The 110717-nt window shown below is 47.1% G+C and carries 124 protein-coding genes, 3 tRNA genes and 1 pseudogene (2 of these 128 running past the window's edge); 62 read left to right on the top strand and 66 right to left on the bottom strand.

All coding sequences use genetic code 11. The features are described 5' to 3' along the window. Positions 1–256, bottom strand: partial view of an orotate phosphoribosyltransferase gene (pyrE, locus tag GWK48_RS03365; protein ID WP_174629602.1) — the beginning only. 320 nt of this gene lie to the left of the window's left edge; the window shows 256 of its 576 coding nt (coding positions 1–256); it begins with the start codon at positions 254–256; the stop codon falls past the left edge of the window. Between the two features lie 65 nt (positions 257–321). Between pyrE and pyrB the strand changes: the two genes are divergently transcribed. The 9 genes from pyrB to GWK48_RS03320 are packed head-to-tail and all read left to right on the top strand — an operon-like array spanning position 322 to position 5986. Further along, entirely contained in the window at positions 322–1218 is an 897-nt protein-coding gene (gene pyrB, locus GWK48_RS03360) for an aspartate carbamoyltransferase (RefSeq protein WP_174629600.1), read from the top strand. Continuing rightward, complete coding sequence (gene pyrI / locus GWK48_RS03355; protein ID WP_246263887.1) at positions 1211–1687, top strand: aspartate carbamoyltransferase regulatory subunit; 477 nt, start codon at positions 1211–1213, stop codon at positions 1685–1687. The genes pyrB and pyrI overlap by 8 nt, the downstream gene beginning before the upstream one ends. Then, positions 1684–2268: a 2-polyprenylphenol hydroxylase gene (locus tag GWK48_RS03350; protein WP_174629595.1), complete on the top strand. Its 585-nt coding sequence runs from the start codon at positions 1684–1686 to the stop codon at positions 2266–2268. Before pyrI ends, GWK48_RS03350 begins: the two co-directional genes overlap by 4 nt. Next, positions 2258–3409 (top strand): dihydroorotase, encoded by a 1152-nt coding sequence (gene pyrC / locus GWK48_RS03345; RefSeq protein WP_174629593.1) that lies wholly within the window; start codon positions 2258–2260, stop codon positions 3407–3409. Before GWK48_RS03350 ends, pyrC begins: the two co-directional genes overlap by 11 nt. Beyond that, on the top strand, positions 3381–4259 hold the full coding sequence (gene pyrD / locus GWK48_RS03340; protein WP_174629590.1) for a dihydroorotate dehydrogenase PyrD: 879 nt from the start codon (positions 3381–3383) through the stop codon (positions 4257–4259). The genes pyrC and pyrD overlap by 29 nt, the downstream gene beginning before the upstream one ends. After that, positions 4256–4549 carry a hypothetical protein gene (locus GWK48_RS03335; RefSeq protein WP_174629588.1) on the top strand — a complete coding sequence of 98 codons (294 nt, stop codon included), beginning with the start codon at positions 4256–4258 and terminating at the stop codon, positions 4547–4549. Before pyrD ends, GWK48_RS03335 begins: the two co-directional genes overlap by 4 nt. Next, positions 4533–4868, top strand: coding sequence for a hypothetical protein (locus GWK48_RS03330; RefSeq protein ID WP_174629586.1), 336 nt, complete (start codon positions 4533–4535; stop codon positions 4866–4868). The genes GWK48_RS03335 and GWK48_RS03330 overlap by 17 nt, the downstream gene beginning before the upstream one ends. Further along, complete coding sequence (locus GWK48_RS03325; RefSeq protein ID WP_174632485.1) at positions 4852–5457, top strand: MarC family protein; 606 nt, start codon at positions 4852–4854, stop codon at positions 5455–5457. The genes GWK48_RS03330 and GWK48_RS03325 overlap by 17 nt, the downstream gene beginning before the upstream one ends. A 58-nt stretch (positions 5458–5515) precedes the next feature. Further along, positions 5516–5986, top strand: coding sequence for an Lrp/AsnC family transcriptional regulator (locus tag GWK48_RS03320; RefSeq protein ID WP_174629584.1), 471 nt, complete (start codon positions 5516–5518; stop codon positions 5984–5986). A 44-nt stretch (positions 5987–6030) separates the two neighbouring features. Here GWK48_RS03320 and GWK48_RS03315 read toward each other — a convergent pair whose 3' ends face one another. Beyond that, positions 6031–6324 carry a hypothetical protein gene (locus GWK48_RS03315; RefSeq protein ID WP_174632483.1) on the bottom strand — a complete coding sequence of 98 codons (294 nt, stop codon included), beginning with the start codon at positions 6322–6324 and terminating at the stop codon, positions 6031–6033. A 60-nt stretch (positions 6325–6384) separates the two neighbouring features. Between GWK48_RS03315 and GWK48_RS03310 the strand changes: the two genes are divergently transcribed. Beyond that, the gene (locus GWK48_RS03310; protein WP_174629582.1) at positions 6385–6708 is read left to right on the top strand and encodes a hypothetical protein; all 324 of its coding nucleotides are present in this window, start codon (positions 6385–6387) and stop codon (positions 6706–6708) included. Here the strand turns inward: GWK48_RS03310 and lrs14 are convergent. Next, on the bottom strand, positions 6705–7100 hold the full coding sequence (gene lrs14 / locus GWK48_RS03305; protein WP_174629580.1) for an Lrs14 family HTH-type transcriptional regulator: 396 nt from the start codon (positions 7098–7100) through the stop codon (positions 6705–6707). The genes GWK48_RS03310 and lrs14 overlap by 4 nt on opposite strands. 356 nt (positions 7101–7456) lie before the next feature. Here lrs14 and GWK48_RS03300 point away from each other — a divergent pair, with 356 nt between their 5' ends. From GWK48_RS03300 to GWK48_RS03285, 4 genes are all read left to right on the top strand, one after another. Next, positions 7457–7777 carry a transcriptional regulator gene (locus GWK48_RS03300; RefSeq protein ID WP_174629569.1) on the top strand — a complete coding sequence of 107 codons (321 nt, stop codon included), beginning with the start codon at positions 7457–7459 and terminating at the stop codon, positions 7775–7777. A 134-nt stretch (positions 7778–7911) separates the two neighbouring features. Then, a complete protein-coding gene (locus GWK48_RS03295) occupies positions 7912–8202 on the top strand; it encodes a DNA-directed RNA polymerase subunit M (RefSeq protein WP_174629567.1) in 291 nt (96 codons plus the stop codon). Positions 8203–8300: 98 nt separating this feature from the next. Further along, entirely contained in the window at positions 8301–8528 is a 228-nt protein-coding gene (locus tag GWK48_RS03290) for a hypothetical protein (RefSeq protein WP_174629565.1), read from the top strand. Positions 8529–8584: 56 nt separating this feature from the next. After that, the gene (locus GWK48_RS03285; protein ID WP_425487490.1) at positions 8585–10054 is read left to right on the top strand and encodes a B12-binding domain-containing radical SAM protein; all 1470 of its coding nucleotides are present in this window, start codon (positions 8585–8587) and stop codon (positions 10052–10054) included. Here the strand turns inward: GWK48_RS03285 and serS are convergent. The 11 genes from serS to hisC all read right to left on the bottom strand — a co-directional run bounded on the left by serS (position 10051) and on the right by hisC (position 18373). Further along, the gene (gene serS, locus GWK48_RS03280; RefSeq protein ID WP_174629560.1) at positions 10051–11418 is read right to left on the bottom strand and encodes a serine--tRNA ligase; all 1368 of its coding nucleotides are present in this window, start codon (positions 11416–11418) and stop codon (positions 10051–10053) included. The two genes, GWK48_RS03285 and serS, sit on opposite strands and share 4 nt — an antisense overlap. Before the next feature lie 59 nt (positions 11419–11477). Beyond that, positions 11478–11879 (bottom strand): metal-sulfur cluster assembly factor, encoded by a 402-nt coding sequence (locus tag GWK48_RS03275; RefSeq protein WP_425487484.1) that lies wholly within the window; start codon positions 11877–11879, stop codon positions 11478–11480. Between the two features lie 163 nt (positions 11880–12042). Beyond that, positions 12043–12411, bottom strand: coding sequence for a phosphoribosyl-AMP cyclohydrolase (gene hisI, locus GWK48_RS03270; protein ID WP_174629557.1), 369 nt, complete (start codon positions 12409–12411; stop codon positions 12043–12045). After that, a complete protein-coding gene (gene hisH, locus GWK48_RS03265; RefSeq protein WP_174629554.1) occupies positions 12408–12995 on the bottom strand; it encodes an imidazole glycerol phosphate synthase subunit HisH in 588 nt (195 codons plus the stop codon). The genes hisI and hisH overlap by 4 nt, the downstream gene beginning before the upstream one ends. Then, positions 12992–13273, bottom strand: coding sequence for a phosphoribosyl-ATP diphosphatase (hisE, locus tag GWK48_RS03260; protein WP_174629551.1), 282 nt, complete (start codon positions 13271–13273; stop codon positions 12992–12994). The genes hisH and hisE overlap by 4 nt, the downstream gene beginning before the upstream one ends. Further along, positions 13266–14453, bottom strand: a complete 1188-nt coding sequence (gene hisD, locus GWK48_RS03255) for a histidinol dehydrogenase (protein WP_174629549.1) — start codon at positions 14451–14453, stop codon at positions 13266–13268. Before hisD ends, hisE begins: the two co-directional genes overlap by 8 nt. Further along, a complete protein-coding gene (gene hisF, locus GWK48_RS03250; protein WP_174629547.1) occupies positions 14450–15205 on the bottom strand; it encodes an imidazole glycerol phosphate synthase subunit HisF in 756 nt (251 codons plus the stop codon). Before hisF ends, hisD begins: the two co-directional genes overlap by 4 nt. Beyond that, positions 15202–15783 carry an imidazoleglycerol-phosphate dehydratase gene (gene hisBd, locus GWK48_RS03245; RefSeq protein WP_174629545.1) on the bottom strand — a complete coding sequence of 194 codons (582 nt, stop codon included), beginning with the start codon at positions 15781–15783 and terminating at the stop codon, positions 15202–15204. The genes hisF and hisBd overlap by 4 nt, the downstream gene beginning before the upstream one ends. Then, a complete protein-coding gene (hisA, locus tag GWK48_RS03240; protein WP_174629543.1) occupies positions 15776–16465 on the bottom strand; it encodes a 1-(5-phosphoribosyl)-5-((5-phosphoribosylamino)methylideneamino)imidazole-4-carboxamide isomerase in 690 nt (229 codons plus the stop codon). The genes hisBd and hisA overlap by 8 nt, the downstream gene beginning before the upstream one ends. Beyond that, on the bottom strand, positions 16462–17319 hold the full coding sequence (gene hisG / locus GWK48_RS03235; protein WP_174629541.1) for an ATP phosphoribosyltransferase: 858 nt from the start codon (positions 17317–17319) through the stop codon (positions 16462–16464). Before hisG ends, hisA begins: the two co-directional genes overlap by 4 nt. Continuing rightward, positions 17291–18373: a histidinol-phosphate transaminase gene (gene hisC, locus GWK48_RS03230; RefSeq protein ID WP_174632479.1), complete on the bottom strand. Its 1083-nt coding sequence runs from the start codon at positions 18371–18373 to the stop codon at positions 17291–17293. The genes hisG and hisC overlap by 29 nt, the downstream gene beginning before the upstream one ends. A 44-nt stretch (positions 18374–18417) precedes the next feature. On the opposite strand from hisC, the gene GWK48_RS03225 reads away from it, so the two are divergent. Continuing rightward, positions 18418–18987 (top strand): hypothetical protein, encoded by a 570-nt coding sequence (locus GWK48_RS03225; protein WP_174629539.1) that lies wholly within the window; start codon positions 18418–18420, stop codon positions 18985–18987. A 2-nt stretch (positions 18988–18989) separates the two neighbouring features. Here GWK48_RS03225 and leuS read toward each other — a convergent pair whose 3' ends face one another. Beyond that, positions 18990–21848 carry a leucine--tRNA ligase gene (gene leuS, locus GWK48_RS03220; RefSeq protein WP_174629537.1) on the bottom strand — a complete coding sequence of 953 codons (2859 nt, stop codon included), beginning with the start codon at positions 21846–21848 and terminating at the stop codon, positions 18990–18992. Positions 21849–21883: 35 nt separating this feature from the next. Here leuS and GWK48_RS03215 point away from each other — a divergent pair, with 35 nt between their 5' ends. After that, complete coding sequence (locus GWK48_RS03215) at positions 21884–22411, top strand: cob(I)yrinic acid a,c-diamide adenosyltransferase (protein ID WP_174629535.1); 528 nt, start codon at positions 21884–21886, stop codon at positions 22409–22411. Positions 22412–22625: 214 nt separating this feature from the next. Here GWK48_RS03215 and GWK48_RS03210 read toward each other — a convergent pair whose 3' ends face one another. Further along, positions 22626–23636, bottom strand: coding sequence for a TIGR00269 family protein (locus GWK48_RS03210; protein WP_174629533.1), 1011 nt, complete (start codon positions 23634–23636; stop codon positions 22626–22628). Further along, positions 23623–23913, bottom strand: coding sequence for a DUF211 domain-containing protein (locus GWK48_RS03205; protein ID WP_174629531.1), 291 nt, complete (start codon positions 23911–23913; stop codon positions 23623–23625). The genes GWK48_RS03210 and GWK48_RS03205 overlap by 14 nt, the downstream gene beginning before the upstream one ends. A 188-nt stretch (positions 23914–24101) precedes the next feature. Here GWK48_RS03205 and speD point away from each other — a divergent pair, with 188 nt between their 5' ends. Together speD and GWK48_RS03195 are read left to right on the top strand one after the other, a co-directional pair. Next, entirely contained in the window at positions 24102–24473 is a 372-nt protein-coding gene (speD, locus tag GWK48_RS03200) for an adenosylmethionine decarboxylase (protein ID WP_174629529.1), read from the top strand. A gap of 131 nt (positions 24474–24604) precedes the next feature. Continuing rightward, the gene (locus GWK48_RS03195; RefSeq protein WP_246263886.1) at positions 24605–25348 is read left to right on the top strand and encodes an NAD(P)/FAD-dependent oxidoreductase; all 744 of its coding nucleotides are present in this window, start codon (positions 24605–24607) and stop codon (positions 25346–25348) included. Here GWK48_RS03195 and GWK48_RS03190 read toward each other — a convergent pair. Next, on the bottom strand, positions 25315–25521 hold the full coding sequence (locus GWK48_RS03190; RefSeq protein WP_174629528.1) for a PolB1-binding protein PBP2 family protein: 207 nt from the start codon (positions 25519–25521) through the stop codon (positions 25315–25317). The genes GWK48_RS03195 and GWK48_RS03190 overlap by 34 nt on opposite strands. A gap of 43 nt (positions 25522–25564) precedes the next feature. On the opposite strand from GWK48_RS03190, the gene GWK48_RS03185 reads away from it, so the two are divergent. Beyond that, positions 25565–26407, top strand: coding sequence for a UbiA family prenyltransferase (locus GWK48_RS03185; RefSeq protein ID WP_246263885.1), 843 nt, complete (start codon positions 25565–25567; stop codon positions 26405–26407). On the opposite strand, the gene GWK48_RS03180 is transcribed toward GWK48_RS03185, so the two are convergent. Further along, positions 26384–27337, bottom strand: a complete 954-nt coding sequence (locus tag GWK48_RS03180) for a hypothetical protein (protein ID WP_174629524.1) — start codon at positions 27335–27337, stop codon at positions 26384–26386. The genes GWK48_RS03185 and GWK48_RS03180 overlap by 24 nt on opposite strands. A gap of 34 nt (positions 27338–27371) precedes the next feature. Between GWK48_RS03180 and GWK48_RS03175 the strand changes: the two genes are divergently transcribed. The 6 genes from GWK48_RS03175 to hjc all read left to right on the top strand — a co-directional run bounded on the left by GWK48_RS03175 (position 27372) and on the right by hjc (position 32549). Next, entirely contained in the window at positions 27372–28169 is a 798-nt protein-coding gene (locus GWK48_RS03175; RefSeq protein ID WP_174629522.1) for a GTPase, read from the top strand. Further along, a complete protein-coding gene (locus GWK48_RS03170; RefSeq protein ID WP_174629515.1) occupies positions 28147–28626 on the top strand; it encodes a magnesium-dependent phosphatase-1 in 480 nt (159 codons plus the stop codon). Before GWK48_RS03175 ends, GWK48_RS03170 begins: the two co-directional genes overlap by 23 nt. A 280-nt stretch (positions 28627–28906) precedes the next feature. After that, positions 28907–30625, top strand: coding sequence for an acetolactate synthase large subunit (locus GWK48_RS03165; RefSeq protein ID WP_174629513.1), 1719 nt, complete (start codon positions 28907–28909; stop codon positions 30623–30625). Next, positions 30603–30989, top strand: coding sequence for an ACT domain-containing protein (locus GWK48_RS03160; protein ID WP_174629511.1), 387 nt, complete (start codon positions 30603–30605; stop codon positions 30987–30989). Before GWK48_RS03165 ends, GWK48_RS03160 begins: the two co-directional genes overlap by 23 nt. Next, complete coding sequence (gene ilvC, locus GWK48_RS03155) at positions 30958–31965, top strand: ketol-acid reductoisomerase (protein WP_174629509.1); 1008 nt, start codon at positions 30958–30960, stop codon at positions 31963–31965. Before GWK48_RS03160 ends, ilvC begins: the two co-directional genes overlap by 32 nt. Positions 31966–32117: 152 nt before the next feature. Then, positions 32118–32549 carry a Holliday junction resolvase Hjc gene (hjc, locus tag GWK48_RS03150; RefSeq protein ID WP_174632475.1) on the top strand — a complete coding sequence of 144 codons (432 nt, stop codon included), beginning with the start codon at positions 32118–32120 and terminating at the stop codon, positions 32547–32549. Here hjc and GWK48_RS03145 read toward each other — a convergent pair. The 12 genes from GWK48_RS03145 to GWK48_RS03090 are packed head-to-tail and all read right to left on the bottom strand — an operon-like array spanning position 32546 to position 42758. Continuing rightward, positions 32546–34063 carry a holliday junction branch migration ATPase PINA gene (locus tag GWK48_RS03145; RefSeq protein ID WP_246263884.1) on the bottom strand — a complete coding sequence of 506 codons (1518 nt, stop codon included), beginning with the start codon at positions 34061–34063 and terminating at the stop codon, positions 32546–32548. The two genes, hjc and GWK48_RS03145, sit on opposite strands and share 4 nt — an antisense overlap. A 50-nt stretch (positions 34064–34113) precedes the next feature. Further along, positions 34114–34710, bottom strand: a complete 597-nt coding sequence (gene pdxT / locus GWK48_RS03140; protein ID WP_174629507.1) for a pyridoxal 5'-phosphate synthase glutaminase subunit PdxT — start codon at positions 34708–34710, stop codon at positions 34114–34116. After that, entirely contained in the window at positions 34707–35717 is a 1011-nt protein-coding gene (pdxS, locus tag GWK48_RS03135; RefSeq protein ID WP_174629505.1) for a pyridoxal 5'-phosphate synthase lyase subunit PdxS, read from the bottom strand. The genes pdxT and pdxS overlap by 4 nt, the downstream gene beginning before the upstream one ends. Before the next feature lie 45 nt (positions 35718–35762). After that, the gene (locus GWK48_RS03130) at positions 35763–36050 is read right to left on the bottom strand and encodes a 30S ribosomal protein S26e (RefSeq protein WP_174629503.1); all 288 of its coding nucleotides are present in this window, start codon (positions 36048–36050) and stop codon (positions 35763–35765) included. A 34-nt stretch (positions 36051–36084) separates the two neighbouring features. Continuing rightward, entirely contained in the window at positions 36085–37527 is a 1443-nt protein-coding gene (proS, locus tag GWK48_RS03125) for a proline--tRNA ligase (protein WP_174629501.1), read from the bottom strand. 44 nt (positions 37528–37571) lie between these two features. Continuing rightward, positions 37572–37871 (bottom strand): ATP synthase subunit c family protein, encoded by a 300-nt coding sequence (locus GWK48_RS03120; protein WP_174632471.1) that lies wholly within the window; start codon positions 37869–37871, stop codon positions 37572–37574. Between the two features lie 38 nt (positions 37872–37909). After that, positions 37910–38068: a hypothetical protein gene (locus GWK48_RS03115; protein WP_174629499.1), complete on the bottom strand. Its 159-nt coding sequence runs from the start codon at positions 38066–38068 to the stop codon at positions 37910–37912. After that, complete coding sequence (locus GWK48_RS03110) at positions 38058–38699, bottom strand: V-type ATP synthase subunit D (protein WP_174629497.1); 642 nt, start codon at positions 38697–38699, stop codon at positions 38058–38060. The genes GWK48_RS03115 and GWK48_RS03110 overlap by 11 nt, the downstream gene beginning before the upstream one ends. Further along, positions 38696–40096, bottom strand: a complete 1401-nt coding sequence (locus GWK48_RS03105) for a V-type ATP synthase subunit B (RefSeq protein WP_174629495.1) — start codon at positions 40094–40096, stop codon at positions 38696–38698. The genes GWK48_RS03110 and GWK48_RS03105 overlap by 4 nt, the downstream gene beginning before the upstream one ends. Next, on the bottom strand, positions 40096–41871 hold the full coding sequence (locus GWK48_RS03100; protein WP_174629493.1) for an ATP synthase subunit A: 1776 nt from the start codon (positions 41869–41871) through the stop codon (positions 40096–40098). The genes GWK48_RS03105 and GWK48_RS03100 overlap by 1 nt, the downstream gene beginning before the upstream one ends. Next, the gene (locus GWK48_RS03095) at positions 41871–42449 is read right to left on the bottom strand and encodes a V-type ATP synthase subunit E (RefSeq protein ID WP_174629492.1); all 579 of its coding nucleotides are present in this window, start codon (positions 42447–42449) and stop codon (positions 41871–41873) included. Before GWK48_RS03095 ends, GWK48_RS03100 begins: the two co-directional genes overlap by 1 nt. Positions 42450–42455: 6 nt before the next feature. After that, a complete protein-coding gene (locus GWK48_RS03090) occupies positions 42456–42758 on the bottom strand; it encodes a V-type ATP synthase subunit F (RefSeq protein WP_174629490.1) in 303 nt (100 codons plus the stop codon). A gap of 67 nt (positions 42759–42825) precedes the next feature. On the opposite strand from GWK48_RS03090, the gene GWK48_RS03085 reads away from it, so the two are divergent. Next, the gene (locus GWK48_RS03085; protein WP_174629488.1) at positions 42826–44940 is read left to right on the top strand and encodes a V-type ATP synthase subunit I; all 2115 of its coding nucleotides are present in this window, start codon (positions 42826–42828) and stop codon (positions 44938–44940) included. A 1-nt stretch (position 44941) separates the two neighbouring features. Here the strand turns inward: GWK48_RS03085 and metG are convergent, their stop codons facing one another. Then, positions 44942–46648 carry a methionine--tRNA ligase gene (gene metG / locus GWK48_RS03080; protein ID WP_174629486.1) on the bottom strand — a complete coding sequence of 569 codons (1707 nt, stop codon included), beginning with the start codon at positions 46646–46648 and terminating at the stop codon, positions 44942–44944. 197 nt (positions 46649–46845) lie between these two features. On the opposite strand from metG, the gene GWK48_RS03075 reads away from it, so the two are divergent. Beyond that, complete coding sequence (locus tag GWK48_RS03075) at positions 46846–47766, top strand: DNA primase regulatory subunit PriL (RefSeq protein ID WP_174629484.1); 921 nt, start codon at positions 46846–46848, stop codon at positions 47764–47766. Here the strand turns inward: GWK48_RS03075 and pgsA are convergent. Beyond that, positions 47736–48314: an archaetidylinositol phosphate synthase gene (gene pgsA / locus GWK48_RS03070; RefSeq protein WP_174629482.1), complete on the bottom strand. Its 579-nt coding sequence runs from the start codon at positions 48312–48314 to the stop codon at positions 47736–47738. The genes GWK48_RS03075 and pgsA overlap by 31 nt on opposite strands. A gap of 50 nt (positions 48315–48364) precedes the next feature. Here pgsA and GWK48_RS03065 point away from each other — a divergent pair, with 50 nt between their 5' ends. From GWK48_RS03065 to GWK48_RS03055, 3 genes are all read left to right on the top strand, one after another. Further along, positions 48365–48679 carry a hypothetical protein gene (locus GWK48_RS03065; protein WP_174629480.1) on the top strand — a complete coding sequence of 105 codons (315 nt, stop codon included), beginning with the start codon at positions 48365–48367 and terminating at the stop codon, positions 48677–48679. 91 nt (positions 48680–48770) lie between these two features. Beyond that, a complete protein-coding gene (locus GWK48_RS03060; RefSeq protein WP_174632469.1) occupies positions 48771–49199 on the top strand; it encodes a protein-lysine N-methyltransferase in 429 nt (142 codons plus the stop codon). Next, the gene (locus GWK48_RS03055; protein ID WP_174629478.1) at positions 49196–49636 is read left to right on the top strand and encodes a DUF2286 domain-containing protein; all 441 of its coding nucleotides are present in this window, start codon (positions 49196–49198) and stop codon (positions 49634–49636) included. The genes GWK48_RS03060 and GWK48_RS03055 overlap by 4 nt, the downstream gene beginning before the upstream one ends. Before the next feature lie 233 nt (positions 49637–49869). Here GWK48_RS03055 and GWK48_RS03050 read toward each other — a convergent pair whose 3' ends face one another. Next, positions 49870–52485: a DNA-directed DNA polymerase I gene (locus GWK48_RS03050; RefSeq protein WP_174629476.1), complete on the bottom strand. Its 2616-nt coding sequence runs from the start codon at positions 52483–52485 to the stop codon at positions 49870–49872. Between the two features lie 147 nt (positions 52486–52632). On the opposite strand from GWK48_RS03050, the gene GWK48_RS03045 reads away from it, so the two are divergent. Next, positions 52633–52707 (top strand) — tRNA-Arg (locus GWK48_RS03045). Between the two features lie 560 nt (positions 52708–53267). Here the strand turns inward: GWK48_RS03045 and GWK48_RS03040 are convergent. The 13 genes from GWK48_RS03040 to GWK48_RS02980 all read right to left on the bottom strand — a co-directional run bounded on the left by GWK48_RS03040 (position 53268) and on the right by GWK48_RS02980 (position 67408). Further along, positions 53268–55589: a hypothetical protein gene (locus tag GWK48_RS03040; protein WP_174629475.1), complete on the bottom strand. Its 2322-nt coding sequence runs from the start codon at positions 55587–55589 to the stop codon at positions 53268–53270. A 114-nt stretch (positions 55590–55703) separates the two neighbouring features. Beyond that, positions 55704–56729, bottom strand: coding sequence for an inositol-3-phosphate synthase (locus tag GWK48_RS03035; RefSeq protein WP_174629473.1), 1026 nt, complete (start codon positions 56727–56729; stop codon positions 55704–55706). Next, complete coding sequence (gene nuoN, locus GWK48_RS03030) at positions 56726–58120, bottom strand: NADH-quinone oxidoreductase subunit NuoN (protein ID WP_174629471.1); 1395 nt, start codon at positions 58118–58120, stop codon at positions 56726–56728. The genes GWK48_RS03035 and nuoN overlap by 4 nt, the downstream gene beginning before the upstream one ends. After that, entirely contained in the window at positions 58120–61581 is a 3462-nt protein-coding gene (locus tag GWK48_RS03025) for a proton-conducting transporter transmembrane domain-containing protein (RefSeq protein ID WP_174629469.1), read from the bottom strand. Before GWK48_RS03025 ends, nuoN begins: the two co-directional genes overlap by 1 nt. Continuing rightward, positions 61582–61866 (bottom strand): NADH-quinone oxidoreductase subunit NuoK, encoded by a 285-nt coding sequence (gene nuoK / locus GWK48_RS03020; protein ID WP_425487489.1) that lies wholly within the window; start codon positions 61864–61866, stop codon positions 61582–61584. Between the two features lie 8 nt (positions 61867–61874). After that, positions 61875–62378 carry an NADH-quinone oxidoreductase subunit J family protein gene (locus GWK48_RS03015; RefSeq protein ID WP_174629465.1) on the bottom strand — a complete coding sequence of 168 codons (504 nt, stop codon included), beginning with the start codon at positions 62376–62378 and terminating at the stop codon, positions 61875–61877. Then, entirely contained in the window at positions 62359–62868 is a 510-nt protein-coding gene (nuoI, locus tag GWK48_RS03010; protein ID WP_174629463.1) for an NADH-quinone oxidoreductase subunit NuoI, read from the bottom strand. Before nuoI ends, GWK48_RS03015 begins: the two co-directional genes overlap by 20 nt. Continuing rightward, the gene (nuoH, locus tag GWK48_RS03005) at positions 62856–63914 is read right to left on the bottom strand and encodes an NADH-quinone oxidoreductase subunit NuoH (protein WP_174629461.1); all 1059 of its coding nucleotides are present in this window, start codon (positions 63912–63914) and stop codon (positions 62856–62858) included. Before nuoH ends, nuoI begins: the two co-directional genes overlap by 13 nt. Continuing rightward, on the bottom strand, positions 63914–65092 hold the full coding sequence (locus tag GWK48_RS03000) for an NADH-quinone oxidoreductase subunit D (RefSeq protein WP_174632467.1): 1179 nt from the start codon (positions 65090–65092) through the stop codon (positions 63914–63916). The genes nuoH and GWK48_RS03000 overlap by 1 nt, the downstream gene beginning before the upstream one ends. A 22-nt stretch (positions 65093–65114) precedes the next feature. Further along, the gene (locus GWK48_RS02995; RefSeq protein WP_174629459.1) at positions 65115–65597 is read right to left on the bottom strand and encodes an NADH-quinone oxidoreductase subunit C; all 483 of its coding nucleotides are present in this window, start codon (positions 65595–65597) and stop codon (positions 65115–65117) included. Next, positions 65594–65983, bottom strand: a complete 390-nt coding sequence (locus tag GWK48_RS02990; RefSeq protein WP_174629457.1) for an NADH dehydrogenase subunit 3 — start codon at positions 65981–65983, stop codon at positions 65594–65596. The genes GWK48_RS02995 and GWK48_RS02990 overlap by 4 nt, the downstream gene beginning before the upstream one ends. Positions 65984–66081: 98 nt before the next feature. Beyond that, the gene (gene thyX, locus GWK48_RS02985) at positions 66082–66831 is read right to left on the bottom strand and encodes an FAD-dependent thymidylate synthase (protein WP_174629455.1); all 750 of its coding nucleotides are present in this window, start codon (positions 66829–66831) and stop codon (positions 66082–66084) included. A 241-nt stretch (positions 66832–67072) separates the two neighbouring features. Beyond that, positions 67073–67408, bottom strand: a complete 336-nt coding sequence (locus GWK48_RS02980) for a DUF2175 domain-containing protein (protein ID WP_174629453.1) — start codon at positions 67406–67408, stop codon at positions 67073–67075. Between the two features lie 47 nt (positions 67409–67455). Here GWK48_RS02980 and GWK48_RS02975 point away from each other — a divergent pair, with 47 nt between their 5' ends. Beyond that, on the top strand, positions 67456–68592 hold the full coding sequence (locus tag GWK48_RS02975; protein WP_246263929.1) for a glycoside hydrolase family protein: 1137 nt from the start codon (positions 67456–67458) through the stop codon (positions 68590–68592). Between the two features lie 135 nt (positions 68593–68727). Here GWK48_RS02975 and GWK48_RS02970 read toward each other — a convergent pair whose 3' ends face one another. From GWK48_RS02970 to GWK48_RS02955, 4 genes are all read right to left on the bottom strand, one after another. Then, positions 68728–69411, bottom strand: a complete 684-nt coding sequence (locus GWK48_RS02970) for a Rossmann-like domain-containing protein (RefSeq protein WP_174629449.1) — start codon at positions 69409–69411, stop codon at positions 68728–68730. After that, a complete protein-coding gene (locus tag GWK48_RS02965) occupies positions 69408–70481 on the bottom strand; it encodes a nucleotidyltransferase family protein (RefSeq protein WP_174629447.1) in 1074 nt (357 codons plus the stop codon). The genes GWK48_RS02970 and GWK48_RS02965 overlap by 4 nt, the downstream gene beginning before the upstream one ends. Positions 70482–70521: 40 nt before the next feature. After that, entirely contained in the window at positions 70522–71154 is a 633-nt protein-coding gene (locus tag GWK48_RS02960) for a superoxide dismutase (RefSeq protein WP_174629445.1), read from the bottom strand. A gap of 280 nt (positions 71155–71434) precedes the next feature. Further along, on the bottom strand, positions 71435–71575 hold the full coding sequence (locus GWK48_RS02955; protein WP_174629444.1) for a hypothetical protein: 141 nt from the start codon (positions 71573–71575) through the stop codon (positions 71435–71437). Positions 71576–71665: 90 nt separating this feature from the next. Here GWK48_RS02955 and GWK48_RS02950 point away from each other — a divergent pair, with 90 nt between their 5' ends. Then, positions 71666–71821, top strand: coding sequence for a hypothetical protein (locus GWK48_RS02950; RefSeq protein WP_174629442.1), 156 nt, complete (start codon positions 71666–71668; stop codon positions 71819–71821). Here GWK48_RS02950 and GWK48_RS11355 read toward each other — a convergent pair. Beyond that, positions 71790–72113: a hypothetical protein gene (locus GWK48_RS11355; RefSeq protein WP_217451763.1), complete on the bottom strand. Its 324-nt coding sequence runs from the start codon at positions 72111–72113 to the stop codon at positions 71790–71792. The genes GWK48_RS02950 and GWK48_RS11355 overlap by 32 nt on opposite strands. 345 nt (positions 72114–72458) lie before the next feature. Here GWK48_RS11355 and GWK48_RS02940 point away from each other — a divergent pair, with 345 nt between their 5' ends. Beyond that, entirely contained in the window at positions 72459–74327 is a 1869-nt protein-coding gene (locus tag GWK48_RS02940; protein WP_174629440.1) for a hypothetical protein, read from the top strand. Positions 74328–74613: 286 nt separating this feature from the next. On the opposite strand, the gene GWK48_RS02935 is transcribed toward GWK48_RS02940, so the two are convergent. Then, positions 74614–74717 (bottom strand) — tRNA-Gly (locus tag GWK48_RS02935). Between the two features lie 235 nt (positions 74718–74952). Between GWK48_RS02935 and GWK48_RS02930 the strand changes: the two genes are divergently transcribed. Beyond that, complete coding sequence (locus GWK48_RS02930; RefSeq protein WP_281359998.1) at positions 74953–75498, top strand: integrase; 546 nt, start codon at positions 74953–74955, stop codon at positions 75496–75498. Between the two features lie 38 nt (positions 75499–75536). On the opposite strand, the gene GWK48_RS02925 is transcribed toward GWK48_RS02930, so the two are convergent. Then, on the bottom strand, positions 75537–75902 hold the full coding sequence (locus GWK48_RS02925; protein ID WP_174629437.1) for a hypothetical protein: 366 nt from the start codon (positions 75900–75902) through the stop codon (positions 75537–75539). A 628-nt stretch (positions 75903–76530) separates the two neighbouring features. Between GWK48_RS02925 and GWK48_RS02920 the strand changes: the two genes are divergently transcribed. The 3 genes and pseudogenes from GWK48_RS02920 to GWK48_RS02910 form a co-directional block, all read left to right on the top strand. Continuing rightward, positions 76531–76842, top strand: coding sequence for a hypothetical protein (locus tag GWK48_RS02920; RefSeq protein ID WP_174629435.1), 312 nt, complete (start codon positions 76531–76533; stop codon positions 76840–76842). Positions 76843–76862: 20 nt separating this feature from the next. Continuing rightward, positions 76863–79448 carry a hypothetical protein gene (locus GWK48_RS02915; protein ID WP_217451759.1) on the top strand — a complete coding sequence of 862 codons (2586 nt, stop codon included), beginning with the start codon at positions 76863–76865 and terminating at the stop codon, positions 79446–79448. Between the two features lie 244 nt (positions 79449–79692). Next, positions 79693–79851 (top strand): annotated as a pseudogene (locus tag GWK48_RS02910) (putative integrase); the annotation flags it as partial. A 33-nt stretch (positions 79852–79884) separates the two neighbouring features. On the opposite strand, the gene GWK48_RS02905 reads toward GWK48_RS02910, so the two are convergent. Beyond that, positions 79885–79960: transfer RNA gene (locus GWK48_RS02905), tRNA-Gly, on the bottom strand. Positions 79961–80766: 806 nt separating this feature from the next. Between GWK48_RS02905 and GWK48_RS02900 the strand changes: the two genes are divergently transcribed. Continuing rightward, complete coding sequence (locus GWK48_RS02900; protein WP_174629431.1) at positions 80767–80994, top strand: sulfurtransferase TusA family protein; 228 nt, start codon at positions 80767–80769, stop codon at positions 80992–80994. Positions 80995–81331: 337 nt separating this feature from the next. Here the strand turns inward: GWK48_RS02900 and GWK48_RS02895 are convergent, their stop codons facing one another. The 6 genes from GWK48_RS02895 to GWK48_RS02870 form a co-directional block, all read right to left on the bottom strand. Then, the gene (locus GWK48_RS02895) at positions 81332–83266 is read right to left on the bottom strand and encodes a class II glutamine amidotransferase (protein WP_174629429.1); all 1935 of its coding nucleotides are present in this window, start codon (positions 83264–83266) and stop codon (positions 81332–81334) included. Continuing rightward, complete coding sequence (locus tag GWK48_RS02890) at positions 83263–85398, bottom strand: glutamate synthase-related protein (protein WP_174629427.1); 2136 nt, start codon at positions 85396–85398, stop codon at positions 83263–83265. The genes GWK48_RS02895 and GWK48_RS02890 overlap by 4 nt, the downstream gene beginning before the upstream one ends. A gap of 277 nt (positions 85399–85675) precedes the next feature. After that, entirely contained in the window at positions 85676–85918 is a 243-nt protein-coding gene (locus tag GWK48_RS02885) for a KEOPS complex subunit Pcc1 (protein ID WP_174629424.1), read from the bottom strand. 4 nt (positions 85919–85922) lie between these two features. Next, positions 85923–86903, bottom strand: coding sequence for an SSO0295 family DNA-binding domain-containing protein (locus tag GWK48_RS02880; protein WP_174629422.1), 981 nt, complete (start codon positions 86901–86903; stop codon positions 85923–85925). Continuing rightward, complete coding sequence (locus GWK48_RS02875) at positions 86872–87801, bottom strand: lysylphosphatidylglycerol synthase transmembrane domain-containing protein (RefSeq protein ID WP_174629420.1); 930 nt, start codon at positions 87799–87801, stop codon at positions 86872–86874. Before GWK48_RS02875 ends, GWK48_RS02880 begins: the two co-directional genes overlap by 32 nt. 7 nt (positions 87802–87808) lie before the next feature. Next, positions 87809–88660, bottom strand: coding sequence for a HesA/MoeB/ThiF family protein (locus GWK48_RS02870; protein ID WP_174629411.1), 852 nt, complete (start codon positions 88658–88660; stop codon positions 87809–87811). A 434-nt stretch (positions 88661–89094) separates the two neighbouring features. Between GWK48_RS02870 and GWK48_RS02865 the strand changes: the two genes are divergently transcribed. From GWK48_RS02865 to GWK48_RS02820, 10 genes are read left to right on the top strand one after another with little or no spacing between them, the layout of a single operon-like run. Next, entirely contained in the window at positions 89095–89916 is an 822-nt protein-coding gene (locus GWK48_RS02865; protein ID WP_174632465.1) for a transketolase, read from the top strand. Continuing rightward, entirely contained in the window at positions 89885–90823 is a 939-nt protein-coding gene (locus GWK48_RS02860; RefSeq protein WP_174629409.1) for a transketolase family protein, read from the top strand. The genes GWK48_RS02865 and GWK48_RS02860 overlap by 32 nt, the downstream gene beginning before the upstream one ends. 55 nt (positions 90824–90878) lie before the next feature. Then, positions 90879–91208: a hypothetical protein gene (locus tag GWK48_RS02855; RefSeq protein ID WP_174629407.1), complete on the top strand. Its 330-nt coding sequence runs from the start codon at positions 90879–90881 to the stop codon at positions 91206–91208. Next, positions 91205–92239 (top strand): chorismate mutase, encoded by a 1035-nt coding sequence (locus tag GWK48_RS02850; RefSeq protein WP_174629405.1) that lies wholly within the window; start codon positions 91205–91207, stop codon positions 92237–92239. The genes GWK48_RS02855 and GWK48_RS02850 overlap by 4 nt, the downstream gene beginning before the upstream one ends. Further along, positions 92236–93228: a 3-deoxy-7-phosphoheptulonate synthase gene (gene aroF, locus GWK48_RS02845; RefSeq protein WP_174629403.1), complete on the top strand. Its 993-nt coding sequence runs from the start codon at positions 92236–92238 to the stop codon at positions 93226–93228. Before GWK48_RS02850 ends, aroF begins: the two co-directional genes overlap by 4 nt. Next, complete coding sequence (gene aroB, locus GWK48_RS02840) at positions 93225–94271, top strand: 3-dehydroquinate synthase (protein WP_174629400.1); 1047 nt, start codon at positions 93225–93227, stop codon at positions 94269–94271. The genes aroF and aroB overlap by 4 nt, the downstream gene beginning before the upstream one ends. After that, complete coding sequence (locus GWK48_RS02835; protein ID WP_246263882.1) at positions 94268–95050, top strand: shikimate dehydrogenase family protein; 783 nt, start codon at positions 94268–94270, stop codon at positions 95048–95050. Before aroB ends, GWK48_RS02835 begins: the two co-directional genes overlap by 4 nt. Then, a complete protein-coding gene (gene aroC / locus GWK48_RS02830) occupies positions 95028–96197 on the top strand; it encodes a chorismate synthase (RefSeq protein WP_174629398.1) in 1170 nt (389 codons plus the stop codon). Before GWK48_RS02835 ends, aroC begins: the two co-directional genes overlap by 23 nt. After that, complete coding sequence (locus GWK48_RS02825) at positions 96170–96949, top strand: shikimate kinase (RefSeq protein WP_174629388.1); 780 nt, start codon at positions 96170–96172, stop codon at positions 96947–96949. The genes aroC and GWK48_RS02825 overlap by 28 nt, the downstream gene beginning before the upstream one ends. Then, positions 96933–98111 carry a 3-phosphoshikimate 1-carboxyvinyltransferase gene (locus GWK48_RS02820; RefSeq protein ID WP_174629386.1) on the top strand — a complete coding sequence of 393 codons (1179 nt, stop codon included), beginning with the start codon at positions 96933–96935 and terminating at the stop codon, positions 98109–98111. Before GWK48_RS02825 ends, GWK48_RS02820 begins: the two co-directional genes overlap by 17 nt. Before the next feature lie 121 nt (positions 98112–98232). Here GWK48_RS02820 and GWK48_RS02815 read toward each other — a convergent pair whose 3' ends face one another. Both GWK48_RS02815 and GWK48_RS02810 read right to left on the bottom strand, forming a co-directional pair. Further along, entirely contained in the window at positions 98233–98856 is a 624-nt protein-coding gene (locus GWK48_RS02815) for a type I 3-dehydroquinate dehydratase (protein ID WP_246263881.1), read from the bottom strand. A gap of 384 nt (positions 98857–99240) precedes the next feature. Beyond that, entirely contained in the window at positions 99241–99570 is a 330-nt protein-coding gene (locus tag GWK48_RS02810) for a Rieske (2Fe-2S) protein (protein WP_174629383.1), read from the bottom strand. Between the two features lie 151 nt (positions 99571–99721). Here GWK48_RS02810 and GWK48_RS02805 point away from each other — a divergent pair, with 151 nt between their 5' ends. From GWK48_RS02805 to GWK48_RS11655, 13 genes are all read left to right on the top strand, one after another. Then, complete coding sequence (locus GWK48_RS02805; RefSeq protein ID WP_174629381.1) at positions 99722–100009, top strand: hypothetical protein; 288 nt, start codon at positions 99722–99724, stop codon at positions 100007–100009. Beyond that, positions 100000–101622: a helicase C-terminal domain-containing protein gene (locus tag GWK48_RS02800; protein WP_174629378.1), complete on the top strand. Its 1623-nt coding sequence runs from the start codon at positions 100000–100002 to the stop codon at positions 101620–101622. The genes GWK48_RS02805 and GWK48_RS02800 overlap by 10 nt, the downstream gene beginning before the upstream one ends. Then, positions 101623–102390, top strand: a complete 768-nt coding sequence (locus GWK48_RS02795; RefSeq protein ID WP_174629376.1) for a thioredoxin family protein — start codon at positions 101623–101625, stop codon at positions 102388–102390. It begins immediately after the preceding gene. Positions 102391–102583: 193 nt separating this feature from the next. Further along, a complete protein-coding gene (locus tag GWK48_RS02790) occupies positions 102584–103111 on the top strand; it encodes a 50S ribosomal protein L16 (protein WP_174629374.1) in 528 nt (175 codons plus the stop codon). Next, a complete protein-coding gene (gene dph2 / locus GWK48_RS02785) occupies positions 103108–104106 on the top strand; it encodes a diphthamide biosynthesis enzyme Dph2 (RefSeq protein WP_174629372.1) in 999 nt (332 codons plus the stop codon). Before GWK48_RS02790 ends, dph2 begins: the two co-directional genes overlap by 4 nt. 2 nt (positions 104107–104108) lie before the next feature. Further along, positions 104109–104684 carry an exosome complex RNA-binding protein Csl4 gene (locus GWK48_RS02780; protein WP_174629370.1) on the top strand — a complete coding sequence of 192 codons (576 nt, stop codon included), beginning with the start codon at positions 104109–104111 and terminating at the stop codon, positions 104682–104684. Beyond that, positions 104668–104940 carry a DNA-directed RNA polymerase subunit L gene (locus tag GWK48_RS02775; RefSeq protein ID WP_174629368.1) on the top strand — a complete coding sequence of 91 codons (273 nt, stop codon included), beginning with the start codon at positions 104668–104670 and terminating at the stop codon, positions 104938–104940. Before GWK48_RS02780 ends, GWK48_RS02775 begins: the two co-directional genes overlap by 17 nt. Continuing rightward, positions 104937–105176, top strand: coding sequence for a hypothetical protein (locus GWK48_RS02770; protein WP_174629366.1), 240 nt, complete (start codon positions 104937–104939; stop codon positions 105174–105176). The genes GWK48_RS02775 and GWK48_RS02770 overlap by 4 nt, the downstream gene beginning before the upstream one ends. A gap of 306 nt (positions 105177–105482) precedes the next feature. Further along, positions 105483–105812: a transcription factor S gene (locus GWK48_RS02765; protein WP_174629364.1), complete on the top strand. Its 330-nt coding sequence runs from the start codon at positions 105483–105485 to the stop codon at positions 105810–105812. Positions 105813–106169: 357 nt separating this feature from the next. After that, positions 106170–106829, top strand: a complete 660-nt coding sequence (locus GWK48_RS02760; protein WP_174629362.1) for a DUF72 domain-containing protein — start codon at positions 106170–106172, stop codon at positions 106827–106829. Positions 106830–107066: 237 nt separating this feature from the next. Next, a complete protein-coding gene (locus GWK48_RS11660) occupies positions 107067–107192 on the top strand; it encodes a hypothetical protein (RefSeq protein WP_281359997.1) in 126 nt (41 codons plus the stop codon). 428 nt (positions 107193–107620) lie between these two features. Further along, the gene (locus GWK48_RS02755) at positions 107621–108355 is read left to right on the top strand and encodes a glycosyltransferase (RefSeq protein ID WP_174629360.1); all 735 of its coding nucleotides are present in this window, start codon (positions 107621–107623) and stop codon (positions 108353–108355) included. Between the two features lie 74 nt (positions 108356–108429). Next, complete coding sequence (locus GWK48_RS11655) at positions 108430–108564, top strand: hypothetical protein (RefSeq protein WP_281359996.1); 135 nt, start codon at positions 108430–108432, stop codon at positions 108562–108564. 94 nt (positions 108565–108658) lie between these two features. On the opposite strand, the gene GWK48_RS02750 is transcribed toward GWK48_RS11655, so the two are convergent. The 3 genes in view from GWK48_RS02750 to GWK48_RS02740 are tightly spaced (each overlapping or abutting the next) and all read right to left on the bottom strand, a layout consistent with a single transcriptional unit that may run on beyond the window. After that, positions 108659–109183, bottom strand: coding sequence for a hypothetical protein (locus GWK48_RS02750; protein ID WP_174629358.1), 525 nt, complete (start codon positions 109181–109183; stop codon positions 108659–108661). Next, positions 109180–109920: a hypothetical protein gene (locus tag GWK48_RS02745; protein WP_246263880.1), complete on the bottom strand. Its 741-nt coding sequence runs from the start codon at positions 109918–109920 to the stop codon at positions 109180–109182. The genes GWK48_RS02750 and GWK48_RS02745 overlap by 4 nt, the downstream gene beginning before the upstream one ends. Beyond that, a protein-coding gene (locus tag GWK48_RS02740) for an ABC transporter ATP-binding protein (protein WP_174629356.1) crosses the window boundary here: on the bottom strand, positions 109889–110717 show its 3' portion. Its footprint extends 8 nt past the window's final position; 829 of the gene's 837 nt are visible here — the last part of the coding sequence; its start codon lies off the right edge, out of view; its stop codon occupies positions 109889–109891. The genes GWK48_RS02745 and GWK48_RS02740 overlap by 32 nt, the downstream gene beginning before the upstream one ends.

The following is a 110717-nucleotide window of genomic DNA, read 5'->3' as shown; positions in this document are numbered from 1 at the left end:
TTACGTAACCCATGGGTTTACCTAACCTACACGCTAAGTAAGAGGCTAAAGGTACCCCTCCTGTAGCTATTCCAACCACAAAGTCGAAGTCGACTCCCTTAACCTTCTCTATGGCATCGCTCACCACATCTGAAAACTCAGGAAAACTTGGAAACCTCCTTAGATCAATGTAATAAGGGCTTGTCTTACCAGAGGTTAGTATGAAACTTCCTATTAACAGGAGCTTCCTCCTAAGAAGGACTTCACCTATATTCATGTTCCCAAGTAATAAGGAGAAAAGAGTTTATATACAGTTAGCGTCAATTGTTTTAAGGGCTTTTAGTGAGGGATGTAATTTCAATCCTGGATTTCTCTAAAAACTACATTCTCGATATTTTTGAGCACACCGATGAGTTTTTAGAGGGAAAATTCAGGCCTAGATTGGACAATAAGATAATAGCCATGGCGTTCTTTGAACCCAGCACTAGGACTGCCCTCAGCTTCTCAAGTGCCGCTCTAGCCCTCGGGGCTAAAGTGCTGGGCTTCTCCTCCGAGGAGTCCTTGTCGGTATCAAAAGGGGAAAACTTGGCTGATACCATCAGGATGCTGGAGAACTACTCAGACTGCATAGTCATGAGACATAAGTTCGATGGTGCTGCTAAGTTTGCAGCAGAAATCGCAAGTAAACCTGTCATTAACGCAGGGGATGGAAAGAGGGAACACCCTACCCAGACCATGATAGATATTTACACAGTTTACAAGACTTTTGGGAGTATAGAAGGACTAACCTTCGGCTTCTTTGGAGATTTAAGGTACGCAAGGACTGTAAACAGCATGTTAAAGGCTCTGACGCTCTTCAACCCTAAGATGGTTTATTTGATTTCACCGCAGCCATTAAGGGTTAGATCAGAAATCCTAGAAGGCTTAAACTACCCCTACAGGGAGGTTTCGGACATAAGGGAAGTTATAGGAGAGATCGACGTCCTTTACGTCACTAGGATTCAGAGGGAGAGGTTCCTGGACGAGGACGAGTATGAAAAGGTCAAGGAGAGTTACAAGGTCGACGTGAAGACTGTTGAAGGAATGCGGAAGGATGCCATAATCCTTCACCCTCTTCCTAGGGTGTCTGAGATAGACAGAAGGATAGACTCGATGCCCCAAGCCAAATACTTCCTTCAAGCATCTTACGCAACTCCACTTAGATCTGTGCTTCTTCACGAGGTTGTTGAAGGTGATTGAATTGAAAGACGGATTAATAGTGAGCAAGATCAGGAACGGGACAGTGATCGACCATATCCCTGCGGGGAGGGCATTGGCTATACTGAAGATATTGGGAATAAAGGGGGTTGAAGGGCACAGAATAGCTCTAGTCATGAACGTAGAGAGCTCCAAGATAGGAAGAAAAGATATAGTTAAGATCGAAGAGAGGAAGATCGAGGAAAGGGAAGCAGAGCTGATAACTCTGATTGCTCCCGAGGCTACAATAAACATTGTAAGTGACTATGAGGTGGTGGAGAAGAGGACGCAGAAAATACCTGAGGTAGTTAGGGGTATTTTGAAATGTACTAACCCTTCCTGCATAACCAACAATGATCCAGAAGCTGTAACCAAGTTCAGAACTAGAGGGAGGAAGCCAATAACATTAGTATGTGAGTACTGTGAAACTAAGCTGACAGAGGAGGAAGTTCTGAGGCAGATCTTGCAATGATTAGGTCGAAGGTTGTAGAGTACAGTGAGGTTGGTAAGTCCCATAGAATAGTCTTCACGTTCCAAGGAAGAAGACCTTTACCCGGACAGTTTATAGCACTCATCCTCCCTGGGGAGAAGGAGATACCCTTAGGGGTTACAGACTATAATGACTCCACAATAGAAGTGTATGTAGACTCACCAAAATTATTTAAGAGGATACTTTCCTCCAGGTACGTTGTCCTTGAAGGACCTTTCGGAAAACCTATACCCATGGGAAATACCCTAGGTGTGGCCACAGAAGACCTTTTCCATGACGTTCTCTTCCCATTGAGGGAGGCAAAAAGGAAGGGCTTCGAAGCTTCGCTAGAGTGTTGGGGGAGTTGCGGGGCCGATTTCCCCCATAGGGAAGGGGTAAAGTGGGATGTAGTCGTAGCCTCGGTTCCCAGGGAGATGCTCGATAAACTTCCGAGGAGTACCATGGTTTATGTAAGGTGGGTCAACATGAACTGCATGGCGGGTGTGTGCGGCGTGTGTCAAGTTAATGGAAACCTGGCTTGCGTAGACGGTCCGTTCCTGGAGTTGAGGAAGATTGTGGCTTAAGGGTAAACTTTACTCGTCCGGAGAGCTCGTAGAGGGATGCATCGGATTCGATAGGAGAATAAGACAAATGAAAAGAGAGTGCAAACCTGACCTAAAGCTTCCTGAAGGCTCAATCATAATGCCTGCTGGCGTAGACATGCACGTACATCTGAGGGGGCTCGAGCTCTCGTATAAGGAGACGGTAGCTACAGCCACCTCAGAGGCAGTATATGGAGGGGTAGGCGTAGTGGTCGATATGCCCAACACCTTACCTGTTATTAACTCCCGCTCTACGATTGACATGAGACTCGTGGAGCTTTCCAATTATTCTAGAACAGACTACGGGATATATTCTGGTGTAACTTCAGATAAGGTGGATGACATGCCCATAGCTGGTTACAAGGTCTTCCCTGAAGACCTAGAGAGGGAGGAAATTAGCAATGTGCTAGGCTCAAACAAGTTGAAGGTACTGCACCCTGAGATACCCATGTCCTTAAGACCTGGAAGGGGAAATAGGAGGTTGTGGCAAGAGCTGGCTTCCATCTATCTCGTTAAAGGAAACTTCCACGTAACTCACTCCACTAACCTAGAAACTGTTAGGATTGCCAAGGGTCATCATTTTACTACAGACTTAACCATGCATCACCTCCTTGTGGAGGAGAGGGACTGTCTAACTAAGGTTAACCCGCCGATTAGAGATACCACTGAGAGGAGGAGACTAATTTCAGCGCTCTTTGAGGTCGATGCGGTGGCCAGCGATCACGCACCCCACTCCTCCAGGGAGAAGGAGCTGCCCTACGAATTGTGTCCACCAGGGATTGCTGGAGTTTCATTCAATATACCATTCATTTACACTTTAGCTTTTAGGGGCGTTTTAACCTTGAGCAGGGCTGTGGAACTCACTACAGAAAATCCCAGTAAGATCTTGGGAATAGATTCCGGCGAATTTGCCATAGGGAAACTGGCTAACTTGGTTATCATTAGGAAAGAAAGGTGGAGGTACTCCACAAAGTTTAGTAAGGTGATCCATACTCCCTTAGACGGTTTTCCCCTAGATGCCGCGATATTCTCTACCATAGTTGAGGGGAAGGTAGCGTACCTAGATGGGGATGTGTATCCTGTGAGGGGATCCAATGTATTCGATAAGGCTATCCGGAATTGAGCTAAGAGACCCTTTCGTAATAGCATCTGGTATCGTTCCTGATGTGCCTGAGTACATGGCAAGGGTATGCCAAGAATTCTCCCCCTCAGCCATTACCACCAAGACCTTCACGTTAAACCCCCTTGAACCGCACAAGCCTCCAACGTTAGTGAAGATATCGGACGGTTGTTTCTTAAACGCCATAGGACTGGGAAACCCTGGGATTAAGGTAATGGGGTCCATGGAGGTTCCGTGCAACCTTTTCGTGAGTGTCGGGGGATCCTCCCTAGAGGAGATCGTTGAAACAGCGATAATCGGTGAGGGTAAGGCATCCTTAATTGAAATAAACCTCAGCAGTCCCAACAGGAGAGGATACGGGGCGGATACTGCCAAGTTCGTTAGGGAGATAGTTAAGGAAGTGAAAGGTAAGGTTCGTAAGCCGATATTCGTTAAGTTAGGACCTTGGGACAACGTTGTAGACCTTGCGGGGAAAGCACTGGAGGGAGGCGCGGACGGTTTGACTCTAATCAACACAGTAAAGGGAATGAAACTGGACGTAGATGCAGGGAAACCTGTACTCTCCTACGGGACTGGAGGGGTATCAGGAAGGTGCATCCATCCCTTGGCTGTGAGAGTTATAGGGGAGGTTTACTCGGAGTACTCTGCGCAGATTATTGGGACTGGAGGGGTTTTCTCTTGGGAGGATGCCATGGAACTCTTTTTGGCTGGGGCGACCGCAGTAGGGGTTGGATCAGCCATATTGGAGAGAGGGTTTGAAGTCCTGAATGAACTTAGAGTAGGTCTAACAGCCTTTATGGAAGAGAAGGGAATAAATCTTTCAGATGTTATAGGAATGGCAGTGAGAAAATGACGAGAATTAACATGAAGGGCAGGGACATGGAAAACCTGGTGTTTCTGGGAAGGGTAAAGAGCGTCAACGTTGAGTTCTGCAACCCCACGAAAACCATGGCTAAGGTCGTTGCTAAGTTGGACACTGAGGAGGAAGTTGAGACTGACTGCATCCCAATAAGGGCTGCAGGCAAAATATCGACCGTCATGAAACATTATCTTAGGTTAGGAGTAGGAAAATATATAATAAAGGAAGGAGAGGTACAAGGAAGTTTAGATACTGAGGGAGGAGAGGATGAAACTCAGAATTGACAAACTTCCCAAAACTGATGAGGATCTTGCGGAGATCCAGAGAGAGGTCGAGAGTTCGCACGAACATCATGAGCACAACCATGAGCACCATGGAGAAAACGACCTCGAGTCCGTCTTAGGGGAGCTCTACGTTAACTATCAAAGTTTAGAGGCCAAGGTTAAGGAGCTGGAAGAAGAGAGAGATCTTTACAGGAAGGAGGTTGCAACCCTATACAAGGTTCTCTCCAAGGTAATTTCTTTAGTAACCACGGAGAACAATGACGATAAAAAGAAGATACTAGCTGAAATTCTGTCCGTGTTGGATAATGAGTTTAGATAATATCCTTGTTATAGCGATTAAGGTTTTTGCTGTAATGGATCCATTCTCTATTATCCCATACATCCTCTCCATTTTTGAGGAAGCTACCCAGGGAGGAGAGAACATGAAATGGACCTATCTAGTCAACAAGGTTGAAGTGGCTGTTGTCATCCTAGTGCTGATATTCTCCGTTATAGGGAGGTTCATACTCCTGTTCCTGGGTATACAACCGTACTCCCTCGAAATAGGCGGAGGCATACTCCTAGTCTACCTGGGTATAGATACCCTAGGTGGTTTTCAACAGTTGAAGTTCCTCTCAAAGAGGCTGGAGGAGGCGGTAGTTACTCCCATAGCGACCCCACTGATAGTGGGCCCTGGAACTATGACTGCGTTGGTATCGTTGTCTGTTCAGAACAGCGTTCTAGAGCTAGCCGTGGGAAGCATGATTGCAGCCCTCCTGACATATTTGGTTCTACTGACCGGTCCACTCTTAATAAAGGTCCTGGGGAGAACTGGTACAGTCGCAGCAGGAAGGTTCACGGCGATCATAATAGCTGCCTTTGGTGTCCAACTAATTATTACTGGTATATCTCAAGTAAAGATTGTATGACAAATCCTGTGGATACTGAAAAGTTTTTATTCCCTTCGTAAATGTTAATATGATATAGATGTCCAACAGTAACAAGAGGAAGGTGGACCTAGATACTGTTGACAGAAGGTTGCTTATAGAGCTGTTGAGGGACTCTAGGGTTAGCTTAAGGAGACTTTCTGAAGAAATGAACGTCTCCCCTGCTACCCTTCACAACAGACTAACCAGACTAATTCAGGAAGGAGTAATTAGAGGATTCACAGCTTTGGTCGATTACACTAAGTTGGGCTATTCACTTTCAGCTATTATAATGGTTAAGGTGAATGGCAAGTACTTGGTGGAGTTCGAGAAAGAGATCGCGAACACCGACAACATTGTTGCCGTGTACGACGTTGTGGGAGAGTATGATGTGGTTCTCATAGCCAAATTCAAAAGTGTGGAGGACCTGGATGTCTTTCTCAAACAGCTATTAAAGAACTCTAAGGTAGAGAGAACCTATACCAGCATAGTCCTAAACTCAGTAAAGGAAGATCCCAGAGTAAAGGTTTGAATTCCCTAAAAAGTGTAAATTTTCTCTGAGGCGTTTTCTTTTCCTTAACCTTTAACCAAGCCTATAACTAAGCCAATTATGAAAACTATAGAGTTATACGGTAGAAGATTGAGATACCCGCTTACCTTGCCTTCGGCTTGAGTTGCACTTTGACCCAGCTGCATTAAAGCGTGCTCAACGGTTGTAGGGGAGAGCGCACCAACAGCTACAAGGATTACAATGATAGCTAGTAGAATTATACCTATTTGTACGACTTTCTTTATAAGCAAACCTATCAGCAACCCCAGCACGAATGCTATCACAAGCGACAAAACTGAAGTTTCAGTTATTCCAACCATTTCCAATCTAATAACTATAAGATAGGTGACTTTTAATCTTTGTGACTATAATCTAACCGCATGAAGGTTGTTAAGTACGAAGTTGAGGGCAAATTGGAGAAAAATGGTAAAACTACTACTTTTAAACGAAAATATAGACATCTTAAGTTCGCTAAGGAATACGTAAGGTCGCTAACGGAAGGGGAATGTAAGTGGACCGAGGAGAACGATAAAATAAGGATCCAGTGCTCCTCTCAGTCGAGTACTTACGAGTTTGAGATAAGAAAAAATAGAATAGTAAAACCTAAGAAACAGGAACCTAAAAAGGAGGAAAAAGCTGAAAAGAAGGATGAACAAAAGCAGACACAAAACGCTCAGAACGTGGAGGAAAAGGGACAGACTTAACTCACAGCAACAGCCAGTGCTACATGGGTCTTGAACTCAGACTTCATCAATTGAGCCAGTTTTTCCATATCCTGAGTGACTCTTTCGTAAAGTTCTTCCTTAACTACCCAATACAAGTACGCAGGCCTCCCTTTCCTTTTTTCATCATCAGTTACTTTCTCTCTATTGATAAGCCCCTTATACAACAGGTTATTTATGGACTTACTTATGGAAGCTTTAGTTACTTTTAACGAATTGGCCAGATCGTCCGTAGACATTTTCTCACCTTTGCACATCAGTAAGTGCAGGACCTCAACATCACTTCTAGAGAGCCCATATAGGAAAGCAATTACGTCCTGTACGTCCACTTCTCTCCCGTCTGGAAATCTTATCTTATTGACCGTCTTATTCATTCTAACTCACTAGATACCTCTTTACTTTACTAACTTAAAAAATGTATATATATTAATGTTTAGAACAATATGAAAGTACATACTTTCACATAAAAATGTATATATATGTACGGAATATTAGATAAAAGTGGTTAAGTGAGTTAATGATATTAATGATTTAATTCAGGGATAGATATACAAGGATAGAATAAATTTATTTAAAGGGACATGACCTACCCTCCGATTGGGTCTCCCCATCCCTCAGTTAACTTAATATTTGGTACGAGAGGACGCACCAAAAATTTAACAGTGTTAACATAGCCTTAGCCCAATATTCTCAGGAAATAGATATTTTGTTTCTAAACACAGTTCATAACATGAAGTGGGAGACACCATGCGAGCAGGCATTTAACGTTGTAATACCAAACTTAAGGGTCGCCTTGATCAGGAAATTGGTAGAGAGAGGAATTCCTGTCAAAAAGTCAACTAAAATAGTTGGTCTGTCAGCCACCTCTTACGAAAAGAGAGTTAAAAACGAAGAAAAATTGAAGATGATATTTAATGACCCTGAGGTGGGAGATATGTTAGAGGCTCTAGCTTACAGGATAGCCTCTGGGGAGAAAATAGAGGAGATTAGCTTTTGTATACTGTGTTCCAAGACTAGGAGGATATTTGGATTGCCTCCATGCTCCATCTAAGCTTAGTGTCCTATCTTTCAACTTTCCACAGGCAGAGTTCTTGAAATTCTCCAAAACTCATGTTATCCAAAATCCTTAAATAGCATTTGAAGGGCTTACCTATATTATGGTGAACTGATCTGAAGTTCTGTCCCATGGATGGAGGAGTTATGGTGCCTGTAAAGAAAGACGGTAAGGAGGTACTGAAGTGCAAAAAGTGCGGATATGAGGAACCCTTAGATAAGAAGTCTAAGAAGGCGTACCAGATTAAGGAGAACAAATCCAAGTCCAATAAGGTGTTGACTACATCCATCGTGAGCGAGAATGAGGGAAGAAGAAGAGAGGATGACGAGTGGGAGCAGGAGAGGGAAGAGTACTATAAGGAAATAGGTTTGGATCTACTTAGAGACGAGCTTGAGGGATCTGAAGAACACGAAGAGGAGTAGTTGGACTTCTCCAGATTATTTAGTGACTGAATATTAACCGATTAACTTTGCTTTAACACCGTAAACATTATATTATCAATCTCATTATTCATTAGCTTATGAGAATCTCAGAAACTACAAACAAGTATCTCTTGAGGCGTGGGAGAAACGAGCTTGTTATAGAGGAGCTGAAGAGCGAGAAGGGAGAGAGAATTTACACCGTGGGAGTCCTAAAATCGGCCCAGACAGCTGAGGGGGACAACTGGAGTATTGACGTCAGCACATATAAGACCATAGATAGAAAGAACATGGATGCCGACTTGAAAAAGCTCCTTAGCTCCCTCTGAAAGGGGTGCTAACGTTGGAGACATTCGATTTCATAATAACCACTGACAGATGTTTGATGACAAACCATCACGGTAAAGAGTTTCTAGGTTTCCTAGGTACTGGACCTGCTGTCGGTGTCCCGGAGTCCGCCTGGAAGTGGTTAGCGTGTCCCAAAATGAAGACCGATGAACTTGGCAGACCCTGGGAAGCACCCTATGGAATGAGAAAGGTGGAGGCCAAGCTCATAGAGGAGGGGTTCAAAGCTGCGATCATAGACCCAGACCACCTGGCCCCCCACCTAAAGAATGCCAAAGCTCTGATGTTCTCTCACCACGACTACTTCGCGTTCGGACCACCATCGTCAACCTGGTGGGGGATAACAAAGAAGGAGCCGACTAACTACAAGAGCTTCCAGGAGCTGGTGAACAAGGAGGAAGTCCAACAGGCAAAGAAGAGGGGAGTAAAGATGATCGCTGGAGGACCTTCAGTATGGCAGTGGTTGTGGAGGGAAGATATGATTGAAAAAGTCGGGATTGACACCCTTGTGGACGGAGAGGCAGAGAGGGTCATAGGGAAGTTGGCTCAGATGATCCTTGACAACCAAGATCTGCCAAGATATATGTACGTCAGTGGAGAGGACGTCCCAGGAATAGAGGACATACCTGACATTAAGGGAGCCAGCGTTAACGGGCTTATCGAGATAATGAGAGGATGCGCGAGATCCTGCAGGTTCTGCTCGGTCACTTTGAGGCCCACAAGGTATTATCCATTGGAGAAAATTGAGAGAGAGCTGCAAGTCAACGTAAGGGCAGGAGTCAGGCATGGAGTAATCCACAGCGATGATGTATTGTTCTACGGGGCGGTAGGAATAATGCCTAGACCTGAGCCACTCATAAAACTCCACAAGATGGTCAAGAAGTACTATAAGACTATTGCCTGGAGTCACGCTAGCTTAGCAGCAATAAGGTTCTCTGAGGAGAAGTACGGCTTAATCTCAAAACTATCTGAGATCATTTACGAAAACGGTTCCCAGAACTACCTCGGGGTTGAGGTGGGAATAGAGACCGGATCCCCTAGGTTAGCCAAGGAGATAATGCCTGCGAAGTCAGCTCCGTACAAGCCGGAGAGCTACCCTGAGACTGTTGAAGAGGCGTTTAAGATAATGCATGAGCATAACATCGTACCTGCAGGCACGATGATAGTTGGTCTTCCTGAGGAGAAAGAGGACGATGTGAATAGGACAATTGAACTAGTGGACAACCTAAAGCCCTTCAGGAGTATTTTGGTACCTATGTTCTTCGTACCTATGGGTTACTTCAAGAACAAGGACTGGTTCACTAGGATACAGCTCAGTCCATCTCATATAGAACTGTACAAGAGGGTGTTCTGGCACGATGTGTACTGGGCGGAGAACATACTAAACCAGTTCTACATGAAGGGACCCGTGTACTACCCCGTTAGGGCGATACTGAAGATATTCTTGAGAATGGCGAAGAAGAGAATGAAAGAAGTCGAGGCTTGGCTAGAGTCTCAAATGAAGGCTTAAGTTTTTTTCCTAGGTGAAATGACGTCCTTGGGAGCTTTTTGAAACCTCTCTAGATAGGGTCTCAGTACCTTTGGAATTATCACTGAACCGTCCTCCTGTTGATTGTTCTCAAGGATGGCAGTTATAGCCCTTGTTGTCGCTATTGCGGTGCTATTTAGCGTGTGGACGTATCCCTTCCTGTTATTTTTCCTGTCGACAAACCTTATCTTCATTCTGAAAGCCTGCCAATCTGTACAGTTACTACAGCTCACCATCTCCCTGAATTTAGCTTGAGCTGGCATCCATACCTCCAAATCATACTTCTTTGCTGCACATGCCCCTAAGTCTCCTGACGCTATGTTAACGATCCTGTAGGGCAACTCGAGGCCTTGGAATATCTCCTCTGCGTTCCTAAGAAGTTCTTCGTGGTACTTCCAGCTCTCCTCCGGCAAGGAAAAGATGAACTGTTCCACCTTGTTGAACTGATGAACCCTAAATATCCCCTTAAGATCCTTATTTGCTGCCCCAGCTTCTTTTCTAAATGCAGGACTAAGCCCTACGTATTTCAGAGGGAGCTTTTCCGACTCAATCTCCTCCTTGAAGAAGAGTGCAGCAATAGGGTGCTCAGCGGTAGCTATCAAGTAAAGGTCTTCGTCTTGGATCTTGTATATGGCATCCTTAAACGTGTCTATGTCAATTACCGACTGAATTACCTCACCCCTTAACATGTAGGGTGGGACTACCGGGGAGAAACCCTTAGAGGTTACAACGTCCAATGCGTACAGTATTAGAGCCTGCTCGAGCCACACTATATCCTCAAAGAGATAGTAGAACCTTGATCCTGCTATCTCCCCTGCCTTAATTGTGTTCGCTAACCTTAATACATATTCCAGTTCCTCTGCATGACCCGCTGGCTTCCGTTTTACGGTCTCATAGGAGGGAGAAAGACCTCTCACCTGTGTTAGGAAAACTTCAACGTCCTTCTCATAAACCTGAAACTTTCCCCAAACCTTAACTGGCACGTTGTAGCTATCGTCTGGACCGATTGGGACGCTCTCATGAACAATGTTCGGGAGTGACTTCAAGAGGTTGTCCCTCTCCTCCTCTATACTCTCGAGCTCCTTCTCCTTGGCATCGATTACGGACAGAAGGCTCCTGACCTCCTCGATTTTCTTTTTCCTTTCTTCAGGAGGCAGTTTAGGTATCTGGGAACTAGCTACATTATGCTCATGCCTCAACCTCTCAACTTCCTGGAGTGTTTGTCGCCATTTCCTATCCAACTCAGACGCTTTCTCTGCAATCTTGGGATCGATGTTCCTTTTCTTAAGGCTCTCCATTAGGATCTCGGGATTGTTTCGGATTAGCTCGAGTAAACTCCAAGACATAACTCATAAAAATAGTGCGGGGTTTTATCTTCTACTATCTTAAACCCAGTTTGCCTTGTCTAAGACGACTGTGCCTTTTGATCCTCAGTGGGCATGCCATAAGTCTGTATCCACATTTCAACGATGTCGTACCCGTAAATCTTCTTAAACTTATCCCTCCCCTCAGCTGTCATCTTTAGAGGGGACCATTGAGTCTCCATATCAACGTCCACGTCAACATTCCTAGCTGGGACTGTCTCCTTTACAACCTCCTGAACAGTATAAACCAGGTCATCAACTACAGGACAACCTGGGGCCGTTAGTCCCAACTTGAGATAAACATCCCCCTCATCAGATATTTTCAAATCATATATCAAGCCTAAGTTCACTATGTCAACCGGAATTTCTGGATCGTAAACCTCCTTTAAGCCCTCCATGAGCTTCCTTTTCCATTCCTCCTTATCAATGGTTTTCTCGGTCATTTCAATCGAAACATATTAGCTACAAAGGTTTTATTCTTTTTTTCTAATAAGCCCTAGAATGATTTAAATCGCTTAAGTTTATTATAATTCAATTCATAAATTAAGTTAAATTGTGTAACGAGCGTAAACAACTCGTTACAAATCATCCCATGAAACTCTCATCTCACGATACAGACGACCCTAATTCCTCCAAGTTCCTGTAAAAGCAGGATTGGTTTCCAGTATGACAAGTTGGACCTTTAGGGATAACCTCAATTACAAGCGCATCTTCGTCACAGTCCACCTTGACCTTTCGAACCTCTTGATAATGACCGCTCGTCTCTCCCTTCAACCATATCTTTCCCCTTGATATGGACCAAAAATGTACTAAGCCTGTAGTTAAGGTCAGGATTACAGCTTCCCTGTTCATGTTACCCACCATCAGAACCTCTCTACTCTCGTGGTGCTGAAGGACAGCTATTACCGTGTCCATTTCATGCCTGTATCTCAATTTTGAAGCTAGTGCTTCAGCAGCATTCCTGGTCAACCTCATGTCTTAAGCCACCTCATTAAATTCGAAAAGAATACTTTACCTGTCTCTCCGCTTTTCTCAGGATGGAACTGAGTCCCTACGACTTCACCCTTGCACACTAGAGCAGGGAACTCCACTCCGTAAACCGAAGTCATGGCTGGTTTTTCAGGGGTGTAGGCTACATAGCTGTGTACGAAATAGGCGTACTTCCCTTGCAGACCTTCGTTCATCTCACATGGGGTACCCTCAACCAGGACGTCCCATCCGATATGAGGTAGCTTAGGGGCATTCACCAAGAGGTCTACCCGTCCAGGGAGCCACCCTAACCCTCTGGTCCTACCCCCTTCATTGCCTTCCTCAAATAGAACCTGCATACCGAGACACACGCCCAGGAAGCGAGTGCCTGATTTCCTTAATTCGTTCAGCTCATCTCTCCATCTTTCAAGGAAAGTACCCACAGCGTTGAATGCGCCAACTCCTGGCAAAACTACCAAGTCAGCTTCTTTGGGTTCGTTGAGGATCTCTACCTCAAGTCCATGCTTCCTGAGAGCAGAGGAAATGCTGAAGAGGTTACCTACACCGTAATTGAGCACAACTGCCTTCATCTCATTCTCCTCCTTAATTCAGCGTATACTTCATCTAGGGATATCCCATCTAGAGCCAAAAGAACCAGAAGGTGGTAAAGGAGGTCTGCGCTCTCACTTATCACTCTCTCCCTCCCCTCAGCTAGGGACGCCGTTACTACTTCTACAGCTTCTTCACCCACTTTCCTCGCTACGTAATGTTTCCCTTTCCTTACTAAGGAGGCGGTATAGCTTTGTTCAGGCATCTCCTTCAACCTCTTCTGTATTACGGAGTAGAGATCTCCCAACACTTCACTCATATCTAACACCTACGCTATTGGCGTGAACGTTAAAACCTTCATATCTCGCAATAATCTCAGCAGATTTCACCAGGGACTCGGAAATCCTTTCCGCCCTAACGTAGGATATGCCCTTTAGGAAGTCGAATACCGTGAGCCCTCCCTTAAATCTAGCCCAACCGTTAGTGGGAAGTATGTGATCAGGTCCAGCGGAGTAGTCAATAAGAGCTGGCGGAGTGTTTCCAAGTGTGATAGCTCCGGCGTTCTCCACCCTCGCTAGAAGTTCCCTTGCCCTAGAAGTGTATAAGGACAGGTGTTCTGGAGCCAGCTCATTAGCTATCTGGATGCCCTCCTCTAAGGAAGAGACTTTCACCAAGTAGAACTCGTTATCCCCTTGAAGGAGGTTCGAAACTTCATTCAGCAACTCGGCGGAGTTTGAAATTAGTACCAACATTGAGGAAGAACCGTGCTCTCCCTGTGCCATAAGGTCTAGGGCAACGTTCTTAGGATTGGCGTTCTCATCTGCAATGATCACGAGCTCTGTAGGCCCTTCAATTGCGTCTATTCCGACGTCACTGCTAACTAAAAACTTGGCACCCTGAACGTACACATTCCCTGGACCAACTATTTTGTCCACCGCCTTCACGCTCTCAGTTCCGTAAGCCATAGCTGCTATTGCCTGAGCTCCTCCTATGGGATAGACGTTCTTGACTTGAAGTTTCTGTGCAATATAAGCAATCGCTGGGTCCAGATCTCCCCTCGTTGGCGTGGATACAAATATCTCCTTCACTCCAGCTATCTTAGCCGGAATTCCAGCCATCATTAACGAGGAGGGATAGGCTTTCTTCCCTCCAGGAACGTATATCCCAAGCTTCCTAATAGGTTTCCATATTATCCCGTACTCCACCCCCTCGCTTCCCCCACCCAGGTTAGGTGGCTTAATGAGATCGTGGAATGAAGTCAGTTGGAGCCAAACGTTGTCTATCGCCTCTTTAACCTTAGGGTCAAGGACTTCAGATCTCTCCTTAATGTAACTGTCCTCCAACACAAGCCTATCCAACTTAACACCGTCTATCTGTAAAGTAAGCTCCCTCAGAGCTTGGTCGCCACCTACCCTTACCCTATTTATAATTTCCCTAACCCTGTCTAAAACGTCAGAGAAGGACTGGACCCTTCTCTTCGGTAACTCTCTCCTTATCATGCTCTAACCTCTACCCCCTCCCTTTTTAAGTAATCCTTTAAGTCCCGTATCCTTACCACGCCATCGTGGAAGATACCTGCGGCTAGGGCTGCATCTGCACCAGAAAGCTTAAAGACGTCCAGGAAGTGCTCCGGTCTTCCTGCACCACCGCTCGCTATTACAGGTATGTTCGTAATTTCTACAACGTTCTTGGTTAACTCCACGTCAAATCCTTCCCTGGTTCCGTCTCTGTCTATGCTTGTGAGGAGGATCTCCCCTGCTCCTAGTACCTCAACTTTCTTAGCCCATGCTAAGACGTCTAGCCCTGTGTCCTTGGTACCAGATTTGGTAAATACTCTCCACGATTTTCCCTCCTTCTTGGCGTCGATCGCAACCACCACGGCTTGCGCTCCAAATTCTCTGGAGGCTTCAGAGACAACCGCCGGGTTCTCGACTGAAATGGTGTTTAAGCTAACCTTATCAGCTCCGTTGGAAAGCAGTCTAGAGACGTCCTCAACTGACCTTACCCCTCCTCCGACGGTAAGGGGTATGGATAGAACGCTTGCGGTCTCCCTAACCTTTTCCAACAGGGTCCTCCTTCCTTCTATTGTGGCTGAGATGTCGAGGAATACTATTTCGTCTGCCCCCTCCTCCTCATACCTTGATGCCAACTCTGCAGGATCCCCTTTCAACTTCAGATCTAAGAATTTCACGCCCTTAACCACTTTCCCGTCCTTTACGTCTAAGCAAGCTATTATCCTCTTAGTCGTCATAGTGATCCCTTAGTGCTCCTGATGTCCGTTCCTGTCAATGAACAGGCGTCCTTTAGGACTAGACCGACCCCCTTAAAAGAGGCCTCTATTATGTGATGCTCGTTATAACCGTCCAGTTTCCTAATGTGAAGAGTCACCCCTGCATTGGTCGCAAATGACCAAAAGAAGTGGGACACGTTCTCTGTAGACAGGTCGCCAACCTTTTCCCTCTTCAGGTCCAGATTTACGGAGGCGTAACCTCTCCCTGACACGTCCACAGCAACCATAACTAACGCCTCGTCCATCGGCACTATGGCGCTTGAGAACCTTCTTATCCCCCTCTTGTCCCCGAGGGCTTCCTTTAAGGTAAGTCCTAGGGTTATCCCCACATCTTCCACAATGTGGTGGTCGTCAAAGTTCTGCTTGTCCTCAGCGACAACAAGGGAGTTTGTACCCATGTAAAAGAGGAGGGAGTGAACCATATGATTGAAGAAGGACACTGGCGTTTTCACCTCCACTTTTCCGTCACCGTCCAGCTCAAGCTTAACCTGCACTCTAGTCTCCTTGGTATCCCTCACCTTTTCAGAATACCTAGACATCAACGACACCCCTGAGAACGCCAGTATAGAGCGCCATACCTACTATGGCGAAGTCGAAGCCCATTGAACTTAGTAACCTCAAGTCCTCAAAGGTCCCTATCCCCCCAGCGTAACCCCTCTCTCCTGGAACCCTCCGTGCGTAGTCGCCTACCTGCGGGTCTATGCCCATGGTTGTGCCCTCATTACAAACGTAAGTGAATATAACCCCTCTCACTCCCAGGGAACTCACAATTTCTAGAGCCTTAGATACTGAAAGTGCGCTGGCCTTCCAGCCCTTTATCAATACCTCATCGCCACAATAGTCCACGGAGATCATCACCTTGTCCAGATATCCCTGGGAGATTTTCATGAAGTCATTCACCATGGTGAAAGGTAAAGTAGACATGACTACCCTGGTTACCCCTAAAGAGATCAGTCTTTCCAGTCTTTCCCTTGTCCTAATCCCTCCCCCTACACTCACATGGTCGAACCCTTCCTTGACAATCTCCACCACTAAGGACGTGTTGTCTCCCTTACCCTCAGCAGCGTCTAGGTCAACCACATGGATTGCATCGTATCCGAACGATCTCAACTCCCTAGCTATTTTTATGGGATCCCCGAGGATCAGCCCAGTGCCCTCCCTGCCCTTCACCCTCTTGACTGCTTTGCCTTGACTGATATCAATGCTCGGAACCACTTTCACTTTATCACCTTTTCAATGTTAACTACTACGATATCCTTTGCCCCAGCAGTCTTTGCCTTAGCTATGACCTCTGGTAGTCTATCCTCATCGGTGACCGTGACCACTTCCCAGGCATCCGAGTTACTTAGCTTGGATATGGCTGGGGCAAGCATGGCTGGTAACGAAGACACAACTGAGGAGAGGTAGGCGTCGGCAACGTTCATAAATATCATTTTCTTCCCCCTAGCGTTTAATGCACCCTTCATCATTGTGAGGACTAGGTTTATCCTGTCAGCCTCCTCGCTCTTTACCCACGATCTATTCCCTATTACAACACCGTAACTTTCAACCACAGTATCTATAGGCTTAAGGCCATGAAGCTTCAGGGTCGTGCCGGTACTCGTCACATCTATTATGGCATCAGCAGCTCCTAAGGAAGGCATGATCTCAGCAGCTCCACTAATTTTCACAAGCTTGGCCTTCAATCCCTTCCTCTCCAAGTACTTAGTAGCTAAGTTGGAGTACTTGGTCGCGATTCTAATCTCCCTCCTTATTTCCTCAGGTCTTTCTACGTTCCAACTCTGGGGTACTGCTAGGACTATCCTAGACCTTCCAAAGTCAAGTTTCACCAACTCCTCCACATCTGCCTCAGATTCCAGGACGTAGTCCAACCCTGTGATACCTATATCCACAGCTCCGGTCTCCACTATACTTGGAATGTCCTCTGTTCTAACGGTTATTAGCTGAACCCCTTCCCAACTCGTTGGAACCATAAGTGCCCTATCGTCGTTGGCGAGGGGCTTAATCCCAACGTAGTTTAAAAATTGAATAGCTGGACCCTGCAATCTACCCTTGTTTGGTATCGCTATTTTCAAGAATCTCACCCAACCTCTCAATGAAAACTTTACACTGGTCTCTTGTCCCCACTGTGACCCTATAAAATCCTTTCATTGGGTTCCTGATCGCTATCCCCTTCCTAAGCAGAGGGTTCACTAAATCACCTTGGTGTTTAATGAGAAGGAAATTTGTGATGGACTTGTATACCTTAACCCCCATACCCCTGAGCGAATTGTAAAGTTCGTTTCTATTCCTAGATATTTCCCCAGCTACGTCCCTCGCGTATTTAGGGTTTTCCAGGGCCGTGATGCCAGCTATCAGTGAAGGTAAGGCTACGTCGAACGGAGTGGATCCCTTCTCAAGCGTCTTCACCACATCTTTATTTGCAATGAGGTAACCCACTCTGAAGGAGGCTAGGGAGAATGCCTTGCTCATGGTTCTAACAATAATTAGGTTTGGGTACTTACTAACTAGCCGGGACGCTGTATAACCTGAGAACTCGTAGTAGGCCTCATCCAAGAGGACAAAGCCTTTGGTGGATTGTGCAAGCTCTGCTATTTTACTTTCGTCGGCACTTAACATAGGGGATCCAGTTGGGTTGTTTGGATCGTCTATGGCTACTAACCTGGCTTTCTTTGAGTTTGAGAGCAAGTTTTCCCAATCCTCATTCCACCAATCTTCTCCTTCCTTCAATGATATCTTCACTTGATTTAACCCCCTAAAGGAGGAGTAGACCGAGTACATGCTATAACTCGGATAGTTAGTAACAACGTTATCGCCTGTTTGGGCCAGGCTCATGAACACCGACCTGATGGCTCCATCTCCTCCCGGCGTGGGGAATATCTCCTCAGGTTCAACCTTGTTGTACTCCGCTGCTAGCTCCTTGAACCTCCTAGAGAGATCTGGATGCTGATACCTGTTCCCCTTGCTCAAGTACTTAGAAACAGCCTCCAATACGAAATCCGGTGGAGAATAGGGAGACTCGTTGAGGTGTAACCTAATTCCGTCCTTTATGTCAGTGAAGTCGTACTCCTTTGCCTCCCTTAACCAGGGGTATATTAATTCATTTACGTCGGTTGGTGCAATAAGAATCCCTCGTGGTTATAGTTTTTAACTTCCTTTAAGCTTTTTCCTTCATGTTCCTCGAGGAGCTCCTATCAGGGAAACACCTTATTGTATCCTACTATTATAGTGTTAATTTATCCATCACGTTCTCTATAGCAAGAGAGTTGACTAGGAGAGGGGAAAAGGTCTGCATACTTAATCAAGAGAAAATAAAGTGGAACTTGGTACCCTTTTCCGTAGACTTAACATGCGATCAAGGTTCGGTAAACATGGTATTTGAAGCTGACAGCGAAAACCAAGTCCCTCCCAATTACTTACTGGTCACGTCAATTAGGGAGTTGAAACTACCAGATTCTAGGAAATTCAAGGTTACCAAGGTCGATGCTAATTCCTTTTTGGCCATAGGGGAGGGGACTAGGTTCCTGTTTAGGTTAAACCATGGCGTAATAGAGGACGTTCAGGAGAGGGATGACGTGATCCAAATCCTGAGGGAGCTAGGTGGAGAGGCTACGCTCCAGGACCTAGTTAATATCTCATCAAGGAAGCTCAGGAGATCTAAGGAGGAAATTAGGGAGGAGCTATCGCATCTCGTAAAAATTGGAAGAGTTGAGATAAAGAAAAGTAGAGTGAGGTTGAAGTAGACCTACTTCAAGACTATCGCTGGTCTCAGGGGTAAAGCTTCCTTCTTGATCAATTTCCCTACTTCCTCAGTAAACTGGAGCACTTCAACCTCTAGGTTCAACTTATATCTTATGAATGGTATTCCTCTCCTTAACATTTCCATTTCGTCATCTTCCACCTTAAGCAACCTCTTGTTGGTCTCAGACATCTCGGTCACATACTGAACTACTCTCTGGAGTCTCTTCGCTTCTTCCTTAGTCTTAGGCTGGTTTGTCTGCATGAATTCCTTGACGCTGCCTCCCTTACTTAAGACCTCTAACGCTGTGGAAACCAACCTCCTCAGACTTCCGTCGTGAACGTAGAGGGTTACGGAAGAAGGTTTACCCTTGTACACGTTGAGAATTGCCCTGATGTCGTCTATAAGTTGCTTATAGTACTCGTGCTCTAGTTCGATCTTGTCGTCTATCTTGCCCTCGTCAGGGACTGGCCAGGTCTCAGTGACAACAAAGGATTCGTGCCCAAGTCTGTGCCAAACCTCCTCTGCCGTGTGGGGAGCGAAGGGTGAAATCATCTTAGTCCAAACCTCCAGAACCTCCCTGATCACCTTAGGGTTATACTCCCTGGACTCCGATCTAACCATCTCTAGATACTCATTGATGTAGGAGGAGAGGTTGAATAGGAGATCGTTTACAACTTCCCTGTACTTCATCTCTTCCATGAGAGGAGTGGACTCCTTGACTATCCTATTGAGTTTTGACCTCAGCCACTTCTCTGGCGTACCGTCCAGTTGAGAGCCACTAGTGTAATCCAGAAGTTCGAAGAACCTCTTTAGGCTATCGGAGATGGACTTAGCGACGCTTTCCGTGAAGTTCGCGTCTGAGCCCATGTCCACTGTGGAAGTGAGGGCTATTCTCACCACGTCGGAACCGTAAATCCTTATCGCCTTCCTAAGTGGAACTATATTCCTCAAGGATTTACTCATTTTCTTCCCTTCGTAAAGTATGAAACCGTTTACTGCGACTCCCCTGGGCCATAGTTCCTTGGGGAAAACTCCTGCATGGTTGAAAATGAAGAAGCTCAGATGGTTGGGAATGAGGTCTGGCCCGCTGTGTCTCATGTCCAATGGGTACCAGTAAGTGAAGTGTCTCCTGAGCTCCATCAACAGATCCTTCCCGATTCCAGTCTTGGTTGCGATTTCCTCCGGGTTACCCTTCCCTAGGAGGATGTAATCCCAGGTCTCACCGGTGAGCTGGAACGGATGCAAACCAGCTTCCTTGATCTTATGGGATATGGTATAGTAAGCCATGTAAATTGTTGAATCGGATAGGCTCTCTATTATCCACCTCTTATCCCAGGGTAGAGGCGTCCCTAAACCTCTGGTCCTAGCACACGCCCTCTTCTGCAACCAATCTAAGGCGTACTCGAAGTCCTTCCTGGTCTCCTCAGGAACAACCCTCATTTTGGACAGGAGTTCCTTGGCTAAGCTTTTCCACTCCGGGTTTCCGTAGTCCAGAAACCATTGATCCTTCAGTATTTTCACGACCACCTCGTTTCCGCACCTGCAGTACACCGGCTTATTCATTATTTCCAGCAGTTTCCCACCCTTTCCTACTTCCACAAGGAATTTGGTGATAATCTCCCTGCCCTCTGGAACGGGTTTTCCACCTACGGATTCCAGCGCTGACCTGTACTCACTCTTTACTAAGGTGAGGACGTCGTTCCTCATTTTTCCCTTGTTAAACTCCGCTCTGTAAAGCTGTTCAGTTAACTTCTTCAGATCCTCATCGTCTTTTGGATGGGTGCTCTCAACTAGGTCTCTCGCTGGTAGGTCTGAGTAGCCCTCAACCGAAACCACAGGTATTGGTTGAGCGTTTGGTTTAACCTTCTTGAGATAAAAATAGTCGAACGGGGCGTGAGCTGGAACGCTCATCACAACTCCCGTAGCTGTGGAAGGATCCACAAAGTCGGCTGGAAGAACCGGAATCTCCTTCCCTGTTATGGGGTTAACTGAAGTCATCTTTGTTAGCTCGCTGCCAGATACCTTCTTTATTACCTTAACCGAATCAAGCTGGAATTTCAACTTCTCTGCCGATTTCTCTGAGACTATTACGGTCCTCCCCCAAGCTTCCGCAATAACGTAAGTGGCCTTTGGGTTTACCCATACTGCAACTGCACCAAACACGGTCTCCGGCCTAAGGGTAGCAGCTGCGAGATCTCCCTGTTTAGTCTCAAAGAAGATCAGGGTGTATTCCCCTATGTCCGGTTCTTTATCCCCCTTAGTATCGTGCATGCCCACAGGTAGGTTGTGGACAGGGCACCAACCGACAGGATGGGTATCCCTCACAACGTAACCCTTCTCTTGAAGTTTGGAGAACTGCCAGACAATGAAGGCTGAAAAGTTAGGGTCTATGGTGGTGAACTCCCTTCTCCAGTCTATGGATAAACCGAGCTCCGACATGGCTTTCTTTATGTCCTCCTTGAAATAGTTGGCCATAAAGAGAGGGTCAGAGAGTTTAGGCAGAACTTCAGATGGGATCTCGTATATGTTCTGGAATATGTCCAGGAGTTCCTTGTCCCCCTTAGCGACGTCGTCTGCCATGGTAATTATGGGAGTCCCAGTGAAGTGGAACGCCATTGGATAGAGCACGTTATAACCCTTCATTCTCATATACCTGGCGTAAATGTCACCAGTGACGTAGGTTCTTCCGTGACCAAGATGAAAGGGTGAATTGGGATACGGAAAGGCCACTGTAGTGAAGAACTTCTTTTGATCCTTGGGCTCCGCCTCGAAAATTCTGCTTCTTCTCCACTCTTCTTGCCATTTCTTAGAAATCTCGTTGAGAAACTCCGTAAATTCTTGAGGTGGAATCGTGATCACCAAAACCTATTTAAGAACAACTTTTATAAGCTTATTAAATGTTCACCCGTTCTGGAGACAAAGGTGAAACTAACGTCCCTAAGGGACGCATAGGGAAGGACTCTCCTTTGGTTAACTTCCTTGGGGATATAGATGAGGCCAACTCCTTCATTGGTCTAGCTCTCGCTAAGGTTCCTTGGGAGGACATGAGGAGGGATCTTGAGAAGGTCCAACTAGACTTGTTCTCCTTGGGTGAGGACTGGAGCACTTTTTCAGAGAAAATTACAATGGATAAGGTGAAATGGATAGAGGAGAGGACCGTTGTCTACAGAAAGGAGACCGGTCCAGTCAAGCTCTTCATAGTTCCAGGGGGAAGTGAAGAGGCTTCGACGCTCCACGTGGCGAGGGCAGTGGTAAGGAGGTTAGAAAGGAATGCTGTGAAGTATTCCAGAGAGCTAGAGGTGAGGAATAAGACGACCATCGTTTATCTAAATAGGCTATCTTCCCTCCTCTTCATCATGGCAGTTGCCGCCAATGCTAGAAAGGGAGTCTCGGAAAGGTACTACGATATTGGAAAGTACTTCTAATTGAGTCGGATCTCGATTATGGTTGAGGTCAGTGTTCACGACCTGATACATTGACCTTTGTCTAGCTGACTTCCTCCACGCTCCAAGGGGCGAGGTTGGCCGTTCTATTATCACTGGAGTGAGGGTCCAGATTAAATGATTGTGGGGTAAGCCTTAACCTAAAAGTGCAAGCTTTGAACCCCCAAGACCTCCCGTTTTGAGAACCTGAGAACGCTCACTCCAATGTTCTTCCGCTATAGGGAACTGTTTTACCAGCCTCTCCTTCTTCCCCCTGGACGAGACCCTCACCACCCAGTAGACCTGATGAAATCAGTAGCTCACAGTTTTTACAATACTCTCTTCCAAAACTTGTGGGATCTCCACATATTTTACATGAGGGTAGGTTAGGTAACTTAGATTCCTTCCTGACTTGATCTCCCAGACTGTCATAGGTTTCCAATATCTTAAGGAGAATCCCTGGAGATCTCTCCTCCAAATCGTACATTAGATCCCTAACCTTCGCTCTCATGGTCGGTCTCAGGGATATGTAGGGACACTCAACCTCCTGGAAGTGGTACCCCTTGAAATGGGCGTAGAGGGTGGTCTCCCACTCATAGATCCTTCGCAAGGGTTTGATCCTCATGACGAACTTATCGCTGAGCTTGAAGGGTAAATCCCCTATTCTGCCCAACTTCTTGACATCGCCTCTCAGCAGATTAATGATGACTGTCTGAACTTCGTCATCTAAGTTGTGACCTGTAGCTACTAAGTCTGCGTTGACGTTCCTCCCCGCTTGGTTAATTAACTTCCTCCTGAACCCACCACAAAAGGTGCAGGCCGCGATGTTCAACCCTCTCTCCCTAGAGGATTTAACCATATCATCGAGTGAAAACCCGACTTCGTCCCTGAAGGAAGTGGAGATTAACTCTATCCCTAGATCCCTGAGATAGGCGTTAAGTTCCTTGACTTGTCCTTCCCTGTTATAGTTCGCTATTCCCTCCACTATGTTGAACGCGATGATCCTCTTAGGATCGATCACCATAGCCAACGTATCAGCCAAGACCAAGCTATCCTTACCTCCTGATACCGCAATTAGAACTTTGGATGCCTTGGTAACACCTAGCTTCACAGCCTCCTCTGAAACTCTTCTCTGAACGTCCTTCAGGAAACAGGACTTACATAGCCTCTTACCTGTGTGCGGTTGCAGTACGTCCGCGTCCCTGGATTTACATTCATCGCATATCATTGGGACGTCGCCCTTCTACCAGGGATTTACCGCTGGCTACCTCATCTATACTGTGGATTGCGCACCCTTCCCCTTCAAGTACCTCTTGGACCTGCTTGAAATTAACGTCAGTCCCCTCAACCACAATGGACAAGCCCATGGTCTCTACGTCCATATCGGTTACGCTTATGTTAACACCTTCCACTCCAGGCAAGTTGTCGAGTTTTTCCGCGAGATCCACAATTGAGGACCCCCTTATTGGTTTCAAGACGTCAAGGACAACTCTCCTAATTGGCAAATTTCATCGATACTTCACTTTACTTCTTTCTCCGTTAAATTTCTGACTATTTTCTTCGACAGCTAAGGGGGGAATATAAAAGTCTTCATTAAAATTGAACGATTCTCCTTTATTAACCCCCCGGGTTGAGTAGGATAAGTTTAAATATGATTAGGTATAGGGGTATATAAACGGGGGGTCAAAAGGTGATGGGGGTAGAGTTAAGAGATTCACCTAGAGTAGTCGGAAAGGAAGTATTTGGCAACCTTTACGAGTGTGACATTGAAACTTTGAAGGATCCTGAGAGATTAAAGGAGATTGCCACTGGTGCAGTGAGGGAGGGAAACATGACGTTACTTGACGTAAAGGCATGGAAGATTGGCGAAGGAGTAAGCGTTGTAGCAATAGTTCTAGAAAGCCACGTTACCATACATACCTGGCCTGAGCACGGATTTGCCACGGTCGATGTTTACTCCTGCGGTAGCCATACAGACCCCAGGAGAGCCTTCAACTACATCACAAAGGAACTTAAGGCGAAACGTTTCAGGATAAATGAGGCTGATAGATCATCGGAGTTCTAATTGTAGGAGGAGGAATAGCTGGACTTCTTCTGGGGTTAAAATTCCGGGATCTTAACCCTCTCATTTTTGACAGGAGGCGTGCCCCTGGAAAGCAGTGCACGGGCATCATAAGTAGAGGTACCTTCATCAAATTGGGTCTATCTAAGGAGTTCGTGGACAGGGAGTTTAAGTCCATTAGGGTAGTCGATGGGCGGGGGGAAGTTTTCATTGAAGGGGATTTCGTCAGGCTAAACAGGGAGAAGCTAGAAATTTGGTTAAGTTCTGAACTGAACGTCGTTAGACCCGCCGACGCCACAATCAAGGGTGAAGGCGAGGTTATGGTCAGAGGGACCAAGTATACAGGTAAAGTGTTCGACGCATCTGGATGGAAGGGTAAGGCCAAGTGGGTAAAGGCAATGGAGTACGTTACGGAACCTTTGAATCTAGATGAGATTCTTGTGACCCTTGACCCTAGGAATCCTGCTGGTTTCGGTTGGATCGTACCCCTACCTGATAAAGCCCTAGTGGGAGCACTCTCCCTAGGAGACCCTAGACCTTTCGTCCCTGCTGTGGAGAAGAGGAGGTTGAGCGTCCATGGTGGCGGAATACCTAGGGTTAAACCAATCCAGCTGTCCGTACCAGCAATAGGAGATCGAACTGGTTTAATAAAAACGTTTACAGGTGGAGGAATTTTCGGGATAGCGGAGCTCTTACAGAACTTTTCCAATTCCAGGAAAATAAAGAAGGAGATAGAGAGACAGTACCTGTTAACCGAAATTCTTCAGAGGACGTGGAGGATAGACCTCCTAGCTCTCAGGTTGCTACATGGAAGGACCATTAGGGTAGACAGAGAGTTTGACTTTCACACCTTCCTCTTCTCCCTCAGGAGATTATAACACCCGTCGCCCTTCACTATCACGTTCATCCTCAACAACTCCGCAATTACTCTCTCCGGCTCCTTTACTCCAAGGGCTTTCAGATCCCTAACTGCTGCAATTTCCCCAACCGAAACGTTAGTGACGAAATACTTCTTTGCCACCTCGATGTCCTTGTTTGTGGTTTCCCCCATTGTCCCTCAATTTTATTTGTCACTTAATGGATTTAACCTTATCTTGAATGCATTTCTAAGGCTCGTCAGGATTCACAACGTTATTGGGGCTAGTCTTGGAGCCTTTACAGGGTACGTAGTATCGTCAATGTGGAAGTTCAACCTCTTGGAGATAGTCGAGGCTATAGTCGTTGTAGCGTTGGTCTCAGCAGGGGGGTATGCCATCAACGACGTGTATGACGTTGAGATAGATAAAATAAACAAACCCGATAGGCCAATTCCTTCAGGCTCAGTCTCAGTGGGGACTGCTACTGCCCTATCGTATGCCTTGATGGGGCTGGGGACCGTCATAGCCATTTTTCAGGGCCTCTATGAGTTCTTGGTGGCGCTTTTGACCAGTGTAGCCCTAGTTATTTACGCTAGGGATCTGAAAAAGACAGGGCTTTACGGTAATTTAATTGTGGCATCTACGACCGCATTGTCCCTCTTTTACGGCGGCCTCTCCTACCACTCGGGCTTCTGGATTCAGAGGATATGGATCCCGGTCCTTTACACATTCCTACTTACTTTAGCCAGGGAGATCATTAAGGGAGTAGAGGACTACAGGGGGGATATGGCGCACGGGGTGAGGACTTTAGCCACAACTAATGGGATAGCCAGGGCGTGGCAAATAGCCCGGATAACTTTACTCATAACTGAGGTCACCTCGCCAGCACCTCTGATACTTGGCTTCAACATACTATATGGGGTACTCCTGATACCTTTCCTGTACGTAACCTCGCGGGCATTAGTTTCCCAAACCAGCGAGGAAGGCGCAAGCAAGGCCAGATCTTATCTCAAAGTCTCCGCCTTTTTGGGCATGGTAGCCTTCGCCCTGGGAAGCTTACCTATCCAATTCCTTATCTAGTATCCTCCTTAGCCCAGCCTTTATTCCGACCGCCCTTATTAGAACGTTCCCCTTCCTGGGTGGGATCTGGACCTCACAAACGGCATCCCTCCCCTTTCCCACGTTAGTGATGGTCCTAAAGCTAGCAGTTACACCGTTGACCATGACGTTTAACGTTACTTTCTCGATATCGACCTCTCCCGTGTTCACTATCCTTATCTGTAGGACGTTACCAATTACGTTGGGTATGAGGTCAAAGTCCAGCGCAGGTGCTTCTGACTTGTAGGTGTAGTGCAAAAGAAGTTGTACTGAAGCCTTGGAGGCTTCCGTCACATTGAGTACCTTTACTATACCTTCACTCTCAGGCTCGACCTCCTCGCACTCATGATTGAGCTCAATCAGGTCGTCAAAGTTCTTTCCGTTCATTATCCTAACTTGCTCCCTCAAGTTCCCCTTTAACACTATGTAGTTTCTCCCTAGGGACTTCAGCTCTATTTGGTCTCCCGGTCTGAGCTGAAGGTAGCCTCCCCTCAACGAGTATGCGGTGTGGAAACCAGTTGCCTCAATGATGGAGACCACGCTGACGACCTTAACTGCCAAAGACCTAGCTCCATTATAACTTATTGTCAGCTCGTTCTTTCCGCTGGTAATGAGATGGGTTACGTCGAAAATATGGAAGCTGGTTTCCTTCTTACTTTCACCTGAGAAACTAAGGTTGGGTTTGAACTCCTTTGTCAAGGAGAAGTTGTTGAGCCAAAGTCTCCACTTAATGAACTCAGGAGGGGATTCGGTAACTATGACCAAGTAACCCTTTACCGGTTTATGTTCAACGTAAAAGTTGAAGGTATGTTCGTTAAACGTGGAACCTAGAATTGCTGACTTCACAGAGCTCTGATGGTCAACGTAGCCTCCTATTTCACCCTCGTCGAACGTAACGAAATTCACTGTCATACGTTATAATTCTGGCTTATCCAAAATAAAGCAAATGCTGAGCATACTAAAGTCGGTCATTAAGAGGTCCGATGTGATTCTGGAAGTCCTAGATTCCAGGGAACCAGAACTGACTAGGTCAAGGAGGATTGAGAGGATCGTGAAGGGAAGTGGTAAGCCTATCATCCTTGTTTTAAACAAAGGAGATCTGGTCCCGTTAGACGTCTTGAAGGGGTGGAAGGACTTTTACGAGATGCAGGGGTTTAAATGCGTCTTCGTATCCAGCAGGGAGCACCAGGGGACTAAGTTCCTGAGGAACGTCATAAAGGAGTCCCTGAGAGGGAGAACAGGGGTTGTTGGGGTTATTGGCTACCCCAAAACCGGAAAGTCCTCGGTGATCAACGTCCTAAAAGGGAGACACGCAGCGTCAACCTCTTCTGTTCCCATGAGTACAGGATTCACCAAAGCTCTCCAAATCGTTAGAATAGACTCCAGGATATACGCTATAGACACCCCAGGCATCATCCCACCTGATGGAGACCCTCTAGAACGAGCAATAAGGGGGAGTAAGCCTGAAGACCTTGAGGACCCGTTGAAAGTGGCAATGGCACTCATCGAAAGGATATCTAGGTTCAACAAGGGGTCGCTCACCCAGGCTTACGGTACGGAGTTCTCCACCCCATTGGACCTCTTAGAGAAGATAGCGTTAAAGAGAGGTTGGATATTCAGAAAGGACAGGGAGCCTAACGTTGATCAGGCGGCAGTACAACTTATAAGGGACTTCCATGAGGGTAAGATTGTTTACTACACTAAACCAAAGGGTTTCGAAGATGATAAAACTAGTAATATTTGATGCGGACAAAACTTTATGGGATCATTACAACATTTCTGAATTTCAAGACCCTCTCACCCTTGCTGGTAGGGACGTTGTCGTAGACAGCAAGGGTAGAACATTATCTCTCTTCCCTAACGTGAGGAAGACCTTAGAGGAACTGAGGAGGAGAGGGGTGAGGTTAGCCATGGCCACATGGAACTTCCCGCATAAGACTGACAAGGTCCTCAAGGCACTGGAACTTTATGACTACTTTGACCTAATCGTGTCTAGAGACTATCCCTACAAATTTGTTATGATAAGCGAGATAATAAGGGAATTTAGGAAGAGGAATCTGAACCTGAAACCTGAGGAAATTTTATTTGTAGACGATAGGAGAGCCCATTTCGGTAACGTCTGGATTTACGTAGGTAAGGTTAACTGCTTGGAAATGTGGAAGGATATAAGCGACCACTTAGAAATTATTTCTAAGGTATAAAGTTGAAGTATTTGAAGATTATTTACAAAAAATGTCATAACATTTTTAAAGGATCTTCTAAAAGATCACTAGGCATCCAATTAGCCTGATTAAACATTCACGGCTAAACCAACTAGAATTAAAAACTATATGATAAAGTTTAAAAGCCTTGGTTCTTTCCACTACACTTGTGAAAAAGATGATAGGTGGTCATACCCTCCAAGTCTGATAGTTTTTCCAAAGTTGAGGTTTTCATGCAATTTCACGTTAGTTGTATCGAGTTGTATAAAGGTGGTTTTGTATGCCTACTGGATCTAGATTGGTAGTTGATTCTTTAAAAAGGGAAGGAGTGAACGTACTCTTCGGTATACCTGGGCTCACTAACATGCCCATATACGACGCTTTCCTGGAGGACCTGCAGAACGGGGAGCTTAGACACGTCCTCATGAGACACGAACAAGCGGCAGTCCACGCAGCAGACGGCTATGCCAGGGCTTCAGGTAGGCCTGGGGTGTGCACCGCGACTTCAGGACCAGGCGCGACCAACTTAGTTACCGGAATGGTGACGGCCTACTGGGACAGTTCACCCGTCGTAGCCATAACGGGACAGGTGGTTAGATCAGTGATAGGTAAGATGGCTTTTCAAGAGGCTGACACACCAGGCATCTTTGCAAACGCTGCTAAATACGTAGTCCAACTTAAGAACATATATGAGATACCCGTTTGGATAAAAAACGCCTTCTACATAGCTTCCACTGGAAGACCAGGACCTGTAGTTGTGGACATACCGAGGGATATTCAACTAGAGAAGATAGATGACGTGAAGTGGCCCGAGAAACCTGAAGTGAAGGGATACAGACCATTCAGGACCTTAATTGACCCAGTGAAAATAAAGAAGGCAGCGGAGATACTAATAGAGGCGGAGAGGCCAATCATACTAGCCGGAACAGGAGCGGTCTGGTCCAACGCTACGCCGGAGATCTTAGAGCTCTCAGAACTTTTGACCATACCAATGGTCTCGACTTTACCTGGTAAATCAGCCATCCCCCACGACCATCCACTTTTCCTAGGTGCAATGGGCTATTACGGAAGGGCAGAGGCTTCCATGGCGGCCTTAGAGTCAGACGCAATGTTTATAGTAGGAGCTAGGCTTAGCGACAGAACCTTCACGTCCTATGACGAGATGATCGAAACCAGGAAGAAGTTTATCATGATAAATATAGACCCCACGGACAGCGAGAGGGCATTTAAGGTTGACGTACCTCTTTATGGAGACGCTAAGATCCTCTTGAGAGAGATAATTAACGCCGTGAAGGCCTTGGGAAGGAAAAAGGACAACTCCGCCTGGGTTAAAAGGGCGAAGGAACTTAGGGAATACTACGCTCAGTTCTACTACCATGAGGAGGACGGTAAGCTTAAACCTTGGAAGATCCTGAAGACAATTAGGAACGCTATTCCAAGGGATTCCATTGTCACTACAGGAGTGGGGCAGCACCAGATGTGGTCTGAGGTGTTCTGGGAAGTGTTGGAACCTAGGACGTTTCTATCCTCCACTGGTATGGGTACCATGGGCTTCGGGTTACCTGCTGCCATGGGAGCTAAGATGGCTAGACCAGATAAGGTTGTTGTGGATCTGGACGGGGATGGATCCTTTTTAATGACTGCTAACAATTTAGCAACCGCAGTGGACGAACACATTCCAATCATATCGGTCATATTTGACAACAGGACCCTAGGGTTAGTGAGACAGGTCCAGGATCTATTCCAGAGCAGAAGAGTTGTGGGAGTTGATTACGGACCATCTCCGGACTTCGTGAAGTTCGCCGAGGCCTTTGGAGCTTTAGGCTTCAACGCAACAAGTTACGATGAGATTGAGAGGTCCATAAAGACTGCAATAAAGGAAAACATCCCTGCGGTGGTGAGGGTGCCAATAGACAAGGAAGAGCTCGCCTTGCCAACGTTACCCCCTGGGGGAAAACTTAAACAGGTGATAGTGCGTGACCCAAGAAAGGCTACTTAGAATATCTGGGCACTATAGGGACCCAGGCTTCCTGGAGAGGATCATGGGTACCTTAAGGAAGCTTTGGGTAGACGTTGACTGGATAAACGCTAGGAGAGTGAGCGATGACGGACTTTATGAGGTTTACTTGGGGATTAGAGAGGGGAAGAACACTCAACTTGCCATTTTGAATCTGAGCAAGCTAGTGGACGTAGAGAAGGTCGAAATTTTAGAGGACGGTAAGGTAGTGACTTACGCCTTTGACAACGAGGGCAAAATCGTAGATGGGGAGGGTGAGAACAAGATAATCGTTTTTGTACCAGTTTATTCAAAGGTTACAGGTTACAGTTGGGGTGAGTCGTATAGCAAAAATATATACAGATAAAGATGTAACTCTAGATATAATTAAAGGAAAGAAAATAGCCGTGCTAGGTTACGGCAGTCAAGGGAGGGCCTGGGCCCTAAACTTAAGGGATTCAGGTCTCAACGTGACCGTGGGATTAGAGAGACAGGGAAAGAGCTGGGATCAGGCTACAGCTGATGGGTTCAAGCCAGAGAAAACCGAGGACGCGGTGAAGAAGGCAGACGTGGTAATATTCTTGGTGCCTGATATGGCCCAGAGATTAGTTTATCGAGAAAGAGTGCAACCCTACCTGAGGGAAGGGATGGACTTGGTATTCGCACACGGTTTTAACATACATTATAGGTTAATAGAGCCTCCAAAGAACGTTGATGTTTACATGGTGGCGCCCAAGGGTCCTGGGCCAATTGTGAGGGATTTCTACACCAAAGGAGGTGGAGTCCCGGTACTTGTTGCAGTTCACCAAAACTACTCAGGGAAAGCCATGGAGAAAGCCCTTGCGATAGCCAAGGGTCTGGGAGGGACTAGGGCAGGTGCCATCGAGACTACCTTCAAGGAGGAGACGGAGACCGATCTCATTGGAGAGCAGACAATACTGGTGGGAGGGGTTATGGAGTTGATGAAGTCAGCCTTCGAAACTTTAGTGGAAATGGGATACCAACCCGAGGTAGCTTATTTCGAAACTATTAACGAGCTGAAGATGATAGTGGACTTAATCTACGATAAGGGCTTTATGGGAATGTTAAGGGCTGTATCGGATACTGCTAAGTATGGAGGATTTACCGTAGGTAAACATGTTATAAATGAGGAGACAAGGAGGAGGATCAGGGAGGCTGCGGAAAAGGTGAGAAGCGGTAAATTCGCTGAGGAGTGGATAGAGGAGTACGGAAGGGGAAGCCCAACTTTACAGAAGGGCATGGAAGATATGGATAAGAGCATGGAAGAGCAAACAGGAAGAAGACTAAAGGAGATCATAGAGAGGGGTAAGCCTAAGGCCTAGTCCTTTTTTAATTTTACATTGAGAGACTTTTTTGGATAAACTCTCCTAATCCTGGTATAAGCGATTTTTAAGGAAAAACCCATTAAAGCTCAGCCAGCCCTAACGTTTAAAGTTGAATTAATAATAGCAATTTGTAATTCCATGTGAGTGACATGAGTAGGAAGAGCAGAGGGTCAGATGTGGAGAGATACGTGCTCTCGCTCTTGAGGAACAAGGGTTTCGCTGTCATAAGGTCGCCTGCGAGTGGGAGCAAGAGGAAGGATCCTGCCCCAGATATAGTAGCCATGAAGGAGGGAGTAATCCTGCTCATTGAGGTCAAGAGCAGAAAGTCAAAGGGGAACGTATACTTGACCAGGGAACAGGCTGAGGGAATTATGGAGTTCTCTAGAAAGAGTGGCGGTGAGCTATTCGTGGCGGTTAAGAACCCCAGGTCTCTGAAGTTTGTTTCCTTTAACGAGCTTAAAAAGACGGAAGGTGGAAATTACGTGATTTCCAGGGAAGCTATTGAAAATGGGAAGGACTTGGACGCACTAATTAGATATGTGGAGGCTAAATTTAGCAAAACCCTGGACTCCTTCCTCTAGTCCTTATCTTGTAGCTTGACCCTTATCTTGACTCCATGCTTTTTCTCGAGTCTCCTTAACTTAGAGTTAATCTTCCTGTTGAAGCTTGCGATCCCTTCCCTGGGAATCTCAACAACGTATTCCCCGTTCTCCTTCTTAACCGCTGCGTTTGGAATGACTCCCGAAATAGCCCTAGTTATCCTGTTCTCAACGGTGTTTATACTTAACTTTCCAACTGGTACGATCATGGTCTGCTCCCCGAAGACGTATATTTCATACTCAACCTTATCGTTGAGGAAGTCCTTTATCTGAACTACAGGTCTGGCTAAATCAGCCTCTCTGAGCCCCTCAGGAACCTTTACGGTCATTTCCAGACTGTAAACTTTCTCAACTGTTCCCTTGTTAATAAAGAGTACAGTATCGAGTATCCCTGGTATGGTTCCCAGATCTACCCTGCTTAGGAATCTGTGTATTGCATCTATGGCTGTAGTAGCGTGAACCACGCCTATCATCCCTATCCCTGCAAGCCTAAGGTCTATGTAAAGCCTGAAGTCCTCGTCGTTCCTCATCTCGTCGTAGACAGTGTAGTCTGGTCTGCTAAGCAGTAGTATATCGTGGAGTTCTCCAATTTCTGCATAGTTCTTGGAGTATTGAGTAATATCAGGAGGTAAATGCATATCCCTTGGAGACTCTATGGTCTTGACTATCTTCCCCATCTTCATGTAGTATTCAGCCAATGCCTGAGCAAATGTAGTCTTTCCCATCCCAGGGGATCCAGCGATCAGTATTCCCTCTGCCCTCTGTTCCAACCTCGAGACCAACTCTGGATTAAGCGAGTATTCCTCCAGCCTCTTTCTAGCTACAGGTCTAGTGACCGTTATCTCCCAGCCATCAGATAGTGGTGGCCTGGTGATTACAATCCTGTAGTTACTTAGCTGAACAATGGTAGATCCTTTCCTCTCAATCTCAATGAAAGAACCCTTGGTCCACCTAATTGAATTTAGGATCTCCGAGACTATCTGCTTAATTTCAGCTCCAGCAATGGGTTTTTCCCCAATCACGGAGAACTCCCAGTTTCCAGGTCTCCCCTTCTTGGCCTTTGGCAATGCATCCTCTTTCAAATGAACGCTCATGGTGTTCTCGTCAAAGTACCTCTCTATGGAAAGGGGTTCCGGAAGAGGTTCCAGGAACATTGTGTTTATACCCAACATCTCGCTAATCTTCCTCTGGAGCTCATCTGCAGTCAGCAGGGTACAACCCCTTTCCAGGCAATAATTCCGTAGTTCTTGCTCCGTGTTATCCGAGTCCCTCCCCACGAGTTCAACCGCGAATAGGAATCTCTCAGAGAGGTTCTTTAACTGGTTTATCTCTTCCAGGGCAATGTCTCCTGTAACTAAGCCCTGTTTCGACTCCTGCTCCAATTGCCTGATAAGAGATCTGTGAATCAAGAAGGTTCCGTTCACTATATTTTTCTCTACATATCTAGATATGCCCTGGAGCAGAGAACTCTTATCTATCAAAAATTCGTTAGGCAAAAGTTGGTTCCCCTTCAGGTTCTCTTTAACTATACTGAGTAAAAAATCCTTTACTTCTTTACCATCCGAACAAAGTATTCGTGAATCGTTGTTGAGCCTGAAAGCTCAGGATGGAAGGTCGTAGCTAGGATTTGATTCTCCTCTGCCATTACAATCACCTCATTCAAAGAAGCTAGAGGCTTAGCCTTTCCCCATACCTTGGTAATGGCCGGAGCTCTTATGAACACGAACCGTTCCTTTCCACCCTCAATTTCGCTCAAGTCTAGCGTTGCCTCAAAGCTCTCCCTTTGCCTCCCATAGTAGTTCCTCACCACGGCTGAGTCCATTACCCCTATGAGTGGTTGGCTCTTCTTACCAACCTTAGCGTCAATTACGTCCTTAGATAACATTATGGCCCCTGCACATGTACCCAATACTGGAATCCCCTGAATTACTTTCTCCCTAAGTGGTTCCAGGAGTCCCATTCTCTGGGCCACCTGACCTATTGTCGTGCTTTCTCCTCCAGGGATTATCAGGGCATCTACGTCTAAATCCTTCGGTCTCTTTACTGGGATAACTTCCCCCTTACCTATCTTCTCAAAGACTCTTTTAACCGCAAGCGCGTGCTCTTCAAAACTACCTTGGTATGCAACTACGCCTATTCTCACGTCCCTCTCACCTGCATCATTTCCTCGGGCTTCAAGCTCTTAATGTCTATTCCCATCATGGACTTGTGTTCGCTGATCATTTTCTGAGCTTCCAGTACTATTTCAGGTTCCTCCCAACCTGCAGTAGCGAGAACAACAGCCTTAGCCCTCTCTAGTGAGTCCTGGCTTTTGAATATCCCTGAGCCTACAAATATACCATCTGACCCCAACCACATCATGAGGGCTGCGTCCGCAGGGGTCGCTATACCTCCTGCAGCGAAATTAACAACTGGCAGTCTAGCATACTTTGCTGTGAGCTCGACTATCTCGTAGGGAACCTGGAACTCCCTGGCTTTCTTTACCCTGTCCTCCGGGTTCATGGATATCAACGACCTCAGTTCCTGGTTCACTATCTTCATGTGTTTAACGGCCTCACTAACGTTTCCAGTCCCTGGTTCCCCCTTGGTTCTTATCATGGAGGCTCCCTCTGAAATCCTTCTCAAGGCTTCGCCTAAGTTTCTGGCACCGTTTACGAAAGGAACCTTGAACTCCCACTTATTTATGTGGTGTTCCTCATCTGCCGGTGTCAAAACTTCGCTCTCGTCTATCATGTCCACTCCCAGGGCCTCGAGAACCTTAGCCTCATATATGTGGCCTATCCTTACCTTCGCCATGACTGGTATGGTTATTGACCCCATCACTTCTTCTATGATCTTTGGGTCAGCCATTCTAGCGACCCCTCCTGCCTTCCTTACGTCATATGGGAGTTTGTCTAGAACCATTACGGAGACCGCGCCCGCTTCCTCAGCTATACCCGCCTGATCCACGTTGGTAACGTCCATGACCACTCCCCCCTTTTGGAAAATGGGAAACGCATGCTTAACCCTGGCGGTACCTTGAGCTATATCGGAGTTAACTGGACTTGGGTAAAAGGAGAGGAAACCCTCGTGCTTTAGGGTGTCCTTCAGTTCGGCTAATTTGTAGAAGAACTCCTCTATCTCATTGAATGATAGTTCGTAAAGCCTCATATGTCATAAAAAGATCTAACCAATTTAAAAACTTAGGTTCTGGGGCTAGAATATTTTTGCCCTAGACTTCCTCTCATTTTCAGCCCTGATCTTAACTAAACCAAAGTGAACAGCGCAGTTAACGCAGTAACACTTAGTCACTGGATACCTAGTTATTATGGCCCCTTTCTTCTCTAACTCATTGGCTAGAGAGGCGTCAACGGGGCTGTAGCTCCTAGTCACGCATATTGCCTTATCCTCTGGTACCCTGGCACCACAGTTATCACACATAACGTAACCTACGTGACCTTTATCACCCTTCCTTCTGCCTCTGTTCTCTCGCTTTTTAGGCAATACTTTAGCACCTTCTCAACTCTAGTTTCCATCTCTAATAAGTTTTTGCTATTCGAAGTGAATTTGACGCTGGTTTTCCGCAGACCACACAATTTCCTCCGCCTGTAGGTTCTAATGGGGCACCTAGTACTCGGCTGTTGGTCTCCTCCTCAATCTTCAGACCGCAGGACTCAGAACCGCACCATCTCACTTCCGCTATTCCTCCCCTGGTCTCCAAAAACTTCTTAACGTCGTCCAAAGAGTCAAACGCCCTCACTTTCTCCCTAAACTCTTTCCAGGCCCTAGCCTTCAAATCCTCACTCATTCTCCGTTCCAGCTCTCTGATTTCTTCAACAACGCCCTCCCTACCAACAACCTTGCTTTCTAAGGTATCTCTTCTCTTCAAAAAGACCGTCCCAGACGTCACCTCCCTCATCCCTATTTCTATCCTTATGGGGACACCCTTCAGCTCCCATACGTAGTACTTCTCACCTGGTGTCTTGTCCTTGGAGTCATCAAGGGTTGCCCTAACTCCACTAGACCTTAACATGCTCAGCACTTCCTTTGCGTAGCTTAGCACCCTCTGATCATCTTCAGGATTTTTAGCTGGGATTGGGATGATTACTACCTCAATTGGTGCCACTAAAGGAGGGAGGATAGGACCATGGTCGTCTCCATTTATGGAGATTACCGTGGCTATAACCCTGTCCGATACACCGTAGCTGGTCTGATGGGGGTAGTCCAGAGAGCCGTCAGCCCGTTGAACCTTATAGTCCATGGCTTTAGTGAAGTGTTGCCCAAGGTGGTGGGCTGTCCCTATCTGAAGTGCCCTGCCGTCAGGCATTATGGTATCCAGAGCAATGGTATACTCAGCCCCAGCGAACTTGTCCCACTCCGGTCTTTTGGAAATTAAGTACGGGATGCCCAGAGCATCAAAAAACTTGGAATATATCTCCACGGCTTCATTTACCTGCCTAGCTGCGTCATCGTAGGTTTCGTGCAGTGTGTGCGCCTCCTTGAACGTCGTTAGCTCCCTCACCCTTATTAAAGGCCTCGTCGCCTTTGTCTCATACCTGAAGACGCTCACTATTTGGTAGAACTTCCTAGGGAGCTGAGTGTAGCCCTTTATCCAAAGCGACTCCATAAAGGTTATGGATACTTCAGAGGTCGGCCTCAGGGCGAACCTCTCCTCTAGCTTCTCCTCTCCTCCCTGCGTCACCCAGAAAACCTCTCTTTCAAAGCCCCTGATGTGCTCCGACTCTTTCTTGAGAAGACCCTCCGGTATTAGGAGTGGAAAGAGGAGTTCCTCATGTCCCGTCTGGTCTAGCAAAGACCTCAATAGGTCAATGACGTTTTGCCTTAACTTAAATCCGTAGGGCATCCAGACTCCAGTGCCCTTGACTGGGTACCTACCATAATCGTAAAACTCCGCCTGGGAGAGTACCCAATCAAACCATTGGCTAAAATTTTGGCTCCACTTCTCCCTGCTTATCTTCATTGGGAAACAAAGCAAAAAATCAGGACTAAAAAATTTGGGGTTTTTTAGAACTTTCCGAACAGCATTAGCACCGCGAACAGGATACCATATACCGCTATTCCTTCCCCAATTGCGACGAAGATTAGTACTGTACCGAACATATCCCTTCTCTCTGTCAGCACGCCAATACCTGCTGCAGCTGCCATTCCGACTGCCATTCCTGCACCAATTGCGGCAAGACCTACAGCTAACCCGGCACCTATATTAATTCCAGAAAAGCCAGTTGAAGTCTCCGATGGGGGAGTTTGGGCAAACGCTATTGCAGAACTTATTAAAATTGGAAGAAGGAGAACCATATATTTCATTCTCTTTGTATACTCCATGTTAAATCCACCACTCTCTACTATGACAGTTCCTTTAAAGCCTTTCTCCTGATCTCTTCGATGGAGTTCCTCTTGCTCTCGATAATGGACTGATATTCTTTATTTAACTGCTCCTCAACGCTCATCTTAGTCTGATCTAATTTTTTTACAAGATTATTAATAAATGGCTTAGCTTCCACGTTCTCTCCTCCTCTGCAATATTCTTCTAGTAACTTTAAGTCTTACGAATTCCTCCCTGCTCCTGTCGTTGAGTATGGAACGTATGTATTTGACAGACCCGTTGTAAAACGGTAGGATTGAAGTGTCTATAGCATTGATAAGCCTTTGGGTTTTTCTAAGTTCTGAGACTAGGGACCTGATAGTGGATTCAAGCTCAACTAGCTTGATAACCTTCACTAGTGTTTCTTTCATCTGGTCGTAAGCTTCAGAGAGATACGGGGAAGTTTCAACTTCGCTGAACGGTTTAGGCGGGATGGAGCTCTCCAACATCTCCGTCACGGGTATTTTCACCCCGAATATCACCCTTGTGGAAGTCCTCAATTGAAGGGAATCGGCCTGGGAGTAGGCTATGTTTTCAATGCTCCCTATTCCCTCGTCCACTACCGCCCTCATGAACCTGTCGTAAACCTGTCCTAGCGACTTATTGACTTCGTTGTACATCTGTTCGTACTCACTGATGTAAGTCCTGAGATATATCAGTAGTACTTCCCTCTTGTTTTCCAGCAGCCTCTTGATTACCCTAATCAGCTTAAGCTGGTTCCTCATGCTAATTAGGTTAATCTTTGTGGGAAGTACTTTCCTTGAGCTCATTTCTTACCACGGTACGCGGGGTGATATTTCTTGATGAAGTCCACTTTGATGTTAGTGAGCTCCCTCTCAGGCAAAATGGATAGCACGTCCCATCCAATGTCAAGAGTAGTCTCGATGTCCCTATTCTCATTGACTCCTTGAGCGACGAACTTCCTCTCAAAGGCATCACCGAACATTAAATACTTCCTGTCAGTTTCAGAGAGACTGTCCTCACCTATGATCGCTGCTAAACCTCTCGTATCTACTGCCTTGGCGTACGCTGCGAAGAGTTGGTTGGACACGTCCTTGTGATCGTCCCTGGTCTTCCCTTCACCTATACCATCCTTTGCTAACCTTGAAAGGCTCATGAGCACGTTTATGGGTGGATAAATACCCTTGTTATAAAGGCTTCTGTCTAGCGTGATCTGACCCTCAGTTATGTAACCAGTTAGGTCCGGTATCGGATGGGTAATGTCGTCATTCGGCATAGTCAGTATGGGCATTTGGGTTATGGAGCCTTTCTTTCCAACAACTTTCCCTGCCCTCTCATACGTCTGGGCTAGGTCAGTGTACATGTAACCTGGGTATCCTCCCCTTCCTGGAACCTCCTCCTTAGAGGCGCTGATTTCCCTAAGTGCCTCACAGTAGTTGGTCATGTCTATGAGTATAGCTAGGACGTGCATATCCTGCTCAAAAGCCAAATACTCAGCCAGAGTGAGAGCTGTCTTCGGTGTGAGAGTTTTCATAACTGGAGGCTCGTTGGCCAGGCTCATAATTAAGGCGACCCTGTTTATTGCTCCAGTCTCTTCGAAGAATTTCTTGAAGAATAAAGCCTCGTCGTATCTGACCCCTATAGCACCGAAGACCACTGCGAAGTTGCTCTCCTCTCCCCTCACAGTAGCCTGCTTTGCAATCTGCGCAGCTAAAATGTTGGCTGGTAGACCGCTCCCGCTGAATATGGGCAACTTCTGACCCCTAAGCAGAGAATTGAGACCATCTATTGCCGATATACCCGTCTGGATGAACTCCTCAGGGTAGTCCCTGACGGCTGGGTTTATTGCCTCTCCATTGATGTCCCTTTTCTCACCCTTGATTACCATGGGCCCGTTGTCCAGTGGGTCACCCAGCGGATTGAATATCCTCCCCAGCATTTCTTCAGATATCTTTACCTCTAGACCCCTTCCGAGGTACCTTACCCTAGTCCCTGTAGGGGATATTCCCCTTGTCCCTTCGAAGACCTGAACTATTGAGACACCTTTCTGAGAGTCGACCACTATCCCCCTTCTCTTCTCCCCATTGGGTAATTCGACCTCAACTAGCTCGTTATAAGCTGAGTCAGCGACCCCCTGCACCACGAGGAGGGGACCCTTTATCATGGATATGTTGGAGTACTCCCTGACGTTCATGGAAGTTTCCATTAAGCACCAACCTCCTTTAAAAGCTCGTCAAATTGCGCTTTTAACTTATTCTCAAGTTCGTCGTATTTCTGTAGTTCGTCGTTCTTTATAGTAGCCTTGGATCTTATGATATCCGGAAGAATAGTTATCTTCTCGCTTATCTTTTTCACTGGTATCCCCCTCTCGACTGCCTTAGTGGAATACTCGTTGAAGTGGTAAATCAGCTTCATGATCCTGACTTGCTTCTGTGGCGATGAGAACGCGTCGATATCGTCATAGGCGTTCTGTTTTAGGAATGCCTCCTTTATCAGCCTACTGGTCTCTAAGGCAAGCTTATCCTTCTCCGCTAAGGACTCGGGACCTACCAGCCTCACTATTTGCCTAAGCTCGTCTTCCCTTATGAGAGTCCTGACCATGAAGTCCCTTATTCTCCTCCAGTCCGCGTCAGCGTTCTTGTTCCACCAGTCAGATACCAAGTCCACGTAAGAGGAGAACCCCTGCAGCCAATTAATCGCAGGATAGTGCCTAGCTTGAGCCAGGGACACGTCTAATGGCCAGAAGACCCTTACGAATCTCAGGGTTGTACTAGTGACTGGTTCCGTGAAATCGCCTCCTGGAGGTGAGACAGCGGAAGCTAAGGTAACTGACCCGTATCGGTTCTCCTTACCAAGAGATCTTACCCTACCTGCCCTTTCATAATACTCTGCAATCCTGGAGGACAGATAACTGGGGAACCCTTCCTCCGCCGGCATCTCTTCCATTCTTCCTCCTAGGTCCCTAAGGGCTTCAGCCCACCTGGAGGTTGAATCAGCGACAGCTAGCACGTCATAACCCTGATCCCTGAAGTACTCAGCTAGGGTCACACCGACGTATATGCTAGCCTCCCTCGCAGCTACAGGCATGTTGCTGGTATTGGCAACTAGGACTGTCCTCTCTAGCAAGGGCCTGCCTGTCCATGGATCCTTCAGCTTGGGGAAGCTTCTCAATTCGTCTGTCATCTCGTTCCCTCTCTCCCCGCATCCTACGAAAATGACTATCTTTGCAGCGCTCCACTTAGCCAAGCTCTGGAGGGTCACTGTCTTTCCACTCCCGAAGGGACCAGGTATAGCTGCTGTACCTCCCTTGGCTATGGGAAATATTGTATCCAAAATCCTTATCCCCGTTAAAAGGGGTTCACTGGGGTCCAACTTCTCCTTGAAAGGCCTTGGAACTCTCACCGGCCACCTCTGCATCATTGCCAAAGGAATCTCGTCACCCTCCATATCCACAACAGCTACTTTATCCTCAACAGTGTAATCTCCCTCAGGGACTATTTCCTTGACCTTTCCCCTATAATAGGGTGGCACCAGTATCCTGTGTTCTACTAGACCTGTCTCCTGGACAGTTCCTATGATATCGCCACCCTCCACCTTGTCCCCTGACTTGACCTTGGGCACAAAGTGCCACTTCTTCTGTCTATTTAGGCTAGGAAGCTTGACGCCCCTTTTAACGAAGGGCGACTTAGTAACGTCTCTTATCTCTCCCAAGGGTCTAAGCAGACCATCAAAAAGCTGCCCTAGAAGTCCAGGTCCCAGCTCCACTGAGAGGGGGGCTCCGCTACCGTATACTGGCTCTCCAGGTCTTATACCGCTTGTGTCCTCATACACCTGAATGTAAGCTCTGTCCCCCTCTATCCTAGTTATCTCTCCGACTAGCCTAGGTTCTCCTACCTCAACCACTTCAAACATTTGAGCGTCTTTCATCCCCTCAGCTACAACTAAGGGACCGTTAACTCTGGCTACTTTTCCTTGTGCCATCACATCTCACCAAATAGAATCTCAGCTATTCTTGGTTTTAGAGACTCAAAAACTTGATCCAAGATTAAATTAAGGGAATAGTCCCTTACCAAACCTACGTCTGAGTACTGAACCTTAACGCCCCCTATCATTCTCTGCTCCACCTTCACCTCTACCTTCAATTTCAGGTTTTTGACCAGTTTTCTGACTACCTCCTCCTCGTCTGGGGAACAGAAAATTACTGAGTTCTCCCTAGCTTCCCTCTTTAACACTTCTTCGAGTCCCTTGACGTACTTGTCTGAGTTCTTGACCTTGTTTAGGGACTTAAGCGTCCTCTCATAGACGACGTTGAGCCAGTAATTCTTCTCGCTCAGTATTGCTCTCTTACTCTCTATGTCTAACTTTGCCCTTTCACCTTCAACCTCCTCCTTGGCTTGGGAAACCATCTCGTTAATCTTTGACGTGTAAGTTGTAACCGCTTGTTCATACCTGTCCTGTACGACTCTTAGGGACTCCTGCAGTGCCTTTGAGAGCTCTGCCTTTATCACTTCTATCTCAGATTGGGCTACCTGCTCCATTAATTCCTCTATAGAGACCATTTACTATCACCCAAACCCCAAAGCCTTTAAAACCATCTTCCTCACGTCAACAGGCTTCGACTCAGAGAAAGGTGAAGGGATTATTGTCACCAGAGGCTTAGTCTGCGTTGAGATCACCCCGTCTAACTTCTCCCTCACTGGTTCGTAGAGGTCCCTCGTTATCAAAACGAGGTCTAGGTCTTCCCTTTTCTTTGCTGTCTCTATCTCCTTTTCCAGAGCGAAAGGATCCTCAATGACTTTTCCCTCAGCCCCCATTGTCCTAAAAAGGGAAACCGTGTACCTATCACCGATTAAAAGAATTTTACCCATACTGACCTCATTTGTTATGAGGATTAAATATTTTTAAGATATAACTCATATTTCCCCCGATAGTGTATTGATCCTTCCTGAAAACATGGTAAAAGTAGAAATAATCTCACCCATCAAGGAAAAGGATAACGTGGTTAAGGAGATACTGAAGCTCGGAAAGATGGAGCCAGTGGAGCCGTCCCACCCCATATCCAACGAGAGGATAGAGGAGGCGAGGAGGGAACTAACGCCGATCCAGGACCACGTCAATAAAATAAGGTTAATAATAGAGATTGCTGGTGCCACAATCGAGCCATCAGGAGCTATGAAGGTAGATTCCGCATGGGTGGACCTAGCTAAAAAGACCGCGGAGGAGGCGTCGCTCCAGGAGTTCAGGTATAAGGAGCTACTGGAGGAAATAGGAAAGCTTAAGGGCGAAATAGATGTAATCAAAGCGCAGCTTACTGAGATCGAGCCCTTCAGTTCCATTACTGTGAACCTAAGCAGGTTGTACTCCCTCGAGAGACTCGAGGTAGTGCTTACTCTGCTCACTAAGGAACAAATGAGTAAGGTCAGGGAAAGGAAGGACGTATTCGTTGAAACAAGGGAGACATCCAACGGAAAGTATGCAACTCTTCTCGTGACCCTGAAGGGAAAGGTTCAATTGGAAGCTCTCTTAAAGGAGATCGGTGCTAGGAAATTTGAGACTCAGGACGGTAAATCCCCGTTTGAGGTCTACAGTTCAATGAAGGAGAGGCTCAGCGAACTTGAGAAAATCCTGGGGGAGACCAGGGAGAACTTAATGAGGAAAATAAAGGAAAACCAGAGGGAACTCAACAACCTGTATGGTAGGCTTCTGACCGTGAGGGACGCGCTAAGCCTCCTTTCAAAGGCCAGAGTTTCAGATCATTTCGTGCAGATTGAGGGGTACATGCCTGAGAAGTTCCTTGGACGTCTAAAGAAATCCCTCGAGAAGTTTGCCTTCGTTTATAGCGTAACGCCAAAGAGGTTCGGTGAGGCAGAGGAGCCACCGACCTACGTGGACCTACCCAAGAGCATCGCGGCCATAGAGTCAGTGGTGGAGATTTACGGCACTCCGTCATATTGGGAAATATCTCCCCTTGTGTTCCTTATCGTCACTTTCCCACTTCTATTTGGACTTATGTTCCCAGACGTTGGTAACGCACTGGTTCTCCTAGTTTTCGCTGTTTTCTTCCACCGTTACGGAGTCAAGAAGGGTAGCACGAACATCAAGAACCTATCCCTGATCTTGGGCTACTCCTCAGTGGTTGCGATGGTGACAGGCTTCCTTGCCAGAGACTTCTTCGGTCCTCTCCCTGTGGGAGGGTTAAAGGAGATGGGAATAGCTAACGTTTCGGGTCCCTTGGATAGTGTCTGGCCCGTACCGGTCTCTGTTACTGAGGCTCTTTCACCGCTACTACCATTCGGTGAGTACAGCACCAGCACGTCCATAGAGCACACCATCATCCTCTCCATTCTCCTCGGTGCCATAGCGTTATTCGTCAGTTCATTGCTGGGGGTAATTAACGCAATTAAGAAGAGGGACTCGGAGTTCCTCCTGTTCGAGAAACTCCCCCTACTAGTTATATATACAGTGCCTCTGATCATCTTCGGATACGGAGTTACAGATCCGAGCCATTACTTCGGTAAGGTAGGAGAGCTGCTGGGCTATATACTGCAGAACCTGTTGAGCTCCTTCCATCCTGATCTGAGCACCCCAACCTCGGCCCTTGCCTACGTACTTATTGTGTGGGTGGAAATAGGGCTGATCTACAACTGGCTAGCCAAGGCATACATCCTGAGGAAGCACGAACACATGGCTACAGGTAGCGCCCTGGCAATGGGCTTCATCGAAGGAGGGTTCGAGGCCGCTATTCTTCTTCTGTCAAATACGATATCCTTCATAAGGATCTTGGTATTTGCCCTAGCCCACTATTACCTGCTTTACGCTTTCTCCTACATGGCCTACCTAGCTGTGGGAACCCCCAGTCTGCTTAGTATAGCCACCAGCCCAGCAGCCATAGTTATCCTCATAATAGGGAACCTTTTGGCAATAGGCTTGGAAGGTCTAGTGGTATTCATACAGGACATGAGGCTTCACTTCTACGAAATGTTTAGCAAGTTTTACGAAGGTAGAGGAAAGAAATTTGAACCTCTAATGGCTTCGGTCGAAATATCTTGACCTATTTAAGTAAAGTTGGTCTCTCTTTTTCTACTTCCTTCCTTACACTGTCTAAAATTTCGTTCACACCCTTCTCGAAATCGGACGGCAACTTCTTAAAGATAGGTCTAGGTTTGCCGACAACTACACCGTAGATTAGCTCCTTAGCCCTGTCCCATCTCTCATCGTTTAGATCTCCCTGGTTTATCTGGTCGTAGATCTCCTGAGCCTTGACCGGTATAAACGGGTAGAGCATTATAGCTATGGATCTCACAACGTTGAAAGAAACGAAGAGGGTGTTTGAAGCATCGGTCCTGTCAGTCTTCACCTTGTCCCAAGGTGCCTTTTTATTGAGGTAAGCGTTTGCCTCCCTGGCTAGGTTAAGTATCTCCTCAGTAGCACCCCTGAGTTTAGCCCTTTCAAAAAGGTTAGAAGTTTTGTCCACAGTCTCATTAAGCTTATCCACCAAGCCACGATCCAATTCGCTCAGATTAGCAGGTTCCGGGACTTTCCCTTCAAAATACCTATTCAGCATGGTCACTACCCTGTTCACTAGATTTCCAATATCATCATTGAGCTCCGTGTTCACTATCTTCACGGCCTCTGACCACGTAAAGTTCATATCCCTCTCCTCCGGTCTCATTCTTATGAGGATGAACCTCCAGTAGTCTACATCCATAATTTTAGGGGCTTCATCAATCCATATACCTATCCTCCTACTTTTGCTAAACTTCTGTCCTTCGTACATAAGGTACTCTGTAGCCCCTATGACAGAGGGGAGGGAATAGCCTTTACCTGAAGCTAAGAGCATGGCAGGTAAGATTACTGCATGGAAGGGAATGTTGTCTTTCCCAATGAAGTAGTAGCTTCTGACCTTTCCTTCCTCCCAGAACTCCTTCCAACGTTCAGGCTCACCTCTCCTTAGGAAGTACTCAACAGTGGCTGAGATGTAACCCAGAAGAGCTTCAAACCAGACGTAAATGGTCTTGCCTTCAGCTCCAGGAAAGGGAGCAGGGATACCCCAGGAGTTGTCCCTAGTTAAACTTCTTGGCTTCAAACCTTCATTGATCCAGCTAAGAGCTGTCCCCTTTACGTTCTCTGGCATGTCCTGAGACAAGGTTATCCATTTCTTGATTGGATCGGAGAAAGGTCTTAAATCAAAGAACCAATGCTTGGTCTTTCTGATGACAGGCTTCGAGCCGCAAATGGCGCACCTTGGATTGATTAGTAGTGAAGGTGAAAGTAACCTCCCACACTTATCGCATTGATCACCCCTGGCGTCCTCATACCCACAATACGGGCACGTTCCATGGATGAATCTATCAGGAAGGAAGAGCTTATCGTTTTCACAGTAGGGAAGATCCTCCTCCTCAACAGTAATGTATTTGGTAAGTCCCAGGAAGAAATCCCTAACAAACGCCTTGTGTACTTCAGATTCAGTCCTTGTGTAGTTGTCAAAGCTTATGTTCCAAGTTTTGATGAAAAGCTCACTGTCGTACTCGTGGGCTAAATCCGTGAGGGTCTTTGGGTGAACCTTCCTCTTAATTGCCTCTATCTCAATGGGCGTGCCGTGTTCGTCACTCCCACTAACGAACACTACGTTCTCCCTCCCGTACTTTAGCCTTGCGTACCTAGCGAAGACGTCGGCGGAAAGTATAGAACCTATCAAGTTACCTAAATGAGGCACGGTCTGAATGTACGGCCAAGCTGAAGCTACAAGAACCTTCAATGAACCACCTACTGAAATTGATTGGTTTGCCTATTAAAGGAATTCATAAAGTGAACAGATAAGAGTGACGTTGGGCAAGATAAGTACTTGTGAAGGGAGTGCCTTAGTACGTATTGCGTGAGATCATGTACCTCAACGACTTAACTTAAACTATTGACTACGGCTTTTTACCTTCTCGTCCCCATAGTTTATGGGGCATGGCATTAGTAGACTCTAGCAAGTACCCCTTCCTCAGACCTATCGAGGAAGTCCTGAGGAAGGAGGGAGCACCGGACTTGTTTACCCTCCTGAGCACTGAGGGTAAAGCCATTAGGGAAGCCAAGGGTAGGATTGTTAATATATTGAAGGGTGGAGAGGTCAGGAGATACTCGGAATACATGAGTCCGCAACTGGTGTTTTATTCCCTCATCCTTATCTTGGGCGTTTTAAACGACAACAGAATTACAGAGAGAGTCCTTAGGACTGAGTCCAGGTATTTCAGAAGGGAGATGGAGAAGGAAAGCGATGACGTCCTACAGGAAATTGCCAAGTGGTCAGGTTACACCCTAAAGATCTCACCACTACGTTTTCATATGGGTAAGAAACCGCTCACCGCTAAATACTCAATTCATTTCTTAGAGTATTTGAGAGTTGCAAAAGGTCATCATGAAGATTCCCTCTCTCTTTCATCCAACATACTCCATAAAGGTTACGTCCATCTGAACAAGGCTAGACTCCTTCTCCTTATGGAGTTAGCCCTATACAAGAAGTTGAGGGACTTGGTGAAACCCATCCCATTGGATAAAATTCCTGAAAGCCTGATTGATATCATTTCCATCAGAGGAGGGAAGACACCTCCCTGCGTGAAGGCACTAATGGAGAAGAGGGATAGAAACAAGGAAGAAGCGTTAGTTCTAGCTACATATATGGCCAACACAGGGGCTAGCTTGGACTCGATTTCCCTTGTTCTAGAGAAGGGAGGGGTGGAAAACCTAGATTCAGCTCTCAAGGGAATCTTCAAGGAGAAGATGGTGATCTACTCTTGTGAAAAAATGAAAGAACTTAATCTGTGCGTAGCCAATTGCGGAACTAAGTCACCCCTCCAGTTCTACTTTGGGAACGTTGATATCACTAGATGAAATCTCTGCCACAATGTGATCACTGAAGCTATGATTAGGATGTAAAAAAGAGACGTAGAGACCAGTGGGAAGAAATCCAAGAATATGAGAATGAGGGACAAAAAGATCAATCTCTCCCCCCTTTCAATTAACCCTTTTCCTTCTGCCTTTATTCCCAAGGATTCGGCCTTAGCTCTAAGGTACGAAATGGACAGGGAAATACCAACAAGTAAGGCGGTGAGGAGTGATTGGAAACCCAGTAGAGTCAGGGAAGAAATGAAAATTGCGTCCTCTAACCTGTCAAAGGAGGAGTCGAGAAAACTACCCATTGGACCCGCAGTTCCCCTTAACCTAGCGACCTCCCCGTCCAATGCGTCTAACAGTGAGGAAACTACCAATGTTATGAAGCCTAAAATGGGATTCCTTGTAAAATACATGACAATAAGGAAAAGGATAGACGCAACAAGACCTAGGGCCGTGACCTGATTACCTGAAAGACCTAGCCTAATGAGTCCCTTGGCCAATGGCCTTAAAATCTTCTTCGACTCCTGTCTGAGGTTTGTGATCATGTTACCACTACCGTTATAAACTTCGTCTTAGCTTGAATTGTGAGAGAACAATGAAAGCTAAAAAGCTGATCCTCGTAACTTCAGAGTCCCATCCCAACCATAAGGGGTTTATGAGCGTAGCCCAAGCTATTTCAAAGGAACTTGGAGTCGAGATAGAAACTAGGTCAGAGGACTACGCTTTCCTTTCTGACTACGGCGAGAAGGACGAGTTCGGAATGAGCTGGCTACCTCAGCTTCTGGTTCAACTGGAGGATGGGAGGATATACCCTATACTTACCCAAATGCCTCTAAATAAGGAGCTGAAGCCAGACCCTGAGGCAGGGAAGGAAGAAGCATTTAACAAAATTAAAAATCTAGTCTCATAAATCATTTACCTAAGTGAGATAGTTGACTGAACCACATAAGGAAATTCCTCACGTGCCCTTTGTACCAACACCGGAAAAAGTAGTCTTGAAAATGTTGGAGGTAGCTAAGGTAGGGGAGAACGATGTTGTGTACGACTTAGGTTGCGGTGACGGAAGGATAATAATAACTGCTGTAAAGGACTTTAAAGCCAAGAAAGCCGTTGGAGTAGATATAAGCGAAGAGAGATTAAAGGAAGCCCAACAAAACGCAGCCCAAAATGGTGTAATGGACAAGGTAGAGCTGAGAAGGAACAACTTCCTTGACGAAAACATTTCAGATGCAACTGTTGTGACTCTGTTCTTGTTGACTAACGCCAATGAGATGCTTAAACCCAAGTTTGAAAAGGAGCTCAAACCTGGGACGAGGGTTGTTTCCCACGAGTTCGAGATGAGGGGATGGAAGCCTAAGGAAATCATTAAGGTAGAAGATGGGAACATGCACCACTTAGTTTACTTATACGTGATTGGTGAACACCTATGAAAGTCATAATACTGAAGAGTGAGTCAGGAAAGGTCACTTCGAATTTCGTGGAAGAAGGAGAGATAGGAGAGGTTGTCAGGAGGACAGCCGAGAAGGCCCTAAAGGAGTGGAACGAGCTCACCTCAGACTTCATTATAATGAGGGACTCTCAGGAGGCTAAGCTACCCCTACCTCTAAAACCAGAGATATATGAAAAGACGAAAAATTTCCTCACGGGAAAAGACAAGTCTTTCGCCATGCTGAAATTACCTGTTTTTATAATAAGCTTTGACAACCAGTGGAAGGAGGAGAACTTCCAGGATAAGAGAGTCTATGTCATTTCCTATTACCTTACTGATGAATTGAAAGAAGAGCTGACCAACTACGCCTCCCAAGTTACTTCAGAGGAGGAAGAAGCAGAAAACGAAGAAGAAGAGGAAGAGGAAGAAGAGGAGTGAGTGTTATCTTCAACCCCACTGGAGGATTTTTAGATTTTGGATTTTCAGGTGCTGTGTAGATATTACGTTAGGCCTCTCTATCCAGATTTATAACCCCCTGGACTAGGAACTTTCTTGGTGTTGATTGCAATTCCCAGAACAACATGATGTACAGTATACGATGGTCAGTTTGTCTTAGTACCAGCGCTGTAGAACTGTTTTAATTCAGAAACTGTTGTTCAATTTAGTTAAGTTTAAAACTTAAAGTAGTTGTCTATGGACACTGTTGACTCTATCCTATCCCAACTCACGTTAAAGCTCTTCAAGAGTTGCTCAAACGTGCTTCTTACGCTCTCGTAATACTTCTCCACGTCCACTTCTGATAGCTTAGCCAATTGTACAGGTTTGACTCCCTCCTTTGTTTTAACCTTAACGAAGGATATGATATCCCTTGGAAGAACCTGATAGTTCAACTCTCTCAACTGCGCAGCGGCCTTAACGTGCTGGGGCGTGTTCTTCTTATAGGAAGAGACGTCCTTGGAAAGCATCACCCTAAACGCAAGCTCGTCTAAATTATACCCCTTCATTTTGAGTTTACGATAAACCTCCTTTACTTGATTCGTCAAGTCCTCGATCGCCTTCTCCAGTTCCTCCTGAGTTTTCACCGTCGCTAACCTCTCCTTGGCCTCATTAAAAGCCTGTTTCAGGAACTCTGGGGTATTCCTCTTCTTAGCCAACATACCCTTTATATCAACCTTGGAGTCTGTGAACACCCCAAAGTAGTTCTTCTTTAGACCTGAAAACGCTATGTACCTATACGTCTTGTCTACCTCTAAATCAAGACCAAAGTTCTGTCTGGTCCACTCAACCAGCTCTTCCAACTTCTTCCTATCCGGTTCATGGATAAATAACGAGTCTGTATCACCGTAGACTACCTTAAGGCCCATCTGAAAAGCCATGTTCTTCGTGGAAGTAATGATGAACCTACCTAAGGCTGTGACGCTTTCGGCGACTGCAGGGGCGTACAGTGGGAAGGTCTCAGCACCGAAGACGCCATAAGTAGCATTGATGAACACCTTCATGCCCCTCTGGACTACATCGTATAACATTTTCCTCTCTTCATCCAAGTCCTTCTGCTTAGCCTTCTTCTTATAGATCTTTACCCTGAAGTCCCTCAACAAACCAGTTACCACTGCAGTTATTCCAGGCCTGTCCATGCAGACCTTGTGCAGGACTTGACCACTTTCGTCCTTTATATCCTCAAATTTTTTGCAGTCCTTCACGTCAACGGTCTCATAACTCAAGTTCCAGTTCCTTATGATGGAAGGGTACAGGGACGCGAAGTCTAGGACTACTACGTTAAAGAAGACACCAACTGGCGGATCTATGACCACCGCACCCTTATAGCCTTTTCCCTTGATCACGGCCGAGGTCTTGAGATTGGAGGACCTCTCCAGTATCTCCTCCTTCAATGGGATCAACCAGTTCCTCTTCCTGTGCTCCCAGTAGTACAGGTTCTTTACCCAGGCTGAGATCTCGGTCCTAGTCAGCTCCTCTATTCCAAGTTTGGAGATCCTGGAGAACAGGACTATCAGTTTCCAGACGAGCTCGTTATTGAATGTGGTTAACTTCAGCGTAATCTCTGAGTCCCTAAAGTTGTACTCGATTAGCTTGGATGCGGAGAGGTCACTGATGGAGGACTCCAGCTTTACCTTGGACTGACCGAGCAGGGCTTGTGCGACTGTGTCCAGATTGTACTCCGAGTACCTCCCTTCAAAAGCGTAGTTCCTCACAGCCTTGTTGAAGAAGAACCTAAATAGGTCTACATGAAAGCCGAACAAGTACTTACTGTCGTTTTCCCCTACGTCAAAGGGTATTTCCTCAGGTAAGATACCGAGCTTAAGGCTCCTAAATATGATATACGGGACGTCGAAATCGTCTCCGTTGAATGTCAGAACCATGGGGTATGACTTCACTAGCTCAAAGAATCTGTTTAGTAGCTCCCTCTCTGTGGAGAACGTCTCAACCCTTATGAGGCTATCTACTTTCATGTTGTTTACTGACTCATCCCTTTCTAGAACCAGGACCCCTTTCAAACCATCACTACCTGCCAAGGCTATGCTAATTACAGGGAACTCCGCCTTAAACGGATCAGGCACTCTCCCCATCATTGGCGTGTAAACCTCAATGTCTATGGCAACTCTCTTCACAGAAGGGATCTCAGACTCGAAGAGGGGGGCCCAGTCTAATGCCATCTCCTGTGTTATCTGATCTGCATCACTGAAGGCCCTCTTAATTTCCTCTACGTCCACGTTAGGCTTCAGAGGGACTAGTCTACCCTTCTTCACCACATAGGGCATTCCAGGAATTAAGCTGAAATCATATATATAATTGTTAAAATATTTTATATGAGCCTCATAAGCCCTAGGGACGTGCTCCCTCATCCTCCTAACCGCCAGAGGGTCGCTCACCAAGATTTTAGTGAGCTTTATTTGCTTCCACGTATAGGGGTCTACCTTGGAGACAATGTCCAGGCCCTTAAACGATTTATCCTTGACTATCTTAAGGTTCCTGTTTATCTGTTCAGGTTCGAGGTCAACCAAGAAGTACGAAGTGTGACCCGTGGTATCGTAAAGCACATGGAGTTCGCCCGATTCCGGGTCGTAAAGCTTGGAGACTGCCCTTCCAGACTTTCCGTCATAGTCCACCGAGAGAAGGAAATACTTCTTGTTCTCCAAAGCCTGTTTCATGGCCTGCCTAACTGACCTCCTTGTAACCGTTTCTGATTGTTCCTCAGGTTCCTGCTCCGTTTTCTCTATCTTCGCCTCTAAAGGTGATGAAAAGTCCCCTAATGTTAACTGCCGGGCCATTAAAATATAATTGAAGGAATCTTCTTTAAACCTTTGGAGCTTGAGTTAGCAAAAGTCCGCATGTACTGATTGTGAGGAATTACCCTCTCGTGTTGCGACTAAACCTGAATGACCAAAACTTAAAAGATGTGCAGTAGATCGTAACTTGGACCCGTGGCTCAGCCAGGACAGAGCGAGGGCCTGCGGAGCCCTAGGTCCCGGGTTCAAATCCCGGCGGGTCCGCTGTGGGGAGTCTTGACACCCCACTTCAACTTTTGAATTTCACGTAAGTCTCAACCACGTCAACTAAAGGCCTGGATCCAACCTAGTTCTAGTATGCTTCCTAGCGTTAGAGAGGTTCAAGCTATACCCGTTTATTTCAACCCTCCATTCTGGCCTACTATATTGGATAAGTCTATTATATTTAAAGAAAATATATTAATTTTTACAAAATAACTTAGGTTTTACCCTAGCAAAGGCAACTAGATAAAAGAATACGGAAAAAGAGGGACTAGAGTTAAGACGTTGAAGATGTGTCCTAAAAAGTCTTCACTTTAACTTAAAATGATGGTTTCTGAGCCAACAGATTGCCCACTACATGACAGATACACAGATAGAAAGTACGACCAACTATAAGTAGCCGTAACGTTTGACCTCCATAAGTGATCCTCGTCCTCTAGAGTTCGGAAGACGTCAGAGCATAAGGCTCACATAAAACATGTAAGTTATGCATCTGAAAATATAAAAATTTTAGAAAAAATTTACTTACTTTTAGATATTCGTAGTAATAAGATCTAACCCTATTAATATGAGGTTCGTCCAGAAGAAGTTGAGGTGGAGGTCATTCCCATGTTCGGAAGCGTTAACACCCAAGGTACTGGCTTTATAAAGGACAAGTTTATCACTACACCGTTTCCGACCAATAGCGGGTCGTGGAATATGTACTGGTTAACTCCGTTCTTGTTCCCCCATGTCCACATTTGAGCTCCCATGCTAGGCGTAGTTATGATCGTTATGAAGGGCTTTGAAGCTGTGTAGGAGAAAGTGACGTTACCGTTTATTGCGTAAGCGAATACCAGAGATGGGACCTGTCCAGGAGATGGAGAAGTGACGTTTTGAGGAGCGTAGAACACCACTGAGAAGTTGTAGTTGTTCAGTATCCCAACAGGAGTGCTAATAGTAGTTCCTGGCTGAACTACCGTGATGATGTTTCCGGCTACAATTACACCTCCTTGCTGTGAATTAATGAGAGCTGTGTAGCTGTTTATTGGGGTTAGACCGAACACTGTGGAAACACTTGCTGTGGAAGCCTGTGTACCTCCCTGTGGAGCTGATCCCGCTTCAAATATCCATATTACAGGCTTGAAGAACTGGTTATTTACCATTACACCATTCCCGTAGATCCAGTGATCAGCGAACTTGTACGAGCCACCTACGTAAGTTGTACCGTTAAAAGTGCCTCCAAACCAGGTCCACGAGGTCCATGTATCCGGAGCATAAACCACGGTAATTGCAGGATCTGCGCCCTTGCTTTGGTTTACTAGGGAGTAGGCTGGTGAGATCTGACCGTTGATGGCAAAGGCGAAGGCGTACGTCGGGGTGAGGTTAGTGTAGTCCGTGGCCGGTGGAAGTACTGCCTGAGTGCTCAACAATATCAAGGAAAAGTTGTACAAGGCGCTCAAGTTTCCATTGGGAAGCTCTGCAAAAGTACCCGGCTTTAACACTGTCATGACCGGTCCTACCCTCAGTATAGCTCCCTGGGTAGCGTTTACCATCACCGTTTGCTCTCCAATGACATTGAAGGTGGGAGTATTCAGGTTATAGTAGACTGTATCGCTGAGCGAGGGAACTTCGCTAACGTTCATGGTCTGCTTCACTATCTGCCACTCAGCGGAGGTGCTGTTGTACATTAAATAGGAGACCATGTTGACATGGATATCGTAGATCCCAGGGAATCCAGGCATGCCTTGGTTCACGAACAGGAAGAACGGAGTGTCATTAGCAATAACTTCAGCCGTTCCAGGCCCTGATGAGTTCAGAACCACCTTCACGTTGAGAGGGACTGCAGTCCCGTTTGGTAAGAGGTTCTGAGAGTACTCTAGGACGAAGATGGAGTAGCTATCCCAGGAGTTGAAGAAGCTCTCAATATTTCCAAGCCCAGTGTATGTACCCGCCTTAAGCCCTGGAGGTAACTGACCAGACACTACAAGGGTAGCACCGGGTGAGAAGTACTGAGCTATTACCTGGCCTGGGAACTCCGCACCCATCCCGTTTATCTCGGATAGGACTTCAGATAATGCAGTCCACTGCGCTAGGGAGTGCTGAGACGGGTAACCCGCTATTACCGTGGATGGAGGGACTTCGTTTCCGTTCCACGTCATCTGGGTGATTAAGGGGGTGCCTTGAATGTACTGGACTGTCAAGGAGATGGAAGCGTTGAACACCTGGAGCAGGATCGGATCCGCCGTGGGAGCTACAAAGTACTGGACCACAGTGTTAACTTGGTACGTGTTGTTGTTCATGGCTGTGATCGTTGGTAAGGCAGTGGTGTAGAAGTACACAGTCTCATAGTTACTGAAGAATGACTGCAACCAAGAGACGTTAAATGAGCTAAAGGTGTACGTCCCAGGGAAGGGAGCACCAGTGACCTTCGCCGTGAAGTTATTGGCCAGGTACGGGGTTACGTCAGCGTAGCTCTCTATTGCTATTCCGTCCCAGAACTTGAAGGCTGTGTCCAGCGCAGCGCCTTCCTTGAAGGACGCTCCTCCAGTGCTCACTTGAGAGAGCAGAGCTTGATACATTTGCTTGTACATGGTGTAGTTCTGCTCAGCCTGGTTGAACATGGAGAGGTACATCATGTAGAGGCTCTGGTACTTACTGGCGTTCTGCTGCGCTTGAGCCAACTGCGTCTTGTAGTTCTGCAGGGAAGAGCTTAGTGAGGAGACCTGGGACTGAAGGGATGATATTGTGGAGTTTTGCTGAGCTACAGTTGAGGAAAGAGAGTTATAGGAGGTCTTTAGGGAAGCTAAGGAACTAGAGGTAGTTGAATATTCGTAAAAACCTACTACCGAGGCGACTAGTAGAATTACCACGAGTACGGAGAGACCTACAATTTTTGCATCCATAATGGATCTAACAACGTCTCTAAGAAACCCTTAAAAAGAATTTACCCAAATTTCGGTTCCTCTCCTGATCAGTCCTCACACGGAAGCATCACGGGTCAGCTCGGGGTTCTGTCATCACTTCAACCCTTCTAAATATGACTGGAGAACAGCCTTAGTGTCTCCAGCCCTACCCCTGGGATACCCCTTGAAGAAATGGGAACACACCTGAGGAGGCGACCCACCCACACCCTTGATCTTAAGGAGTTTGGCAAGTCTTATTAAGTCCAATAGAGGGGCTACAGCGTTGGGTCCGTCCAAACTCTTCATTGATATGTCTATCCTTACCTTAGCCCCTAAAGCGTATTCCCCCTCAATTACCATGTAGCTGACCCTCCTATCCCCCAGAAATTGCACGTAATCGGAGGTCCCTGCTACCACCTCGACTCCGTCCTGTTGACTGGATATGTAGGAGGACTTTATCCTCTTCTTCATCTCTTTCCTCCAGTCCTCCAAAGTGATCAGAGTTTCCGTTGTGCCCGAGATGTCTATTTGGTATGACCTAGTTACCTTCACCCCCCTAGCCTCAAGAAAGTTAATTATCCCGCTGTGAAGAGCTGTCCCCCCTATTTGGCTAATCAGGTCGTCCCCAAGAAGAGGGACACCGATCTTCTTGAAGTCATCTTCAAACTTCTCCACTATTGGGGAGGGGGACGCGTTTATGAAAGCGGACCCAGCCTTGAGTGAGCTCTCAGCGTAATATTCACTAGCCTTATTTGCACCTGTTGGTAGGAGGTTCAACAGGACATCAACTCTGTTTTCCCTCAGGACCTCAGGGACGTCTACTGGGCGTTCCTCAGCCTCCTCTATCACGTTGGAAAGTATGCCTTCCATCCCGTCCAGGGTAGGTCCCCTTAACACGGTAACGTCGTTATTCACATCTACATACTTCTCCACTACGTTAGGCCTCTCAAATATGGCCTGGGAGAGCCTCTTGCCCACTTTTCTAGCATCTATGTCAAGGGCTAGGACCACCTCGATTTCCTCTGGTTTGTAGTCCAAGTTCAGTAGTCCGGGTACTTTGCCTCCCTGCTTTACGTATTCCACCCCCTGGACTAGGGCAGAGGCTACGTTACCCACACCTGCTATTCCTACCCTTATCAACCGAACATCACCAATATGAGGGGAGCCAAGATTCCCACAACAATACTGAGAACAGAAGCCATTATAACACTGTCCCTCTCCCCTGATCTCACTAGTTTCACAGATCCGTCCCTGAACATCTCCCTTATTATAGGTATGTAGTAACCGGCAGACGCTGCTGAGTTCAGGACAGCAATCACGATCAACCAGGGTAGGGTGTAGGCTGATTCAAAGAGGAAGAGTTTTCCCCAGAACCCAAGTATTGGGGGTATTCCCAACAGGCTCAAGACGAGGATTATGGAGGACGCTGCTAACCCTCTGTCTCCCTTGGCCAAACCCCTCAACCCCTCAAGGTTAGTAGTACCTGACACTTTTTCCAAGTGACCTAGAAAGTTAAAGAGCCCGGCCTGGGCTATGACGTACGCCAATATCTGGGTAAATATTCCCGCCTCAGCCAAAGTAGGGTCTACCTGTATAACTGAGAACCCGACCAGGATAAACCCCATTTGGGCTATACTACTGAAGGACAGGATGGCTGCTACGTCAGACCTTGAAAAAGCCACAATGTTTCCCACAACCATGCTTAGGACTGAGACCACGGAGAAGAGGGCTATAACAGCTACCTTCTCGACCCCTGAAGGGTCTCCTAAGGTTAACACCTTAAGCAGGGGTACAATACCTATCAACTTTCCGACACTGGAAACAAATGAGACAGAACCCCGGTCAGCCATGGTGTACACGTCAGGTAGCCAACCCTGAAATGGGAACGCACCTATTTTAAAAAGGAAGGAGATTGACAACAGAGCCAAACCCAATACTAGGAGGTCTGGGTAACTCAATGACGAGAAGTTCAGTGACAGCGTCCCAGTACTAACGACGTAGGCTGCGAAGCCTAGTATCATGAAGGAGGAGGACACTAGACCCAGAATCAAGTACTTGATCCCAGCGTCAACCGACTTCCGATCCTTTCTAAGCATGGTAATGGCATAGGTAGCAGCTGAGGAAATCGCCCACCCCATTAAAATAACCAGTACGTCATAGGAGAAAGACATATAGAGCACCCCCAGGTCCGTCAGCATTATCAGGGACAGCATGGAGGACCTTGTCTTCCAGTCCCTCATATGTCCAGTCAAGCCAGTTAAGGCCACTATGGTACCTGCAAAGGTGGCTATGGAAAGGAGGTACCCCGGCAGGTCAAGGTATAGCGACCCTGAGAATATCGAGTAATTGTAAAGTCTTAACGACAAGGAAGCTATTAGAACAGCTAAAGTGACTATAACTGTAGCTGAGGTAAGACCGTAGGCTAACCTATAATCTTCTTCGCGTCCCTTATCTATGAAAAGAACGGCCAGGGAAGAGAATAGGATTACAAGCGAAGGGATAGCTACAGGAAGATAAAGGAGGTAACTCATCATATCACCCCTATGATTATTAGCACAATGACCATCAATAGTATAAAGCCACCGACGTAAAGCCCGATATAGTCCCTGAGGAGGCCTGTCTGTATGTCCTTGTAGTACTTATTTCCTGTCGAGATTAAAACTCCAGGGAGTTTAACGTTAAGCCCCATGTCGATTACCCCGTACTCAAACCTTCTATAGAGCCCTAGGGCACCACCGTAAAGGGACATCCCAAGTTTGTCGAGCGCCGGGTAGACGTACCATCCATAATAGAGGAAGTTTATGAATGGCTTAAGACCTGTCGCAGAGAAGTCCCTGGGTCTCACGTAGACCAACACAGCAATTAAGATCCCAACCATAGATAGCCCAAATTCCACAAAATCGAAACTGAAGAGAGAGCTCGCTGCAATGAAGTGTGATGCCAAAAAGGAGACGATCACAGGAATTGAGACCCCTAAACCAATGGAAGCCAAAATAAGGACAGCTGGAGAAATTACCATCTCTGGGTAAACGTGTCCTTCAGCCTCCTCATGCCCCTCTGAGCTCCACAGGAAAGTCTTCATGACGTACCTCAAAATGTACACCGCTCCCAGGAACTCCAAGAATAGGTAAAGCAGGTTTAATGGTGAACTAAAGGAGGTCAAGGAGGAGATGTAGGAGTGAGCCCAGAAGCCTACCAGTGGAGGGACGTTAGCTAGGTTAAGGGCAGCAATCAGCTGAAGGATAAACACAGTCTTAAGTCTCTTGTAGAGTTTGGGAAAGACCCCCATGTACCTGTTCTCCGTGTAATGAATTACGCTTCCAGCGTTCATGAACAGCGACGCTTTGTACACCCCGTGAGCGATCATCTGGACTATACCTATGGCTATCCCAGTGAAGAGATATATGAGGTTCCCTTGATAAATCGCCAAGAGACCTCCCAAGGAGGAGGACAATATCATTAATGAGATCTGATCAGCAGTTGAATTGGCTAGGACAACCTTCTGCTCATTAGACACTAGGGCGTTAAAGCTTGTGTAAAGCGCTGTGAAGAGAGAAATACCTGCCATGAAGGAGAAGAATAGGATTAGGTTACCTATACTAGAGGAGTTTGCCTGGAACTCAAGGAAAGGATAGGTCAGGAAAGTGAGCATTGCACCCAAGTTAACCATGGTGGCTGCATGTATCAATGCGCTTACAGGAGTGGGACCAGTCATGGCTGTGACGAGCCACTGAGTGAACGGGAACTGAGCGCTCTTGGAGAGACCTCCTAGGAACGTCAGGATAAGTATACCTAACCCTAAGGGAGTGGAGGCTACTAGGGAGAGAACCTGAAACACCCCGGGGAGGACTCCTACCTGGTTATACAGGGATGTGGAACCATAGTATGGCGAGCCTGAGGTTAGATAGAGAAGGTAGCCCAACCCCATCAGTAGACCAACGTCTGCGACCCTGGTAAATATCATTGCCCTTATCCCTGAGGTCGTAGGCTTGGATAGGTACTCTAAGTTTAATACAAACCTACCTGGATCTCCAACAACGTTCTTCTCGTTATCGTCCAACCAGTAGCTAATGAGACCATAGGAGGCTAAGCTAGTCCCCTCCCACCCAGCTATAAAAAGGAGGAGGTTATCTGATAGGACCACAGCTAGCATGGAGGAGACGAAGAAGCCGAAGAAACCCCAGTATCTCCTTAGCACATTGTCCTCCCTCATGTAGCCCACGCTATAAATCCCTATGAAGAAGGAGAGAGTTGAAACGAATACCCCTAGAATTGACTGTAAAAGGGAGGAACTGAAGGAGAGGTACCCTGAGATAAGGTAATATTGAGAGGGGACAAAGAAGATCCTGTTGAGCTCAACACTGTTAATTAGGTTAAGCCAGGCCATGACCATGCTTATCCCTATGGTCACAGTTACGATGGCTCCCCTTACATCCCTGCTGAGCTTGGACGTGGTCACAAGAGCTACGAGAGAGCCGATTGCAGGCAAGAAGACAGTTAAGGGAAGGAGAAGATTGCTACCTGTAAGGGACGTTAAGAAGTTACCTATAGAGTTTACTGCCAACTGAGGTAAGAAGAACAAGACCACGCTTATAACAGCAATTAGGAACATGGGTACGCTATACTCCTTTGCCTTGTCCAAGGACACTTCAATTTTAGGCTTACCAGCGTAAACTTTCTTAAAGAGGTAAGTTGCGTAAGCGGAGGACAGACCTATTGCAATAAAGAGAAACGCCGCTAGGACTAAGAACCACGGAACTCCAACCTTGCTTACCAGCTCCCCGGTGGCGAAGAGGAGGAGGGCTTCACTGACCAACCCTACTGTGGGGGGTAAACCTAGGATGTTTAACAAGCCTATAAAGGACAAGGTCGTATGGAGGGGAGACGTCAGGTAAAACCCTCCTAGCTTGTCTATGTCCCTCTCATGGGCCTCAGTTATTGAAGCGCCAGCACTCATGAAGAGGAGGGCCTTTCCCAATCCGTGGGAGGCGTAAATCAATATGGACGCTATTATCCCCAGGGGTAAGCTCGCAATAGAGTTCGTTAAACCCACAAAGAACGCAATGCTTCCTCCAAGGAGCATGTAACCCATCTGAGACACGCTGGAGTAAGCCAAGAACCTCTTGAAGTCCCTCTGGGCTAACGCGTTAATACCGCCATAAATCATGGTCAGAACTGCCCAACCTATGAAGATCGGGGCAAGGAACTGAAGACCTGGAAAGAGGTAGAAGTAAATGATGGAGACGAAGACTCCCAGCCCCACCATGTTGGGACTAAGCAACACTGAAATCGGGGTAGGGGCTTCACCGTGGGCGTACGGAAGCCAGACGTTCACTCCCGCTTGAGCACCCTTAACCATCATACCCACAACAGCTAGAAGGAAGAGGACTAGGCTGTACCCTATTGATGAGTAGTCCCTGAAAACTCCATAAGCGGAGTACACATCCATTGAACCCGTCTCTAAGCCTATCACAATGATCGAGGCCAAAAGTAGAACCGTACCAACGTGGGTCCACACGAAGTAGAGTAGGCTTATTCTCCTCCTATCCCCATACCCATAGAGAAGGATCAGAAGGAAGGATGTAACCAATGCGATCTCGAGGAAAACGTAAATCTCCAGCAGGTTAGTGGAAAGCACAACGTAAAGCATTGAGACTGCGAACAGTGAAAAGAGACCAAAGAAAAGGCCCCAGTTCCCTGAACCTAGTTCGTGGAACCTCTCCTCCATGTACCTCAAGGAATAGGGTATGGTCAGAATGGTCACAGCCAGGATAGTAATAACGAACCCGAGGTTTAGGTCGTTAACGGTAAGACCAAAGGAACCTATAGTGTTGGCAACGAAGAACTCATCAAATAGTCCCCTCCTAAAGAGGAAGAAAAGGTTCAGAGCTATAGCAACCCCTGTAAGGATAGCTGAGGTCCTCTTCTCCTTAACAAAAAACACAATAGAGGACAAAACTAACGATGTTATTAGTATGTACAAACCTAACATTCAGTCCACCTCCAAGGTTCCCTTCTGCCTATAATAGAGGATAACCGAGGCGAAGGCAACAACTACCTCAGTCAGAGCCATACCAATGGCAAAAACCGAGAAGATCAGGGGAGTATAAGACTTCCCCGCAAAGAACGAGAGGGAGAACACTAAGAGTATAGCTGCGTTTAGTATTATCTCCGACGAGAGCAGAACCCTTATCACGTTCTTGCTGTTCATCAACCCGTAAACCCCTATGGCTATCAACATCGAGGACACAACCAAGGAAGTGTCGGCAGGAATCATGTTCATTTCTAATCCCTCCTAGCTAACGACAGGGCCTCAATCATTGTGGTTAACAGGGCGATCACCAGAATAACCGCTGGGAACCAATAGTCCGCTATTATCCTCTCCCCTAGGCTTGAGAGGCTAATGGAAGGGAACTGCGCCTGAGGGGTTACGGAGGAAGTCGACAAGACTAGGACAGCAAAGAAACCTATTGCAGCTAGAAGCGCCAAAGCCGGAGCCCAGGGCGTCCTTATCTCCTTAACTTCCAACCCCTTAAACATGACCAGGGATATGGAGAGGAAGACCACGGTTGCTCCCACGTACAGGAGCAGGTGGAACGCTGAATATATGGAGTACACAGCTGGGTCTAAGTCAGCTATCAAGATAGCGACAGAGATCCCTAGGAAAGCCAAGGCTATGGCGGAGTAAAATACATTCTTTGAGTTTACAATGAACAGGGCAGTAGCCAAGGAAGTTACAGAGAAAAGGAAGAATATACCAGTCTGGAGATCACTCTGTGTCAGGAACATACTTCACACCCTTCTCCTCATCTATTACAACCTTAACCTTCCTAACTACCTTTTCCATCGGAGGTTGGTCAAAGTCCTGGTCGAACCTGTCTGGCCTAAATATCAACTCCCTCCTATTGGAGAATGTGGCGTCGTGTACTCCTGTTTCCTTGAGGGCGTCCACTGGACATATGTCCACGCAGAACGCACAGAACACACACCTACCGTAATTTATTGTGGGAAGCTTCTTCCCTTGATCAGTCACCATCTTCATAGCGTCCGCAGGGCAGACCATTGCGCATAGGGTACATCCTATACATACGTCCTTGTAAAGCCTTATCATCCCCCTGTAACCAGTCGGTAGAGTCATGGACTCCTCAGGGTACTTCAGGGTTATCCTTTGCGGTCTCACGAAGTACTTCATCCCAGTCCCTACCGCCTGTAGGTGACCTGAGACTACGTTAAACGGGGACTGCCCCTTCTTATACTCCTTTATTTTCACTGAATCCATATGTAACCCACCACCAAACCTAAGAACAGAGAAGCTACGGTCAAGGGGAACAGGTACTTCCAGCTCCCCCTCAAGGCTTGATCTAGCCTATATCTTCCGTAAACTGACCTGAGGAAAACGGAGAAAAAGACCAATATGGAGGCTTTGATCACAGTAAGTAACGCTCCGGGAAACCCGGATAGCGGGTACCAGCCAGCTAAGAACATGTCCGTGAACACTAGGGCGTACACGAAATTACCCACGTAAGATCCAGCCATGGTCAGTACGAAAAGCAAACCGCTGTACTCGGTTGCAGGACCTAACACAAGCTCCGTGTCAGCCTCCGCTATATCGAACGGAAACCTGGCGCTTCCAATTATCATTGCTATGAAGAAAGCGATGGCCGCCAAGGGGTTCGCGAAAATCCCAGGTATACCCGACTGAACTATTTTTGCCAGATCGAGAGTGTGGTACTCAAAGGCCATACTAACAGTTGACAACAGGAGTAAGACGTCATATGAAACAGATAGATACGACTCCCTAACAGCCCCAACAATGGCAAACCTGTTGTTGGTGCTCCACGCCATTAATATGATCATTGCGGGGTAAATCGATTCAATGGCAAGAATTAACAACATGTTGTACTGTGTGAAAAGACCGGTGAGGACGCCCATTCCAACGTTGGGATCGTAGAAGTCTTTAAAATAAATTGAAAATATAGATCCGGAGGGCGGAATAACGGATACTGGTATTACAGATAGGGGTAAGAAAGACATGGCTACGACCAAGACTGGGGTCAAGGCGAAGAGGGTCGGGTTCACTCCCTCTGGGACTATTACCTCTGAGAACACGAACTTAAGGGCGTCAGCGACTAGTTGAAGGTAACCGCCCAGTCTCTTTGAGGCGTAGTACGGACCTATTCTCATCTGGACCCTTGCCGCAGCTTTCCTCTCAAACCAGATGGTAGTCAACAGGAGAATCCCCGTGAATATCAGACCTGGTAGTATAATTGGAGCAAAAAATGACGGATAAAATATGTAATACCTTAAGTCAAATAACAAGTTCATTACCTATCAGCCTCCGGTGGGAAGTAGTCTAGACTCCCGTAGATGGAGACTAGATCAGCATACCTAGCCCCCTTAAGTAGGTTCTTCATTACGTAGATTGCCCTGTATGAAGGGGTAATCATTCTTAACCTGTAGGGCTTAGCTGAGCCGTCGCTCACGACGTAATACACCAGCTCCCCCCTACCAGCCTCAACCCTTGAAATCGCCTCACCCTTAGGAGGTCTAAAGGAAGCGTAGTACCCTGGGAGCACAATCCTCTTCTGTCCTTCCCACCACTTCTTCAGCCTAGTTGGTGGGATTTGTTTGAAGAACCTATCGCTCAGGATCTGCCCCTCGGGTATGTCCTTTATAATCTGCTCCAAAATTCTAAGGCTCTGCTCTATCTCCTCAAACCTGACCAAAGTCCTTGCGTAACCATCGCCCTCCTTGTAAACGGGAATTTCAAAATCTAGCTTAGAGTAAGCTCCGTAAGGTTCTGCCTTCCTAGCGTCATAGTACACCCCAGAGCCCCTCAAGTTAGGACCTGCGGCTCCCCAGTCTATTGCCTGTTCCCTAGTCATGATTCCCACGTCTTGCAACCTCGCCTTGATGTTGGGGTTGTTCAGGAATATCCTCTCCCAGTCCTTCATTTTTTTCCTCATGTAAGAGATTGCCTTCTTGGTCATCTCTACAACTGTTGGAGTCAAGTCCCTCCTAACTCCACCTGGTATAATGTACGAGTTGGTTATCCTGGCCCCTGTGAGCACCTCAAGAATTTGAACCCATACCTCTCTGTCCCCAAAGCCCCACATGAAACCTGTTGAGTGGCCAATGAAAATTGCGAGTATACCCATTCCGTATAGATGGCTAGCTATCCTGCTAATCTCAGCAGAGAAGCTCCTGAGGTATTGGGCCCTCTCTGGGACATCGACGTTAAGAATCTTCTCAACAGCCAGGATGTACCCAAGGTTCATGTTGATGGAGTCTAGGATTGCAGGCCTCTCCACCAGAGGGATCAGATGCATGTAGTTCCTGTTCTCCCCAAGTTTTTCCACCGCCCTATGGACGTAGCCTGGGTCAATCTCGGCGTCCTCAATTATATCCCCATTTAACTTCACAAATATCCTCATGTGGCCCGATCCCGGGTGCTGAGGACCGACGTTGAGTTCCCCGCTAATGGGTACTACGTCTATTTCCATTCCTCCGCTTTTCATTAACTCATCAACTTGATTTGTCAACGAATAACCCCTCCGTTCTAATCTTGAAGCTCTTCCTCAAAGGGTAAACCCCTTCGAAGTCTTCAGGCAAAAATAGCCTCCTCATATCAGGGTTCCCCTCGAAAGTAACCCCCAGCATTTCATACGTTTCTCTTTCCCCAGTCCACACGCTCCCCCAGACAGGAAGTAGACTGGGAACGCTCATCTCCTTATAGGAGGTCCAGGTCTTCAGGGCTACTATAACCCTTGAGAGCTGTATGTCGTAGGACGATACGTGGTACACCAGCTGTATTCTGCTTTGATCCGGGTAGTCAGTCCCAGTCACGGACTTAACGTGGTCGAAACCAATCTCCTTGAGAGCCTTCGCAGTCTCGACTAATTTACTCTTATCTACCTCAATGGATCCTCTAGTCTCTCCCTCAGGCTTAAAGGGGATCTTCTTCTGCTGAAGGGCCTGGACTATCAGGTCAATTGGCTTCTGACTCATCTCCTCAACCCCCAATAAGTTAGAGTATCGATCTGCTTAATTGCATAATACAAGATTGGATACATTAATATTAGGAATGATCCTGCCACTATAATTAAGTTCCTGAATAGCGTGAAGTTGTTGTAAAAAGGTACAGCTGCTACTATAAACAGAAGAACAACTATTGGTTCCAATGTAGTGTAGACAAGGAGATAGCCGTAATACTGGAGGGGAAACCACAATCTCCCCTCGCCAGTGGGTATGTTACCTGCCTCGAACCTAGAAGTCTTTAAGGGATTCGGGTTGTTGGGCAAGGCTAAGGACAGGAGCTTATACGTTCCATAACCCGCTAATAGAACCAATACGAAAGGTAGACCAAATGACAGAGCAGCCTGAATGTAGGTCATGCAACAGTAGATACATTAGAAGGGGTATAAAATATTTGCTTTTGACAATCGAACTGTGCTTATAAACTTTAAAAAACTATTATTACTCGTGTGTAGATTTACTTAAGTTTTTCTAGAATGTTACGGGAGTTCTTCATACATTTCCATATACCCTCTCTAGGGACGCCTTCTATGCACCTGGCCGAGGTAAACTGTTTCTCCTGTTCCAGGGTCACAGGGTCGTCCTCAGGCCTAACGAAGTTCTCGTGGAGGATGCAGTTCGGCCCAGCATACCTGAAAAGCCTCGGGTGGACTTTTCGCACCTCGTCTAACATCAACCAGGCGACTGCCCTTATTTCCCACTGTGCCCTGGAACAGATTCTTAGCCCGAAGAAGTTGTAGAGCTCCCTAGCGTTCATGGTGACAACCAGGTTAGTGTTGACGCCGTTTGGTAGGAGGTAGCGAGCGTCCTCCTCTGGTACTCCTTGTTGAAGTAACGTATAGTACTCCTTGTAGAGGTCGATGTATGCTTGCTCTATCTTACCCCTGGCACTAGGTGGGGACACAGGTCTATAGTACTCATCCACTGGCTTAGCGAACCGATGGGAGGTCTGCGTGTAGGACGCTATCCTATGCCTGACAAGCTGGTGAGAGGCGACTCTGCTTATGCCCTCTATGCTGAAAGTATAGACGCTGTGCTCCAGGACAGACCAGTATCCGTGGAGTATAGAGTCCCTAATCCACGTCTCGATCTCTTCCTGGCTCATGTTCTCGTGATAGTCCCATCCCTTTCTAGAGCGAGAGATCTTGGCTGCAATAGCTACAACACGCTCGCCGTCAGGGTTGTAGGAAACCAACTTGACCTTCATATAAGATGATAACCTGTTACTTATCATCTACACAGATTGTAGTAAATAACTCTTAAAACGAACCGCTAGATGTTACCTCCATCATCGAATACGTGTTTACTTTTGTGTACACTTAGCTAGATTTTTTCTACAAGATTTTATCGCTGCAGGTAGTCCATTCTGCCTATCGAAGGTAAAGATAAACCACATCAAGATTAAAAAACAGATCAAGTAAAATATTGGTAAAAACCGAAATTATATACTAGTCCAAAACTCCGCTGTATTTCTCCACGACCCTAGTGAGCATGGCCGAGTTCTTCTCAGCGTCCTTCTCAGCCTGCTCGAACACCTTTTTAATCTCGTCCTCCTTTATAACGTTCATACCCTTCTTGTAAATTGTGATGTCTCTAAGCTCATCCTCCAGCATATCTAGAACCAACTCGAGCTGTGCAGGGTCCACCTTGGCTGTCTTCGACGCCTTGTCCCTAAAACAGGTGTAGTGAACTACCGTTTTCTTCGTGGTGAAAGTAAAAAGCTCATCCCAATATATCTTATTCTTACATAAGTCACACGTCCACTTTGTTTCCGGTCGACTCATCGCGATAGATACATTTTAAATTAAAATAAATGTTACGGTAAGACTTGATGATAACCGAGAGATTAATTTCGGACGCCAAGTTTTACAACAAAGTAATAGCCGTTATCCTAGCCAAGGAAGACGTTATCACAGATAAGTTGAAAGGAACTCCTCTATCCAGGAGAGTGGTCACTCTGCTTGTGGACCCTGAAGAACATCCGGACTACCTCATTAGGTTAACCAGAGGGGTCCTCCCCTCCGTTTCCGTAATTACCCCAGACATGAAACTACTTGGAATAATAGAATCCAACGAGCCTAGCTACATCCTCACCTCCCTTAGGGATCTCATAACCCAATACGATGACAAGAAACTGACCCCAGTTAAGCTTCCCCCATTCATACCTGAACCTGTAGAACCTACAGAGGCATCGATCTACGAAGTTATAGGGAAAGTACTCGATGGAGCCCCAGCAGACTTCAGGGTAGTGGAGCTGATGAGTACCATAGTAAGGTTGGAGAAGAGGTTCTCCAAGGCAATGGAGAAACTGACCCCAATGGACGAGGTAGCGAAGTTCTTCTTAGGGAAGGGAGAACTCAAAGGAGAGTTCGCGATATATGAGGCAGTGAAAAGTATATCAGGGAGGTCGTCCAAGGTCCTTGAATACGTGGAAGACGGTAAGGTATATAGGAGCAGTAAAAAGGAAAATTACGGACTCCTAATCGACGAATCGGTAGTGGGGTACGCGTTACTCACTGAATATATGAGAAAGGGGGACGACTCTCTCCTAGATATAGCAACTAAAATTAAAGATTTCGTGAAGAGCAACCTTGAAGCCGAGAAAGGGTTCCTAGACGTAGTTCCAAAGGACCCCCTGACTCAAATACCCTACTTAGAGCCTTTAGCTAACGCTGAGGCTGGGATATTCTTCTCCGCGCTTTGGGAGGCCACAGGAGACGAAGAGGTCAAGAGAATGGCACTGAAAGCGTTGGGAGTAGCAAGTACGAGGCTTTCGTATTTGGGTGTTGGGGCAAGGGTAGGACATGCGTTACTCAGACTTAACCACGGTGTGCTCACTAGTGAGCCAGGAAACTACGAGGACGTAAGAGTTATGCTCAACAAGAAGACAGGGTGTAAATACAAACAGGGAGAGAAGTGTTCAGAGAGGCTAGAGGACTTCCAGTCATCTCTGGGACTAGAAGATTGATCTTAAGAAGAGGTTTTTAGATATCGTAACTTCCTCCATAGTATCCCCAAGCTCCCTGCACATACCTCCCCTGAAACTGATTAGATTAAGCAAAAGTCAGCATCTAGAGCTGTACAACTTCAATTTACATCAGTCTCATAAGATTACATGAACCCTGTCTACGTACTTTGCCAACTGTTTCGAGCTACCACCTTCGCATATGGTCCTGAAAGCCCTATTCCTGTCTAGAGGAACTAGCTTACCCACTGCACTAAATCCATATCGTTTCAAGGTGTTGGGAGCTATCACTGAGGAAGCCCCAGTCATAACTAGGTGTTGAGCTTTTAATCCCTTCAAAATCTTGTCTGTGTTGTTTAACACTAAGGAGGAACCAAATATGACTCCTGTGTCACACACTTCACTCCTAAACTCGCTAAAGGGTCTGCTTCCTTGAACGGGTTGAGGGGAGAAATCGTAAGCTAAGACTTCGCTGAAACCCTCTACCTTGATCTGAGGGGAATACCCAAACATACATAACCTGCCCCCCTCAAACAATTGGATGGGATCCCCGTTTGACAACTCAACCGTGCTTAGGGCGTCCATAACTGCCAAGGATATGCTCCTCCTCATGACACTGTTCAACTTACTTGCGACCTCGTACGCATTCTTCCCCTGTATCTCCCCCGCATCATCGACCTCTCCGTCAGTGAGGGTAATAGCAATTCCCATGCTCTGGTCATCTAGTATAACTCCAGTGTAGGAAGTCCCAACACACACGTTCACCACTTTCCTTCTCTTCAACTCGAAGGAAAGCTCCTCCAGGATTTCGTTCAGGATCATAGTATTATCCTCTTCTCTTTAAATACTGATTCTGAAACCTCCTTATAAGGTAGAATAATCGTTCCCCTATTGAGGAGCACCCCATCACCTGTGACGACCTCCTCCCCTAGAATGGAGGATTCCCTTATATGGTTCCACCTTCCTATCTTGCTGTTGTCCCCGACTATTACGTTCTTAAGGAAAGAGTTCCTTCCGACCACTACATTGGGCATAAGTAAGCTTTCACCTAGGTAAGAACAGCACTCGATCCTTGACCCAGTTCCAATGATTGTGTTGGAATCTATCAATGACTCCTCAACCACTGAGTTGTCTGCTATAAAGTAGGGGGGTATAAGCTCGGCCTTCTCGCTTACTTTGGCTGAGCTGGAGATAAACCCCTTCGGGTGCTTCCTCCTTAAGAGGTCAAAGTTAAGCTTTAAATAATCCGATGGAATCCCTATGTCAGCCCAGAGCCCGTTATACTTGTAAACAGAGACGCAACCCTGTTGCAGGACCTTCGGGATGAAGTTCTTTGCAATGGATTTCCCACCTATGAGGGAAAATGTCCTCTTATCAAACACGTAAACCCCGGCGTTGATCTGCCTCGAGAGAGGGTTTGATGGCTTCTCCACTATCTGGATTAGCTTATTATCGTTTGTGTAAAGGACACCGTACCTTTGTGGCATTTCCACTTCTGTAGCCATCACGGTCGCTTGACAGTCTGAGACCTCATGAAACGCCAACAGCTCCCTGAAGTCCGTCTCCATGTAAATATCACCGTAAACCACTAGAACTTCCTCGTCTAGAGGATACTTTTCAGAGATGTACTTTAGTGGGCCCAGGTCTCCCAGGGGCTCACTCTCAACCACTAGCTTAACCTTCCTCCCCTGGGACTCCACGTGTTTAGCTATCTTATCAGACATGACCCTTAGAGAAATATATATGTCCTCCATCCCTGCCCTTTCCAATGAGTCGAGCGTGTAGTCAATTATGGGTTTTCCTAGAACAGGGAACAACGGCTTGGGCTTGGTCAAGCTTAATGGCCTCAGTCTAGTAGCCCAACCCCCAGCTAGAATTATAACCGATACCATGTCTAGGTAAAGAAACAGGAAAATAAATTAGTTTGGCTTTTTACTTTAGGAACTTCTGCAACTTCTTCTCAGCGTAATCCCAGTTGACGACGTTCCACCAGTTATTGACGTAGTCTGCCCTCTTGTTCTTGTACTGAAGATAGTAGGCGTGTTCGAACTCGTCTAGAATTAGCAGGATTGGTAGCTCCGCGATGTGGTTCATGAAGTGGTTCTCAAAGGTCATTATTTCTAAGTTCCCATTCTCAGTATCGTAATAGAGTACAGTCCATCCAGTCCCTGGTAGCGAGTTGGCTGTCTCAATGAATACCTGCTTAAACCTGTCATAACTGCCATATTGCTCAACAATGAGATCCGCCAGGGCACCTCCTGGTTGCCCTCCTCCTTTACCTGCTGGGGCCATATTGTCCCAGTAGAGGGCGTGAAGTTTATGCCCGTTCACGTTAAAGACTATCCCTCTCATCAGTCCCTGCACGTCATATTGACCTGACTGCAGTTCCCCTTTTATGACCTTTGTAAACCTCTCCATGAACTGGTTTGCTCCGTTGACGTATCCCTTATGGTGACCGTTATAGTGTACATCCACTATATCCTTGCTAATGTATGGTTCCAGCCCATCTACTTTGTAGGGTAGAGGTGGTAGTTCGAACTTCTTGAAAGATATAGGAGAACTCATAACAATACTTACTTAGTAGTTATTTTTATATCTTTGGGAAGGAACGTCTGTCAAAAAGGGTCATTTTTTAGATGTCAGTCTTGAGAGATGGAGTGAGGGTAACCAAGGTAGGTTGTTGAGACCCCTAACTGTCAGAGTAACTTAGATAGGTGGGAGGATAAAGTCCTGTAGTGGTGGAGAAGTATACGGTATAGTCTCTTAAAGACCCTCTCCCTCTCCTTCAGGAGTTCTTCCCTCGCGTCAAAATCTTGTAACTTCTCAGACTCGGCCTTTAACCTGTCTAGTCCTGCGACCTTAGGAAGTTAACCTCGTAGTTAGGCAAGACAGCTACGAAGTAGACGAGGAAAGGCACGTCCTCGTCCTCAAGGACTGGGAGATGGAGGTACCCTTCTCTGGTAGACTTAGGTAGTCTAGCACTCACGGTAGGCTAGAGGTACGCAAAGACGACAAGTCCCACGCCCACATCCCTATCGACGTAGGTAAGGTCACAGCAAAGAGGTCTGGTAAGCCTATGAAAAACCCCCTAATCGTAGACGGTGAGAGGGACAAGGTACAGATGACAACACCTAAAGCAGACAAGGTAACCTCAATTGACATAGGTATCAAGATGCTAGCTACGGTGACAGTAGACGACGTTACTGTTCTCCTTTACGTGGCTCTACCGTAAAGCGGACTACTTCTTCCAGAGGAATCCTGTCCTCTTTCCAGTAGCCAGGCGGAGATACGTGGTCTGCGAAGGATGGTAGTCCGTCTCTGTTCCTTAAGGAGAGGAAAGACGACCAAGCCTCGTTGTTCTTCTGGAGGACAGCCTGTGCGTTAACCCCAAGCACCTTCTTGTACTTGTCATAGTACTTTTCCCATGTACCCTTGAAGTCTACTCCCTTCTGTTGGAAGGACTGTTGTCTTTCGTAGTTTACCTCGTTGTACAGTCTAGATGAGGCGTCTGCTAACTTCCTCATCTTTTTCTGTTGTGCTCCATTCGGGAAAAGTCTAACAGTTACGGTGCAAACGTTCCGGTATTGCGGGAGAGATCAGCTCCCCCTCCTCGTAGAGGAGTTGACCAGATGGGAGTGTCACAAAAGAAGGTGAGGAGAGGGAGTTTTAAAAACCTCACCCCGCCATGGCGAAGTTTGCCGTTCTATTATCAAGGAGAATCTACCCATTTCTGAGTCCAATTATGAAATAGACCAAACCACTATCTTAGTTTGAAAATTACCATAATACTCTTCATATCAATTTAGAAAATCTTGTAATATCCAATGTAATTTATATATCACCTCCTCCATAAATCACAAGAAAGTACGATGTTAAGGATCTTAGGCCTAAGCACGGTCACTTTTAACGATATCGTGGAAAGGATTGGAATAACAGTGCTGAACTCAGTCCTGTTTTATTTTATAGCAACTCAACTGAAAATCACTGACTACCTAGCCTTCGGTGAGGGAATTATCATTGTGTTGACTGCCCTTTTACCTTACATATTAGCACCCGCAATAACCCTCATTTACATCGTTTCCTTCAACTTTTCCTCATTACTCCTGAATGGTTCTGCCGTATCCTTGGTCAATATGGAGAACTTCGTCATAATGCTCGTCTTCCTTTTCATCTTACCAGTCCTAATCCAAGTGAAGGGTGGTTCCCTCCAAGGGTTCATCACTGCTGAATCCTCATTGAGTTTACTTTTTTCTCCATCATTAGTAGGGATCGGCGTTGCAGAGAAAGGAAGAGATCTAAAGTTCAACATACTCTCATCACTGGCCGTTTTATACATCATTATCACGTACGTCCTCAACAATCTAGCAAAAGTGCTCTCTCAACCTGATTTAATAGTGCCTGTAGTCTTGGGATTTATTCTCTTTATAATATCCAGCGTAGTATTTACCAGACGGAGCGCCTTAAGCGTGTTGGGGTTGATCCCTCTATATCCTTCCATATCCTTCATGTTTACTCTCCCCTTCACTTCCACATTAACAATAGTGGGGACAATCATAGGGGGCCTAGTTAACGGCCTACCAGTTGCTATAAATGCACTGAGGGAGAAAACTCAAGCTAAATCGACTTTACTTAAAGAGAAAAACCAAATAATTGGGGAAATTGAGCAAAAAATTGTATTGGTCAACAACATCAAGGGCGGATCCCCAGACCTCCCAGTAGATTTAATTTCAGCACTATCAGAGATTGAATCGAAGCTTAAGGACAGCATAAGTAAGATCAACTCCTGCAACGACAGTAAATGCATAACGTCCATGCTGGAAGATTTTAGGAAAACATCTGAGGAAATAGATAAAATGCTAAATGATTCAATTTTCAAGATAATAATAGATTATAACCAAATCGCAGAGAAGATAAAAAATTTGGGCCTCAACATTGAAGAGATACAGATACCATCGAGGCTTAGGTTAAACGAAACTGATGTGAACTCTATAATTAAGATAGTATCGAGCATTGATAGGAATACTTACTTAACAGTAAACAGGATTAACAAGACCATTGAGGGTCTTGAGAAGACCATAGGTGGAAAGTACAATAGGCTCTTCGTTACGGACTTCAAATCCCTAGGTAAAATCTCTCTCTTCCTTGAGGATAAAGCTGTAATAGAGAAAGCTGAGGAGTGCCTTTCCATGCAGGCTGATTTAGTCAGAGAGCTAAGCTTCGCGTATTCCCCAGAAAGTAAGCAACGGCTCTCGAGGAAAATCAATGAGATTATGATTGAATCGTTTTCAATGGACAAAATAGAGGAGATAATTAACGTTAGTAATGACACATTTAAGGCTATAGCTGAGTACTTGGAATACGTCTCGAACAAGAAGGAGTTGGTAGAAAAGACAGGACTGCCTGAGGCAAAAGAATACATAAAAATTTTGAGTGAAACTTACAGCTCATTCAAAAATGATTCCCCAACCTGCGAAAAGCTAAGAAGGGTATATTCCATTATCAGCGTATTGAACGACGTGGACCAAATGATTGTGGACGCTCAGTCCATAGGGGCGCTGTTCCAACTACTGGAGGGCCTAAAGGACGTTATGGTAGTAAAGCTTAACGAAGAGGGGTGCGTCGCGCTAGCTGACCTGGGTATTGAACCAAAATATGGAAGATACGTAACGTCTTGGATGCAGACCATAGGTATTAATGCAACGATTAAAGGAGACCAGATATGCACCCCAGACCATTAACTGACGTCCTCCCTGTCCTAAAGGGTGAGGGTTTTGCCGAGGTCTGAGGTGTTACCCTTTGTGGGGTTAATCCTTTAGAAGTCACAAGAAAAGAGAGAGGCTCCCCAATTCATTAAAAACTTTCTTTATTCCCTGTTTCATTATGTTTAAAGCGCCGTTGATGTCACTGTGATGCTACTTTTTTAGCCCTTCTGCTTATAAATATAAAAAAGACGTGTTTAAAAAACACCATCCCCGCCATTGCGGGGCTTTCCTCGCTCTGTAAGGTAAAAATGGAAAACCTTGATGCGACCGCCGGGATTTGAACCCGGGACTTCTGGCTTGGAAGGCGCAGGAAGACGTTTTTGAGAGGCGTAAAGTAGCGTTAGTTACCAATTTACGCCAGTACGCGTCAGACGGTAACGTGAAGGCATTTTACGGGTGGCTTCTGGACAGACGCAAAATATCAGAGGCCACGGCGAAGAGCTACGTATCGGGGTTATTATCATACTCTGATAGTAATAACGACAGGAAGGCTATAAGGCTGTTCGCTAAGTTCTTGGCTGAGCAGGGCGTCATCAGCGAGGACTTCAGAGATAAGATATTAAGCGTTGTTAAGATAAAACGTACAAACCCCGATTTGTATGTGCCAACTCTAGAAGAGATAAAGAGAACGCTCTCATTAGCGAAGGAGTATAGCGATAACGTCTATTATGTCTATAAGACCGCCCTAGAGAGCGGGGCGAGGCTTAGCGAACTGTTGAAAGCGTCAAGTGAGCCTGAACGCGATATATGCGAAAACGGCGTCTGTTACTACCCTCTCTCATGGACCCGTGGATATAAGGGCGTCTTCTACGTCTTCCACGTCACGCCGTTAACGAAAATAGATATCTCGCGTTACGCTATACACGACTTTGAGAGACGTAAGGACGCAGTCGCCATAAAGTACTTCAGGAAGTTCGTTTCGACGCAGATGGCCATGCTAGGTATACCGTTTGACGTCATAGACTTCATACAGGGTAGGAAACCTACGCGCGTGTTAACGCAACACTATATCTCGCTCTTCGGCATAGCGAAGGAGTGGTACAAGAAGTACGCGGAGTGGCTCAAGGGCGAGGGGTTGGTAGACGTAGACGCGACCACAGTACACCGGGGAGTAGACAGTGGCGCAAAATGGAACAAAATGAAGTAAAATGAAACAAAATGCCTTTTTACGCGCGTGGGTCACTGTCAGTGCTTAACGACGTAGTCCTTGTACTTCTGTAACGTCTCTGGTAGGCAGTAGAACTTGACCTTATCGTTGCCTACCATCTTGACCTTCTTTACTACCCCCTTCTTCGCCATCTTCCACAGTACGGCCCTGAAATAGCGTAAGTCCTTCTTCTGCATGTAGTACTCCTGCGCCTTTTCGTCCCTCGTCAAGATCTCGAGTAGTAGTTCCTTCTCTGTCGCGAACTCGCGTTCCCTCAGTACCTGTAGCGCCGTAGTCTCAACCCTCCCCTTAATACCTACAGCGTACTGTGGCAGTGCTAAAGCTATAGTCCCGTCTTTGGCCTTCTTTGCCTTCTTTTGCCTTTCAATACCTTCCGAGCTCATACTATCTCATTAAAGAATATAGTAAGCTTTTATTTTGCTTTTAATGCCCACGAAAAGTATCTAATACCTACGAAAGGCATAAAATGGCATTTTTTATGCGAAGATTTGCATAGGTCTGCTGTCTATTGCATAGATTTGCTACGGTATTGCTACGACATTGCGTACGATTGCATATATTTGCTTACGTCTTCAGCCCCCGCCCCCCAAACTGCCAAACTGCCAAAAAACCCGCCAAAAAACAAAAAGCCAAAAAACTCGGGCCACGGGTTCAGGTCACAAGTCCTATTTCTGGGGTTCAAGTCCAGACCCCAGACCCCGCTCTCTCTTTCTTTCTGTCTCTCTTTCCCGCTCCCCGCGCGCTACTCTCTTTCTCTCTGTCTTTACCCCGCCCGGTCTGTCGCGCTACTACTCTTCACCCCGCGCTACTCGCTACGCGTACTGACCCCTCGCCTTTCTCTGCGGGTTACACGTCTGTCGCCTACTCGCCCTTCCACTCCCCAGTAGACACGTGCGCGCTTATTACGTCACCCACGCCAAGGCGCCGGTGAAGGGAAAAGAGGGGCGCGGGACAGAAAAAAATAAAAAGGGTCCCCTTGCGGAGTATATAAGCTTACGCATTTCTTAATCGATGAGCACAAAAACAACTGAACAAAAAGTCCTATACAAGATACCTAACCGTTCGGTTTTTTTGCACTCTAGCCACAAGGGGAAGGAGTACTACGGGGTAGCACTACCGTGGCGCGTAGTAAAGGAGTTAGTAGGTAAGACGCTAAACGTGACCCTAGTACTACCAGACGGTAAGACGTTGAGCGTGTGGGGCGTCGAGGTGACCCACACTAAAGGCAGGCCCGCGATAATGGTCCCAGTGAAGAACAGCGACAGGCTAAAGGGAGTGAAGAAGGTCGACGTAGTAGTCAACGCGGTAGCCGATGACGAGTAAAAAAGAGGTGAAAGGGAGTGGTGGACAGGTCAAATAACTCTAAGCGCGACAGAGGTAATAAGGCTAACGCGAATGAAGTCAAGTACGTCTACGCTAGGGACTACGCTACCTTCCGCGTCTTGTCTGGGCCAGAGAAGACTAAGTATAGCTACCGCGTGAGGATAAGGCCAATATCTGGCGAGTTCTACGACGCGAAAGAGGGGAAGACCTACGACGCTAAGGACTTACGCGACTACCTCGTGTACCTCAACGTGAAAGAGGAAGACGTCAAAGCGTGTAGGCCCGGTAACGTAGTAGTTAAGCGCAGTGACGGACTCGCAGTAATAGACGTCGCGGGGCATAAGGCGCGTAAGGGAGGCGACGCAGAAGACGCGGAGAGAGCGGGAACGCGTGGAGGCCAACAGAAGGGGGATAACGACGGTAACAGAACACAAAAAGTTGAACAGAAAGCGAAAGATTTTGAACGTTTGTCCCAAAAGGGTACCGTAGAAGCCGTAGAACCCGTAGAAAATCGCGTTTTTCCAGAAAAAAGTGGAAAATCTACGGGTTCAACGGGGGGTCAGTACCCGAAGAATAGCAACTTTATCGCGCAACAAAAGCGAAAATCTACGGGTTCTACGGGTCCTACGGTACCCCTCCGGGACAAAACGTTGAATAAAGACAACCTGGAAAGCGAGAAATCCGAGAAGAGCGAGGGCGTTAATGGTAACGCTAATGCCAAGGACAATAACGAGAACGTCAAGTGCATAAACGTTAACGACGAGAAAGTCGGGACTACCGTCGAAGTGTGCGGTTCGGTCGTCAGTTACGTGCCTACGCTAAGGACCGAGTTCCGTAGCGAAGACCGCGACGTAGCATTTTACGTCACTGAGGTGCCTAAGTACAATATAACAATTAAGTATAAGGACAAGGAATACAAGTGCGACGGTAATTGTGATAAGATAGCGGGCCTAATCGCTAAGCAGACGGACAGTCACCCGTCAAAGAAGGCAGTGTTGGAAGCGGTAAAGGCGGTCAAAGAGGGATACGCCGGAGAAGAGACGCCAGTGTGCGAGTACGTCATGTCTCATTTCCCCGACCTGTACAGAGAGGCGGAGAAGGACATTATCGGCTTCATGCTACGCAACTCGGAAAAGTACGTACACGGCTACGGGAAGCAGAGGGAGTTGACGGTATACTCGGCGTTCTCGGCGTTCCTCAAGCCGGTATACGGCATGACCGGGCTTCACTTAATGCTAATCGGAGGGACCGGTGCAGGTAAATCTACCGCCGTCAAGAGTATACTCTTCCAGTTCCCAGACGACGTAGTAGCCCCGTTCTCTAGGCTGAGCCAGAACTTCCTCGGCTACAACACCGAGTACTACCCGCCTATCATATTCATAGAGCAGATAGACGGCCAGGACATTAACTACATGCGCGAGCTCATGACCGAGGGCCAAGTAATGACGGGGACGGTCGAGAAAGGCGAAGACGGCCAACTGACTACCCGCGTCGTTAAGGTCAAGTACAAGCCAGTGTTCATAACGACGTCGGTGATAGACGTCACTAACGCAGTGAAGGCGCAGATAGAGAACAGGTTCTTCAAGGCCTACGTCAACACGAAGACGGTAGATATCGGCGAAGCCGTGGGCAAAATGGGCGAGAGAGAAGGCGACCTCGAGTACCCGTTTGAGGTCAAGGCGGTAATCGCGTGTTTCCTCTCTAGGATGCCGAAACAGGTCAGGCTAAGCGAAGAGGTAAACAACGCGATAAAACAGTCCGCGAGGGAGAAGTACAACGTCTTGGGCGACTACGGCGTAGTAACGAGGGCTTCCTCGCAGATTATGGTACTTGTGAGGGTCCACAGTGCGTTAAAGCTCAAGGCCGTGGCCGACATTAGCGACTATAACGAAGTAATGTCCGAGTTCTACAACGAGGTACTGTTCGACGCGTTGGGGCTCACAGAGAGGGACGTTGAGTACTTGCGCTACGTTAGGGACGCGGAGAGGGCGAAAATGGACAGGGGCGAGGCGGACCCGCCCAAGACCGACGACGTAATGACGTTAGCGAGAGAACACAAGAAGGACTACGTACTCAAGGTCTTGAGGGGCTTAGAACGGAAGGGCCTACTCGATAGCGATAAGCCGGGCAAGGCGTTCGTGTGGTCGCTGACAAAGCTAGGTCGCGGTATACTAGACTACGTCGAGGGCGAGACTGGCGGTGGTGATACTGAGGACAACGACAGAGGTAACGGCGGTAACGACGTCATTAGGATAAAGACGCAGAACGGCGAAGTACTCACTGATAAGGACTTTTTTCGAGGGTCTGACCGAGGACGCGGTAAGGCGAATGCCGTGTCAGGCGACGGAGGAGGAGTGCAAAAAGGTGAGGGACAGTATGTTAGAGGCCATGAGGAAATATCGAGAGAGATGAAGATGGTACCCGTGAAGACGTCGGCAATACACAGGCTGAGGATAAGGAACGACGACTTGGCCAGGCTAGTAGGTATATTCTCGTGCGTGGGCGACGACATTGACGCGTGTGAGAGAGCGACGGTAGAACGGTCTAGAGGAGTACGTCAGTCCCATCGCGTAGGTACAACACGTGTGACCCTGGCCTACACTTAGGGCCAGTTTTTTCGTCCCTCCGCTCGGAGTTTACTCCCCGGTTTACTCTTAGCAGAGTAATACCGCGTAGGTACTGTCGTCGTGTCTAGAGTATACTCCCCAGTGTACCGCGAGTTACTAGTATTTCTGTCTCTAGCGAGGAACTTTTACCGCCTACTTTCAAATCAACGCGAGACCCCGTAACTTTTTACGTGTTACCAGTGCTTATAAACGCGTTTTGGTAACCGTAATATGGGGCGTAAAAATGACGAGAGAGAAGACGCGTTATAAATATGGCGACTACATTATACGTCAGATCAAAGGGAAGTATTACGTCTATAAGCTAGAGAATGTGGGCGGTGACGTAAAGGAAACTTACGTCGGTCCCTTAGTCGACGTAGTCGAATCATACTTAAAACTGAAGAATAGCAGTGGGGGTGCGGGGGTATCCCCCGCATGCGACCGCCGGGATTTGAACCCGGGACTTCTGGCTTGGAAGGCCAGCGTCCTAATCCAGGCTAGACTACGGCCGCAATTATGGTTTTGAGAAATTGCATATTTATGTTTATCTCCCTCTATCCCTTTGACGTGTAAAGTAGTTAGAAGGGATAATCCCATTCCTCGTTAAAGGGTACAAGAGACTGTTGGACGAGGTTTTAGACTACTAGTATCTGACTTCCTCCCCCGCCTAGTGAGGGTTCTCCCTCGATTTGGGATTACATCTCTCATTTGAGCAACGGTGAAGAGGCTTGAAAATCCCTCCCATTCCATGATTGGGATTTCGTGACAATTTCTCGTAACTGCATTTTGTACAACAGAAATCTTCAGGCTAGACTATACCAGATGCGATACGGTAGTGGGCATTACTGGATTAGTTGACAATCTGGAAAGCGCTGTTTAAAGGTCTTACATCAGCCCTCACCACTGCTCTGCCCATTATCCTAACTGCGGGGAAATACGAAAGAGATATCTAAATCTCGTTGACAATATCTTGAGAGATCTTGCGTATTCACGAGTGTCTGCTCCGTTTAGGGTCATCCGACCATAACTTATACATAGCTATAGCGTCCCTGTAAATCTACGTAGCTTCGTGGACTGTAGAGGCCAGGTCACTCGGATTATTTATTTTTTTAGAAAGTAGCTTCCTTGACTTCTGTTAAACTAAACGATTCAAAATTGATATTAAATATAATAAAATTTAGAAAACTTAATACTTTTTGCATCACCATGAAATCAAAACAAATTGAAACTTGTTTTTAACTTGTAATGAAGAGAATAAACAAATTTATCATTTAAATTCTTGGCAAAGACTTAAAACTTCTAAATCTCATTAGCAGGTATGCCACAAACATTCTCTTTAGACTTAAGAGGAAAGTCTTGCGACGAGTTTATGGTTGAGATATCAAAGGTCTTAGTATCAATGAAGCCAGGTGATGTTCTCTCTTTGACGACAGATCCAGATAGGATTCTATGTACACATCAGCTCTTGAAGAACGCTCCAAGATATCTCTTTAAAGGAGATGTAGTTGGAGATCACGCTGAAATAACCATTAGGAGACTTAGGTAGAGCGACTTTGCGCATCTCCTACTTCCTCCTCGTCCTAGAGGACGAGGATTTCCTCTTTTGTGACACTATTGGCTACAACTTCATATAAGTTTAAATACAGCATCCTGTAGTTCGGAATGATTCAAATTGATTTTAAATACATTTGTCTTTTTATCAATGATAAACTTTACCCTACATCTAGGACTCAATAAAGGTATTTAGGAGATACCGCCGTTTAGATCAGTTACTTATTAAAAAATCTGCATCGCCCAAGGTTAAGCCTGGCACGAGTTATCCAAGCTGACATAAATAAGGACATCAATGTACAACTTTAACTAAAATAAATTTCTACTCAGCACTAACCTTTCAAAGGCTTTATTACCGTGAACTTCTCCCCTAAAGTTTCCTTCGCCTTAACCCCCAGGTCTCTATCGTACTCGTCGAATATGGGCTCAAACTCCTTTATTTCCTCTTCGGTCAATTCCCTATATTCATAAGTCGGAATACCAACTTTTTCCTCGAATAGTCTCTTCGCGTACTTCCTCGATTCGCCTTCAAGTTTGTTCATCAACTCCAAGTAGGAGGTGTCGTTGTTTATGTCCTTAATGTACCCACCCAGCTCCAGTGCCCTAAGTAGCCTCCTCACTTCTAACCTATTTGGTTGCATTCCTATTCGGCCAGGGTCCAATCTTCCTCTCACGTAGATTCTCCCCCCTACCATCCCTGTTCCCACATAGTTCCCTGTCTTATCCCCCTTGCTCCTTAAACCTAGAACAACTATTGCTCCGCCTGCCATATATTCGCCCAAGTAATCGTCTACCCTTCCTCCTATTACTAGATAAGGCCTTTTATTAGCATACTCTCTCATCTGTATTCCAACTCTGTTACCTGCGTTCCCCCCAACGAAGATTTTGCCCCCTTGAAAAGTTTGCGCTAGGACGTCTCTAGCATCACCAGTGATAACTACCTTACCGCCATGCATGGTATCGCAACAGTCGTCTGCTACGTTTCCATAAACGTAGAACTCGTTATTTTCATTTAGATTAGCCATGGAGTTACCAACTACTCCATAAAGCCTTACCTTGAGGCCACCCTTTGGAAACCTAATCCCAACAAACCTATGACCCATTACGTTAACTACCTTAACTTCCCTCTTACCTGTCCCCAATATATGCTGGTCCAGATCCTTATACCCCACTTTGCTAGCATCGACGTCAAATTCCTTTACGTAAAAGATAGGCGGAGAGGAGAAACTTTCCATCTCCTCAGTGGTCCTCCCGTAACTCACTATCCCTCTCTTCATTGAAGCAATGAAGTAAGATCCAGGACTCAAAGTCCATACCTTTGCCTTTGGACTAACCAATCTAATCTGACTTTCCTCACTGGCAATGAAATAGTAATTGTCGTCCTCCCCTATCAAAACCGGCCTAAACTTGGATCTATCAGCTATACCTATTAGATACAGGTCGTCCCCAGAGTCATACCCTATTATTGCGGTGAAGGGCCCGTCCAGCCTAGCGTTTCTGTAAAGGTAATCATGATGCGTTGAGATGACGCCGTTCCTCCTTGACGGGTTGACGAGAATCTTAGATGCCTCCTCAACTGTAAGCCCTTCGCTCAGAAGCTCCTCAAACAGGAACGCCATAACCTCACTGTCTGTCCCAACGAAACCGCCCCACCCCCTAGACTGTAAGAACTCCAGGTTTGCCCCAAAGGAGCTAACGTCTCCGTTGTGAACTATAGCTACGTCGAATGATGAGAATGGGTGAGACCAGTACGGGTAGTGCCCTGGGGAATTGGTGGGCTGCCTTGTGTGGGCCAGCCACATGTCTCCTGAGTACTTTTCCACGTTGTAGACCTTTGCTATATCCTTAGGGTACCCTACCCCCTTGAACACGTTAAGAGACCTGCCCATGCTGTAAATTCTCCCCCTCTTTTCAGACCACATCATATCGTTAAAGTTCCTCACTGCCTTTCTGAGCTGCGCTATGTTAGCTATAGAGACCTTGTAGTTACAACTACACACTCCGTCTATTTCACCCTCCATCTCTTCCTGGAGAATTTGAAGGCCCTGCTCTTCAATGTACCTCTTGGTCTTTGAGGGGTCATCCGTGAAGGCCTTGATGTGATAGACGTTTCCCTCTTCCCTGTCAAAGACCGCGTAGCCTGCCCCCTTATCGCTCCCCCTGTAACTCACAGCGTCAATTGCCTTGATCACCATATTTCCGTCTATCTTCTGGGATCCAGGTTTCCTTAGTACACCAAATACTCCGCATCCTGATGGCGAGATCATAGAGAACCAGCCTGCCTCACTCTTATTTTTCTGGCAATGTACGAATTGAGATTCACGGCCCTTAGTAGCTCTCTATTTCCAGTAAGGCTGGATTGGACGCTGTAAATTCCAGCTGCCCCGGCTAGGAGAGCTATCTCCTTCTTCATTCCTGAGATGAGGTTGAATGCCCTCTCCTTTAGGTTTCCCTTGCTTCCTTCACCTATGGCTATCTCCAGGACGCTATATGGCATAACTACTGCGTCTGCACCCAAGGCAACGAGCTTGAAAGCGTCAGCTGAATCCCTCAACTTGGAGGACTTAGCAACTAGGTCGTACCTGTTTCTAACCCCAGCCTCCTTCAAGCGTACATCAGCTTCAGATACCAACACTTCAAGATCCTCCCCCATTACGTCCTCATCTATGACGAAACCCGGCACCTCCCCCTCGTTGGCTAAGGTCTCCATCTCGTCTAAGTCTTGGGGTACGTAGTAAGTTCCCGGAGATTTCCTTGTGGACCAGGTCAGTAGACCTTTCCCATCAGCTGAGAAGTAAACCTCCTCGTAGGGACTCACGGACTCAGGTGAAAAGACCAATGTACCCAGGGCAAGGGAGGCCCAGGAGAAGGCTAGCAGATAATCCTCAGGTGCGTTGGTGACATCGAACATGACAGGTAAAGAGATGTAAACCTCGCCCCCCATGAGGAGGAAACTCGTGTCGATGTCCTCCCTGTAGGGATCTATGGAGGGTCTCGTAACTTGAGCGCCGTCGACCCTCAACCAGTCCACTATCCTGGCAGGCTTCTCAACGTCAGGGGGTGCAGTGCTCCCCATACTAGTCAGAGACGGCTCCCCCTTGTTAATGAGGTCGTGAAGAGCTGTCTTCCTCCTCTTAGTCCAAAGCTCCCCTATCTTAGGGTTCAGCTCCTCCACCTCCCCCTTAATTCCTAGAATGTCAAGCACGTCCCTGGAGAGCCCATAACCGTAGAGCAAATCCCGTTTACCTCTAAGCCCCTCTATGGAGCTCACGTTCAGGTTATCCAGGATGTTAGCAAGCTCAAGGGCGAAACCTCTCACGTAGTTCACTAACATCTTAGTGCCGAATTCAACGTCCATGATCCTCGTACCGTCTATCTTATTAGTCAATGCGGTGGGGCATGAACCTATGTGGCACTTATGGACCATCACACAGCCCATGGCGATCAAAGCTCCCGTCCCTACGCTTACCACGTCAGCGCCCAACGCGATCAACTTAGCTGCGTCAGTTGCATCAGCTACCCTTCCAGCTGCAATAATGGTGAAGCCTTCCCTCATCCCCTCCCTCCTTAACACTCTATCAGCCGAGGCTACAGCCAACTCGATTGGTATCCCCACGTTATCCCTTATCACTGCGGGGGTAGCCCCAGTCCCAGCCCCGTGACCGTCTATTATGACACCGTCAGCCTTCATCCTAGCAATACCGGAGACCACGTAAGGTATGTAATTGGTAGCTGCAACCTTAACGAAGACGGGTTTCCCTGTAAGTTCCTTGAGCGCCTCAATCCTCTGCCCTAGATCCTCAATGGAGTAAATATCGTGGTGTGGAGCGGGCGAAATGGCGTCCATTCCCACTGGTATCCTCCTGGTCTTGGATATGGGCTCCGTTACCTTGCTACCTGGAAGATGACCTCCTATCCCAGGTTTCGCTCCCTGACCTATCTTTATCACAACGCCCATCCCTGCGTTAAGGACGTCAACGTCGACCCCAAACCTAGCAGATGCCCACTGCACGAAGATTCTCCTGTGTTTAGCCACGTCAGGGTGAAGACCACCCTCCCCAGTCCCAGCTAGGGTTTCAGTTATCTCGGCTGCCTCAGCTATGGAAATGTTGGGGTTCCCGCTCAAGGCACCGTAAGACATGTCCCCGAGGTAAAGGGGAGCTGACATTTCTATCCCAGAAAAGCGGAACTTAGTGGATCCAACAGGCGAATCCGTAACCTTAGTTTCAGCTACCTTGAACTCGACCCTGTCCAGAATCCTTAAGCTAGAACGCCTGCTCTTGAATATTTGGTAAGGCTTACCCGTAAAAGCGAGCTGCCTTATGTGATTAAGCCTGTCGACTGTCCAAAACTCAGAGTCTGTCTGGTTGGGTATGGGCAGATATTTGTTAATAATCATGGAATCGCAGAAGAAACTATCATTCGAATATTATTTATTTGTTTATGCAGATCTCATGGAAGATACTAGTTCTATCTTAGGTAGTGCAAGGTTATAATCTAAGTAGAACTCGCTCCCATTCCTCTTGACAGCCTATGCAGATTATCGAATTATAAACATGAAATGGACTAATTGCTGTAAAGAATTTACTACTGACGTAAAACATCTGTACTCTTTTAATTATTAAACCTCACTTAGATGATATTAAAAAAGGCACTTTCAACATTGCAACTTCGAATTACTCTCCGAGGACTTTAATAAGCATTTCAATGTGCTCCAGAATCTCATCCACGGTATTGCGAAGGGTTAGGATGGACTTAGGGTCCCTATACTCTACCTCAGCGACCACTTCCACTCCTTCCTTATTACCGCGGACTTCTATCCTCATTCCGGTTGGTATATTAATGTTGTCAACCTTTATGGAATTTGCAATCTCTTCACCAAATTTTGAATCAATCCATACGCTTATCCTTTGAAGCATGGGCTCACCTAGAGAAGTACCTTGAAGGTATCAACTTATCCCCGACCTTCGCTACCACAGGCTTCTCCACCTTGATCTTGCCCAACTGTTTAGCTATCAGGTAAAGAAGAGTAGGGGAAGGCAACGATGTCTCCACAAGGTAATAGTCCTTGGAGTCTTGTAGACTAAGGGTTAGACCTCTACTTAGGGTCTCCCTATACACCACGACCATCTCTGACGGATAGGAAGGCTCACTGGCTAACCTGAAGAGTCCAGGGTAGCCGTAAAGGTCCATTAGGAAAATGGAGAGGAAGCCAAGTTCGAGGAAATCGAAGTTACCAAAGAAGAACCTCTCCTCAATCAAGTCATCCCTAGTGACCTTTGGGTTCAGCCTGGAGATAGAGGAAATCAACCTGAAGATCAACGAGTTGAGCTGAGCTTCATCTAAGTCCCCCAACTTCGTGAACTCGTTCCCGCCAATCTCCCTGACCAATTTCAGCGAGTTCTCCCTGTTCCCAGATATCTCAGGTATAAATGGGTCGAGAGAATAATAAATTGAAAGGAAAAGGGGTACCTCGTTGTAGCCAGGTAACCTTAAGGACTTCTCCACCTTAAGGTTGAGTCTCTCAGCGTTGTTCAAAACCTTCCTCTCCCACTCCGTTAACTTCCTCCTCCTGAGGATGAGGTCTGAGGAGATCCCTGACAGGATTGGAACTAGATCGTCTAGGGTGAGAGGAAGAAGTGAGGAAAATGAGGACGGCCCGAGGTAATACTCCGCGTCCTTATAGACGAGATAGTTACCGTTCTCTCTCCTCTCGGCCCGTAACGGACACGGCTCCTTGAAGCTGACACCGATGTCTCCCTTAAAATACTTGGAAATTAATGACGAGAATATGAGGAAGTCAGGATCAAATGGGCCCTTCAGACAGGTTTGCCTCTCAGAGTATATCGCAGAGAGTTGCTTTGAGGCCTCTTCAGGTACCGGGTCTCTCAGGAAGTTTTCCATAAGACCTTATTTCCTCTATTTGCTTTTTAAGTTCACCAAGGCCTATCTCCTTGATCAAAAGGAAACCTAAAGAGTAGTCTATCAGCTCCAAGATCCTTAGGGCTACCACAACGCTTGGGGTGAAGTATATGGAGAGCCCCAGCTCTGCGAAACCGGAGCTTGCAGGTATCGGAATTAGGGAGGCAGCGAAGTAGGTCATGTTCACTAAAACGTCAATGGGGAACTTGGGCACTACGAAGAAGAAAGCTACTGACTGGACAAGGTAACCTACTATGGTGATTAGGCTGTTGAGAATAAACGAGCCCGGTGTCGTAGCCTCTCTAACCCTCTCCTTGCCCCTCTGAAGTAGGACGTAATAGCTCTGCATCTTGAGGAAGTTCACCATCCTCTCCTCGGCTTTCACAACTTTCTTGGAGGTGAAAATAACGTACCCTGTACCGAGGGTCCAACCGACTATGTTTCCCAGAGTAACTAGTATGTAAATGAGGTCAACTGGTGAAGCCTTGACTTCAATGAGAGCTAAAAACATCGCTGATCCTATCACTACGTCGTAAAAGGCCTCGTTCAGCGAGTAGGCAAATGAGCTTACTAGGTCCCTATTTTTCTTGGCGTAGACAGTAGCCCTCACTAGGTCCTGTCCCACCCAACCTGGGATTATCAAACCCACAGCGTTGCCTAGAAACCTAGCCTTGAAAGCGGTGAAGTAGGACACCTTTGCTATTCTAGAGTCTCTGATCGACAGGATCAGAAGTTGCCCGAAATAAGAAGCGAGAAAAGCTGAAAAGAGAACTGGGCTCATGGTCCTAATAACGTTCACGAAATCTATGTGATAAATGAGCGAGTAGGCTACTATGACGGCAGGTGGGACAAGGATGGCAACTAGTAATTTTCTCTCCATCTAAGTTCTACCTTCCTATTTTCTTAAAACATTTTTCATAGCAGATCAGCAGCCCGTCGTTCACTCTCTTCACGTAGGGTACTGGTGAGCCTTCAGGGGGATTTTCTTTTACTCTTACGATTCCACAACTGTGCCCCAAACCCTTGAGATACTTATACGTCATCAGGGAACAGGCCTGGCAAGATGGATTTCTTTCCATTTTTATCAGGTCGATTGAAAGTGAACCTGCGTCGATGTAGTAAAGGCCTGAAGCATAATCCCCCCTAAGAAGGCGAAGCATGAGCTGGACCTGGGACGTAGCTACTAAGGACACGGTCATTGGGGTGGTACCCACAGTCTCGCAAGCGTCAGTTCCCTCTTGAGGCTCCATAAAGCACGATAGGCAAGGGGTCTCCCCAGGCTTCACCAACATGGCCGATCCATACTCCCCTGAAACCCCTCCATATATTAATGGGATCCTGTTCTTAACACATGCGTCGTTAAGGATTAACCTGGAGTTAACGCTGTCCAGAGCGTCAAAAACCAAGTCCACTCCCTTAACCATTTCCTCCGCATTGGTCTCGTCAAGGACATCGAGTATTGGTTTGACCTTAGCCCCCGGGTTTATCTCCATCGCCCTTTGGGAGCAAACTAGCGCCTTCGGTTTTCCAACGTCTTCGTACCTAAAGAGGTGAGTCCTGTGGAGGTTCGATATCTCCACCACGTCAGCGTCCATGACGGTAATGTTTTCAGCCCCCAGTCTAACGAGCTGTTCCAGTATGGAACTCCCTAAAGCCCCACAACCTACGACCAGGATCTTGAGATTGAAAATTTTCTCCTGAACCTCAGGACCTAAAACCAGAAGCTGTCTAGTTACCATTTCAAAGTTCGGCAGAGTAATCACCTTACTTAACTAGCTCCCAAAGGATGTGTCGATCATCTAAACCATTTCCTCCCCTCTCCAAAGGTTTAGATTTAAGTTCCCACTTGATTAATGACGTCGCGCTGGGAAGGGTTAATGAAACTCCACGATACGATGATTCACCTAAAAGGGATGAAATTAACGGATGCTGTCCCTGCATTAGCGTAGTTGAATCCTCAATCAAGGAGCTGGGCGAGTTCGATGATATCACACAGAAGTATCTCACCCAGTGTTTTTTAAATGCTTTCCCTAAATGCGAAGCCCTCAAAAGATGGAGCTTAAGATTTGCTATACGTGCCCCCGGTAGACTGCCGGACTATCCACTTTACTCTCGCTCCGAAAACTTAAAAAAGGAAGCGTATGGATTAGCTTGGGGGTTAGTTGTTGCACCAATGGAAAAAGGTGGAAGTGATGGAATTCCAATATCAATAGAGGAAATAAACAAGCTCAAGGAGATGGCCAACAGGGCCAGGAAGAACGTTATAAAGATGCAGTTCTACGATCAGTCGATACATGTTGGTTCCTCCTTGAGCAGTATAGAAATACTTACAGCGTTAGAAATGAAGGTGCTAAGGGAATCCCAGGATCCGGCTAACAGAGATTGGTTAATATTAAGCAAAGGCCACGCAGCGCCAGCCCTTTACGCAGTGCTACATGAGAAGGGTCTTATTCAAGAGGAGGAACTGTGGAAAATACAGGACATCTCAGGCCTACTTCAAGGGCATCCTGAGACATTTATACCAGGAGTGGACATGTCAACAGGGAGCCTAGGGCAAGGTCTAAGCTTCGGCATAGGTGTTGCCACAGGCATAAGGATGGCTAAGGGGACTGGTAGGGTGTTCGTGATAATGGGAGACGGAGAGCAGGACGAAGGAGAGATATGGGAAGCGATGACTCACGCGGTCGCTAGGAATTTAGACAACTTGGTCGCCATAATTGAGGTTAACGGGTTCCAGTTAGATGAGAGCACAAAGGACGTGAAGCCAAAGGAATTCCTTCCTGAGGTATGGAGGGCTGTTGGCTGGAGAGTGTTCCACTGCGATGGGCACGATATTTCAAGCGTCCTCTCTACCGTGGAGGAGGCCGTTAAAAGTAAGAGACCTGCTGTGATATTCGCAGATACCAAGAGAGGCAAGGGGTTCACCCCGATAGAGAACACTAAGAGACAGAGGGTTGTTCCGGATGTTGCAAGGCAGTTTCTCCTCAATACGTGAAGCCTTCGGCCGAACCCTTGTGAAGTTAGGGGAGGCCGACAAGGACATCATAGTAATTACGGCCGATGTAGGTGACTCTTCAAGGGCGTCCTATTACAAGGAGAAGTTTCCAGACAGGTACTTCAACGTGGGCATTTCGGAACAGGACATGGTAAACTTCGGGGCAGGGCTCTCAGCTGTTGGGAAGAAACCAGTGGTAGTTGGGTTCGCCATGTTCCTAATGAGGGCCTGGGAACAGATGAGGAACTCAATAGGTAGGATGAACTTGAACGTAAAGGTCTTCGTAACCCATTCGGGCTACAGCGACAGTGGAGATGGTTCAAGCCACCAGGCCCTGGAGGACATTGCGTTAATGAGGGTCATCCCCAACTTTAAGGTAGTGATTCCGGCAGACGCTGCGGAAGTGGAGAGAAGTATGCCCGTAGTCTTGAACGACAAGGGGCCTTTGTATTACAGAATGGGGAGGGACTATTCTCCACCTATAACCTCGACTATAGATTACAAGTTCGAGATAGGGAAAGCCTACACATTGAGGGACGGTGACGATTTGACCATAATGGGAGCTGGCGTCGTGCTCTGGGACGCGCTTAAGGCAGCTGAGGAACTGGAAAAGATGGGAATCAGCGCAGCTGTAGTTAACGTACCTTCGATTAAACCCATCGACAAGTCTACCATAGAGTATTTAGCCAGGAAGACAGGAAGAATAGTTACGGTGGAAGAGCACAACGTGATGGGAGGGGTGGGCTCAGCGATAGCTGAGACTGTGGTTTCGACCTACCCCGTACCCATGAGGTTCGTAGGAGCAACGACTTACGGTAGGTCAGCCAGGAGCCAAAGGGAACTCCTAGACTATTACGGTATTACCCAGAAGACCATCGTCAATGCAGCCCTAGAGCTAATGAAGTGAACTTAGCTACGCCACGGGTAAATATTTAAAAACTATTTTTGACTACGTTTGTACCATGGAAACGCCCTCTGGGGAATTGGATCTCACGGATTTATTCAGCCTCCACGTCTTGGAACCAGAGGGTGGGAAGCAAGGATTTAACGAGCTGGTTGCTGTGAGGATGGATGGGGGATTTGAGATCTGGAACCGTGGGAACATCAACTACTCCGATGGGGAGAATCTAGACTGCAATTCCACCTTCAGGAAACCTAGGGGGAGGTCTGAGCTGGATAATTTGAAAACTAGGAAATTTCCCACGGATAGAAGTTCTCCTTTATGTCCGAGGGCGGAATGGACTAAAAGAATAATCTCCAAAGGTAACCAAGGAGGTTCAGGGCAGGGATGACGGAACTTGATAGGCTTAGGGCAGAGATAGATAAGGTAGATGAGGAGCTGTTCAAACTGTTCTTCAGAAGGTTGGAACTAGTCTCAGAGGTGGGTAAGTTCAAGAAGGCTAAAGGTCTCCCAGTCACCGACCAAAGGAGAGAGGACGAGGTCAGGGAGAAATGGAGGGGAATGGCAAGGAGGTATGGCATACCTGAAGTTCTGGCCGACAACCTTCTGTCAACCATCTTCACCGTAGCTAAGATGAGGGAGTTGGGACCATCTGAGAGGAGGAAAGTTACCATAGTCGGATACGGGGGCATGGCTAGATCCCTTGCGTCGCTCTTTAAGCTAGCAGGCCACGAAGTTGTAATCACTGGTAGGAACCTTGAGAAGTCTGAGAAGTTGGCGAAGGAGTTCGGCTTCACCACCATGCCGGTCCCCCACGCGTTACAGTGGGGCGAAATGATCTTACTAGCGCTTCCGCCAGAGGGGGTGTTCTCTGACAGCATGTCCAAGTACCTTCACGCGGCATCCGGGAAGACAGTCATGGACATCCTTTCCAGCAAGCAGAGCTCTTTTAGGGAACTGGAGAGAACCTCCGAGAGGGAGAAGTTCAGATTCGTTTCTACTCATCCCCTCTTTGGGCCTTACCTAAATCCGGTTGGGGAGAAGATAGCATTAATACCCTCCTCCACGTCTGGGGACATCCAAGATGTGCACAAGTTCTGGACTGACGTGGGTCTCTCCGTCGTGGTAACTGACCTAGATACTCATGAGAGGGCAATGGCCCTAGTCCAGGTGCTCCCGCATTTCTACATGATTGGGCTTTCCAGGAGCCTTGAATTACTCTCCAGGGAGATGAACGTAGACTTCAGCAACTTTGAAACTACTAACTTCAGGGAGGTTCACAGGATAGCTAAAAGGGTGAGGGAACTGGAGGGCGTGATCATGGAGATACAGAGGTTGAACCCTTACGCCAAGGAAGCCAGGAGGATAGGACTTAGAGAGTTAAATACCCTTTTCTCTACTTTTGAACAGGAAAAGAAATGATCTTGTTCATTCTAAGGGGTACGGATACATCATCCCTAAAGGAGAAGCTCGAGTCAAGCTCGGCCTCCTTCAAGTTCCTCAACCTCTACGGGAAGCAATTGGCACTTGCATATCCAGACTCTGAGGTGGAGGGAATCAAAGACGACTCGGTTGAGTTAATGGTAAAGACAAAGAAGTCCTACGTTTTAGCTGGTAACGAGTGGAAGAAGGACCCTACCCTGGTCAAGGTCAAGGACGTTGAAGTTGGAGGAAACAAGGTGGTAGTAGCTGCGGGCCCATGTGCCGTAGAGTCTGAGGAACAGACCCTGACTGTAGCTAGGGCAGTCAAGAGGGCTGGTGCCTCCCTACTTAGGGGAGGGGCTTACAAACCTAGGACAAGCCCATACTCCTTCCAGGGTTTAGGAGAAGAGGGGCTCAAAATATTGAGGAGAGCAAGTGAGGAGACTGGACTTCCTGTAGTCTCCGAGATACTTGATGCTAGGGACAGGGACGCCTTCGTGAAGTTCGCCGACATGATCCAGATAGGTGCTCGGAACTCGCAGAACTTCACCTTGCTCAGGGAGGCTGGGAAAATGGGTAAACCGGTCCTCCTAAAGAGAGGACTTGGCAACACCGTGGAGGAGCTCATACAGTCTGCTGAGTATATCCTAATGGAAGGGAACGGTAACGTGGTGCTCTGCGAGAGGGGAATTAGAACCTTCGAGAAGTCCACTAGGTTTACCCTGGATTTGGGGGGAATGGTGGCAGGGAAGCTAATGACACACCTCCCCTTCTGCGCAGACCCAAGCCACCCTGCAGGGAAGAGGGAACTAGTCCACTCACTGGCATTGGCCTCAGTTGCTGCAGGAGCGGACATGATTCTAATAGAGGTACACCCAAAACCTGAGGTCGCGCTGAGCGACTCAGAGCAACAGCTAACTCCAGACTCGTTCCAGCTCCTCATGGAGAGGATAAAGGCTTTGGCGTCAGTTCTAGGTAGGTCTGCATGATGGAGTTCTCTCAACAGGTCTGCTGTTCTGAGGTGAAAGTCAAGGTAGGGAGAGGAGTAGTTAAGGAGATAGAGTCGCTTCCTGGAAGGAAGTGCATTGTCCACCCGAAATCCATTAAGCCTGAGTTGAAGGCTGACCTTGAGGTGGAAATTGAGGACGGCGAATCTGGTAAGGACATTAAGAACGCCATGAGGATAGTCGACGAACTCCTCGAAGCCGAGTTCACAAGGGGGGACTACCTGGTCGCCATTGGAGGGGGTACCGTACTTGACGTAGCCGGGTTCTCGGCTTCCATCTTCATGAGGGGTCTAAACTTGGTCAACGTACCCACCACCCTCTTGGGGATGGTTGACGCGGGGATAGGAGGTAAAACAGGCGTAAATTACGGGATGGCGAAGAACATGTTGGGCACTTTTTATCAGCCTTCCCTAATACTGGAGGACATCTCTTTCCTGGACACTTTGCCTGAAGAGGAGATAAGAAAGGGGATGGCGGAGGTCATAAAGTACGGTCTGGTCCTGGATAAGGAGCTTTACGACTTCCTCTCCTTAAACTATTCCTCCATACTGAGGAAGGAGCAGAACTCCCTCGAGAGGGTTATACATTTGTCAGCTCTAAATAAGCTTAAGGTCGTCGCAGAGGACGAGAGGGAAACTAAGGGTATTAGGGTAGTACTTAACTTTGGACATACCGTAGGACACGCAATAGAAGCCGGATCCAACTTCCAGATCCCACACGGGTTAGCCATCTCAGTGGGGATGGTTTGTGAGGCGAAGATAGCTGAGGAGATGGGTTACGCGGAGGAGGGGGTAGTGGAGGACGTTATCTGGCTCCTTCAGCTCTTTAACTTACCTATTTCCCCAGACCAACTTAAGGGACTAGATAAGGAGCAGGCTGTTAAGTCCCTTTCCAAGGACAAGAAGAGGAGAGGAGAGGACATCCTTATGCCCTTTCCCACAAGGATAGGGAGCTGGAGAGGGGTAAAGATCCCCCTTGAGACCCTAAGGGGGTTCGTAGTGCAGTGCTTGGGTGATGGGACGTGAACTGCACCTCCATATCGTACGAAACCAAATTACTGGGGGTTCTAGGAGAGAAGATAAGTTATTCCCTGTCTCCTCTAATTCACAATTACTCTTTCGAGAGGTTAGGACTCAACGCCCTCTACGTCATATTCGACCTGGGTAGGGAAAAGTTCCAGAGGGCTTTGCCAGGTCTGCTAGAGTTGACCTACGGACTAAACGTCACTATACCCTACAAGGAGTCCGTGATACCCTACCTTGACTCTCTCTCTCCCGAGGCTGAGAGGATAGGTGCAGTGAACACGGTTTTCCAAGGAAGGGGCTACAACACGGACTATCTCGCAGTAAAGTCACTCGTGGGAGAAAAGTATGGTAAGGCTTTGATACTCGGTGCAGGCGGAGCGGCTAAGGCAGCGTCCTTTGCCCTAGCGGAGATGGGCAGTCGGATTCTGATAAGGAACAGAACTAGGGAGAGGAGCCAGGAGCTTGTCGACAGGTTAGCTAGGTACAGTTTAGAAGCTGAAGTGACTGATGACTGCAGGGACGACTACGACATCGTGGTTAACACAATCCCTGATCCCTACTCAGTCCCTCTGGAGTGTGTTAAGGGGAAAGTCGCTATCGAGTTCGTGTACAAGGACACCCCCTTCCTCAAGCTGGCTAAGGAAAGGGGACTGAGGACTGTTACGGGACTGGAAATCTTAGTGAGGCAAGCAATGGAGGCTGAAAAAATTTGGTTTGGGAAGAGCTTAGATGACCTACAGGTGGTGAATTTCCTAAATGCCAGGCAACTCGTTCGGTAAAGTTTTGTCCATAACTACCTTTGGGGAGAGTCACGGACCTGCAGTGGGGGTGGTAGTTGACGGAGTCCCTGCAGGACTTAAGCTCTCCCAAGAGGACATAGAATTCGAGCTCTCCTTCAGGAGGCCAGGGAGACTTTACGTCTCAGGCAGGAGGGAGAAGGACGTTCCGGAGATACTCAGCGGGATTTACGATGGGAGAACCACAGGATCCCCAATAGCCATTGTAGTTAGGAACACTGACGTCATTTCATCCTTTTACGAGGAAGTGAGGTTTAAACCGAGACCTGGACACGCAGATCTACCCTTCATTATGAGGTACGGCTTTGAGAACTGGGATTACAGAGGAGGGGGTAGATCCAGTGCAAGGGAAACTGTAGGTAGAGTCGCAGCTGGTGCCATAGCTAAAAAACTTCTAATGTACCACGATACTTGGATAGCGGGTAGGCTCAAGAGTCTGGGCCCCCTGGAGTCTAAACCTGCTGACTTTCGTAGCGTCCTCTGCTCAAAGTACAGTCCAGTTAGGGCCTCAGACAAGGAAAGCGAAGCTAGATTCCAGGACCTAGTGAAGCAAGCGACCGTAGAGGGCGACAGCTACGGTGGAGTAGCAGAGGTTATTGCTAGGAATCCTCCCCCAGGTCTGGGGGAACCGACGTTCGATAAGATTAAGGCTGACCTTGCCAAGGCAATCCTATCCATTCCGGCTGTGACTGGCTTCGAATACGGGTTGGGCTTTCAAGCGTCTAGGATGAAGGGGAGTGAAGCCAACGACGCCATAGTGAAGAAGGGGGAGAGACTGGGTTGGAAGGATAACAAGTCTGGAGGCATCCTAGGCGGTATAACTACCGGAGAGGACATAGTGATAAGGTGCTCATTCAAGCCAACAAGCTCCATAAGGAAACCACAAGGCACTGTGGACTTAAGGACAGGCAATCCCTCAGAGATCTCAGTCCTAGGGAGGCATGATCCCGCAGTGGCGATACGCGGGGTTTCGGTGGTTGAGTCCATGATGGCGCTAACGTTAGCTGACCACTCCCTGAGATCCGGTGTCATCCCTACAGTTAGACTGGAGAAAAGCCAGGCAGAAATAATAGAGGACAGGTGGAGGAGGTACATGGAAGAATGCAGGCCTACGGAGGAATCTCAGTAGTCAATGCCCTACCCTCATGGTATGGATCCTCCATGGCGGTCAACCTTAAGGTAGTCGTGGAGGTCTCGGAGGGTAAAAACGAGGAGAATGACGTCCTGGTCAGGGAGATCCTGGACTATTTCAGAGGGCTCGGGATAGACAACTTACGGGTGGAGATTAAGTCCGAGATACCCAGGAGTAGCGGTCTGAAGAGTAGTAGCGCGGTCTCGTGTGCGCTGATAGGTGAAATAGCCAAGAAGTTTGACCTAGAACTGGACGTGCCCAAACTTTCAGCTATCCTTTCCCTCAAGGCTGGGGTCTCCTACACCGGAGCTCTAGACGACTCTGTGGCCTCATTTTACGGAGGGATTTCCTTCACCTATAACAAGGAATTTAGAGTGATAAGGAAGGATAGGGCTCCTGAGGATTTCATAATACTCGTACTGGCCAGGGAAGGTAAAGGGACTATAGACCTGAATAAATTGAGGAAGTTTAGAGTCCTCTTCAAGGAGATATTTGAAATGGCTTTATCAGGTAGAGTTGTTGAAGCTATGAAGATGAACGGAATAGCAGTAGCTGAGATACTGGGTTTCCCATCGGAACCAATAGAGGAAAGCCTAAGGAGGGGTGCTTTAGCCTCTGGAATTTCTGGGAACGGCCCCTCCTACTTCGCTGTGGTCAAGGAAGGAGAAGAGGGCCCAGTTCAGGAGACCCTGGAGAGATACGGAAGAGTCATGAAGGTGAGGCCGATAAATCTTGATAGTAGAAATTGAGCCCTCTGTCATAAGGGGCGAGGTGGAAGCTCCACCCTCCAAGAGCTACGGCATAAGGTACGTCCTGCTCTCGCTCCTAACTGAGGTCAGACTGGAGAACGTTCCGGAGTCGGATGACGTTAAGGTCGCCCTCAATGTGGTTAGGGGAATAAGGGAGGGAAGGGAGGAACTCCACCTCGGAGGCTCTGCAACTACCTTGAGAATGATCATCCCAATACTCCTAACCCTCGGAAGGAAGGTTAAGTTGGACGGTGACGAAACCTTAAGGAGGAGACCGCTCAACGCCCTAAGGTACATGAGGAAGGCTAAGTTTTCCTCCAACTCCCTGCCTTTAGTAGTGGAGGGTCAGCTGGAGGACGAGACGGAAATCGAAGGTTGGGAGAGCAGTCAGTACATCTCGGGGCTCATTTACGCATATTGTCTCAAGGGGGGAGGGAGAATCAGGATTATACCCCCAATTTCCTCCAAGGGCTACATACACATGACCGCCGAAGTCATAAATATGGTAGGTGGGAAGGTTAGGTTCGAAGGGAACGTCGTAGAGGTCCAATGCTCCCAGCTCGGTAAGTTCCAGGGGAAAGTCCCGGGGGACTACGCCTTAGCATCCTTTTACGCCAACGGTGCGATCCTTACAGGAGGCAAAATTAAAATAACTAACCTTTATCCCACGCCCAACTACTTTGGAGACCACGTGATAGTGAATCTCCTTAAGGAGAGCGGAGCCCGAAGCGAGGTGGTGGAAGGAACGTGGGAGGTGGAGGACACCGGAGTTCACAACCCTCTCAAAGTCTCGGTCAATGATGTTCCAGACCTAGCGCCATCCCTTGCTGTGATCATGGCTATTTCGCCCAACGAGTCCGTGATTGAGGACGTCCAGAGGCTCAGAACCAAGGAGAGCGACAGGGTGGAGACAATAACCCTAACATTGAGGAGCTTTGGGGTAACCACCCAAGTCCAAGACGGGAAAATAAGGATAATTGGAGGAAGGTTAAGGAGAGGGGAAGTGGATTGTCCCAAGGACCACAGGATCGCCATGATGGCAGGGGACTTAGCCCTCAATGCGGGAGGAAAGGTGTTGAGTGCTGAATGCGTAAAGAAGAGCAACCCAAAGTTTTGGGATAGCCTAGCTAAGGTAGGGGCGTTGATCAAAGTTACGCCCTAAAGTCCACCAGGAGGGTTTTGCGGTTACGCTAATGTGGTGAAAGGGAGTAGTTCCTCGAACCCAGTGAAGCCCGATGGCCATGGATTACACAAAGCACTATGAAACCCTGCGAAGTTCAACCTCATTTACCATTTTCAAACAAGAAGTCCAGGAGCCTCTTAGCCTCCTTGTAGTTCATCTGACCTTGAGCAGTGGGGGCTTCAACGTAGGTGTACAGTAACTTAGAGCCCAGGAGGGCGAAGGCGAGCCTTTCCATAGGTTTAACGTTCATGGGCATAAAGGTCGCGTTAGGTTTTTCAGAAATATATGCTAAAGTTTCCCTGTATCCGGGAAGATTAGAGACGGCTACCTTGACCGTATATGCTTGCTTAAACCTTGAGAAGATCTGGTCCACCTCCTCTTTATCAGGCAACCTGGAGAAATAATGAGCTGAGACTACTTGTCCTTCGTAAGGAACTTTCCTCTTCCTCAGGAAGGACTCCTCCACATCATACATCACGCCGAGGTCAAAGAGCTTCTTGAGGAACGCCTCCTTCTCGTCGTGATCAATATTCCCCACGCCCCCCTCATTCCTGTCCCTCAAGGTCACTATGACTTTCCCTTTGAGGTATGCCAACTCCGTTGGTTCCACCCTTTCCCTTAGGTAGTCCAGACGTAGCTCTACAAAATCGGCATCGACGTCCTGGACTTTCTTTAGGTCTTCCCTCCTCAAGATAGGGAGTGACGCTACTATTAGAGGTCTCAAGATGGTACCAAGTTTATTAACAAGTTTATATCTGTTATTCACTTCCAGGTAGCCAGTCTGGTCTTCTAGGGCAAGTAAAAGGCTACTTAAAACCTCCTTTAATGACTACCCATCTCTGGCGAACTCCATGAAGATGAGGATTGAGACCACCTCTTTAGTAACGTCAGAGGAGAGCGTCCTTACCGTCTTAAGACTACCTAATAGCTAAGGACAGAGGAAGTTAACGAGTAGTAACCTGAAGAAAGGGGAGTGACACACGGAACCTCTACAAAAACCCTCACAGAGCTGGATGTCAGAAGTAAACCTAACCAATGACCCCAAACAAGGATCCCTATCCTACACGTCACTTAATACGTCTAAGAAGACAGGATAGACCCCATGCGCTCATTTATGCTGACGGTCGCTTACCCCCTCCCTTGGGGTGAGGACTAGATCCTCACCTTCGACCCTGACATCGTAAACCCTTATTGCCCTCTTAGACGCACCCTTTAATGGTCTCCCGTCTATTACGGAAAAGTGACTGAAGTGACACTGACATACCAACTCTTCCCTTATCAAAACTCCGTATTTGCTCAGGTCACACCCCAGATGAGGACATTTGTTATCAAAAGCTAGGTATCTAGACCCCCCGAGGAATATCAACAGAATCTCCTTACCTTCATCCACCACTTTTCTCTTCTCCCCTACCTTCATCTCAGGCCTCTTAATTATCACGTGAACATGATTGTTCTATATCTAAATAAAATTAGCACAGATCCCTGATTATTATTAACTTAATAATTCACTTATATGGTCACTATTCCGTTAAGTCCTTAACAGATTATTTTATAATGTTAAAACGCTATACTACATTAAGGTGCGTGAAATGATAAGTTATAATGAAGCCCTCAGAACCAAGGTTGATTACAGGATAGTAGAGATAGCCCAGAGCTCTCCAAGTACTGAGATAAAGGCTATACTTGTCCTGGATACCTCCCCATCAGATGACGTTTTAAAGGAAATCTCCCAAGTGAAGATCGAGAACGTCTTCAGTTTCATGTTGACCATCAAAGTCAGAGGAAAAGCTAGCGACGTTGCGAGGTTGGGTGAGAAGTCCTTCATAAGATATATAATGTTAGACGAAGTTATCTCAAGGACTCAGGATTGGAGCTAAGGGACTGGCAACACTCGCTAAAGGATAAGGTAGTTAAGGCCCTGAATGAAGGCCAGTTAGTGGCCTTACAGTCGCCTACAGGGAGCGGAAAAACGCTTTTTTCGTTGGTCTCAGCCCTAGAAGTGAGGGATAAGGTTCTTTTCGCAGTTAGGACTCTTAACGAGTTTTACCCCATTTACAGGGAAGCAGTGAGATTAGGCAAGACTTTCTCCTTCATCGTGGGGAAGTCCAAGGCATGTCTCTATACCGAGGAAGGGGTAGACCCAGAGGACGTGAAGTGTTCCCTATGCATGACCTCCTCCCCTGGGCTAGTGCAGGCTAGAGGGCCACCGTTTTCAGTCCTAAGAGACTTAAAAGAGAGAGGTAAACTGGATGGGTTCTGTCCCTACTTCACCCTAATGGAGGAGATGCCAAAGGCAGATGTGGTCGCGTTGACGTACCCCTACTTGTTCATCCCGTGGATGAGGGAATCCCTTGGTATAGACCTCGAGTCCTACGTCATCGTTGTGGACGAAGCGCATAACCTGGACAACTTAAACGAGATCGAGGAGAGGAGGCTTACCGAGCAGACCATCGAGCTTGCTGTTAGACAGGCTAAGAACGAAGCTACCAAGGAGATCCTGTTCAGGCTTAAGGAAGGACTTAGGAAGGTCGTCCTAGATGAAGAGAAGTACGTCTTGGTCAAGGACTTTCCAAGGCCTACGGACGAGGAGCTTAAGCTCCTAAAGGAGGAATACGAGGAGAGAAGGAGGGAGATGATACTAAACAAGTCCATTAAGCGACTTCACTTAGGCTCAGTCATTAAGTTCTACTTAGGGAACGAAGACCCTGTGTTCTCCTACAAGGGGGGCTTAATCAGGAAGCCCGTCACCCCAACGCAGTACGTGTCAGTGTTGAACGAGAATATTCCAGTTATAATCATGTCTGGGACTATGCAACCCAAGGACTACCTATCTAAAGTCCTAGGCATCTCTAGGGAAATCTTATACATCGACGTGGAGAAGGAGACCAAGAGCAGGGTGACCGGGACATACGACTGTGTTCTGGCCCTAGACGTGACCTCCTCCTACTCCTCCAGGGGACAGGAGATGTGGAAGAAGTACGCGAGTTACCTATTGAGGATATACTACTCTTCCCCAAAGAACGTGCTAGCCATATTCCCAAGCTACAAGATCATGGAGGAGGTCATGAAGCACGTTAAGGTGAGCAAGTTCGTCGAGGGGATTAGTACAAACTTAGAAGAAGTAACGGAGAGGGTAAGGGGTGGAAAGACCATCATCGCAGGGGTAGCCAGAGGGAAACTGACGGAAGGTGTGGAGCTCACGATAGACGGAAGGAGTGTGATCGGCGACGTGGCCATTTGCGGGATCCCATATCCCTCCTTTGATGATTACTTGAGGCTCAGGAGTGAGGAGATCTTTAAGCTCACGAAACAGAGCCTTAGAGACGTCCTCATGGAGATCCCGGCGCTCGTAGCGGTAAAACAGGCTATAGGAAGGTCTATAAGGAGCAGGGAGGACCACGCAACGGTCTGGCTGCTGGACAAGAGGTTCGATACCCCGTGGTGGAAGTTAAAGATAAATTGCTTCAACCCTAAGAAAACAAGACTATAAATGGAAGTGGAGATATTTACCCATAGGAACTGTACCGAGTGCAACCTACTCATGGAGTACCTAGATCAGAGGGGTCTGCTTGGAAAAGTCAAGATCATAGACACGGAGAGGTACCCCTTCCTCGCGTTGGAGAGGGGCGTCATCTCAACTCCATCAGTCTTCATAGACGGGAAGCTAGTTTACGCAGGTAAAGTGGACTTTCAGGAGTTCGAGGATATACTCCACGGCAATGGCGTGGAAAGGCATTTCAACAAGGAGGAGCTCATTGGGAAATTAATGGAAGGAATAGTGGACTCCTTTGCAGCTACCGCTTGGCTCTTCGTGAACAGGGACTTTGACTCCTTCCTTGCCCAAAAGGACTTCGTCATTGCTGTGACCGGTCTGGCCTTGACAGGAGGAGAAGAGGAAGGCTATCAATACCTGAAGAATGTCCTCTCCAAGGAAGGGGAGAGGATCCTTCAGGAGTGGGAACCCAGGATGTTCAGGAATATCTCTTCCAACTTCGTGAGGGAGATATACTGGCTATACGGTAGGAAAGTCCCCAAGGAAGAGGTCTTCTCGAAGTATCCTCTGGAAGTCTTCGCCCACTGGGTTATGGTGAGGGGTGGTGCAGTCGGAAGGGTAGGGCTGAGGATACACTCCCTTAGCGAAGCTGAAGTGATGGCGAGGATAGCCAAGCTTTACGCTTTCCTTGAAGATAATTACGACGCCCTCTGGGATAAGGTGGAAAAGGAACAAAAGTCCCTAGGTAAATACGTGAAAGCTTAAGGAAGATAGTCACAGGGTAACGTTTACCTCAGGGTTCAGCTTAGACCCTTCACTTACCCTGGTTTCCGTGACAGTTATCTAGAACACTGTCCCACAGACGAGATGGACTAGCTCATCTAGGGGTAAGGTTACCCCTTCCACCAGAGAGTCGACAAACCATAGAGTTAAATACCACACGAGGCTACTTTAAACCATGCCACTTAGACCAGGAAGATGCTATAGGCACTTTTCAGGTCCTGCCTATACCAGAAAGGAGTATATCCCGGGCGTTCCACAGCCCAAAATAACCAAGTTCACCATGGGCGACCACAAGAAACAGTACGACTTTGAGGTCAGGTTAGTCACAAAGCAGATAGGCCAGATAAGGCATAACGCTCTGGAAGCTGCTAGGGTCATTGCTCTGAAACAGCTAACTTCATTTGTAGGGAACGAGACCGACTTCTACCTTTTCGTAACCAAATACCCGCATCACGTAATAAGGGAGAACAAAATGATGGCTTTCGCGGGAGCGGACAGGCTTCAGGACGGGATGAGGCTATCTTTCGGTAAGCCCATAGGGACAGCTGCCAGGATAACTAAGCTTGGAGACATGATTATGGCTGTGAGGGTCAAGAAGGAGCACCTCGATTTCGCAAAGAAGGCCTTCAAGGTCGCCATGAGCAAGATCCCGTTGGATACCGAGATTGTGGTACTTCCTCTTAAGGAGGAAAAAACTCAGTGAGTTACTTTTTTGATGAGGAATACCTAAAGTCTGAACTAATAAGGAGAAAGGTCAAGAGAGTTCTCCTGCAATTCCCTGAAGGGTTAAGATACTTTTCGACCGAAATTGTGGAAAGGTTAAGGTCAGTCCCAGACGTGGAGTTCATCATCTCTGGGGAGCCCAGTTGGGGGGCGTGCGATATCGCTGAGGATGAGGCAAGTCTACTGAAGGTTGACCTAATAGTCCACTTCGGTCACTCCCCCTATACTTGGTACTATCCCAAGTTCCCAACCCTGTTCGTCAAGGCCGAGAGTAAACTGGAACTGAGTCAGGAAGTCCTAGAGAGGCTTGCCGCTTCCCTGAATGACCTAAAGGTAAAGAGGGTAGCCCTCACGTCCACAGTGCAACACGGAAAGCTCATCCCAGTAATAAGGGACTTCCTTACTGGGAAAGGTTTTGAGATACTTGTTGGGAAGCCTTCCTCCCCTTTCATGGGCGACGGGCAGGTCTTGGGGTGTGACTACAAGTCGGCTATGGTGGACGCTGACGTCCACGTCAACGTTTCAGGGGGGGTCTTTCACTCCCTGGGTCTAGGATTGGCGACCGGGAAGCCAGTGATCAAGGTAGACCCCTACACAGGATCCGTTGAGGACATTTCGCCCCAGGTCTTCAAGGTCTTGAAGATTAGGTACTCTAAGATAATGGAGGCAATGGACTCAAACACGTGGGTCATAATTCAGGGACTGAAGGTAGGGCAGAACAGGCCCTTAATGGTAAAGTCCCTAGAGTCGAGGCTTAGGTCCTTGGGGAAGAGGACCTTCGTGGTCACCAGTAAGGTGCTCACCAAGGACTCCCTCCGCAACCTAGACAGAAGTTACATAGACGCATTTGTAGTTACCTCCTGCCCTAGGCTACCGACTGATGACCTCTACTCATACGAAAAACCTGTCCTAACGCCTGGGGAAGCGAAAATGATTATAACCAATAAGCTTGAACCATATATATTTCCGTGGTGAAAATGAGAAAGCAAGGAGAACTAGTCCTCCCTGGAGAACAACTGGGTGTTCTAGAGGAGTTCACGCCTGGTGAAGGGTGTTACGAAAATCAAGGTGAAGTGAGGGCTTCAATAGTGGGTAAGCTGTTCTACGATATGATAAACAGGAAGAGCAACGTTATACCTGAAAGGAAGACCTTCGTCTACAAGTTGAAGAAAACCAAGTACGTTTACGGCATGGTCTCCAACCTGAAGGAAGATTACGCCGTGATCTCCGTGAGCGGAGTTGAGGAGAGGTTCGTAAGCCCCTCCATTACGGGTTACCTACACGTATCCCAAGCCTCCCACAAGCACGCCAAGAACATAAGGGATTTGGTCAGACCAGGTGACGTAATTAGGGCTAGACCCATATCCTTCACCTATCCCCTTCAGCTCAGTCTAAGGGGGAAGGATCTGGGGGTTATTTACGCCCTCTGCTCAGTGTGCGGAACCCCCATGCTTAAAGTAGACGATGAACATTTAAAGTGCCCTTTGTGTGGTAATGTGGAGAGTAGAAAAGTCGGTCCTTATTCGGTGAGGGGAAATGGAAATCGCAGTTGAAAAGGAGTCCCAGGACTACTTAGAGCTAAGGATCATGGGGGAGGACCACACCCTGGGGAACCTCCTAGCCAACAGGCTTAGGCAAGTGAAGGGAGTGCTGTTAGCTACTTACTTTCTACCGCACCCATTAAAGGACGAGATAATCTTAAGGATCTCTACGGACGGCTCAATTTCCCCAAAGGAGGCAATTAACAAGGCAATCGAGGACGTAATAAGCTTAGGGAACTCCTTCATTAAGGACCTGGAGAAGATTTGAAACAGACCAGGACTGCAATACTCCTTCCTACAGGGGAGGTCTGCGTCTTTAGGGGTAACCTTCTTGAGCACCTCTTCCTGTCTTTGAAGGAGTTCGAGGAGAGCAGGGTAAAGATGGAAGTAAATTTCAGTAACTTTCACGTGGGGAGAGGTTACCAGGGCGCCTTGGTGGAGGAGTGTGGAAGGATAGTCCAGATGATAAAGAGGAGTTTAGATAAACCCATAGATAAGCCGTAGTCGACAGTTTCCGTGAGACCGTTATGTCTATATGATCTGGATTGCTAAGGACTTTGTACCTAAAGAAGTCTTGCCCAGACCTGGCCCATGTATATTATCGTTATGTTAACTGTGGTTATGAGGACAGGGACGTCACCGCAGTTATGAACCTGTATGGGAGGGTTCTCTGAGCCTCTCGACTATCCCCCCAGATGAGGGATGTAAACCGGACAGATGAGGGGAGCCCTCGCCATGGCGGGGAGGACGTCAACCTCAAAAGATCCAAAAAGTTAAAAAAAGATGACAACGTAGTATGATTGACTCACCTTGAAGTTTTGCCCTAAATGTAAATCCATGATGACTCCAAGGAAAGTTAACGGTAAGTCCGTTTACAGATGCATCAAGTGCGGATATGAAGAGGAGGCAGTTAAATCGGACGTGATTTCGTCTAAAATAAAGCATTCGGAACACGAAAGAATGATTGTGATTGAGACGGAAATGCCAACAGGGACGCAAAGAATGAAGGGGGTAGTATGTCCAAATTGCAAGAACGATGAGGTCTATTTCTGGATGTTACAGACCAGGGCTGCAGATGAACCTCCAACTAGGTTCTACAAGTGCACAAGTTGCGGTAAGGTATGGAGGGAGTATGAGTAATAGGGATAGTGTCCTAGACATGCCCAAAGTGTGAAGGTATGACACCTCATCACGAATAATTTCCTTGGTGCTATACGTTAGTTATAAACGATGGGAAACCCTGCATTTATGGCGGGGAGGAGGTCATAGCCTATCCTTAACCACCACAAGGGGATCTAGTCACCGAGTTGACCTTAGGCACGAAGAAGTAGTTATTCCAACTTTACCAGCTGTTCCTAGATAGCATACATAACCAAATGGTACACAAGTAAGGCGAAGTGGTAATGAAAGGCTAGGGTGGGAACGTCTCAGGAGATCCCTGCAAAAGAACGAACTCAAGACAAGAGGAATTTAACCCTTGTAAAGAAGATGAAATTCATGGAAATCTATGTAGGTACGTCCGGATGGTCCTACAGCTGGAACAAGGGTAGGAACTTATCTTGGTATGAAGAGAACACGGGTTTCAATGCGGTAGAACTTAACTTCAGTTTCTATCGTGTCCCGACTAAAAGGCAAGTGGATGAATGGAAACAACACAAAATAAGGTGGTCAATTAAGGTCCACAGGTCCATCACTCATGTGGAGAGGCTTAGTAGTCTTGATGCTTGGCATCAGTTCAAGGAAAGCGTTGAAGGGCTGAACCCTGACTTCTACCTCTTCCAGCTTCCTCCTTCCTTTAAGCTAAACCAGGAAAACATGGACAGAGTGATCAAGTTTGAACATGAGGTAGGGAGGAAAATGGCTATTGAGTTCAGAGACACTGAGTGGTACAAGGCAAATCTACACCTAGAATCCACTCAGGTGTCTATCGACTCGCCTATCGGGGTCATCATTGCCATGAGTTCCGACACTGTATATCTCCGGATGCACGGAAGAGGAGACTGGTACCTTTACAATTACCGGGATGAAGATTTGAGGGAAGACGTCATGAAAATAGTGGAACTGAGCCCCAAAAGGGTCTACGTTTTCTTCAATAACGACCAATGGATGCTTGAGAACGGAAGAAAGATGATGGAGATCTTGAAACACTACGCGTAGAATTCGTATAAATTTCCACAAACTGGTCTTGACAGCTCAAGGAGGTTCGCTCGTGGTTTCCCAGTTGGTGACGAAACCTTTTTGGGTCTGAGTTAATGGGTTCATAAGACTTCAGGACTAGCCCTCGTCAGAGCAAGGGACTTTGCTCTTTTCAACCCTCTGGTGTATCCTTGCCGTGGTAAGCAGTTTCAGTGAGAGTATTAAGTTTATATAACTCCGTACTAATATTTTTGTAAAATGCCGGATGTGGGTATGTATCCCGAAAGGCTTGCATATGGACAGCCCAAGATGTTCGGGTTCCCCCACTTAAACGGTACCCCATCTAAGTGGGTTGGGGTTAGCCCTTGGGGCGGAGGAGGTTGAAGGAAGACCCGCCCGACTCCCGTGACAAGGGTTGAGGGTTGATGTCAAGTTATATGAGATCCGATGAAACCCAAACCCCTTTCTACTGACTTCCTCCACGTACTAAGGGGTGAGGCCTTTAACCGTTTCGTAATTGCGTGGGTTGCTTCCGAAAACCATTCATTATTCGACTATACTGTTCAATTGTGCCCTTCAGAGGTCAAACCTTGTTTCGCGACAAGTGGACATTGCATGATCACTAAAGCGCGAGACCATGTACTAGATAATACTAGATATTTGCACAAGCGCAAGACCAACAAGCCTTAGTTCCCTGGAAAGCCTCTAGCCTTACCTTTATGGCATAGGAGGGATCTATAGCTACAGAATAATTTGAATCAACACCATTTCTACCTAGTAAACATTAAATATTAGTAAATATTAGAGATAACATGCTTTCAATAGTTATCCCAGCATACAATGAGGAGAAAAGGATCGGAAGAACGTTGCAGACTTTAACGAGTTTCTTTAAGAACCACCAGATTATAGTCGTATTTGATGGGAACGATAGGACCCCGGAGATCGTAAGTAGATTTCCGGTGGACCTTTACGTGAGCAGTTCCAGGCTCGGGAAAGGAGGGGCATTGAGAGAGGGAATAAAGAGAAGCAAGGGCGACATAATCATTTTATTGGACGCAGACCTTCCTGTTCAGGTTGAATCGTTATTTAACGTAATAAAGAAATTAGAGCAAGCTGATCTAGTAATAACCACTAGAGTATTTAACACCCTTCCCGTATCTAGAGGTCTCCTACACAGAGCGTTTATTTTAACAACCAAGTTATTCTTTCCGTCCCTGGGCCAGATCAGGGATTTTCAAGCCGGATTGAAGGTGATGAAAAGGGACAAGGTGGCTCAAGTCATGGATGACCTGATTATGAACGACTGGATATTTGACGTGAATTTGGTCTATTCCTTTTTGAGGATGGGGTTTAAGGTCGTGGAAGTGGAGATCCCATGGAGCCATATGGAGGAGGGTAGTAAGGTATCAAGAAAAATAGCCAAGGTATCTCTCATGATGCTTCTTTCCCTGATTAAACTCAGAACTTTCTATTCACCCTTTAGGGGCGTACTTAGGTCAAGAATTTATCTTCAGATGGAGAAAACAATAATTCAGCTACTGAGATAAGGTTTATAAACGAAGGGAAACCTCGCCTTTTAAGCCGGGTAGTATTTTAAGAACCTCTCTCTACATACCCTTCTTTGTGGCGCTCCCTTCTGGTCAACTCCATAAAGATGAGGGCCGGAGTCGATTTCTACCTCAATACCAAGGGGATAATGAAGAAAGCAATAAAGAAAACCGTAAACGTGTTGAAGAAGCTCCTTCCTCCCTCGTAACGTCAAATGGAGTAACTCTCGCGGGGGGAGTAAGGCTCAAGACCTCAGCGGAACCCTAGCCCTTCTGGAGTGGGAGAAAGTCAGATAGACTGCCCTAATGTTTTAATACCTTCTCTCCTGATAGGAGGATTCCACCCACAATGAGAGCTCCAACCCCAACTCCTCCCACCAGTTCTGGGTTTACCACTAACCTCATCCTGTAAATGTCAATCTTAACGTAAATGGGAACATTGACCTTTCCTGATACCTTCTCCACGGTCTGGTTCACTACCTTCTGTACGGTGACGTTACCGCACTTAAGCTGTTCAGTTTGGTTAACTACCTTGCTCACTACCTCTGCGTAAGTTTCACTGTAAGGTATCAAGGTCCAGTTCCCTTGGGAGAGGGGCAAGACAAGTGGTAGGGGTTCCACGCTCCCCACACCGTTGTGTATTACTTCGACGTAAACTGTGACATTACTGGCATTTTCCTCTACCTGGATCTCTCCCTGGGCAGTAGAAGGTACAAGGATGCTGAAAGGCTTTACCAAAACCTGATTCATTGTCACGTGTTGGGTTATCGACACAGCGCTAAGGCTAAGCAACGCTATGCCCAAGGCTATGATCAAGCTTCCCCTCATAGTTCCAACCTCCTAAACATCATAAAGTCGACCAAAAGGAACAAAGTCCCAAGGATCCCGTCGACCAACAACCCTGTCACTATCTCAGGGACCAGGTCTTTACCAAGGGAGTTGGCTATCCACAAGACAAAAGGGTTGGAAAAGGACAGGGCGTAGAGACCTGTTGTTGCACCCTGCAATAGCTGATAATAGAGGATAGCCCCTCCAAATACGAACACCCCACCTAGGATGAACATCGCGAGCAGGGTGGAGACCCCAGGGCTTCTAAAAAGGAGAGTGAGGAAAAACACCAAGTTCTCGGAGAAGAAGTACCCAACCACAAAGGTAACCAAGAGGAGCGATGGTACCCCTATTCCGGACAGATACGAGTAGAGGAACTCGGTGAGGACCCAGATGGCCAACGGTACAAAGTTATCTGTTACGTAGACGAATAGGAAGAGGAGCTCCCTCTTTACGGGCATGGTAAGGAAAGAGATGATGCTACCCCTATATAGGTGATCTCCCGTTACGAATACCAAATTCCTCAACCCAATAGCGAAAGCCAAGGTCTCGGAGACGCTGATCACGGGGACGAAACTAAGCACTATCCCTAAAGGCTGAAACCCGGACCTTTCGTAAAACGCTGTGAGGAATATGTTGGACACAAGCATGGTAGGCAGGACAAGCTCTAGGGTTGGCTCCCTGTACCTTTCTTTGAAAATAACCCTAAATACCTGAAAATTTCTTGAAAGCCTCATCGAGGGAATACCTCCTTAAGCTAATTATCTTTATCCCTTCACCGTCCAGTTTATTAACGATCTCCCTTAAGTCACCCCTAACCTTGATGTACCCGCCCTCCATTTCCCCATTGAGGATAGTGATAGCCCTCTCCGGGTCGTCCACAAGGAGGTAAATCTCCTCCCCTGCATTCATTGCCTCGTTTATCCTTCCAGAAAAGGTTACCTTCCCTTGGGATATGAAAACCACGTGAGTTACAACCTTCTCCAGTTCGGATAGGATATGGGAGGATATGAAGAGGGTAACTCCCCTCTTCGAGAGCCTCCTCACAAGGTCGTAGAACTCCGACCGTGCTTTGGGGTCTAGGTTAGCTGTGGGCTCGTCTGCTACAATGAGCTCAGGTTCCTTCAGTAGAGCTGAAGCCAATTGAACCCTCTGGGCTAACCCAGAGGAGAGCTGGCCTAACCTTTTATTGAGGTGCTGTTCTAGTCCAAACTCCTGTATAATGTCCCTGGGGTCTTTACCGTATATCCTCCCCAAGTCCTTGAGATATTCCACCACCCTTACCTCTTGCGGGTGGTAAATGGATGTAAAGATCACGGCCATCCTTTCGTAAATCCTGGGGTTGTCCCAAGGGTCCTCGCCTAAAACTTCAATTTTACCTGAGGTCTTCCTCAAGAGGCCAGAGATGACCTTAATAGTAGTGGTCTTTCCAGCCCCGTTGGGACCAATGAAACCCGTGACGGATCTAGGCTCGACCCTAAAGCTAAGGTTAATGACCTCCCTCCCACCTAAAACCTTGGTTAATCCCTCTGCA

The organism is Metallosphaera tengchongensis (assembly GCF_013343295.1).
Lineage (GTDB): Archaea > Thermoproteota > Thermoprotei_A > Sulfolobales > Sulfolobaceae > Metallosphaera > Metallosphaera tengchongensis.
This window is presented reverse-complemented; position numbering and strand designations above follow the sequence as displayed.

What these genes read in the sequence shown, in the direction of transcription:
- GWK48_RS03225 (WP_174629539.1), top strand. Translation starts at nt 18,418, where the DNA reads ATGTTCCTCGAGGAGCTCCTATCAGGGAAACACCTTATTGTATCCTAC.
- GWK48_RS02755 (WP_174629360.1), top strand. Translation starts at nt 107,621, where the DNA reads ATGCTTTCAATAGTTATCCCAGCATACAATGAGGAGAAAAGGATCGGA.
- GWK48_RS02790 (WP_174629374.1), top strand. Translation starts at nt 102,584, where the DNA reads ATGCCACTTAGACCAGGAAGATGCTATAGGCACTTTTCAGGTCCTGCC.
- pdxS (WP_174629505.1), bottom strand. Translation starts at nt 35,717, where the DNA reads ATGAGGCTTTACGAACTATCATTCAATGAGATAGAGGAGTTCTTCTAC.
- hisBd (WP_174629545.1), bottom strand. Translation starts at nt 15,783, where the DNA reads ATGTCTAGGTATTCTGAAAAGGTGAGGGATACCAAGGAGACTAGAGTG.
- GWK48_RS02895 (WP_174629429.1), bottom strand. Translation starts at nt 83,266, where the DNA reads ATGATCTCGCCATCAGGATGCGGAGTATTTGGTGTACTAAGGAAACCT.
- GWK48_RS03055 (WP_174629478.1), top strand. Translation starts at nt 49,196, where the DNA reads ATGAAAGTCATAATACTGAAGAGTGAGTCAGGAAAGGTCACTTCGAAT.
- GWK48_RS02980 (WP_174629453.1), bottom strand. Translation starts at nt 67,408, where the DNA reads ATGAGTCGACCGGAAACAAAGTGGACGTGTGACTTATGTAAGAATAAG.
- GWK48_RS02870 (WP_174629411.1), bottom strand. Translation starts at nt 88,660, where the DNA reads ATGGTAACTAGACAGCTTCTGGTTTTAGGTCCTGAGGTTCAGGAGAAA.
- GWK48_RS03335 (WP_174629588.1), top strand. Translation starts at nt 4,256, where the DNA reads ATGACGAGAATTAACATGAAGGGCAGGGACATGGAAAACCTGGTGTTT.
- GWK48_RS03015 (WP_174629465.1), bottom strand. Translation starts at nt 62,378, where the DNA reads ATGTTCCTGACACAGAGTGATCTCCAGACTGGTATATTCTTCCTTTTC.
- GWK48_RS02775 (WP_174629368.1), top strand. Translation starts at nt 104,668, where the DNA reads ATGGAAATCGCAGTTGAAAAGGAGTCCCAGGACTACTTAGAGCTAAGG.
- pgsA (WP_174629482.1), bottom strand. Translation starts at nt 48,314, where the DNA reads ATGATCACAAACCTCAGACAGGAGTCGAAGAAGATTTTAAGGCCATTG.
- GWK48_RS02875 (WP_174629420.1), bottom strand. Translation starts at nt 87,801, where the DNA reads ATGGAGAGAAAATTACTAGTTGCCATCCTTGTCCCACCTGCCGTCATA.
- hjc (WP_174632475.1), top strand. Translation starts at nt 32,118, where the DNA reads ATGAGTAGGAAGAGCAGAGGGTCAGATGTGGAGAGATACGTGCTCTCG.
- GWK48_RS02950 (WP_174629442.1), top strand. Translation starts at nt 71,666, where the DNA reads ATGAAAAACCCCCTAATCGTAGACGGTGAGAGGGACAAGGTACAGATG.
- GWK48_RS03320 (WP_174629584.1), top strand. Translation starts at nt 5,516, where the DNA reads ATGTCCAACAGTAACAAGAGGAAGGTGGACCTAGATACTGTTGACAGA.
- GWK48_RS02900 (WP_174629431.1), top strand. Translation starts at nt 80,767, where the DNA reads ATGCCACAAACATTCTCTTTAGACTTAAGAGGAAAGTCTTGCGACGAG.
- GWK48_RS03050 (WP_174629476.1), bottom strand. Translation starts at nt 52,485, where the DNA reads ATGGCCCGGCAGTTAACATTAGGGGACTTTTCATCACCTTTAGAGGCG.
- GWK48_RS03190 (WP_174629528.1), bottom strand. Translation starts at nt 25,521, where the DNA reads ATGGGGGAAACCACAAACAAGGACATCGAGGTGGCAAAGAAGTATTTC.
- GWK48_RS03090 (WP_174629490.1), bottom strand. Translation starts at nt 42,758, where the DNA reads ATGGGTAAAATTCTTTTAATCGGTGATAGGTACACGGTTTCCCTTTTT.
- GWK48_RS03040 (WP_174629475.1), bottom strand. Translation starts at nt 55,589, where the DNA reads ATGGATGCAAAAATTGTAGGTCTCTCCGTACTCGTGGTAATTCTACTA.
- GWK48_RS02865 (WP_174632465.1), top strand. Translation starts at nt 89,095, where the DNA reads ATGGAAAAAGGTGGAAGTGATGGAATTCCAATATCAATAGAGGAAATA.
- thyX (WP_174629455.1), bottom strand. Translation starts at nt 66,831, where the DNA reads ATGAAGGTCAAGTTGGTTTCCTACAACCCTGACGGCGAGCGTGTTGTA.
- GWK48_RS02920 (WP_174629435.1), top strand. Translation starts at nt 76,531, where the DNA reads ATGAGCACAAAAACAACTGAACAAAAAGTCCTATACAAGATACCTAAC.
- GWK48_RS02880 (WP_174629422.1), bottom strand. Translation starts at nt 86,903, where the DNA reads ATGGAAAACTTCCTGAGAGACCCGGTACCTGAAGAGGCCTCAAAGCAA.
- hisE (WP_174629551.1), bottom strand. Translation starts at nt 13,273, where the DNA reads ATGAGTGAAGTGTTGGGAGATCTCTACTCCGTAATACAGAAGAGGTTG.
- GWK48_RS03000 (WP_174632467.1), bottom strand. Translation starts at nt 65,092, where the DNA reads ATGGAAATAGACGTAGTACCCATTAGCGGGGAACTCAACGTCGGTCCT.
- aroF (WP_174629403.1), top strand. Translation starts at nt 92,236, where the DNA reads ATGATCTTGTTCATTCTAAGGGGTACGGATACATCATCCCTAAAGGAG.
- GWK48_RS02885 (WP_174629424.1), bottom strand. Translation starts at nt 85,918, where the DNA reads ATGCTTCAAAGGATAAGCGTATGGATTGATTCAAAATTTGGTGAAGAG.
- GWK48_RS03170 (WP_174629515.1), top strand. Translation starts at nt 28,147, where the DNA reads ATGATAAAACTAGTAATATTTGATGCGGACAAAACTTTATGGGATCAT.
- GWK48_RS03100 (WP_174629493.1), bottom strand. Translation starts at nt 41,871, where the DNA reads ATGGCACAAGGAAAAGTAGCCAGAGTTAACGGTCCCTTAGTTGTAGCT.
- GWK48_RS02995 (WP_174629459.1), bottom strand. Translation starts at nt 65,597, where the DNA reads ATGAGTCAGAAGCCAATTGACCTGATAGTCCAGGCCCTTCAGCAGAAG.
- GWK48_RS03275 (WP_425487484.1), bottom strand. Translation starts at nt 11,879, where the DNA reads ATGACCGAGAAAACCATTGATAAGGAGGAATGGAAAAGGAAGCTCATG.
- GWK48_RS03025 (WP_174629469.1), bottom strand. Translation starts at nt 61,581, where the DNA reads ATGTTAGGTTTGTACATACTAATAACATCGTTAGTTTTGTCCTCTATT.
- GWK48_RS03285 (WP_425487490.1), top strand. Translation starts at nt 8,585, where the DNA reads ATGACAAACCATCACGGTAAAGAGTTTCTAGGTTTCCTAGGTACTGGA.
- hisD (WP_174629549.1), bottom strand. Translation starts at nt 14,453, where the DNA reads ATGATAAGGAGAGAGTTACCGAAGAGAAGGGTCCAGTCCTTCTCTGAC.
- GWK48_RS03315 (WP_174632483.1), bottom strand. Translation starts at nt 6,324, where the DNA reads ATGGTTGGAATAACTGAAACTTCAGTTTTGTCGCTTGTGATAGCATTC.
- proS (WP_174629501.1), bottom strand. Translation starts at nt 37,527, where the DNA reads ATGAAGATAAGCAGGGAGAAGTGGAGCCAAAATTTTAGCCAATGGTTT.
- GWK48_RS03065 (WP_174629480.1), top strand. Translation starts at nt 48,365, where the DNA reads ATGAAAGCTAAAAAGCTGATCCTCGTAACTTCAGAGTCCCATCCCAAC.
- GWK48_RS03095 (WP_174629492.1), bottom strand. Translation starts at nt 42,449, where the DNA reads ATGGTCTCTATAGAGGAATTAATGGAGCAGGTAGCCCAATCTGAGATA.
- GWK48_RS03165 (WP_174629513.1), top strand. Translation starts at nt 28,907, where the DNA reads ATGCCTACTGGATCTAGATTGGTAGTTGATTCTTTAAAAAGGGAAGGA.
- GWK48_RS03180 (WP_174629524.1), bottom strand. Translation starts at nt 27,337, where the DNA reads ATGACAGTGAATTTCGTTACGTTCGACGAGGGTGAAATAGGAGGCTAC.
- GWK48_RS02890 (WP_174629427.1), bottom strand. Translation starts at nt 85,398, where the DNA reads ATGATTATTAACAAATATCTGCCCATACCCAACCAGACAGACTCTGAG.
- GWK48_RS02760 (WP_174629362.1), top strand. Translation starts at nt 106,170, where the DNA reads ATGGAAATCTATGTAGGTACGTCCGGATGGTCCTACAGCTGGAACAAG.
- GWK48_RS02750 (WP_174629358.1), bottom strand. Translation starts at nt 109,183, where the DNA reads ATGAGGGGAAGCTTGATCATAGCCTTGGGCATAGCGTTGCTTAGCCTT.
- GWK48_RS02990 (WP_174629457.1), bottom strand. Translation starts at nt 65,983, where the DNA reads ATGACCTACATTCAGGCTGCTCTGTCATTTGGTCTACCTTTCGTATTG.
- nuoI (WP_174629463.1), bottom strand. Translation starts at nt 62,868, where the DNA reads ATGGATTCAGTGAAAATAAAGGAGTATAAGAAGGGGCAGTCCCCGTTT.
- GWK48_RS03215 (WP_174629535.1), top strand. Translation starts at nt 21,884, where the DNA reads ATGTTCACCCGTTCTGGAGACAAAGGTGAAACTAACGTCCCTAAGGGA.
- GWK48_RS02975 (WP_246263929.1), top strand. Translation starts at nt 67,456, where the DNA reads ATGATAACCGAGAGATTAATTTCGGACGCCAAGTTTTACAACAAAGTA.
- speD (WP_174629529.1), top strand. Translation starts at nt 24,102, where the DNA reads ATGGGGGTAGAGTTAAGAGATTCACCTAGAGTAGTCGGAAAGGAAGTA.
- GWK48_RS03120 (WP_174632471.1), bottom strand. Translation starts at nt 37,871, where the DNA reads ATGAAATATATGGTTCTCCTTCTTCCAATTTTAATAAGTTCTGCAATA.
- GWK48_RS02960 (WP_174629445.1), bottom strand. Translation starts at nt 71,154, where the DNA reads ATGAGTTCTCCTATATCTTTCAAGAAGTTCGAACTACCACCTCTACCC.
- hisI (WP_174629557.1), bottom strand. Translation starts at nt 12,411, where the DNA reads ATGAGGTTGACCAGGAATGCTGCTGAAGCACTAGCTTCAAAATTGAGA.
- aroC (WP_174629398.1), top strand. Translation starts at nt 95,028, where the DNA reads ATGCCAGGCAACTCGTTCGGTAAAGTTTTGTCCATAACTACCTTTGGG.
- GWK48_RS03075 (WP_174629484.1), top strand. Translation starts at nt 46,846, where the DNA reads ATGGCATTAGTAGACTCTAGCAAGTACCCCTTCCTCAGACCTATCGAG.
- GWK48_RS02780 (WP_174629370.1), top strand. Translation starts at nt 104,109, where the DNA reads ATGAGAAAGCAAGGAGAACTAGTCCTCCCTGGAGAACAACTGGGTGTT.
- GWK48_RS02805 (WP_174629381.1), top strand. Translation starts at nt 99,722, where the DNA reads ATGATAAGTTATAATGAAGCCCTCAGAACCAAGGTTGATTACAGGATA.
- nuoH (WP_174629461.1), bottom strand. Translation starts at nt 63,914, where the DNA reads ATGAACTTGTTATTTGACTTAAGGTATTACATATTTTATCCGTCATTT.
- hisH (WP_174629554.1), bottom strand. Translation starts at nt 12,995, where the DNA reads ATGAAGGCAGTTGTGCTCAATTACGGTGTAGGTAACCTCTTCAGCATT.
- GWK48_RS03350 (WP_174629595.1), top strand. Translation starts at nt 1,684, where the DNA reads ATGATTAGGTCGAAGGTTGTAGAGTACAGTGAGGTTGGTAAGTCCCAT.
- GWK48_RS02745 (WP_246263880.1), bottom strand. Translation starts at nt 109,920, where the DNA reads ATGAGGCTTTCAAGAAATTTTCAGGTATTTAGGGTTATTTTCAAAGAA.
- GWK48_RS02925 (WP_174629437.1), bottom strand. Translation starts at nt 75,902, where the DNA reads ATGAGCTCGGAAGGTATTGAAAGGCAAAAGAAGGCAAAGAAGGCCAAA.
- GWK48_RS11660 (WP_281359997.1), top strand. Translation starts at nt 107,067, where the DNA reads ATGCCGGATGTGGGTATGTATCCCGAAAGGCTTGCATATGGACAGCCC.
- GWK48_RS02965 (WP_174629447.1), bottom strand. Translation starts at nt 70,481, where the DNA reads ATGGTATCGGTTATAATTCTAGCTGGGGGTTGGGCTACTAGACTGAGG.
- GWK48_RS02855 (WP_174629407.1), top strand. Translation starts at nt 90,879, where the DNA reads ATGGAAACGCCCTCTGGGGAATTGGATCTCACGGATTTATTCAGCCTC.
- GWK48_RS03310 (WP_174629582.1), top strand. Translation starts at nt 6,385, where the DNA reads ATGAAGGTTGTTAAGTACGAAGTTGAGGGCAAATTGGAGAAAAATGGT.
- GWK48_RS03300 (WP_174629569.1), top strand. Translation starts at nt 7,457, where the DNA reads ATGAAGTGGGAGACACCATGCGAGCAGGCATTTAACGTTGTAATACCA.
- GWK48_RS03290 (WP_174629565.1), top strand. Translation starts at nt 8,301, where the DNA reads ATGAGAATCTCAGAAACTACAAACAAGTATCTCTTGAGGCGTGGGAGA.
- nuoN (WP_174629471.1), bottom strand. Translation starts at nt 58,120, where the DNA reads ATGAGTTACCTCCTTTATCTTCCTGTAGCTATCCCTTCGCTTGTAATC.
- aroB (WP_174629400.1), top strand. Translation starts at nt 93,225, where the DNA reads ATGATGGAGTTCTCTCAACAGGTCTGCTGTTCTGAGGTGAAAGTCAAG.
- nuoK (WP_425487489.1), bottom strand. Translation starts at nt 61,866, where the DNA reads ATGATTCCTGCCGACACTTCCTTGGTTGTGTCCTCGATGTTGATAGCC.
- GWK48_RS03330 (WP_174629586.1), top strand. Translation starts at nt 4,533, where the DNA reads ATGAAACTCAGAATTGACAAACTTCCCAAAACTGATGAGGATCTTGCG.
- hisF (WP_174629547.1), bottom strand. Translation starts at nt 15,205, where the DNA reads ATGACGACTAAGAGGATAATAGCTTGCTTAGACGTAAAGGACGGGAAA.
- GWK48_RS03110 (WP_174629497.1), bottom strand. Translation starts at nt 38,699, where the DNA reads ATGAGCTCAAGGAAAGTACTTCCCACAAAGATTAACCTAATTAGCATG.
- GWK48_RS03210 (WP_174629533.1), bottom strand. Translation starts at nt 23,636, where the DNA reads ATGATATGCGATGAATGTAAATCCAGGGACGCGGACGTACTGCAACCG.
- pyrD (WP_174629590.1), top strand. Translation starts at nt 3,381, where the DNA reads ATGTATTCGATAAGGCTATCCGGAATTGAGCTAAGAGACCCTTTCGTA.
- GWK48_RS02940 (WP_174629440.1), top strand. Translation starts at nt 72,459, where the DNA reads ATGTTAAGGATCTTAGGCCTAAGCACGGTCACTTTTAACGATATCGTG.
- GWK48_RS11355 (WP_217451763.1), bottom strand. Translation starts at nt 72,113, where the DNA reads ATGAGGAAGTTAGCAGACGCCTCATCTAGACTGTACAACGAGGTAAAC.
- GWK48_RS03105 (WP_174629495.1), bottom strand. Translation starts at nt 40,096, where the DNA reads ATGGAAACTTCCATGAACGTCAGGGAGTACTCCAACATATCCATGATA.
- lrs14 (WP_174629580.1), bottom strand. Translation starts at nt 7,100, where the DNA reads ATGAATAAGACGGTCAATAAGATAAGATTTCCAGACGGGAGAGAAGTG.
- GWK48_RS02795 (WP_174629376.1), top strand. Translation starts at nt 101,623, where the DNA reads ATGGAAGTGGAGATATTTACCCATAGGAACTGTACCGAGTGCAACCTA.
- GWK48_RS02970 (WP_174629449.1), bottom strand. Translation starts at nt 69,411, where the DNA reads ATGATCCTGAACGAAATCCTGGAGGAGCTTTCCTTCGAGTTGAAGAGA.
- GWK48_RS02860 (WP_174629409.1), top strand. Translation starts at nt 89,885, where the DNA reads ATGTTGCAAGGCAGTTTCTCCTCAATACGTGAAGCCTTCGGCCGAACC.
- GWK48_RS02850 (WP_174629405.1), top strand. Translation starts at nt 91,205, where the DNA reads ATGACGGAACTTGATAGGCTTAGGGCAGAGATAGATAAGGTAGATGAG.
- GWK48_RS02825 (WP_174629388.1), top strand. Translation starts at nt 96,170, where the DNA reads ATGCAGGCCTACGGAGGAATCTCAGTAGTCAATGCCCTACCCTCATGG.
- GWK48_RS03295 (WP_174629567.1), top strand. Translation starts at nt 7,912, where the DNA reads ATGGATGGAGGAGTTATGGTGCCTGTAAAGAAAGACGGTAAGGAGGTA.
- GWK48_RS03175 (WP_174629522.1), top strand. Translation starts at nt 27,372, where the DNA reads ATGCTGAGCATACTAAAGTCGGTCATTAAGAGGTCCGATGTGATTCTG.
- serS (WP_174629560.1), bottom strand. Translation starts at nt 11,418, where the DNA reads ATGTCTTGGAGTTTACTCGAGCTAATCCGAAACAATCCCGAGATCCTA.
- GWK48_RS03060 (WP_174632469.1), top strand. Translation starts at nt 48,771, where the DNA reads ATGTTGGAGGTAGCTAAGGTAGGGGAGAACGATGTTGTGTACGACTTA.